This is a genomic window from Variovorax sp. 10N420, from assembly GCF_056394705.1.
The window spans coordinates 336,101-449,509 of the sequence record NZ_JBFTIJ010000002.1; the positions used below are offsets into that span (position 1 = coordinate 336,101).

Here is a 113,409-nt window from a genome sequence, read left to right on the forward strand (position 1 = left end):
GCGGCAGGTGGTTGGAAAGAAAAGTGGAAGGAAAAGCCGGAAAGATCGGCCGCCGGGCGCACCCGGCGGCCGACCGATCATTGCGGCAGGCTTGGCGTCAGCTGGCCCGTGATGTCGAACAGGAGATTCACCGTCGAGGGCCCGAACGACAGCCACGTACCGGCTAGCGGCTGCTGGCCAACGCCCGGCTTCGTCCAGTCGCACACGCCTTCGGGGAATGCGGCGTTCAGCCGCGCCCATTGCGGGCCGCTGAAGATCACGCCGTAGTCCGACGGGTTGAGCGGCTTGAGCTGGCACTTGGCAATGTCGTCAACCAGCGGCCCCCCGGCTGCCATGCGCGGTGTGGTGCCTGCCGGGTAGAAGGTGTTGCAGGCGCCCGGGCCGAATGCGGTCTGCTCTTCCTCGTACTTCAGGCCATTGGCCCAGCAGGCATCCTTCAGGTCGGCCGGGCGATCTGCGCGAACCTTCTGCGCCAACGTGCGATCCGAAGCGTCGGCCTTCACGGCGCGCAGCCAGCGGTCCATGGCATCGAACGCCTCGGCGCTGCTTGCGCCCTTGGTCCACATCACGTGGTTGCCGATATCGCCATTGGCTCGGCGCAGGCGCTCGCGCATGGAAAACGAGTGGATCTTGGTGTGAATGTCGCCGCCGACCGTCTGATCGTTGTAGTCGCGCAGGTCGATCACGGCGGTAGAGGCGAGCCCCCCGGCGCCGTTGACGATGCGACCCGACTGGTAGGCCCGGCGCAGCGCTTCGATGTCTCCGACCGTGCGCGTTGCGGTACGTTTCATGTCGCGGTCCACACCGCCGACCCGCTCGTTGAGGTCCAGAAACTTCTCGAGGCTCAGCTTGCCCTCGTTGAGCGCGTTCAGGCCGTACTGAATGCCCACGTTGTCGATGGGTCGCAGCGCAAAGCCTTCCTGCGCCGTCTTGCCATAGACGTTGATCGTGTGGTCCCACACGGTGGCGCGCGCTCCGGTCGGGTTGTTGATCGGGTGGTAGCGCTGCGCCGCCGGCACGCCCGCGGGGAAGGACACCACCGGGTCCAGCCGGCCGGCGCTGTTGCTCATGTTTGAGATGTTGCCGATCTGCAGGTAGCCCGAGATAGCCTGCTTTTCCGCGACCGTGTAGCTCAACGCGCTCGTGGCCGGATCGTTGAAGTAGTTGTTCAACACCCGGGAGTCGTGCAGCTTGAAGATGGTCGACGAGGTCACGTCGGCAAACACCTGGCTCACCACCACACCGTCGAAAAGGCCCGGATAGTTGTCGCTGGTCTGGTGGCTCTGGTACGAACCCCCAGAGCCGCCGGTGCCGATTGTGTAGTCGGGTACGCCGAAGTTCTCGATAAAGCGTTCCTTCACCATCGCAATCGTCTCGGACGAAAGTTGGTCGTTGCAGTTGGTGCCGAACACGTTGAGTGTGGACGTGGTCACCGCCAGCCCGCGGCTCTGGTAGGTGGGATTGATCAGCGTGCCGAAGTCATTGCCCTGCTGGAACCACCCGCCCTGGCAGCCGCCCCCTAGCGGATAGATCACGCCGCCGGTCCAGCCGGCCGGTCGCGACGTGGGCGACGGCGCAGGCTCGTTGAGCACGTCATGCAAGATGGCCGACTGGTACAGCGCGCGATTGATGGTGCCGCTTTCCAACCGCACCACATAGGGCACCGACTTGCCGTTCACGGTCAGATAGCTCATGTTGGCCGGGTACGAGGTGATTTCTTCCGGCACGAACCGCGTGTTGCCGCCGGCGGTGTTGCGGTAGTAGTAGTCGACTCGGGTCACGACAGAGCACTTGTCGTCGCCCGTGGGCGTGAGCTTCTGGCCGCCCATGCGGGTGAAGGTTTCGTAGCCACACACGAAGGGCTGTTCGTGCGGGCCAGAGATCATCGGCCCGGTCACCGGGTACGCGGTGAGCACCTGGTGCGCGCGGTAGCCGCGGAACTTGGCCACCAGGTCGTTGTTCCCCAGCTTCAGACCCGTGAGCTTGCCGATCAGCCGGCCGGTCACGGGATGCGTCTGAAACACATCGGTCACGTCAGTGCCATTGAGCGTGACGGAGAAATCCTGACTCGGTTGCGGCGCCAGCTTTTCCAGTTCGACCAGCGCGTCGTCGCCCGACACCAGGTGGGGCTTGGACGACAGCACGTTGATGCGGATGGTGGGCGCGCTATTGCGCGGCTCGCCGGGAACATCGTTGCCAGGCTTGGCCGCCGAAAATGCGCTAGCGGTTCTCGTGCCGATAGCGCCGCCGCCACCGCCAGCGCCATCGCTCCCTCCCCCGCAGGCTGCCACGATGAGTGCGGCGCCAAGCGCAGTGATTGCGCTCGGGTGCCCAGGCACGCGAGCGCGCGCCAGGACTTTGTCGGTTCTGTTCATTGATCTGTCTCCTTCTTGGACTTGCAAAAAGCACGGACCCGGCGCCGAATGCAATTGCCACTTCTCTTCGCGGCGCGTGGCGGCCAGGGCAAATCGTGAATAGCAACGCACATGCCAATCGGCACATGGCTTGCAAGTCGTTGAATTCAAAGGAGCGCGCCCGTGATGCTCAGGGTTTTCCCCGGCGCTTGCGGATGGAGATCCGCACAGCTGGAATCGGCTTTGTCTGGAAAATGGCACGCGAGCATCGTCGGGACCTTCCCCGCGCTGAATGCGCGACCAGCAAACGAACTGGAACGCTGGATCGATGAAATCGAGCGGCACCTCGCCGAACACGGGACCAGGTGCCATGCCCAAGACGGCAGCGCTACCGAATCGCGCGAATCGACCCAGCCCCCTTGCGCCCCGCCATCGCACTCGAGATTTCAGCCCCGCGCTCGCGCAGATCCTCGCCAAGCGCCTTGATGTCGGTCTTCGTCATCTGCGCGCCGATGCCCACGGCACTGATGGCCATCAACGGCTTCTTGAGTTCGTCCAGCACGGCCGTCGAGACTGTGGTGACACCTTTCGCGTAGTGCCCGTGGTCAACGGCGTAGCCGCGCTTGCGTGCCTCTTCAACTTCCGTTGTGACGCAGAGCGACCTCCCGCAGATGCGGCTTGACCATTGCGATATAGCTGGCTTGCTCGAGAGTCCCCTTGGCAAGGGCAAGCAAGCCCAGGCCCACCGAATAGGTCTTGGTGGTTTCATCGAAGACGGCAAGCCCCTCGTGCACCAGTGTCTTGAGCAGATTGAAGCACGTGCTCGGATTGAGCTCGAGGTCGCGCGCAATGCGACTGACGCCGACCGGTGTCTGTGCCGCCGCAAGGTAGCGCTGCCACGCGTGCGCGCGCCGCGTCGGCGAAGCCGTCGACCGAAAGCACCTCCGTGGCAAGACCAAAACCCAGTGCCTGCCTTGCAGCGAGTTCCCGGACTGCCTGGTTGTCGCAGAGTGTGCGCACCAGTACGCGACAAGCGATTTCCGAACGAGCAAAGGCCATGAAGAATCGGTCGCGGAAAGCCGGCGGCGAGCGCTACAGGGGGATCGACGTGCAGTCGGAGGCCTGACAACAAGCGTCGACCTCAGGGTCGCCAGGAGCTCTCCGGTGGAGGCGTCCTTTAAGAGCCTTCGAGTGAAACTTTTTGGCGCCGTAGTTCGGGCGTTTGTCGACGACATCCTCGACGCAAGTCTCCCCGACGACGACTCCGTCGGGCGTCAATCGACCATGCATCTGCAATGACTGCTCACCATGCAACACCCTTCGGGCGTCCACACTGGTACCTTCTTCGCCCAGCCAGAAGCCAGGGCTCCCAAGGACGGTCGCCATGCTGGGCAAGGTCTGGAGGTCCTTCTCGTAGAGGAAAGAAAGATCAAGCGGGTCGGGTGGTTCCTGCGGGCAGCAAACGCTAAGCCCGTAGAGGAGCGTATCGCGCAAACCATACGCTTGCTCGATCGGCTAAAACTTCCAGTTCTTCAGGTGCTCAAGATCCACGCGCGACCTTTTGTCTAATGGCCGACCTTGATTGCGATCTTTCCTACAGCCTTGCGATTTTCCACCGCCGCGATCGCCGCAGGCGCATCCTCAAATGAAAAAGCGGTTGCACTTCCGGCTGTATCAACTGCTCGTACCAAAGCGCGACAAGCGACGCAATGTTGCGATCATTGCCGACAGGGTTCTCCAATAAAAAGCCGCGCCAGTGCACACCGAGAACCTTGCAACGCTTCAAGAGGACCAGGTTCAGGGGCAAACGTGGAATTCCAGCGGCAAAGCCGACCACCAGATGCCGGCCACCGGCGCGCAGCGAGCGCAGCGCTGCCTCACTGTAGTTGCCACCAACGTCCGCTTCAAAGCAGATTGTCCGCAATTCGGCGGCGTCAGAAATCACTAGAGCGGCGCCCTCGGGCTTCATCCCGCGCCGCCCGCTTCGCCTTGAACAGATCCCGAAGTACCCGGCTGTATGCATTGGCGGCGCCGTCTCCTGTCGTCTCGATGGCGCAAAAGATCGCCTGCGGATACTTCTCGGTCACCAGCGACTGAACGCCGTCCGACACCCCCGAGGACGGCATGCAGCCGAAGGGCTTGACGCTGACCACCATGTGCGCCTTGCGGTGCCGAACGCTCTGGATGAGCTTGCCGACTTCCATGTGGCCTTCGCCGCCGCGCAGATGGTTGTCGTAGTAGGGGTGCGAAAGCGTCGCGATCTCGTCGAAGTCCGACAAATGGGCTTTCTTCAGCCCCAGCAGCGCCGCACAGACACCGAATGCGGCTCGCAATGCAGACTCCGCCGCCATCATCGAGAGCAGCCTGCGCACCGGGCGCTTTCCGGCCAACCCGTGCCGCGCATCGTCATCCGAGGGCAAGGCCATGCGCCGCCGCGTGTCCCACTTCACCTGCCAAAGGTTGTAGAGCAACCAGGCCGTGACCGGCTGCACGTCGACCTCCGCACCCTCGGCTTCGAGAAATCGCTGCAGTCGATAGTTGCCGTCGCCCTCCGTGGTCATGGCCCAGAACTCGCCGATGACCGAGACCTTGGGCTTGACTTGCGAGCGGTCGAGCGCAACCGCGGCAAGCAGGCGGCGGCATTTCCACAGCGCGGCAAGCATGCTGCTTCGATCCCCGAGCGCGTCGTGCAACAAGGCCTTGCAGCGATCCAGCGCGGCATCTGTTGCGCCGGGCACCTGTTCGTAGGGTCGCATGCGGTAGCCCATCGCATTCAGGACGTCGCCGGCAACGACTGCTTGCAGCACCGCCAGGAAGAACCTGCGGTCGAGTTCCAGCCCGTCGCCCTCGCCGCAAGCCTGCTTGAGGCCGCCCTGCTGCTGGAACAGCAGCACGCGAAAGCCCTCGAAACCCGCATCGCGCAAAGCCTTGCGGTATTCGGTGGCGTAAGTGCCAAAGCGGCACGGGCCACATGCACCCGCGGTGAGAAAAACATGGTGCTCGACGATCTCGCGCGTGCTCAAGCCCTGCACATCGCGCAACGCAACCAGGTGCTTGACCAGATTGCCCACGGTGAAATACGTCGGATTGCACTGCCCCCGGTTGCCGAACTCGCGACCGAAGCGCAGTGCTTCGTTGTCTGGCACATCGAGCACTCGAACCCGATAGCCGATGCCTGCGAGCGCGCCCTGAATGAGCAGGTCCTGCGCCTGTGTCAAGCCGCCACACAGCAGCGTGGTGTGCTCGCGTTGGGCGCGCGTGAAGCGTGTCGGTGCGGCATCGCGCCAATGAACCGGCGGCTTTCCGTCCAGCCCGAGCCGGGCGCGCTCTTCGCGTTCGAAGCGGCGCAGTTCTTCCTCGATGTCGGCGGCGCGTGCCGCTTCGTCGCGCAGCCAGACGACGGTGCGGGGCGCCGCGTTTGAAACATTGTTCATGCCAGCCTCCGTGGGTGTTCGGAGTCGGTCGCGGATTGAGGCCGCGACCGGTGGATGGTGATCGGATGCACGTTCGAAGGCGGCGGCGCGCCGCAGGCGCGGTCATGCACCGGCTCGGGCCGTGCGAACACCATCGGCTTTTCTTCGGCCAGGTACGACGCGTAAGCCATGTCGAGGGCGTCGGGCACTTCCGAAACTCCGCCGCCCTGGCGCGCCCTCAGTTCCCGCCGTTTTTCGCCGATTCGCCGCTCGAGTTCGGTGCGCGCCTGGCGCAAGTCCTGCAGCTTCTCCGCATGCCGCTGAAGCGCATGCGCATAGGTCCGCACCCTGATCTTGATCGAGCCGGACGGCTTGTTGGCGTCGATGTCGTGCAGCGCCGCGTAAGGCGTGGCGCTCGCACCGATGATGTTGTCGATCATCCCGTAGGTCGGCGCATCATGGCCGCACTTGAAGCTGGAGAAATCGAGCACGACCAGGTTGGGATGGCGCGCTGCGAACTTTGCGGCCCAGACCTTTTCCGCGCTGTTGGTCGAGTAGGCCTCGGGCCACACGTCGGCGATGCGAAGCGCATCGCCCTCTTCCGCTTCCTCGTCGGCAAAGAAGCGCGCCAGCCATCGTGGATCCTTCGGGATGGAGCGAATCGAAAGCACCGGATAACCAAGCGCCTGGAACTCGTCCAGCACGCCATGGTTCAGGCCCGGATCGTTGTGATAGGGCCGCCCCAGCATCAGGATGCCGACCTTGTTCTCCTCCTCGAGCCGCTCCAGCAGCAGCAAACCGCGCCGTTGCATCTCGCTCTCGAAGGCCTGCATCGCAGCAAGTCCCTGCTCCACCGCGAAGTCGCTCTCGTCGCGCGTGATGCGCAGGCGCGTGCCCCAGGCCTCGAACATCTGCATCTTCATGTAGTGCTGCTCGTTCAAGGTGATCGCCGGATCGACATACGCCACGCCGGCTTGCCCGAAGTAGTCCACCTCTTTCGTGAAGGCGGCGCGCACGACCTTCGGAACCCCCGCCACGATCGGGCACGCGGTCGTGTCGGGCATGCCCCGCACGAAGCTCGGCAGATGGGTGAGGCAGGGGAAGAAGATGAAGTCCAGCGGCCGGGACTTGTGCTTGACCATCAACAGGTCGTGGACGTGTGCCTGCGCCACCTTGGACGGAAAGCACGGGTCGATGGAGCCGTATCGACTGCCCGCTTCCCACAGAGCCTCGCTCGTGAAGTCGGAGAACACGATCTGACGACTGTCGACGCCAAGCGCTTCGAAATACGCGCGAAACAGCGGCGCGGTCGAATACATGTTGAGCACGCGCGGCATGCCAATGCGCAGACGTGCGCGGTGCGCCGCGCTGTCGTCGCACGAGCGCTCGAAGCCTCGCTCGAATGGCCGGCGCGTCATGCCCAGGTAGAAGGACTTCCATGACCTGCGTACGCGCACGTCCTCGACCGGTGTGCCTGCATCAGGCAACGGCTCCGCCTGATGGAATGACTTGAAAGCAAGCTCCGCCTCGTAGTCGACCAGATTGGGAAACTGCGACTTGAGCGACTTGCGCTGCGTGACCAGCGCCTTGAGCGCCTCCTTCGACTCCACCGTGCCGTTCTCGCAAGAGAAGCCGGCGATGTAGCGGCTCTTACTGCCGCTCTGCGTTGCGGCATCGATGAAGGTGCGCTTGCAGGCGTTGGCGCAGAAGTGGCAGACGGTGCTCTCGTCGTTGCGCGTGGTGTACCCGAGCCCGATCGCCGCTTCGAGCCCGACGAACCGACTGGCGCCACGCCGCATGACGACACGCCTCGCCTCCAGGGCCGCGCCGATCGCGCCCGCTTCTCCGCAGTGCGGGTGCACGCGCACCACGGCGCCCGGCACGCGGTCCACGATGTAGTCATGTTGCGCCTTGACAGCCGCGAGGTTGTGTTGCGTGCCGCCCTGGAGCACGAAGACGCGGCCGAGTTGCGCCAGCCTCGGCATCTGCACCACGTACTGCCAGATGTTCTTCGGCAGCACGAGCGCCAGGCCGGCCATGAGTTCTTCCTTGGCGTAGCCCTCTTTCTGGAAGGTCACGCGGTCGGTGTCGAGAAACACCGCGCAGCCGTAGTTGAACTGCGGGCTGAGCCTCGCCTTGAATGCCGTCGCGGCATAGTCTTCCATCGCGACGCCGAACTGGCTCGCCATGGCCTGCAGCAGCATGCCGTTGCCGGCGGAGCATTGGTTGGAAAGCCGGAAGTTGCGGATTTCCCCCTGCGCCATGAAAAGCACCTTGATGTCCTGCCCGCCGACATCGCACACCACGTCCACATCGCCGAAGCTGCGCGTGGCCGACATCATGTGCGCGACTGTCTCGACGATGTTCGCGTCCGCGCCGATGGTTTCTTCCAGGATGTCGGCCGCATAGCCGGTCGCGCCGAGGCCGAGCACTTGCAAGGTGGCGCCCTGCGCCGTGACGAAATCGCGCAGTCGCGCCAGGATCTGCTTCGCATCCGCGATCGGGTTGCCTTGCGAGAGCTGGTAGTGCTTGAACAGAAGCTCGCCGGCCGGATCGAGCAGCACGGCCTTCGACGACGTCGAGCCGCCGTCGATGCCGACATAGGCCTCCACCAGCCGGCCCGGAGAGAACGCCGCTGGCACGAAGGCAGGCACACGAAAGCGGTCGATGAATGCGTCGCGCTCTTCATCGCTCGCCACCAGCGCCGGGCCTTGCGCAAGCATTGCGCGAGCGCCTTTGTCTACCGCAAGGGAGGCACGCAGCGCAGCGCTGCCCAGGTAGCGTCCCGTCTCGGCCGGTTCCTCCAGTCCGTAGACCGCCGCGCCATAGGCGGCGTACAGCGCAGCGTTGTCCGGAACGAAGACGAGTTCCTCGGGACGCGCGTCGCGCACGCATGAATGGTCGCGCGCCCGCCATAGCTCGACGATGCGCTGCCGCCAGCAGGCCTGCAGAAACGGCAGGTAGGTATTCGGCCCGCCGAGCAGGAGCACGCGCGGCTGCAAGGTGTGGCCGCGCGTGAGCACGGACAGGTTCTGCGCCACGATCGCATCCGCGAGCGAGCACATGACCTCTTGCGCCGGAATGCCCGACTTCACGAGGCCCACGATGTCGGTCTCGGCGAACACGCCGCACTTGGCGGCCACGGGATGCAGCTTGTCGGCATTCCACGCGAGCGTCGCGAGCGCCTCGGCTGGCAGGCCCACCTTCATCACGCACTTGTCGATGGTCGCGCCGGTGCCCGAGGCGCACTTGTCGTTCATCGAGGCGATCACGCGCCGGTCGGAAGCCGCCGCACCGGGCGGCGCGGGCTTGTAGATGATGATCTTCGCGTCCTGCCCGCCGAGCTCGATCACGCTGCCGACATCCGGATGCAGCGCATCGACGGCGATGGTCACCGCATTCACCTCCTGCACGAACTTCGCGCCGATGAGCGGGGCCAACGGCGGCGCACCGGAGCCGGTGACGAAGGCGCGCATCGATGAAGGCGGTATGTCGCCGAAGTGCGATTCGATCGCCGACAACTGCACGTCGAGTGCCGCAGCCTGGCGCGTCTCGTGGCGGCGATAGTCGGACCAGAGGACGGCGCGCGTCGCTGCATCGACGACCACGGTCTTGACGGTGGTCGAGCCGATGTCGATGCCCAGGACGCGTTCCGACGCCGCAGATCGTCTTTCCACGTCAGTCCTTCTCGGCTTTGTCGCCTGTCATCCGTCCCCAGGCGATCGCGAGGCGGGCTCTCAGCGGCACCCGGGGCACCACTGCCGGCGCGCACAGCGCCTGTTGTGTCGCGCTCGCGCATGTCGTCGAGGACGGAGAAACCGCCAGCAGGCGCGCGACCTCGCGATTGCCCAGCGTTTGCTGAAGACGCAGGACCGTGCGGGGTGGCAAGGGCCGGCCCCCACTCCCGGCTCTCAACGGGTCATCCATCCAAGCCTCCGTTCAGCGCGACTCGCCGCGCAGGATCAAATGGAACACGCCGCGTCGGCTGTCCAGCAGTTCTCGACGGCGGCTGGTGCCGGCAAAGGCCAGGCGCGCAATCAGCCGCGCGAGCGTACGTGCTTCATCCGCCGTGAGCCGCCTGTCGGCCCGGGACAAGGAAACCAGGAGGGCTTGAGAGTCTTCCAGCGTTTGCGTGGAGAGGCAGATCGCCAACGAGGTGCGCCTGACATCGATGCACCGCGCCGAAGATGGCGCCGCCTGCACGATGTCGGCGATCTCGCCCGCGTGGCCGGCCAGCCCAAGCATGCGGAGAGGAGACCGTCCGATAGCGAGCCAGGCCATCGACAACACAGCAAACACGAGCATGGCGAGATGCCATGGCGACATCGGCAGGCGCCCCTGCCACTCGCCGATCACGACGCCGGAGAGAATGAGCATCGAGGTCCATTGCGCTTCGGAGAGCCTGTGCCAGTAAGGCCGCAGCGCGTCGCCGCGCAGTTCCTCCAGCCAGATGCGCAGGGTCGAGTACGTGGCGACATACCACGACAGTGCCGTCCCGGGCGCCCAGCCTTGCAGCACGAGCAGCGTGCCGCCGCAGACGATGGCCAGCACCAGCAGCGATTCGAGGGCCTGCACCGGAAACAGACGGACACCGACATAACGATGCGGAAAGCCTTCGTCGGCATGGGCCTCGCTGTAGGCGACGCCGAACGCATGCGGCTTGCCGTGGCAGCATCCCACCATCAGGCAGCCCTGGCGCCCGCACGCCAGGAACACGCCCAGGCCGAGTGCCGTGAGGTCAAGGTACGGCAACACCGGCAGCCCACGGGTACGGAGGACCAAGGCGCAGCACGCGAGGATCGCTATCTCGTGGTGGTAGTAGACGAGCGACTCCCTCCCGGTGAGCACCTTGGTCGCCATCGCCAGCGTGAGGAACACGATCGCCGCCACGCCAAGCAGGCCGCACAGCACGGTACGCGACAGACCCGTCTGCCCCGCCAGCCACATCGCCAGCGAGGCGCCGAGCACGAGACCCGTCATCCCGCACACCTGAAAGCTGCTCCAGTCGCGGCCCAGCAGCCGCATGCGCGGTCGCGGCCAGCCGGACGGTGGACGGCGGTTCACCGGGCCCCCTTCAGCAATTCAAGCACCTGGGGATCGGGCTCGGTCGCGCGGTGTCGTCGCAGTGCGTCGATCGCGAGCGGCGTGCCGGCACGAAGCAGGCCGCGCACCGCGCTTGCGCGTGACGCCGCCACAGGACTTGCAAGCAGGCCCATGATCGCCGACTGCGCGGTCGCTGCGCCACTGCCCTGCCCGGCCACCCGATCGCCCAGCAGCACGGCGGCGTGATTCACGAAATCCGCGTTGCCGCAATCCAGCACCTCGACCAGCGCGGAGATCGCCTCCTCCGTGTCGATGGCGGCCACGGCTTCCATCGCGCCCGGGAGCACGACCGGATCGCGTTGGGCCAATGCCTCGCGAAAGGCGCCCAGCACTCCCGACAGCGTCGAAGGCAAGGCAAGCTCCCGCAACAACAGCAGAATGCGCCAGCGGCCGGTCGGCCCCAGGGTGCGATCGCCCAGCCCCCGCAGCAGCAACGGTGCAGCCGCAGGCCCCTGCGCCCGGAACCACCGGAACGCATCCTCGTAGATCGACGCGGCATCGCTCGCAAGACGATCGAGTTGCGCGTCACCCTGTTCGGCGGTCATAGGCTGATCCCCATGATTTCCTTGACCTTCAGCACGAAGAAGTCCTTGTCGCGCTGGAGGATCTCGTCGTTGGCATCGACGCGTCGCTTCAGCTCCTTGAGCACGGCCCTCGCGACATCGGGGTGCAGTACGTCCTTCATGACTTTCAGCCTCTTCACGATGTTGTCATCCGGATGGATCCCGCCGGACGGAAGCTCCTTGCCGCCGCCTGGCGGTACACGGTATCGGCGCTGCCAGAGCGACGCGTAAATTTCGGTTTCGGGGTATTTGTAGGCTTCGAAGAACTTCTGCGGGTCGCCGATCACTCGCTTGCGCTCGTCGGCGGACAGCGGCGAAAGTGCAGCGTCCATGATTTCGCTCGAATAGGTCGTGCCGTATTGCAGGTGCCCCGCCATCTCATGGGCCAGGTTTTCCCATACGTTCTTCGGGTCCTGCTCGGCGATCTGAACCCACGACATGCCCACCGTCAACGTGTTGCCGTTCTGCGAGGCATAGAAGCCGCCCTTGAGCGCCGCCGCCGGATCGAAGTTGAACGTGACGCCCTTTGCAACTTTTTCAAGCTCGGTGCCCTTCACGCTCGCCACCACGCTGGCCCATGCGGCAGCGGCACGCTTCTTCCATGCCGGCTGGTCGGCGGTGTCCCAGGACGTGGTCGGACTCGCCTTGAGGCTGTGTTCATCCACGTCCTTCTTGACGACGTCCTCGAGTTCCACCTTCGGCGCCTTGGCCGGCGGTGGCAAGCCATTCTTCTTCGCTTCGTCCTCCGCTTCCTTCTTGAGGCGAGCCTCCTCGGCCTTGCGCTTGTCCTCCATGTAGCCGCCCTGGAGCTTGCCCAGGCGCTCGATCTCCTTTTGTCGTTCGCTCTTGCCGCACCGACTCAGGCGCAGTCCGGTCCGGATGCGCGGCACGGCGTTCCTGCGCACATCGCCCGTGGACGTGCGCGTCCGGTCCCAGAGCGACTCGACCGCTGCGGCGGCCGAGCGATCGGCGTCCGCTTCAAGCCTGCCCGCGCCGTCGTTCGATTTCGTCATCGGGCTCGATGCCGTGCTGCTTCCTTGCTGGACCACATGGGCCAGTTCGTGCGCGATCAGGGCGTCCCCCGCGACCGTGCCGGGCCGAAATTCCCCGGCACCGAAGGCGACATGGCGGCCGACCGTGAACGCGTGCGCATTCAGTTGGTCCGACAACCGCGCGCCCTTTTCGTCCGCATGCAGCCGCACATCCGCGAAGCTCGTGCCGAACACCGGCTCCATGCGGCCGCGCACGTCTGCCGGCAACTGCCGTCCTTCGCCCAGTTCCTCGTGGATCGAGCCGGGCGGCTTCGCCGCACGCGGCCCGCCAGGACGTGCCTTGAAGAACATGCCGCCGAAGGCATCGAGCATCTCGCCGCCGGGCATGACGCCCGCGGGCAGGTCCTGCGGAATGCCGACGACCTGCCCGGTGCGGGCAAAGGTCACCGCGCTTCGATGCACTCTTGCGGCAACGATACCGATGTAAGCGTCGGCGCTTGCCGCGTTGCGTGCCTCGGGGGCATAGCGGCGAAGCGAGACCTCGATTTGCGACGCGTTGCGCTCCGCGTAGTAGTCGAGCCAGTGGTCGATCCACGGACAGCCCTGCGAATCCCGGCCAGTGCCGCTCAGACCCTCGTCGACGGCGCTGCAAACGGACTCGCGCAGGCGGGCCAGGAATTCGCTCTTTCGCATCTGTCCGCGCGCGACGGTCGCATCGTCCTCTGCCAGCAGGTGCGAAGCCTGGTCGGCGGCCGGCTGCTGCCCCTTTTCCTGCCCTTTTTCTTGCGACAGGTCCTGCACAGCGGCAGGGGGTGGCGCGGGTGCCTTTGCGGGCGGTGGCTCGTCCTTGGGCGCGCGCCTGATCGTCGGCACACCGGCCCCGGAAGCTGCCGACCATCCCGTCTCGGGCAAGCCGTGGAAGTCACTGCGCCCCACCGCATCGGCGATACGGTGTGCTTGCACTTCGGCCGCATCGTCGAAGCGTCCCACGGGCTCGACGAAGCTGCGCTGTGGCAGGCCGCGCGCCGCCGTCGAACGGTTCGCGGCCTTCGAATCGGCGGGTGCTCTCTTCGTGGCCATTGCCTACCTCCTTCGCCCGCCCGGCTGGGCAGGTCGTCGCCCGCCGCCGGCCAGCGCATCCGCCAGGGCCTGGTTCGCGGCCTTCAGCGTCGGGCCGCTGTGCTTGTGCAGCGGCGCATCCTTCTTTTCCCAGGCCACGGCATTCGGTCCGATACCGTCGTTCTCGGTCATCACGATCAGGTGGTTCGATACCCAGAAGTGCTTTCCCTGCCGCGTCAGGTGGGCCAGGGCGTGGCCTTCATCGATCTTGTTCGCGGCAATGTCCGTGTCGGTCGCGCGCACGGCCACCACGAACTCCCTGAGCGAAGCGCCAGCTTCCACCATCAGGTGTGCGCCGAGCAGCGCGTAGCCCGTACAGACCAGTCTTCGCACACCAAACACCGAGAGCTGGGTCTTGTAGAGCTCCGACACATCGACCACGTCCATGTCGGCGAGCGTTGCCACCTGTCCATGGAAGAAGAAGGCACTTGCATAGTCCGTGTAGGCCGCGAACACTTCGTCATTCTTCTTGCCTTTGAGTGACTTGAAATAGTCCTCTGCGTTGCCTTGTGTCGGTATGGGCTTGGCAGCGACCTTGGCCTGCGCCATCTTTGCGCGCACCGCGAGTTGCTTCTCGAGCAGGTCCGCGTAGAGCAGGAACGCATCGAAGCCCTGCACCACCTTGCCTTCGCCGAAGACGACGCCGAAGTCGTGCTGCAGGTTGTGCGCTTCGCTCGTGAAGGTCTTGATCTCTTCCTCGCTCGGCGCCTTTCCGCGCGCGGGCGCATTGAGCGCGAGAAAGCTGCGCAGCACGAAGATCACGTGCTCCATGGCCTTGGGCGTCTCGGTGTCGCGCGACTGGATTTCCGTGATCTGCTTGCCGATCGACTTGACGCGCTTCTCGACCTCGTCCTTCGCGTCCGCAATGGTGCCGGGATTGGACTGGGCCCCTGCGAGCGCCGTGGCGATGGCGTCGGAGTCCTTCTTGATGTCCTTCACGTCCACGAAGGCGCTGGCCTTCACGACCAGCTCGTCGAGTTCATTCGATGCGGTGATCGCCAGGTTCAGTGCGTGCTTGCTCGCCAATGCGTCGTCCTGCGGTCCGTACCCGGTCTTCGGGTTGTTGGCGACCTTAGTCTGGTCGAGCACGTCCTTGAGCTTGGGCCGCAACGGGTCCAGGGCCTTTGCCCCGGAGAGCGCACTGGCCTTCGTCAACAGCTGGATGGCCGTCGCGACGTTGGTGGCTTGTTCGTTGTCGAGCTTGCTCACTCCCTTGATGTCAGGGACCTTCTGCACCTTTTGCTGCAACGAGACCCACTTGTCGACGTCGCGCAGCCGCTCGCTGGCACCGGCAATCGAATCCTGGCGCTCTTGCGCCGGTGACAGCTTGACCTTCACTTGCGGACCTGCCGCGGCCTTTTGGCCGCCGCCACAGCGCTGCAGGCTGAGCCCCGAGCGCATGCGCGGCCTGGCCTGGCTGCGCAACTCGGAGAACGATCCCGCGCCCCAAAGCGCCGCCGCCGCACCAGCCGCCGAGCGGTCCGCGTCCTGCTCCAGCGCTTCGGTCGAGGCAGCCGCTCCACGCGCATCGGCGCGCCCATCGAGCGCCGTCGCCGCATGCCCCTGCTGCACCACATGCGCCAGCTCATGCGCAATGAGTGCATCGCCTGCCAGCGTGCCCGGCTGGAACTCGCCGGCCCCAAAGGCCACGTGCGGGCCCACCGCGAAGGCACGCGCATTGAGCCGGTTCGACATTCGCGCGGCCGCGCCATCCGTATGCATCCGCACGGCGGCGAAGCTGGTGCCGAACGCGCCTTCCATGCGCGAGCGCAAGCCGCTGCCAAGCGACTCTCCGCGCCCGAGTTCCTCGCGCACGGAGACCGGGTCGGCGGCCTGTGCGCCACCCGAGCGCGCCTTGAAGAACATCGCGCCGACACCCGCGAGCAGGCCGCCAGCAGCGCCTCCGGCCGGCGCTTCCTCGGGCAGCCCGGTGACTTCTCCCGTATTCGCCCATCGCCGTGCGCTGACGCTGACGCGGGCGGAGACGACCCGGATGTATTGCGAGGCGCTCGATGCGCCGGCTGCCTCGGGTGCATAGCGCAGCAGCGCGCGCTCGATGTCAGCGGCGCCGCGTGCTTCGTAGTAGCCGAGCCAGTGGTCGATCCACGGACAACCCTGCGAGTCGCGTCCGGTGCCGGCCAGCGCCGCGTCGACGGAGGCGCAGATGCCGGCGCGCAAGGCCTTCATGAATTCGCTCTTGCGCATTTGTCCCCGCGTGACCTCGGCATCGTCCGCCACCAGCAGCACAGGTGCCGCATCGGTCACGGCGGCTGCGGGCTGGGGTGCACGCGCAGGCGCGGCCGGTTCCGGCGCGGCAATCGGCGCTTGTTCCGCGACCGCCTTCGGTGCGCGACGGATCGGCGCGCCCTGGCCGTCGGGCCCACTGGCCGCGGACCATCCTCCCTGCCTCGGCGGATGCCAGCGCCCGCCGTGCAGAACTGCGTCCGCGATTCGATCGGCCTCCTGCTCGAATGCATCGTTGGCAGGACCGACGGCCTCGCTGAATTGCGACACGCGAGCGCCCGGCACGCCGCCCAACGCACCGCGCTGCGGGCTTGCTGCCTGGACTGCGGTTCTATGGGACTGGCTCATCGTGGCGCATTTCTCTCCGCCGTATCGCCTGGGCTTCAGCCGGGAGGACGACCGGGCGTGTTGTTCGTTCCCGGCACCGGCGCGGGTGCCGGTGCCGGCACTGGCGCAGGCGTTGGCGCAGGCGCCTGCACCACCGGATCCGAGCACTGCCACCAGTATGGTGCGAGCGTGCGCACCATGCGGCGGCACCCGCAGTTGTCGATCGAGACTACTCTGCCCTGGCCGTCGACCGTCGCGATCGCGAGCACCACCCACGGCTCGGTCGGACACGGCGGACATTCCGGGATGGTCGTCGGCTTCGCGAATTGGTCGAGGCTCGGCGGCTGGGCGTGCGAGTCGGGGCAGGCATCGAGCACGCATATTTCATAGCCGTCCTGCCAGCGCGAAAACTCGCAGCTCGTGTCGTCGCAGCCGCAACCCACTGGCGCCACGCGAACCGGCCGTGCAGGCACTTCCTTGTAGCGAAGCGCAATGTAGAGCGGCGCGTTCCCGGTGCGACCCGTGTCGACGATGCGATCGGGGCACAGGGGATCGATCACGACGTCGTCGCAGGCGTCTGCGCCACCGGACGTGCAGCGCGTGCGAAGGTCGAAGCAGACGTCCTGCTCGATCACGATCTCGTCGCCATGCGGACCCAGGATGTAGCCGGGATGCACGATCACCATCCACGGCTTGCTGCTTATCTCGACCTTCGCGCCGCACACCACGCCCCAGCCGTGCAGATAGCGATTCATGCGGCGCAGCTTGTTGCGGAAGTATTCCTGGCCGAGCGTGAGGTCGTCGGGCGTGACCAGTTGGCGTGGAAAGAAACGCGGCCGCTCGATGCTTCCACGGCCGGTGATGCCGCCCGCCGATGAGGTGGACGTGCATCCGCACCCGCCTCCGCACCCTCCGCCGCATCCGCAGCCGCCGATCGACTTGGTTGCCGTCATGGTGGACATGTTGCTTCCTTTCAGTTCTTGCCGGAGCGGCGGTTGGGAGCGTCGTGGCTGAGCGCCAGCACCAGTTCCCAGAGCAGATCGAGGCTGTAGACGATCGGCCGCACCGAGATGTCGATGTCCGAGGGCTCCAGCGTCTTGTCCGTCGCGGGAAGATGAATGTTGGCGAGCGTGATGCAGCCCGGCCCGCTGTCGCAATCGCAGGGCGCGCTGACCCATTCGACCAGCGCGCGGTAGTTGATGTTGTTGCCCTTGACGAGCCCCTGGATGACGGAATCGAGCGGGATGTCGGGCGCCTTGCCCGGTTGCAGCGACAACGAGTAGCCCTCGCGGATCGCGCCCGGTGAACAGCGCGAGGTGGTGTCGCAGCCGCCTGACATCACGGGTTCGGGGTCGGCCTTGCATTCCTCGTAGCAGATGACGAGGTGCACCCAGTCATCGTCGCAATGGTCCTCGTTGCCGTAGTTGCTGCCACCGTTGTTGCCGGATGGCGCGCCTTCGGGTGCTGCGCGCGCAGGAATCGCGAGCGGCTTGCTGCGCGCCGGCATGACGATCTCGCGCCCTTGCCTGTCGAGCGCGAGCCCGGGCAGCACGACCACGCTGTGCTCGTCGTCGCCCACCTGCACGTCGAGCCCGCACACGACGCCGAAGCCGTCGACCAGCCGGTTGCGCATCCATTGCTTGCGCTTGAAGTAGGCCTGCTCGGATTCGAAATGACGAACGTCGAGCAGTTGACCGTAGAAGTAGCGCGGGCGAGAAAAGCTTCTCAGCGCATCGCATTCGACCGAATCGTCTTGCATGTCGTTTCTCCTGGTGTCCATCAAAGTTGTGCGCCTTCGCCCACGCGGCTGTCCATGCCGAGCCGCGCGCGCGGCTGCCCGCCCAGTACCAGGGCGCCATCGCCCAGCAGGCCCGGCTCGGCCGGACCGCCACCGAGCAGGGTGTCGATGCCCAGGCAGGCCTGGTAGCCCACGCGCAGGCCCGACTCGATCACGCACAGGTCGTAGAGCGTGTGCGCCGGCTTCTCGCGTTCGACGATGGCGCGCACCTCTTCGAGCTTGCCGGCGCAATGCAGGTCGCCCGGATAGAGCCGCACAAGGAAGCGGTAGGCGGCCGCCTCGAAGAGCGGCGTTCCGAAGTCGTCCTGCGTGATGAGTTGCGAGCGGTCGAACGTGGCCGTGGTGCCGACCACCGCGCCCTGCGGCTCGGCGTCTGCGAGCACGGTGTTGAAGCCGAGGATGGAGTCGCCTCCGTCCGTCCAGGTGCCGGCCTCGCCGGGTTTGCACGACGTGGACGGCGCGGGCAATCCCCACCAGGCCATGGCCTGTAGCGGCTCGTCGATCAGCGCGCGCACGCCCGCCTCTTCGCGCAGGGTCTCGCGCAGCCCCGCGACCGTGCCGCGCCTGGCGTAGCGTGCAAAGGCACTTGCGATGGATTCGCGCTGTGTCTTTTCCGCCTGCACTTCGGGCAGCGGCAGCGCGAGGAAGCCGGCCAGCCAGGGCAGCGCATCGGGCGGTGCCGCGGCCGGGTCGAGTAGCGCCGGCAGCCCGTCGACCTTTGCTTCGAGCTCGTCAAAGAAGCTCTCGAAGAGGCTCAGATAGCGCTGCAGGAAATTCCCGCATTCGCGGGACTCGCGGTAGATCGCAGGCAGCGCCAGAAGGTAGCTCGTCTGGTCGAAGTCGACCCTCGCCTGCGACAGCACCGGCGTCGAATGCAGTTCGTTGGCGAAGCGCGCGCCCAGCCAGAGCGCCTCCTGCTTCGAATTGCCGATGAGATCGATGAAGAAGTCGGTCACATCGCTGCCGACTGCGCGCCACGGTGCGCCGAAGATGCCTTCCGGCGATGGCGGCGGAGGTGGCGTTCCGCGAGCGCCGGTGAAGGCGAAGAACTGCACATGGCTGCCGTCAGGGAGGTCGATGTCGGCATGCAGACGGTTCCAGTCATGCGTGAGCGTGTCGAAGTAGATGGCATCGCTCCAGAGCCAGCCTTCGGTCGCATGGCTGGCGTCGAGTCGCAACCGGAAGTGCGCGACGCAGCCGCCGGGCGACACCAGCAGTCCGCCCGCGCCGTCAGACGCAAGGGCTGCCACCGGCCCGTCGTAGTCGGCCGCGTCGCCCACGTACCGGTACTTGCCGGCCTGGTCGCGTTGCCACACGGCAATGCGCCGACGGTTCGGGTCGCCCAGGTAGATCGCGCCGTCGATCACGGTGAAGACGCTCGCCGCCGCGATGCCGGTGACCACGACCTCCACCAGGGCGTCCTGCGAGAAGACGCACAGCTCGTGCGTGGACCCGTCGAGCACGTACACCCACTTCCTTTCGCAGGCGACCGCGCAAGGGTCGCCCGCATGGCCGCTCGCTGCGACCATGTCGCCGAAGGCAGGCTGCTTGTCGGCCGAAGTGCTGAACAGGTCGACGCGTTTCGCTCCGGTATCGACCACGTACAGGCGGCCTTCCTCGTCCAGCGCCAACGAAAGAGGCGTCACGAATCCATCCAGCACTTCCGACAGTGCCATCGAGTCCAGGTCGAATATCTGCACGCGGCCATTGCCGGCGTCCGCCACATACAGCGCATGCCGCTTCGGCGCGATCGCCAGGCCCGAGGGACGGTCGAACTGCGCGTCGCCAGATCCGTGGCCGCCGATGCAGGGCGCGGGGTCGACTTCTCCGAAGCAGCCATCGAGACGGCAGATGTCGTCGTTCGCCGGATCGCTGATGTAGACCGAGCCGTCCGCGTCGACCGCGAGGCCTGCGGCCGGTGGCTGCGTGTTCGATGCTTGCGGCATCGCCGGTGGTACGCCGTCGAAGGCGGGCAGTCCCGGGAGGCGCAACGCACCGTCCTCGCCGAGCGTGAGTCCTTGCCAGTGAAAGCGCGGCCAGAGGCCGTCGTCGTTCAGGTGGCGGAAAGGGTGGGTGTCCTGGTCCATGGCATTCATCCCTCGACGCCGATCCAGTCGATGGTCCACAAGTCACTGGCCTGCTTGGCCAACTGCGCTTCGAAATCGGAGGCATTCGTCGGGTCCGGGTCGTCCGCGGATGGCGGCAAGGTCGAAAGCAGCGCATCCGGGACCAGCAGCGAAAAGCGGAAGCCCGACTTGTCCGCAGCCAGCAGCATCACGAAGCCATCGACCAGCCGCATCACCTTCTTGCCCTTCACATCGAACGTGAACTCGCGGCTGCCCATCACTTGCGCCGAATAGCAGGGTGCGGTGCGGAAGGCGGCCTCCGTGGTGTCGACGGCAGCGACGAGCTGCACCCCGAAGCCCGAGGCGCCGCCGCCCGACACCGTCCAGTCGAGCTTGTCGGTGGCCCCGCTGGCGACATAGGGCTGGGCCGCAGGCCGCGCGTTGCGGCGCTGGGCCAGCGAAAGCGGCTGCTCCAGCTTGCAGTTGAGCACCTGGGCGCGGGCGAGCCGCAGTTGCGTGCCGTCTTGCACCGCGTCGCGCAGTATCGGGTCCTTGGGCAATCGATCCGGCGCCGGCCCCAGGCGAACCCAGCAGAACACCGGTGTCTCGCGCAGGCGAATCGCCCCGGTCGGCGCGCCGCAGACGCCTTCGCGCGTCTCCGCCACGTTGAGCGCGCGTTCGTCCGGGTACGACACGGTCAGGTCGAAGAACACCGGCGCGCCGAATTCGTCGCCCGCAACCGGCGGCACGGCCAGCTCGATGGCATCGGTCAGCACGATCTCCCGCCCGGCCGAATCGATCGCATAGCCGGGTTGGATCGACACCTCTCGATCCCCCTTGGCGCCGCTGACCGCGTAGCCGGCGCCGATGCCCGGCTGGTGCAGGCTCTGGTTGTGCAGCCAGCGCATCTGGCGATTGAATTCCTCCACGCCCTGCAGATCCGAGGCGAACAGGCGCTGGCCGTTGAAGAAGGTGCTGCGCTCGACGAAGCGGGTGTCACCGATGATGGATAGGGTCATGAGTCCTCCGGGGAAGTCGCCGGCGCAGCGGACGCGCAAACGTCGTAGGGCGCCTGCGCCGGACAGCCGCGAGCGGGGGAAAACTCCTCCTGGCAGCCGATCCAGCGCACCACGAGTTGCTGCTTCTGCGCGAAGGTGGCAAACGCGCGCGGAAAGTCGGTGTTGAAGCGTGTGATCAGGGAGAGCGTCTCGGGACGGAAGCGGTAGGGTTCCGTGCCCTGGATGAAGAAGATCAAGTGGGCGCCCGCAGGGTCCAGGATGAGCGGCAACACGCTGCGCGACTGGAACTGGCCGGTGAGCAGGTCGAGGCCATAGGCGGTCGCGGGCGAGCGACCATCGAGCCCCTCGAGCGTCTCCATGCGCACCAGCGGCTGCCAGAGTGACGGGAAAGACAACTGCACGGGCGAGGGCAGGCTCACCGCGGCGGGGCCGACGATGCCGCCGTCGATCCAGCCCTGGTCCACGATGCCGTCGCCGTGCTCCAGTCCCGGCAGCAACGTCAACAGGTTGCCTTCGATCTTCTCGACATAGCCCGGGTTGGAAGCGTCGGCATGGTGCGTGAACACCCCGACCACGTCGCCTTCCCGGAAGGCCACGGTGCCGTCGACCTCGACGTGCGTCGCGTCGGCCGGGTCCACGGTCTTGACGCCCGCGAGATCGCGCCAGTGCACCGTCGCCAGCCTGTCGCCGGGCGCGAGCGCTCCAGGCGATTCGGACAGCACGACCTGCGTGCCACTGATGCTCACGACCTGCACGACCGCACCCTCGTCGACCGACGCATCGCCGGAGGGCACGCGCATCACGCAATCGCCGGCGTTCAAGGCACCGGCCTCGGCAATGGCGACATTGGCCGGGTCCGTGTCCTGCGAAACGACGGTCGCGATGCGCGGAAAGCGGCCGACCGCAAGGGTGTCGAGCCGTGCCGCGCCGACGAGCGACCCGTCCAGCGTGAGGACCTTGTCGGCGACGCTCGCAACCGGCACTGCCGTTGCGAACTCGTCCGCTGCACGCAGCGCCACGAAGTCGCCTGGCAGCGCCGCCTTTGCGCGACCCACGGTCACCTTGTTCGGAATCTTCGAATCGAAGACATCGACCGTGGTTGCTGTCTGCCAGTTCACGCCGACGATCACGGAGCCCGCCTTGACCGCGAGCGCCGTGCTCAGCTCCAGTTGCTTCTTGCCCTTGTTCACCTGCTCCACGACCGCGACGTGCGCCGGATCGTCCGACGCGGCCACGAAATCGCCGACATCGAAAGGTCCGACGCTGTCGACCCCGACAGTGCTGCGGTTCTTGGGCTGCAGACTCTGGATCGTGATGCCGGCGGCCAGCGGCGCGACGCGCGCGAGGCCCGCGATCTCGGCGGCGCTCGGCACCGGCTGCACTTCGATGATGGCCCCGCCATGGCTGGTGACCTTCGGCGTGCTCGCGAGCGGAAGCGGGAGCTTGTCGCCATCCAGCAGCACGAGGGACATGCCGAGTTCGACACCGTGCGTCGCGGGCTTGAGCTCCAGCACGAGACTGGCGCCGTCGGCCGATGTCGAGACGGTCTTCACATCGGCGGCACCGGTCATGCGGGCGACCATCAGTGGGTCTGTGGCCTTCCAGCCGGCGAAGGGCTTGCCGATGGTGAGCTTGCCTTGCGACACGCGATCCACGACGGCCAGCGCACTGTCGGCGGTGCGTTGCAGCACGTCGCCCTTCTTCACCGGCAGCGTGGCCGTGAAGGCCGCCAGCACGGCGGGGTCCTCGGGCAGCACTTCGAGCACGGAGGCCATGCGCGGCAGATTGGCCACTGCGAGCATCGTGACGCCCGCTTCCACCGGCAGCGTCGCGGCGAGCGTGAGCTTGTTGCCGGCGAAAGTGTCGATGCGAACGACGGAGCCTGCCCGCGGCCGCAACTGCGCGACCACGTCACCGACCTTGAACGTGGCCTGCGGGTCCACTTCCACCAGCAGTCGATCTCCGACGCCGCGGGCGATAGAAGCGACCCTTCCCGTACCGAACCATGCGCTGTTGCGACGCCGCGCGATTTCGGTCATCAGCAGCCGGAAGGTGAAGCCGTCCGCCGCCGGATCGGCCAGGCTCGGAAAGAAGGCCGGCGCGAATTCGGCAGTGGCCAGATCCCAGTCCTGCGCCTGCAGGTTGGCAACGTAGCGCGGCGTCTGCGTGAAGCCGCTCGCCGAGGTGTCGATGTGCGTCTGCACCCCGACCACCTGGCTCAGGATGCCGCCCTTGCCGTCCGGCCGCTCGACCACCCAGGGTTCCCAGGGCGTGTCGCCTTTGACAGTCTCGCCGCGCGCAAGTCGTGGGCGGGCGATCGGCCTGGCCTGCGTCGGCACGAATTTGTCGTCGAGCACGCCGTCGCCGAAGATCGCCAGCATCACACCGTTGGCGGGGGCGAAGGATGAACGCGGAGCCCAGGCCAGTTCGACATCCTGCTCCAGCAGATGCGTGTCGGCGGGTGGAAATCCAGCGTCGAAGGGCACGCAGCATGTGGACGCGCGCGACGGGGCGGCGTTCTTCATGCGAAGTACCAGCCAACTCGGCCCCGTGGGCACGGCGATGCGGCGCGCACGCTGCAGGATCAGCTCGCGTCCGCGCGCGTCGTAGGCCAAGCCGCAAGCGACCTCGACCGTCTGGCGGTCGCTGTCGAAGAACTTGACGGCGAGACCGAAGGCCACCCCGCCGGTGGAATGCAGCGCGCGGTTGTGCAACTGGCGGCGCAGCGCATCGAAGCGCTCCTGGTCGCGTGCGTCGACGCTGCGCAAGGTCTGGCCCTGCCAATAGCGCAGCCTTTCCAGATCGCGGCGGTAGGGAGTCGACATGGTCAGGCCACCTCGATGTTGTGCGGCCCCGCATCGACCAGCCAGGTCGGGCGCAGGCAGACGTTGCCGCAGGTGGGCGCGCAGCCCTCGGCGATGAGTTCGAGCGACAGGACGTGATCGACACCGGGCGTCTGGTCGATGACCTGCATCACCTCGGCGCGGTAGACGTCTCGGCCCAGCGGCCAGCCGGTGCCATCGGGTCCGCCGCCCAGGGGGTCGAAGAAGGCATCGAGCGCCTGCGCCACTTGCGCGGCAAGCCGCTTTGAGTCGGTGCCCTCGAAGGCCTTGAGCGTGGCGTGCACCGCCACTTCCAGATAGCGAGGGCCGGCGACCACCACCCGCGTTCCGATGGTGCGCCGCGCCTCGATGCGCGCTGCGATGCGCTCGATGAAGCCCATGCCCGGAACCGGGCGGGACAGCGGCAGCGTCGGCATCACGATCACCGTGACCATGCCCGGCGCGTTCACGCATTGCAGCGCCGGGTAGAGGTTGGGCCGGGCGATGGCACGCGCCACGCGCAAGCCGGGGGTCTCCGTGGCGATGGCCTCGAAGTCTTCGACCGTCACGGCACGCAGCCGGGCTTCACGAGATGCGATCGCGCGTCCGATGGCATGCGTCAGCGTCTCGGCATCGGCAGCGGCTTCGACTGCAATCGGCGCGTCGGCGGCGACGCGCCCCATGGCGCTCGCATCGGTGATGAAGGCACGGTTGTGCGGCGTATCGGCCAGCCCGGTGAGTTGCGACAGCGCGGGAGCCGGCTGCGTCGCTTCGTAGCTAGCGAACACCTGGCAGCCTTTCGGAAACACCCTGCCCTTCTCGCCATCGCCGGACACCACCTCACCGCGGGTCGGATCGAGATGGAAATGCGCGTCGGCGCGGGTGGACGCCGCGAAGTCATCCACCTGATTCCATTCGCGGTATTGGTCGTTCTCGACACTGAAAAGACGCAAACTCGATTCGACCAATGGTCGTTGCCTCAAGGTGATGCGCTGGCCGGGCTCGCCGGTGCCGGTGCCCGCGAGCGAGCCTTCGATGACGAGCAGGCCCGGCAGCGCCGCGGTCGCGGCCTGGTAGCCCAGCAGGACGAAGGCAGGAGCGTCGGGCGCAGTGTCCACGGACAGCGCGACGATCTGTCCCTTCTGCACGGTCAGTCGCAGGCCGGTGGACTGGCCGGGCGTCAGGCTGCCCGTGACCACGGTGCCCATCGCGATGGGCCACGAAGTCGTCACTGGCACCGACTGCACGAGTTCCACGCCGTTGGACATCAGCCGGGTGGCGCGCGGCGCGTCGTCGAATGCGCCTTGATCGAAACGACAGCGCACCCAGCAAAGCGCCTCGGCGATGCGCCCGAGCGCCGCGGATTTCATGCCCTGCGTCGGGCGCAGTCGCACCGAACCGGTGAGGCTGAAGCTGCGCGTGTCGTCGACGGCCTCCAGCGCAAGCCAGGTGCCTGAAGCGCCGACGTCCGCAAGGTATTCCCACGCCACGCGCGCGCCGTGATGCACGAGCGGTCCCGTGGCGTTCTCATCGGCCGCGATGCGCGCCCGCTCGGCGAGGCTCGCTTGCGCACCATCGATACAGAAGTAAAGCTGCGCCCAGGTGCCGACGGGCAGGGCCTGGTCGAAGCCCAGATAGAGCTCGGCGCCAGGCACCGCGTCGTCGCCGAACAGCGCGATGCTCTCCTGGCGCGTCCATGCCGCGGTGAGATTCTGGAAGCCTCCGGCGTCCTTGCGTTGAACGGCGCGCAGGCCGGCGGCGACCACGTCGATCGCGGCTTTCGAGCGCAGCAGCACGGGCGTTCCGTCAAGCCGCGTGCCCGCGAATTCACTCCCTGCAGGCAGCGACACCGGACTCGCGCCCGCGGTGATGCGCAGCGCACTCGCCACGGTGGCAGGACGCGGTGGTTCAGGGCGCACACCCATCAGCGCGAGCAGCCGCAGCTTCTGGGCGTCGGTCAAGCGGTTCAGCCGGTAGATGTCCATCTCCGCCACCCAGGCGAAGAGTTCCATCAACGTGATGCCAGGGTCGGATGCGTTGTGGTCCGTCCATTCCGGCGCATAGAGCGGCACGAGCGCGCGGCCCTGCTCCACGAGGTCGGACCAGCGGCGATCGTCGAGGTTGGGCAATGCGATCGACATGATGCTCAGGCTCCCGATTCGTCGATGCGCAGCACGATGGGCCCGGCCGCGACCACTTCGTCGTCCGCCACCCGCACCGACTCGCCCTGCGGCACGCCGCCGATCACGAGGTCGAGCGATTCGATGTAGTCGACGCCCGGCACGCGTTCGAGTTCGGCTGCGACATCGGACATGTAGACATCGCGCCCCAGGTCCCACCCCGTTCCGCTCGGGCCGCCGAAGACCGGATGCAGGAAGCGTCCGAGCGCATTGCGCACGCTCTGCTCCACCGCGCCGGCCTGGCTCGGGTCGACCGGCGTGATGCTCGCCGTGACGCCCACCGGCAGGTAGGTCGGGCCGGTGACGTGAATGCGACGCAGCGCCGCCAGATCGGCCGGCGCGCGCGCCTCGATGTACTTGCGCACCTGCTCGCGCAGACCGAAAGAGGGATAGGGCTGCGCATCGAGACTGCCGGGCACGATGAGCACGGTGACCCATCCCGCGAGCGTCTGCCCGGAGGGGCTTCGGCCGGGGATGGCGTGCACCATCTTCACCGCCGGCGAAGCCTGCACGGCGAGCGTCTCGTAGTCGGCCGGCGCCACCGCGCGGCCGCGATGCCGCACCGTGCGCGGACCGCGATCGAGCACCGCCGACGCGGGCTCGCCATCGGCGCCACCTTCGGCTGCGCGCGGATTGAAGACATCCTGGATGCCGGGCACCACGCCCAGCAACTGCTTGATCGCGCCGGCCGCCACGTTGCCCTTGGAGCCGCCGCCCACGCTCACCTCGCGCACGAGGATGGCCGCGCTCGCCGGCGGCACGCGGCCGTTCTCGCCGTCGCCGAAATCCACACGCCCGCTGCTCGCATCCAGCGCGTAGTGCCGGTCGGTCGGCGCGGAAAAGAAGAGCTGTTCGCGCCGAACCCACTGGACCCAGGCTTCGGTCACTTGCTTCTGCCGGTTTCGCACGAGCCGCAGCGGCCCGATCGCAACCTGCGTGTCGGTGGACTCGCGCGCCAGCAACTGCTCGAACTGCGCCAGCACGCTGCCGTCGCCGTTCCACAGCTCCATGGCGAGGATGCGCCATTCGACATTCGCGCGGGGCCCGCCGAGCTCGCGCACCTCGATGCGCTCGCCGTCGAGTACCGGCGTCTGGGTGAGCGCAAAGCGCTGGTTGGGCGTGCCGTTGCTGGTGCCGAGCGGCAGGTCGTGCAATGTGTGCCGCTCCGAAGCCCACACCGCGTTCGGAAAGAGCGAGGTGAACGCCGGCTCGCCGGGCGGCCCGTCTTCCTTCAGCCGCGCACGCAGCCAATGGTGGGGCGCGTCGAAGCGTGCAAGTTCGCTGTCGTCCGATTGCGCGAGCACGTTCACGATGCCGGGGCGACGCAGGTAGCCGGTCTCGTCGTCGGCTGGCGTGCGCGTCCATTCCAGTCCGTCCCAGTATTCCCACACCAGCGCAGGACCCAGCGGTGCATCTGGCGCTTCCACCACGTCGAAGAAGAGACCGAGCTGGTCGACGGGCGGCTGCTTGTCGAACCCAAGATAGAGCGCCGGCGTGAGATCGCGCACGCGTTCGAAGGGCGCGAAGGTGCTCCCCGGCCACATCGCCTCGGCGGTGCGCTCGACGTAGGCAAAGTCGTTGTACGCCAGCACGCCCTCGGCATGGAAAGGCCCGTACTGCCACGTGTAGCCGATGGCGAAGGACGCGAGCACCGGCGGCTGCGCAGCGACGTAGGTGAAGGTGTTGCTGGTACCGACACCCGCCGCGTCGGTCTTGAAGCTGATGGTCTGCTTGAAGCCATAGGAGCCGCTCTGCAGGCGCACACGCACCCAGCGCGCCTCCTGTTCGTTGACCTTGACCGGCGTCATGTCGATCGGCACGGTGAAGTCGATCACCTCGGTGCGATCGAGGTCGAGCTTCGAGTCCGCGAAGTTCGACGTCACCGCGAGTGGCGCCCACATGCGGCTGTTCCAGTATTCCCAATCCACTTGGTGCGCGAGCGCGGTCGAGCCCGACACTGCCCCTTCGTCCTGGGGCGACAGCGTGCGCGCGATGTAGATGCGAACCTTGGCCAGCGGCTTGCCGAAGGCTTCCTCGTTGGCGAAATAGAAGGCGGAGCCAGGTTGCGGTTGTTGGCCGAGCGGATAGAAAGGCTTGCTGAGGTCGAGCGCCGTCGCATCGGCGAAGGCCTTGTCCGCCGCGAGCCCTTCGACGGAAAGCGTCAGGTCGACCTTGGGCCGCACCGTCGATGCGGCCTGCGCGGGACTCCGAAGCTCGTCGGGCGCCGAGAAGGTGATGCCGGCGAAGGTCGCATCGAACAGATACGTGCGGCTGAAATTGACATTGGGGATCTGATAGATGCCGTCCGCCCCGGTCGGTGAGGAGGTGTACGCCGCGCGCGTCGGGTCGGCGGGGTCGGTCAGTCGCACGATGGCGCCCTCGACGGGCCGACCCGCTGCGTTGCTCACCACTCCGCCAAGGCTGCTCGGTGGGTTCGGCGTCGGCGCTGCCTTGCTGTAGGCGAGCAGGAGCGACGCCTCACTTGCCACGGCGGGCGCAGCGACCGCCTTGCCCACGGCGATGCGTCCGCGCAGCGCGCCGTTGACCGTGCTCGACAGGCGGATGGTGTCGACCTCGGGCAGCGACTGCCCCGGGTCGGGCGGCAGCGGTTCAGTCAGCCGCGCGCGCAGCCAATAGCCGTCGCTGCCGTTCACCTTCGTCTTTGCGGCCGATGCGCAATCGGTCTCGAGAACGAAGCTGCCGCTTTGCGTGAGTCCGTCCGTGCTGTCGAAATCCGCGGCGGCCGCCCCACCGCACTCGGTGCTGGTCGCAATGAAGCCGCGCCAAGTGGCGCCGTCCCAGTACTCCCAGACGATGTCGAGCCCCGAAGTGGCACCGTGCTGCAGTTCGAATTCGACTGAAAGCCGTACCTTGCCCGACAGCGCAAGCAACACCGGATGCGACAGATACAGCTGATGCGGCGTCGGCCCGCGCAGGCGCGCAGCGAAAGGCTCGACCGGATCGCCGCGCAGGAAGGCCGCGGTGTGGTCGATGTATTCGTCGCGGCCCGGCCAGAGGCTCACGATCTGCACGATCTTTCCGGCTGTGACGCCGACCGCGCGTTCGGTCTCGTAGAGGATCTGCTCGCTGCTGCCGGGCGGAGGTGCGGCACCGACGGGTGTTCGGGCCGGGGCCGAGCCGCCGGTCGCCTGGTCGTTCAGCTTGAACACGACGGGCGCGCGCGCCGCCTGCGCAGGCACCAGGCTCAGGCCGGCGATGTCGAGGAAGCCGAGCTTGAGCTTGGGCGGCACCTGTTCGAGCCGCTGGGCCACCGCTTCGAGGTAGCGCGCAACGATGGCGGCCAGGCCGACACCGGCGCTCTTGTCGGCCGCGAGCCACTCGGGCGTATAGCCGACGCGGCGGGCGAGGAGGGCCGCGAGCAGCGCCTGCGCGTCGCGGCGGTCCAGGTCGACGGAAGGCTTCGTGTTCACTGCGCGGACCCTTCCTCGAGGTAGAAGGGATAGACCAGGTTGGCATGCGAGTTGGTCGCACGAACCCGGTAGCTCATTTCGATCAGCACCTTGCCCACGCTCGCGACATCGGCCGTGGCAACGACGCTGTCGACATCGATGCGCGGCTCCCAGTCGATGAGCGCTTCCATCACACGCTGGCGCAGCGCCTCCAGCGTGGAAGGATTGAGCGGCTCGAAGACGAACGCGCGCAGCCCCGCGCCGAAGTCCGGCCGCATCACGCGCTCGCCGGGGTCGGTGCCGAGGATGATGAGAATGGCCTGGCGCACGTCTTCGTCATAGGCGGCCGTGGCCGTCTGGCCGGCATCGACGCACACCGGAAAGCTCCAGCCCTTGCCAAGGAACGACGACGTGAGATCGATCCGGGCCATCGCGTCAGCCTCCGATTTCCACGAGCGGGCAGCCCATGACGATCGGCGCGCCACAGCCGCTCATGTCGCCCATGCGTGCGGCCGGCCGGCCGCCGATCAGCACCGTCAGGCTGCCCTTCACGATGGGCGTCGGCGGATGCGGGCCGGCGAGCGGCGGCATGGAACACGCATGCATGTCGCCCATCACGGCGGCCGGCATGCCGCCGATGAGCACCATCGGTACGCCCGGGCCGGTGATGACGCCGGGATGAGCGGTGGGGTCGCCGACGCGGGCTGCGAAAGGCATGGCGTTTCCTTCCTCAGTTGAGCTTGATCGGCAGGCCCTGAACGGTGCAGGGGCCGGAGGACTGGATGTTCACCATCGCGCCCTTGATGTCTACCTGCGTGCCTTCGAGCGAGATCTGCAGGGCCTTGAGTTCGATCTTCACGGCCGCCTGCACCGTGACGGTCTGCGTCGTGTTGTCGAGCGTGATCGAAAGCGTGCCGGCGGTGTTCTCCAGCTTGATCTGCAAGGGGTCGATGGTCACCTTCTGCATCGTGCTGGTCGTGATGGTGATCGACTGCTCCAGATCGTCGAACTCGATCTCGTGGCCGAGACCGCCGGCCATGCCGGTCTTGATGACGCGCTTGGTGAGGAAGTCGGTGGGCAAGGTGAGCGGCGGCCGGTCGGCCGTGCTCCACAGGCCGCCCAGCACATAGGCCGCACTCGCGTCGTTCTGCGCGAAGGCGACCAGCACCTCGTCGTCGATCTGCGGCACCCACACGAAGCCGCGACCCGAGCCGCCACCAACGGACGGCAGGCGGCACCACGGCTCTATCGCCGGAATCGACGGAATTCGCACCTGCACCCGTCCCTCGGCGACCGCGTCAAGGTTGTTGGTCACCACGCCAGGTGCAATCGCGAAGCCGTCGGGCTGCGATTCGACGCCGAGCTGGTCGAGCCGTTCGAAGAGTTGGTCATCCATGGTGGCCGCCTTTGCTCATACGGTGAACTGGCCCTGCAGCCGCACCAGCCCGCCGCGGCCCTTGGGCAAGGGAATGGACCCGAACCAGACTTCCTTGCGCGCCTGAAAGCTCGTGCGGTAGCCGCCGCCGTCGATGGTGTGCGTGGCCGAGGTGATGCGGTAGAGCCCCCCGAACTGGTCCCCAAGCCCTTCCAGATTGACCACGCGGCTGGCCTTGATGCGCGGATCGCCGACCGTGCTGCCGGAACCCGTCAGCCGGTTGTTGAGCTTGGGCAGCAGCTCGGTGAGGATCTTGCGCGGCGCGGTCGCATAGCTGGTCGGCTTCAGCGTCGTGACCTTGCCCGGCGCGAGCAGCTCGCCGATCTCGCCACCGGGCGTGATCGAGAGCTTGAACATCGCGCGGTCGTAGTCCCAGTTCAGGGCGATGACGAAATCCATCTTGATGCTGTCGACCCACACGCGCGCGGCCACGCCTTCGATGTCGCCCACTGTCGTGAGGCGCGGCGTGAACTCCATCAGCGAGGCACCCCATTTCAGCGTGAGGCTCGGCGCGTAGTCCTGGATCAGGAATTGGAACTTGAGCACCCGCCCGTGCGGCTCGGCCGTGTGGTCGATGTACATCTGCCAGCCGTTGTCCTTGGCGACTTCGGTGAGGAACTGGAAGTCGTCCACGCCGCTCTGTTTGCGCACTGCCATTTGCGCAAACTGCGGAAAGGCCAGGAAGGTGGCCAGTCCGATCAGCGTCGACAGCGTGCCGCCGACCGGGTCGAGTTCAGGGATCAGGGCATTGGTGCCGGCCACGAGCGCGGCCACCGCGGAATCCGGCAGCGGGAAATTGCCGACCGATGGAATCTTGATGCGGAAGGCGCGGTCCTTGGTGCCGATCTGCAGGCGCTGCAGGTAGTCCTGCGCGGTGAGCCGGATCATCGGAATGCCGCTCGACGGGAAAGAGGGCTCGATGCCGGTGATCTCGCCCACGAACACTTCTTCGAGCGGGCCGGGCGCATAGCCCATCGAAAGGCGGAACTCGTTGTTGACCTGCAGTAGCGGATGGTCGAGCCATTGCAGCGATGTGTTGGCGACGCTCACTTCGACACGGTCCGCACCCTCCATGCCGTCGGTGTGGGTGACCGAGACGATCGACGCGCGCAAGGCCGCCGGAATGGCGTTGCCGTCGATGCTGATCGCGAATTCAGGAGCGAGGCGCATCAGGATGTCACCTCCCCGGTGGCCGGATCGGTAAAGGGCAGGGCCGGCACCTTGAGCGCCTGTCCCGGTTCGATGGCACGCGGATCATCGATGTCGTTGGCCGCGGCGATGGGCCGCCACAGCGCCGGGTCTTCGTAGAAGCGGAAGGCAATGGCCGAGAGCGTGTCGCCGCGCTGCACTGTGTAGCCCTTGCTGAAGTCCGCGGTCTGTCGATTGACCTCCTTGGCCTCGCGCTCCGGGTCGATGAACTCGCTGAAGCTCACCGTGACGCGCGCCCGCGTGGGCCGCCCGTCTTCGAGGAACTTGATGAACTTCTGGTTGGCACGCGCGAGCACGCAGCGCAGTTGCAGCGACCCCCAGGCCACGCGCAGCACCGGCGGCGCATGCAGTTCGGAATCGATCTTGAGCAGGTCCACCACCTTCTGCGTCTCGGCACGCACATCCGTGCGGGTGTCGGTGGTGTCGAAGAAAAGCTCCATCTCCAACGTGCGCAGGTTGCCATGCACGAACTGCAGGATCGGCGAGCCCAGGCCCGGTATGGCCTGCGACGCGTAGTTGTTGTCCTTGTTGAGGCCGTACTCCTCGGGGTTGAACATCACGTCGAAACGCGCGCCCGTGTGTTCGACCGTGATGCTTGCCTTGGCGAGTGCCATGGTTCAGGCCCTCCCCATGCGTTCGCGGTAGGCCAGGAGGCGGCGATCGATCTGCTGGATCACCAGGCCGGTGAGCGCCTCGACGTTGAAGGCTGGCGCGGCGTGCGGCGCCCTCGCCTCTTCCAACCGCGTGCGCGACAGCGCAGACCCTTCGATGCCGTCGACCGCGCTTCCGGCCGGCTGCGCTGCTGCGCGTCGCGGCACAGCCAGCACTGCGGGCTGCATTGCGGGCCTGACCTCGTCGCGATGGGCGTTGAGCCGGAGGCGCACTGCCATGTCGCCGGCATGCGTCGCGATGGTCGAGACTTCTTCGCCGCGCCGCATCGACAGGCGAATGGGTTGGTGCCCAGCCGGCGCCGCGTGTGCGGGTCTGACCTTTCGGAACGCGGGAACAAAGGCCGGCGACGCCACGTGCGCGACAGGCTCACGGTGCTCATCCGATTGCGCGACATGCCGTGGCGCGTGCGCGACGAACATCCCCGGCTCGCGCCAAGCGCTGCCTGTGGGTAGCGCACTGCGCAGGATCAAGGGCCGCGCCATCGCCGGCCGCATGCTCACGGTGACCAATGGCGAGACAGCGAAGTGCGTGTGGAGATGGAGGCTCGGCCGCAGGTGAACGTGCCGAGTCTGCGCGGCGGCGCCGAGCCCTCGCTGCTGCAGCACCATCGCGCCCGGCGCGCGCCACGCTTCGATGCGGCCGTGCCGCGCGCGCAGGCGCTGAGCCCATGCTTGCCATCTGTTCACGTCGTCCACTCCTCTTACTGAAGGGCTTCGCTGTTGGCTCTTTCGTTGATCGCGGAGATCTCTTCCATCCAACGCTGCCGCTCCTTGTGTTCGAGCGACATCACGACTTCCTGCGACCAGTGAAAGTGATAGGCGATGAAGGCTACTTCCCTGTACAGCGCGGGCAGGGGGTAGCCTACGATCCCCCCGGGCTGTTCATCTCCAGCGCGAACTCGTGCGCGCACTTCGGGCAGGCCGCCTCGATCACGGCCTTGCCGCTGCGGTTGATGCGGTTGTAGAACTCCTGCAGATAGGCCAGGTCGGCGGCGTAGACGCCCTCGACCACCTTGGGCGTGACCTGCGCCACCGAGCCCAGGCGCACGATCACGCGCGACAGCAGGATCACGGTGAGGTAGGCCTCGTTGCTCTGCACACGCGGGTCCTTCAGCGGCAGGATCTCGTCGGCCGCGGTGGCGAGCCGCATCACGCCTTCGCGGTGCAGGTCGCCTTCGGCGTCGACGAAGCCCAGCGGCAACGTGAACTCGTATTCGGTCTGGAACGACGTCATGAGAGGCTCCGTCTCACGCACGCTCGACGCGCTCGCAGCTCACCGTCATGCTGTCGAGCGAGACGTCGTTGCCCTTGGCGTTGAAGTCCGGCCCGTCATATTTGCTGGGCCACGCGCTGAAGAAATTCCATCGCACCTTCTCCTGGCCCGAATCGTCCTGAAGAATGATCGAGCCATTGCGCCGGTCGATGGTGCCGTTGACCGCTGCGAGATGCCAGTCGTAGAGCTCGCGCGAATCGGTGACGCCCCACTTGAGCGTGATGTCGGGGTAGGAGATCTTTCCGGGCAGCTTGCGCACTGTCGCGGCTTCACCGCCTTCGCGGTACTCCACCACCTCGATGTTGGAGCCGAAGCCGCTGCACTCCGAGAAGCCGGCCTGCACGATGCCGTCGATCTCGACCAGAAAGCGGAAATTCCTGTAGGGGTCTTTTCTTGCCATGACTGCTCCTCAAGCGCCGGTGTTTTGCTGAATACGGAAGATGACGAACTCGGCCGGCTTGGTAACGGCCACGCCGATCTCGGTGATCACCTGCCCCGCCTCGCGCGTGCTCGCCGGGTTGGTCTCCGCGTCGCACTTGACGAAGAACGCGTCCTTGGGCGTCGCACCGAAGAGCGCGCCGTCGCGCCACTGGTTGTAGAGAAAGTCGCTGACCGAACGGATGATCCGTTGCCACAAGGCGGGCGTGTTCGGTTCGAACACGACGAACTGCGTGCCCTGGTCGATCGACTCCTTCAGGAAGTTCATGAAGCGGCGCACGTTGAGGTAGCGGTATTCGCCGTTGCGGTCCCCGCCCAGCGTGCGTGCGCCGTAGACCATCGGCGAGCCGCCGAAGGGCCGGATCACGTTGATGCCCGGCGGGTTGAGGCTGATCTGTTTGTTCTTGTCCATCGGCCTCTCAAGGTCGACGATGCCCACCACGCCTTCGTTGGCAGGCGCCTTGAACACGCCGCGCGTCGCATCCACCCGGGCCCAGATGCCGGCGACATGGCCGCTCGGCGGCACATCGAGCAATTCGGGTTCCGCGCCGCCATCGGTGAACAGCGGATTGAAGACCTTGAGCCACGGGAAGTAGATGGCCCCGTAGCTGAACTTGTCCGGCGTGGTGGGCCCGCCGCCGGGCATCGGTCCGCCGTAGATGTCGTCGGGCGTACTGTCCGACGCAGGCGCCTTCTCGCCGTCGAGCACCGCGACGCGGTCCTGCATCTCGAAGCAGTGATCCATGATCTGCACCTTCGGCGCGGTGCCCTGTGCGCCCGGTGCAGCGACGATGGCGATCTCGTCGATGGGCTTGAGCGTGTCCAGCGGTGCCTGCAGGTTGCCCATGCCGCCCGCCGCGATGGGTACGACGTAGCAAGTGGTCCCGCCGTTGGCGAAGAAGCCGAACACTGCCAGCGCCAGTGTGCGATTGACCGTGGTGTAGATCGGCGTGTCCGGCGTCGCGCCCGCGCCCTTGATGAAGGCCGAGAATTCGCTCCAGTTGGTGAACTTCTTCGGCTTTCCGACATCCGCGCCGGCGAGCCGGTCGGCCTCACCGATGAAGGCGGCGGTGCTGGTGCCCACGCCCGCGATCGGCCTGGCGAGCGGAGGAATCTCTTCGACGTAGACGCCGGGTGCGAAATAGTTTGCCATCCTTGCCCTCTCCTTCTTGCGGTGTAGGGATGAAACCGTTCAGGTCAACTGCACGTCGTAGCCCGCGAGCGCAGGTGCCGGGACGACGACGGCCCGGTCTTGCGTCACGGCGCCCGCCGTCACGCGCAAGGTGAAATTGCCGGCCGGAATGGCCGACAGCGAAAACTTTCCTTCGGCATCGGTGAGCGTGCTGCGCCCGCGCTCGACGATGCGCACGCCCGCATTCGCGACCGGCGCGGAGGCCGCGTCCACCACGACCCCACCGATCTGGAAGAACGGCGCATCCAGCGCCGCGCCACCGGGCTGTGTCTTCAGGCGGATTTCGCTGGTGATCACGGTCGGATAGGTCGCGGTATCAAAGGCCTTCAGCGACACAGTCACCGACAGCAGCACCGAGGCCTTGATGCGATTGCCGATCGCCGCCCAGAACTCCGCCGGGTTGCGCACGCCGTCCGGCTGCAGCATCAACATTGGCAGCGGCGGTTCCTGCAATTGCAGGTTCGGCGTCAGGAAGGCGTGCGGCAGCAGCGGCGATCCGGCGATCAACTGGAGCACCTGGCCCAGCAACTGATGCTCCTGCTTGGGCAGGTCGGTGCCGCCCACGGGCCACGCGGTGACGAGGTACAGGCAGGTCGCGCGAAAGGCAGGCGGCTCGACGAGCGACTGGCCACCCACGCGACGAGTGACGCTCTCGTTGTTTCGTAGCTCCAGGTTCTCGTGCACCTCGAAGAGGAACAGGTTGACCGTGGTCTGGTCGAGCGCGTAGGGGTCGGTCGGCCGATCGAACCGGATCGCCGCATCGCGCAGCGGCGGCGCGAGACCGGGCTGCTTGAAGAAGGCCTCCAGGCTTTCGGTCACTTCATTGAGCATGAAGGCCTCCGTTGCCCATGGCCTCGACGCGCGGCGCGTAGGCGCCGAATTCCGAGCCTGCGACACGACGCCCGGATTTCTCGATCTCACGCCGCGCCGCCCACAGCAAGTGCTCTGTCTTAACGTCGCCGCCTTGCTCGGCCGCGAGGAAGGCCGCGGCGACGGCGATGTTCTTGACCGCGCCGCCGGGCAGCTTGAATTGCGTCGCCATGAATTCGAGATCCAGGTCCTTGCTGCGCGGCAGCTTCGCCGGCCAGATCGACTGCCACAGCCGCCGCCGGCTCTCTTCGTCGGGAAAGGGGAAGTCCACGATGAATCCCAGGCGGCGCGTGAAGGCCACATCGAGGTTCTGTCGCAGATTGGTCGCGAGGATGCACACGCCGTCGTGCTCGTCGAGCTTTTGCAGCAGGTAGGCCACTTCGATGTTGGCGTAGCGGTCGTGCGCGTCCTGCACGGTGGTCCGCTTGCCGAAGAGCGCATCGCATTCGTCGAAGAACAGGATCGCGTTGCCGGCGCGGGCTTCCGCGAACAGGCGATCGATGCTCTTCTCGGTTTCGCCGATGTACTTGCTGACCACTTGCGAGAGGTCGATCTTGTAGAGCTCCAGCCCGAGATCGTTGGCGATGACTTCGACCGCCATCGTCTTGCCGGTGCCGGGCGGTCCGCTGAAGAGTGCGCTCAGTCCCTTGCCGAGCGAGAGCTTCCGGCCGAAGCCCCAGTCGTCGTAGACCACATGCTGATGGCGGGCCTGACGGCAGATTTCCTTCAGTTGAGAAATCGAGTCCGCCGGCAGCACGAGATCGCTCCACACGTACAAGGGCGAGAGCTTGCGCGCAAGCGCGCCAGGATCGCGCGCGACTTGCAGGCGAGCGGCGCTGGCCAATTCGGCACCGTCGGGCTTGCCCTGCTCGAGCGCGGCCTGCCGCTCGGCATGCACGACCGCGCCGGCGATCTGGGTGTCATTGAGCCGATAGCGCGCCGCGAGTTCGTCGATGCTGCGTGCGTCGATGTCGAGCCGGCGATCGCGGAGCTCGGATGCCCAGAGCGCGCGGCGTTCGACAAAGCTTGGCGGCGCGACCTCGAGCGTCGCCATGCCGCAAAGGGCGGGGCCGCAAGGCCGCGTTCCGGAGAGCACCACGACATTGCCGAAGGCTTGCGTCGATTGACGCGGCTGCAGCGCATCCGCGAGCGCTGCGCGGTCCTGCGGCGACAGCGCATCGAAGCCCTTCAGGTGCAGAACTGCGGACAGCAACTGGGCCTCGCGCAACAACAGGGCGACGGTATCCCCGAAATCGCCGACAGGCTCGGCCGCCTTTCCGAGATCCGCGGTGATGAGGGGTTGACGCAGCTTCGCAGCCAGGCTTGCCACGGCGGCTTCTTTCTCGCCACCGTCCGCGCCTTGCAGATACACGTGCGATCCTTCGCCGGCGGCCAACGCCTTGGCGATGGTCTTGCCCAGCGCCTCGGCGCGCGTACCCACGCCTGCCTCGGGTTGCATGTCGAATCGGGCGGCTGCAAGCAGGCGAGCATCGAGCGACGTCTGTCCGAGCAGGAAGCGCACGACCGGCTCCTCCAGCTGGAGCGTTTGCGCCAGCAGCGGCGGGGGAAGTCCGACGTTGTCCGCCGCAAGGTGCAGCAGGCGATGCCGCAACAGAGGCGCATCGGGCGCGAAACGGGCTCGCGCAGCGATCTTCGCGTCACGCGACGCGCACAGCAGGTTGAGCACCAGATCCACCGTGGGCCGCCGGCGCGTCACGTCGTCCTGCAGATAGGCAAAGAGCCTCTCGTAGCGCAGGTCGACCTCGGGCGCCAGCGCGATCAGCACGATGTCGAGATCGATCGTGTCAAGGCCGAAAGCCTGCTGGAGCCATGGAAAGCGCGATCCGTCAGGCATCTGCGTGCCGCCTGCGGCATCCACGCCTGCGAGGAAGGGCTCGCCCGCGCCGCGCCGCACGAGCCGCTGCACGTCCTGCGATGTCACATAGAGCCCCCTATAGGGCTCGGTCTGAACGCTCGCGCCGGTTCCGCTGGCCGCGGCATCGGCGGCCGTCGTGGCGCGCTCCAGCATCCGATCAAGGCGGCCAAGGGCGTTCCACAAACCCTCCATCTGGAAGGCGGGAGCCTGGGACTGCGAAGCAATGGCGTTGATCATCGTTGCACTGATCGATAGACAGTGAGGCCGTCGGCACCGGTCGACGCTTCCATCCGGCCTGCGGCCACGAGGCCCTGCAGCGCTGCAGCAACCGCCTTGCGCGTGTCATCGCGTCGCTGGCGCACGAGCCACCAGTCGCAAATGCCCTCGATGGAATCGCAGGCATCCGGATGCGCAGTGACGTAGCGCAGGATCGTTTCCGCGACGTCGTGGGTCAGGAGCGAATCGGTTGTCACACTTCACTCATCGCTTGAATCGTGCCAACGCGGCGGCGCGTCTAAGTCGTTGATTCCATTGACCTTGTCCGCAAGCGCTTCGCGGGGGCCGAGTCGATGCCGACACGGGCGCCCCGGGCAAGCCGCACTGCCGCGTCCTCTTGATCACGCTCGATTTGCGCTGGTGTGTCGCCACCGACACGGCCCGTGCGCAAACAACACAGCCGCGAACCACGAGAGAGGCTTGCTTAGTCGGTACGTCGTTTGGTGGATGTGCGCACGCGCTTCGCTTCCTAGAATGCGCCCCGAGACGAACGATCCCTGGACGGGAAGGAGGTCCTTGATGCACGGAATCACGGAAAGCCGTGACGCACCGCTCGATTCGAGAATCGTCGGCACGTCCCCGATATTCATCGCCGCCATCGAGCTGATGGCCCGCTATGCCGAGTGCACTGCGCCGGTCCTGATCGTCGGAGAGAGCGGGACTGGAAAGGAACTGGTGGCGCGCGCCACGCACTACATCGGGCCTCGACGAGACGGCGCCTTCATTCCGGTGAACTGCGGCGCCCTGCCCGAGTCGCTCGTAGAAAGCGAATTGTTCGGCCACGCCCGCGGTGCATTCACGGACGCAGGCCGCGCTCGGCTCGGTCTTGTGCGCAAGGCCGAGGGTGGCACCTTGTTCCTTGACGAGATCGAAGCGCTGTCCCCGCGCGGACAGGTCGCGCTGCTTCGTTTCCTGCAGGATGCGTCGTTCCGCTCGGTGGGCGATGACCACGTGCAGCATGCCGACGTGCGCATCGTCGCTGCATGCAACGTCGACCTGCGAGAGTTGTCACACCGCGGCGAGTTCAGGGCCGACCTCTTCTTCCGACTGGACGTGCTCCGCGTTCGGCTACCGCCCCTTCGCGATCGTCCGGAAGACCTGGACCTGCTGGTGCCGCACCTGCTGCGCAGTGCCGCACGCGCCACGACCGGAGAGCCCAAGGAGATCAGCGATGACGCGCTCGCACTGCTGCGATCCTTCGACTGGCCGGGCAATGTGCGCGAGCTCGAACACACGCTGCTGCGCGCCCATCTCATCTCGACCGACAACTGCATCAATGTTGATGCGCTGCTCGCGAGTGCCCCTGCCCTCGCGAAATCGTCCGCGCAAGTGCACCCCGCGCGAGACCTTGCCTCGCTGCGCGAAGCCAAGCGCTCGGCTGTCTGCAACGTCGAGCGCCAGTTCGTCGAAGACGCTCTGGCCATGACCAACGGCAACATCAGCGAAGCCGCACGCTTGTGCGACATGCAGCGCGCGTCGCTGAGCAAGCTGGCAAAGAAGCACGCGATCCTCGCCGAGAGCGTTCGATTCGGAGGGGTGAGCGGCCGCTGATATTGCGGCACATCGTGTCGCCCCCTGCTGCGGCAGAGAATGTTGCCTTCCCTGTTCGCTCGGAGTGAGCCATGCAGAGTGGCACATACGGCCGCGTCTGGACGTGGCCATCAGGCCTCCGCCAATGCCGCCTCCCTTGCCAGCCAGTCCTCGAAGTCCCGCACCCTCTGTGGCACAGCCCGGTCGGTGCGCCAAGCCATGAAGTACCCGCCATCGGTTGGCACCCGCAGATCGAAGGGCGCAACCAACCGCCCCGCCGCAAGGTCATCGCGCACGAAGGCGAGCAATCCAACCATGACTCCGAGCCCTTCGGCCGCCGCTTGATAGGCCATGGCAGCGTTCTCGAACTTGAGCCCGCGCCGCGTGTCGGTGTCCGGTACGCCTGCGGCGGTGAGCCATGCACGCCAGTCGTGTGGCCGGTTCAGTGAACTCAGCAAAGCTTGTTGAGCCAGGTCGGCGGGCTCTTTGAGCGGCGGGCCGGCGCCCAGCAGCGAAGGCGCGCAGACAGGGAGCAGCGTTTCGCGAAACAGGAGGCGGTAGCCAGGACCTTCAGGCGGGCTCGGCTGTGAATGAATGCTCACGTCGATCTCGTCGCGCTCGAAATCCGCCGGCCTGTGAGACGTGGTGATTTGCACATCGATGCGTGGATGCAGCGCATGAAAGCGAGCCAGCCGCGGAATAAGCCAGCGAATGGCGAAGGTCGGTGGCAGCTTGACGCGCAGCAGCCATTCGTCGGGGCTTTGATGCTGCAACTGCCGCGTGCCAAGCTCGATCTGGTCGAACGCCACGCTCATGCTGGCGAAGTAGCGCTGTCCCGCCGGTGTGAGACTGATACCGTGCCGTCCGCGCTCGAACAGTTGAACGCCAAGCCAGCCCTCGAGCGTCGCGATGTGCCGGCTGACGGCCCCCTGCGTGACGAAGAGTTCCTGCGCCGCTCGCGTGAAGTTGCCGCAGCGCGCGGCGGCGTCGAAGGCCCGCAGGGCGTTGAGGGGGGGAAGGCGGCGTGTCATAGGCATGAAGTTTACTCATGCATGCATGTTTTTATTGTGATTGCGATACGCCATTCCTCCGGCATAGCATGGCCCCACTAGAAGATCAGGAGACAAGCTATGACGATGAAGAAATTGCATGCCCGAGTGAGTGCGGCACTGATGGCCCTCATGGCCGCGGCGATCTTGGGCTCGCCCCTTGCCGCGCGCGCCGAAGACGCGGCCAAGAACTACCCCTCCCAGCCGATCAAGCTCATGGTCCCGTGGCCTCCGGGGGGCGGCGTAGACACCACTGCGCGCATCCTTGCCGAGCTGCTGGGCCAGCGCATGGGTCAGCCCATCGTCGTCGACAACCGCTCGGGCGCGGGCGGCAACATCGGCACCGAGTTGCTCGCTCGCCAGCGGCCCGATGGCTACAACCTCCTGATGTCTTCGATCAGCCCGAACGCGGTGAACATCAGCCTCTACAACAAGCTGGGCTTTGATCCGGTGAAGGATTTCGAGCCGATCATCTACGTCTCGGCCGTGCCCAACATCCTCGTAGTGCCGGCCGACTCGCCCTTCAAGACGGTGAAGGACGTGATCGAGGCGGCGCGTGCCAAGCCCGGTTCGCTGAACTACGGCTCCGCCGGGATTGGCTCGTCGCAGCACTTGGCGGCGATCCAGTTTGCGACCGCGGCCAAGATCGACATCGTGCACGTGCCGTACAAGGGCACGGCCCCGGCCGAGGCCGACCTGGCCGCCGGCCATGTGTCGCTGATGCTCGATACGACCACGTGCCTTCCCTTCATCTCAGGCGGCCGCATGCGCGCATTGGCGGTGGCCTCCAAGCAACGCAATCCTGCCTTGCCCGACGTGCCCACCTTCGACGAAGCGGGCCTGAAGGGCATCTATGCCTCCTCGTGGTACGGGCTCTCGGCGCCGGCGGGCACGCCGCGCGCCATCATCGCCAAGCTCAATGTCGAGGCCAACGCGGTGCTCAAGTCGCCCGAGTTCCACAAGCGCATGGCTGCGTTCGGCGCCGAGATCGGCGGCGGTTCGCCCGAAGACTTCGGCCGCTTCATGGCCAGCGAGACCCAGCGCTACGCCGAGATCGTGCGCATCTCGGGCGTCAAGCTCGACTGAGCCTTTCCTCTTTTTCTTCGTTCTCCACAGCGGTTCCTCAATGCCCCCCCAAACGCCCCACACGCTGTTCGACAAGATCTGGCAGTCCCACGTCGTCACGCAGCGCGAAGACGGTCAGAGCCTGCTGTACGTCGATCGCCACCTGGTGCAGGACGGCTCGGCGCCGGCCTTCGAGATGCTGCGCCAGCGGGGCCTCCCCGTGCGTCGGCCCGAACGCGCCTTCGCCACGCCCGACCACTACGTGCCGACCAGTTCGCGCTCTTTTGCCGATATCGCCGACCCCGAGAAGCGCGCGATGGCGCAGGCGCTGAAGGACGACAGCGCCTCCGCGGGCATCCGCTTCTTCGGACTGGACGACCTGCGCCAGGGCATCGTGCATGTGGTCGGCCCCGAGCAGGGTCTGAGCCTGCCGGGCCAGGTGATCGTTTGCGGCGACAGCCACACGGCCACGCACGGGGCGCTCGGCGCACTGGCCTTCGGCATCGGCGCGTCCGAAGTGGCGCACGTGCTGGCCACGCAGACGCTTTGGCAGCGCAAGCCGCGCACTCTGCGCGTGAACATCGACGGACGGCTGGGCGAAGGGGTGTCGGCCAAAGACATCATCCTGGCCGTGATTGCGCGCATCGGCGCGGGCGGCGGCACCGGGCACGTCATCGAATACGCGGGCGAGGCGATCCGCGCGCTGTCGATGGCGGGGCGCATGACCGTGTGCAACATGTCGATCGAGGCCGGCGCACGCGCAGGCATGGTCGCGCCCGACGACACCACTTTCGAATGGCTGGCCGGCCGGCCCGAGGCGCCCAGCGGCGCCGCATGGGATGAGGCGCTGGCGCTATGGCGCACGCTGCCCGGCGACGAAGGGGCGGTGTTCGATCGCGAAGTGCAACTGCACGCCGGCGACATCGCACCCATGGTGACCTGGGGCAACAGCCCCGAAGACGCGCTGCCCATCACTGGCCGCGTGCCAGACCCCGCACAGGCCGCGAGTGCCGAGCGCCGCGAAACCCTGCAGCGCACGCTGGCCTACATGGGCCTGCAGCCGGGCCAGGCGCTGACCGACGTGAGCGTCGACCGCGTCTTCATCGGCTCTTGCACCAACGGCCGCATCGAGGACATGCGCAGCGCCGCCGACGTGGTACGCGGGCGCCGCGTGGCGGCGGGTGTCGAGGCCTGGGTCGTGCCCGGCTCCGGGCTGGTGAAACAGCAAGCTGAAGCCGAAGGGCTCGACGCCGTCTTCCTGGCGGCGGGCCTGCAATGGCGCCATGCGGGCTGCTCGATGTGCCTGGGCACCAACGGCGACCAGGTGGCCGCCGGACAGCGCTGCGCCTCCACGTCGAATCGCAATTTCGTCGGCCGTCAGGGACCCGGATCACGCACTCATCTCATGAGCCCGGCCATGGCCGCCGCCGCGGCCATCACCGGCCGCCTGACCGATGTGCGCCGCTTGCTGGCCGCGCACTGAAAAAGAGGAAAAGCCAACACCATGGAAGCCTTCGCGCAACTCGACGCCGTGGCCGTGCCGCTGGACCGCGCCAACGTCGACACCGATCAGATCGTGCCGGCGCTATACCTGCAGAAGCCGCGCTCCGACAATTTCGGTGACTATCTTTTTCGCGACGTGCGCCACGATGCGAACGGCGTGCGGCGGCCCGGCTTCGTTCTCAACGACCCGGCCTATGTGCGTGCGCGCATCCTCGTCGCGGGTGCCAACTTCGGCTGCGGCTCGTCGCGCGAACACGCGGTGTGGGCGTTGCATGACGGCGGCTTTCGCGCGGTGATCGCGCCGAGCTTCGGTGACATCTTCCATAGCAATGCGCTGAAGAACGGCCTGCTGCCCGTGCGCCTGCCCGCGCCCGTCGTGCAGCGCCTGCTGGGCGAACTGCAGGCCGCCCCCGGGGCGCACATGCAGGTCGACCTGCTGGCGCAGACCGTCACCGGCCCTTCGGGCGATGCAGAGCCTTTCGCCATCGACCCGTTCCCGCGTCGCTGCCTGCTCGAAGGGCTCGACGAAATCGACTACACGCTGACCCAGCGCGGCGCCATAGACGCCTTCGAGCAAGCCCGCGCACGCGAAGCTGCTCATGCCTGATTGAACTCAACACCAGAGGTTTGTGAATATGAAAATTGCAGTGATGCCCGGAGACGGCATTGGCCATGAAGTGACGGCGCAGGCCGTGAAAGTGCTGAAGGCCGTCGTGGGCCCGACCCAATCGCTGGAACTGGTCGAGGCCGCCATCGGCCAAGCCGGCATCGAAGCCGCGGGCGACCCCTTGCCGGCAGCCACCAGCGAGATCGCGCGCAAGGCCGACGCCATCCTGTTCGGTTCGGCCGGCATGCCGGGCGACGAAGCCATCCCCTTCATGATGCGTCCGGGCGCCAGCCTGCTGCGCCTGCGCAAGGAACTGGGCCTGTTTGCGAACTTCCGCCCCGCCTTCCTGTTCCCCGAACTCATCGGCGCATCGACGCTGCGCCCCGAAGTCGTCGAAGGCCTGGACATCCTCATCCTGCGAGAACTCACGGGTGATGTGTATTTCGGCGAGCCACGGGGCACGGGGATCAATGCGGCCGGCGAACGCGAGGCCTTCAACACGATGCGTTACTCGGAGCCTGAAATCGAGCGCATCGCGCACGTCGCTTTTCGCACCGCGCGTGCGCGTGGCCACCGGCTGTGCTCCGTGGACAAGGCCAACGTGCTGGAGGTGATGCAGCTGTGGCGCGAAGTGGTCACGCGTGTGGGCAAGGAGTATCCCGACGTCGAACTCACGCACCTGTTCGTCGACGCGGCCGCCATGCAGCTGATGCGCGCGCCCAAGCAGTTCGACGTGATCGTCACCGGCAACATCTTCGGCGACATCCTGTCCGACGCCGCGGCCATGCTCACGGGCTCGATCGGCATGCTGCCCTCGGCCTCGATGGCCGCGGGCACCTTCGGCCTTTACGAGCCGGTGCACGGCACCGCGCCCGACATCGCGGGCAGGAACCTCGCCAATCCGCTGGCGTCCATCCTGTCGATGGCGATGATGCTGCGCTTCTCCTTCAAACAGGCCGCCAACGCCGAGCGCGTGGAGCGCGCCGTGCGCCGCGTGCTGGCTGAAGGCTTGCGCACTGGAGACATCTTTCAGGAAGGCTGCACACGCGTCGGCACTGAAGAAATGGGCGCAGCGGTCGCGGCATCCCTTTGAGGCATCCCTTTGAATTTTTGCTAACACGACCTAGCGATATGAAGATCCTGGCTGAAGGTTTGCAATTTCCTGAAGGTCCGGTCGCCTTGAGCGACGGCTCAGTGGTGCTGGTGGAAATGCGGGCGGGCAGGATTGTGCGCGTGACGTCGGACGGCAAGGTGCACGTCATTTCGGACTGCGGCGGCGGACCCAACGGCGCGGCTATGGGTCCTGACGGCGCGCTCTACATCTGCGACAACGGCGGCAGCGCCTATGTGCCCGGCCAATTCACCTCGACCGGCCCGGCGCCCGACTATGCGGGCGGCAGCATCCGCCGCGTGACGCTCGAAGGGGGCGCATGCACCACGCTGTACACCCACTGCGATGGCCAGCGGCTCTCGTCGCCCAACGACATCGTGTTCGATGCGCAAGGCGGCTTCTATTTCACCGACTTCGGCAAGAAGCATCCCCGCTCGCGGGACATGGGCGGCATCTACTACGCGCTGCCCGATGGCTCCAGCATCAGGGAGGTCGCCTACGGTCTGCTGTCGCCCAATGGCATTGGCCTGTCCCCCGATGACAGCGTGCTCTACATCGCAGAGACCGAAACCGCGCGGCTGTGGGCCTTCGACATTGTCGAGCCCGGCATCGTGACGAAGCTGCCCTTTCCGTCGCCGCATGGCGGCCGGCTGGTGTGTGGGCTGCCGGGCTTTCAGCGCTTCGACAGTCTGGCCGTGCAGGCGCAAGGCGACATCTGCGTTGCCACGCTCGTCACCGGCGCCGTATCGGTCATCACGCCGCTGGGCGAACTGCGGCGCCAGTTGGTCTTGCCCGACATCTACGTCACCAACCTCTGCTTCGGCGGACCGGACCTCAAGACGGCCTGGCTCACGTTGTCGGCCACCGGACAGCTCGTGTCCATGCCGTGGCCCGAAGCGGGGCTGCGCCTTCATTTCAACGCCTGAGTGGCACCCGGAGACACTATGAATCGTCGAGAACTGATGAGCGCCCTGGCCGGAGGCTGCCTCTATGGCGCCCTGCCCGCACATGCCGCAAGCCCCTACCCGCAACACCAGGTGCGCGTGGTCGTGCCGTTCACGGCAGGTGGCGGCACCGATGTGGTGGCGCGCGCCATCACCACCAGCATGTCCGGCTCGATGGGCCAGACCTTCTATGTCGAGAACAAGCCGGGCGCCAGCACACTGATCGGCTCGGAGTACGTAGCCAAGTCGGCGCCCGATGGCTACACGCTGCTGGTGGCCAGCGTCCCGCACGCCACCAATCCGTCGATGATGAAAAGCCTGCCTTTCGACACGGTCAAGGCGTTCGCGCCCGTCAGCCTTGCCACGCAGTCACCCTTCATCATGGTGGCCGCGGCAAGTTCGTCGGTGCAATCGATGAGCGACGCGCTCGCCCTGGCCAAGGCGCAGCCGCTGTCGTTCGCGTCCACGGGCAGTGGAACGGCCGACCATCTCTCGATGGAACTGCTGGCGCTGCAGTCGGGCGTCAAGATGACTCACGTGCCCTATAAGGGCACCGGGCCAGCCCTCGCCGATGTGATGGGCGGCCACGTCGACCTGATGTTCGCCAACGTCGTGGCGGCGGCGCCGCTGGTGAAATCAGGCAAGCTGCGCGCGCTGGCCGTGTCAACGGCGCGCCGCTCGACCTCGCTGCCAGACGTGCGTACTGTGGCCGAACTCAGCGGAAAGCCCTTCGACGTGAGCGCATGGACTGGCGTGCTTGCGCCCGGCGGCACTGACCCGGCCCTGGTCGAGCGGCTGAGTGCCGAGGTGCGCAAGGCACTTCAGACGCCGCTCACGCGCGAGGCGCTGGTGACCAATGGCGCGGAACCCGTGGGCAGCACACCTGCCGAGTTCCAGGCCTTCATCTCGCGTGAGATGCAGACCTGGAGCGGCATCATCGCCAAGGCGGGCATCACGCCGAGCTGAGCGGGGACGCGGCCAAGCCATGCCCTACGCAATCGTCTCGCACGACAAGCCCGGTGCGCATGCGCTGCGCGCGTCGCTCAAGCCGGCGCACCTCGACTACCTCGTCGCGCGGCAGCATCTGCTGCTGGCCGGCGGCGCCATCCTTGACGACCAGGGCCGGGCTATCGGCGCGCTGGTGGTGGTCGACACGGATGACGCACGCGAAGCGAAGGCCTTCATCGCGGAAGACCCGTTCACCACGGGCGGGCTGTTCGAGTCGTCGCAGGTAATGCCTTGGCGACAGGCATTTTTTGATCGCCGGCGCACCCGTTGAAGGGGTTCGCGCGCGAACGCGGGCAAGCAGGGCGCCCTGCGATACGTTGCCATCCACCGGATTCGAGCACGGTCCTGCAATTCCAAGGAGTGGAATTGGAGGGCTGCGCCGCGGGAGTATGGGGGCTAAGCTTTGAACGCAGCTCCAACCCAAGTCAAGAGAAAGAGACATCCATGCGTGCATCCACTCGCCTTTCCATCGACCGACGCGGCTTCCATCAGCTCGCCGCGTCGGCCACCCTCATGGCGTTGGGCTTGGCAAGCCCCCTCGCACACGCAGCCTTCCCTGACAAGCCGCTGCGCATCGTCGTGCCCTTCGCCCCCGGCGGACCCACCGACCTGATGGCGCGCGCGATCGGCAAGAGCATGACGGCGAGCCTTGGCCAGCCGGTCATCGTGGACAACAAGCCCGGCGGTGGTGGCGTGATCGGCATGAGCGAGGTGGCGCGCGGTCCGGCCGACGGCTACACGATGGTGTTCCCCTCGATCCTTGCGGTTACCAATCCCGCGCTGATGGCCAACTACCCTTTCGACACGCTGCGCGATTTCGCGCCGCTCACCGTGGTGGGCTTTATCCCGCATGCAGTGGTGGTGCGGCCGGACTTTCCTGCGAAGACGCTGCAGGAGTTGGTGGCGATGGGCAAGGCCAAGCCCGAAAGCCTGTCCTATGGCTCCTCGGGCAACGGCACCTCGGCGCACCTGGGCGCCATGATGTTCGTGCAGCGCGCCGGCATTCAAGCCGTCCACGTCCCCTACCGCGGCGCCGGTCCGGCGGTGCAGGACCTGCTGGGCGGCCAGATCCAGTTCATGTTCCTCGACATGAGCTCGGCGCTGGGGCAGATCAAGGCCGGCAAGCTGCGCGCACTCGCCGTGGCACCGAAGACGCGCTTCGCGGGCCTTCCAGAGGTGCCGACCGTGGCCGAGCAGGGCTACCCGGGCTTCGATGTGCATGGCTGGTATGGCCTGCTGCTGCGCGCGGGCACGCCAGCGCCCGCGATGCAGCGGCTGTACGCGGAGGTGAAGCGCGCGCTCGAGACGCAGGAGGTGCGCGAGGTCTTCAGGGCGCAGGGCATCGAACCGGGCGGCATGCCGCCGGCCGAGTTCACGGCACTGGTGCGCGACGACCTGGCGCTCTGGAAGCGCACCGTCGAGCAATTGCACATCCCCATGCAGTGAGAAACCAGCCGATGCGCATCGCCATCCCCGACGACTACCAGGACTGCGTGCGAACGCTGGACTGCTTCGCCCGGCTCGCAGGTCACGAAGTCCGCATCTTCAACGACACGGTGAAAGGCACCGACGCGCTCGCCGCGCGCTTCGCCAATGCCGAGGCGATCGTGCTGACGCGCGAGCGCACGCGCATCGATGCGGCACTGCTCGATCGCCTGCCGAAGCTGCGCCTCATTAGCCAGACCGGCAGGCTCGCGGGGCACGTGGACCTGGAGGCCTGCACCGTGCGCGGCGTGGTGGTGGCCGAGGGCCGCGGCGCAGGCTCGTCGACCGCGGAACTCACCTGGGCACTGACGCTGGCAAGCCGCCGTCATCTTGTGCAGGAAGCCAACCGTCTGCAGCAAGGCAAGTGGCAAGGCCACCTGGGCCAACAGCTCGGCGGGCAGCGCTTGGGCGTGTGGAGCTACGGCCGCATCGGTCGCCAAGTGGCCGCCTACGGGCGCGTGTTCGGCATGCAAGTCTGGGTCTGGGGTCGAGAGGCCTCGACGCAGGCTGCGCGCGCCGATGGCTTCGAGGTCGCTCCCACGCGCGAAGCCTTCTTCGCCGATAGTGACGTGATCAGCCTGCACGTGCGGCTCAGCGAACACACCACCGGCATCGTGCGCGGAACGGATCTCGATCGCATGAAGCCCACCGCCCTGCTGGTGAACACCAGCCGCGCCGAGCTGGTCGAGGCCGGTGCGCTCGAACGTGCGCTGCGACACGGCCGGCCGGGCTTCGCGGCCGTGGACGTGTTCGAGGAAGAGCCGCCGCAGGGCGCCGCGCATCCCCTGCTGGCCTTGCCCAATGCGCTGTGCACGCCCCATATCGGCTATGTCGAGCGCGACAACTACGAGCGCTACTTCGGCATTGCGTTCGACAACATCAACCGCTTTGCCGAAGGCACGCTGACCGACGCCGTCAACCCGCAGGCCCTGGCAACCATCACCCGCTGAAATTGCTCCAGTTCTGCGGGCGCCGCGCAATCCGCGATCTGGCTGTTGGAACTTCCGAACAGCAAGTCACCTTCCCAATGGCCAGGCACTGCTCGATCTTCTGCCGTGGCCGGGCGCTCGCTGATCGAGACCGCGTCAACGATTCTTCCGTGGGTGTCGGTCTTCTGCGTGTGGTGGCGCGAGCGACGCATGCCTCGCGTGCGCCTGAGATGCTGCAGCAGTTCCTTCTTCAAGGCCCCGCGGGCTTGAGTGAACAGACTGCGGTAGATGGTCTCGTGTGACACGTGGCAGTTCTCGTCGCAAGGGTAAGTGCGTTTGAGCCACCCCGCAATCTGCTCCGGAGACCATTGCAGGCGAAGTTTGTCCGTGACGATGCCCGCCAAGCCGGGTTCGACCACATCTGGGACTACTTGGCCATTCAGTGCCAGAGTGATCTGGTCAATAGGGCAAGGTCAATGATGCCAGCGAAGCCATGAACACCTTTTCTCGCCCGCGGACACTGGGCCTCTCAGCCGCGAGTCACTACAGCGGCAGCACCGATGCGAATGACCAATCCGGCACACGGATGCGCGCGAGGCGGTCACGCTGGACGGTGCGTGTGCGTGCCGTCTCTCGCGCTCATTCCGGTTTGACATGACCTCGTTCGGGAATGTCGCTGGTCTTCGTCGGTCGACCGCCTTGTCGGCGGCATCGGACCACACTGAAAACAACGGCGGCACGGCGGTGATCGGGAAGAAGCCGACGAAACTGCCGATGATGCCGCCACCGACCTGCGTCACCTCGGTGCGCGTCGGCGACGACGTCCAAACCGCCGCCGACTAAGCCCTCTGACCTAGCGTGAAGCGAATCCTCCGCGCCAGATCCTCGCGGGAGTACGGCTTGCTCAACAACTCCACCCCGGCATCGAGGCGGCCACCATGGACGATCGCATTTTGTGTGTAGCCCGACGTGAATAGCACCGCGATGTTCGGCAGGTAGCCGCGAGCCATTCGGGCCAAGTCCAGGCTGCGCAAGGGGCCGGGCATGACGACATCAGTAAACAGCAGGTCGATCTTGATGCCGCTCCTGATGATGGCCAGCGCGCTCTCGGCATCACTCGCTGCAAGCACCTGGTAGCCAAGCTCTTGGAGCGTGTCCATAACCGTTCCACGCACTTGATCATCGTCCTCCGCAACGAGGATGGTCTCGGTCCCACCTACGGCTGGGGTTGATCCTGTCGGCGTGATCGACTGTTCCAAGTCCTTGGATCGTGGCAGGTACAGCTTGACCGTGGTTCCATGACCGAGCTCGCTGTAGATTTTGACGTGCCCCCCGGACTGCTTGACGAATCCATAGACCATGGACAAGCCCAACCCCGTGCCTTTTCCCTCGGGTTTGGTCGTATAGAACGGCTCGAAAGCTTGTGCGATTACCTCTGGGGACATTCCGCTGCCGGTGTCAGAAACTGCGAGCATGACGTATTCGCCCGGATTCACCTCCGCATGGACGAGTGCGTAGGCCTCGTCCAGCAGAGCATTCCCAATTTCAATCGTCAGCTTGCCGACTCCCTCCATGGCATCGCGTGCGTTGATGGCCAGATTGAGCACGGCGTTCTCGACCTGGGCGAGATCAGCGCACGTGTTCCAGAGACCCTCGGCTACAAGCGTCTGCACCTCGACAGTTTCGCCCAAGGCCCGCTGGAGCATGTCGTCCAAAGTGAATAGGAATCTCCCAAGATTCACCACCTTAGGCTCAAGGGCCTGGCGCCTGCCATACGCGAGGAGGTGCCCGGCAAGTCGCGCTCCCCCACGAACAGCCTCGAGCGCGTTCTGGACCCGCCGCTCCGCGCGCTCGTTACCGACCACCTCTCGGGCAAGCAACTGCAAGTTGCCAGCGATGACCTGTAGCAGATTGTTGAAGTCATGCGCCACGCCGCCCGTGAGCTTGCCGATGGTCTCCATCTTTTGTGCTTGTAGCAGGGCTCGCTCCGTCCGTTTCAGCGTTTCCGCAGCAGCCTGACGCTCAGTGACGTCCCGCGTGATCTTGGCGTACCCGACGAAGTTGCCATGGGAGTCGTGGATCGGGTCGATGACCACATGCGCAAGGAAGCGGGACCCATCCTTTCGTACGCGCCATCCTCCTTCCTGTTCAAAACGGCCCTCAACCAGAGCCGTCGCAAGAGCTCGCTTGGGCAACTCAGACTCTTGATCTTCAGGCGTATAGAACTTGGAAAAATGAGTCCCGATGACTTCAGCTCGGGTGTACCCTTTGATTCTTTCCGCGCCTGCGTTCCAAGTGGTGATCAGCCCCGAGGGATCGAGCATGTAGATCGCATAGTCGGTGACGCCCTCGACCAATAGGCGGAACTCCTGCTCTCGCTTGCGAAGTGCCTCTTCGGCGGCCTTTCGCTCGCCGACGTCGCGGGTTATCTTGGCGAAACCGAGCAAGCGCCGGTCGGGCGTATAGATCGGATCGATGACCACGTTTGCCCAGAATCGGGAGCCATCCTTTCGAACCCTCCAACCCTCGGCCTGGAACGTACCTTCAGCTTCTGCGGTTTTCAGCGCGCGGTCTGGAACTCCGGCCTCTCGGTCCTCAGGCAAATAAAAGCGCGAAAAATGCTGACCTATGATTTCTTCAGCGGCGTATCCCTTGAATCGAGCCGCACCTGTATTCCAGCTGACGACATTTCCGTTCGCATCCAGCATGTAGATGGCGTAATCATGGATCGCAGAGACGAGCAGTTCGAACCTCTGTAGTTCCATCATCCTGCGATCATCTGGAAGCTGGTTGTTCATGTCGTTGCACTGATGTGAAAACCCCGCATTTTGCTGGTTCGTGACGCTCAGGGTGTCCAACCCAAACGGCCCAACAAACGAAAACGATTTTGGCCCAAGCAGCGCTCGAATTCGACACCTCTCTAGCGTCGCTGGAGCGGCGTCTGCCTTTCGACATCGTCGACGCATGGTGCACTGCACAAAGGACAATATCCAGAACTCCTGGTCGGGACTAGGTTCGAGCCTTTGGGACGCCAGAGCAAGTGCGCGCAACACGCTCGCCTACTTTGCTGGGATCAGGCTGGACCTTGAGCGAACCCACTGTATTCATCGTCGACGACGCTTGTCGCGATTTGGTTTGCGAGTTGGTCGCGTCCGTTGGACTCGCGGCAGGGGTCTTCAGCTCTGCGGCTGCATTTCTGGTCGTCTTTGAACATGGGTGCTTGCTTGGTGCTCGACCTATTCATGCCGCGCTAAAGGGCTCGCACTCCAGGAGCGCCTTCGATAGCTGCGCGTCAACCTGCCCATAGTTTTTATCAAGGTCATTGCTTTCAGTGTGGAGGCCGTCGGACCGGGATGTCGAAGTGCAGCACCTCTTCTCGCACACCAAGCTTTTCGTAGAGGCGTATGGCCGGAGTGTCGGGCGGATCGGCCTGCACAAAGACCACCCAAGCACCGCGCTCAGCGCCGATCTCCTGGAGGCGGCGGATGAGCCCGGTTGCAACCCCCTGGCGACGATGCGCTGCCATGACGGCAAGGTCGTAGATGTAGATCTCCGCACGCTCCTGCTCGAACTTCTGCAGGACATAAGCGGCAAGTCCCCCGATGACCTGTTCGCCCGCGCGGGCGACAAGCCCAATAAAGCTATCGCCGCCTAGAAGTCGCTGAAGATAGGCGGCACTGGGACGACGAGCGGCGTAGATTTCAGGATCTTCAAAGGCCTCCGCGAATACGTCGAGCATGCCCGACATCCAGGCACCGTCGGCCGCGGTCAGTTGATGGAACGTGTGCATCGTTCTTTCTTGCATCTGCGTCACAGAACGAAAGTGGATCTTGCCAATGACTACAGCGAGCCACGGAGGGCCTAGGCCCGCTTCTGGCCGAATTTTGCCCGGGATGCCGAGCATCGAAGGCGCGCGACTCAGCGGGCCGTGGGCTTCCACTGACGCGCCCAATCGCTCAGAGGCGTCAGCGCTGCACTCAACTTTCGCCCCTCTTCGGTGAGTCCGTAGCCGCCTTCGTCGTGCTCAACCAAACCAAGCGCTCGTAGCTCTGCGAGCCTCGTGTTCAACAGACTGGAGTTTGTGTCGCAGGCCTCCTGAAGCGCGCGAAACGTCAGCTGCTCCTTGCGGAGCTCCCAAAAAATCCGAAGCGTGGACCTTCGACCCAGTAGGTCCAGAGCCACCATGATGGGGCGGCCGGTCCGTGAACCGCGCACGGGGACGCCAACCTTTAGAACAGCCATGCTTTACTTTTCAAAGCAACGTGGATAGAGTTCAATGCTTTAGAAAATGTAGCAGATGCTTGAGAGCAAGCCATGACTGTTCGTATCGCTCCCGCGGAGCCACCTTTCCCCGCCGGTATCCAATCTTCGCTTGACGGCCTCATGCGTGGAAAGTCGCCCCTGGTGCTCTTTACCACGCTCGCGAGGGACCCTCGCCTTTTCCAGAAGTTCTTCGCGGGCGGGCTGCTTGACCGTGGAAACCTAACGTTGCGACAGCGCGAACTCGTCATCGCGCGCACCACGGCGCTGTGTGGGTCGGAATACGAATGGGGCGTCCACATCGCACTGTTCGCATCGCACGCCCGATTCGATGAAGCGCAGATCCTTTCGCTCGCCTCCGGACAACCGCGAGATACCTGCTGGCAGGATGAGGACAGGCTGCTGTTAGAGCTTTGCGACATGCTTCACGCCAACTGCACTGTCGACGACGCTCTATGGCAGTCGCTGAAGACAGCGTTCAGCGACGAGGGCATTCTCGAGTTGCTCATGCTGGCAGGCTTCTATCGCACCGTCAGCTATCTGACAAACGCTCTGCGCTTGCCGGCCGAGCCAGGCTCGGCAACCTTTCCCTCGACTTACGGCAGCTAAGCCCCCTTCGTGCCCTGTCGCTTGAAACAAGTGGGAGGTCGCCAGCCAAGCCTTCGAAGTTCGTCGCGAGTGGCGGACGACGGCAATGATGACAAGGAGAACCGAATGATCAAAGTCACCGTGATGTACCCGTACGCCGAAGGCGCGCGCTTCGACCACGCCTACTACCGCGACCGGCACATGCCGATGGTGAAGGCCAGGCTGGGCAGTGCCTGCGCCTACTACACCGTCGAAAAAGGCCTGGCCGGCCGAGCACCAGGTTCACCGCCCGCCTTCGTGGCGACGTGCGCGTTCATCTGTAATTCGGCCGAAGGCTACCTTGCCGCAAGCCAGGAGAACGGCGCCGAGATCAGGGGCGATATCGCCAACTACACCGACATCGTGCCGGTGATCCAGATAAGCGAGGTCGTCGTCGAGCGGTCGGATCGTTGAACGGACCAGGTCGATCAAGGCCAGCTGGACTGATTTTCAATCTGGCTCCGAGGCTTGTCGCAATATGGGCGCCTAGCTTGAGTTAGACCTGCCGCTTGAAGCAGTAGTGTCGCGCGCGTTCATTGCCGACCTCGTCGTCGTCAATTCGAAGAGGTTGGGCCGTGTCGGGTGCGCGCGGTTCCTTGTCGATGAACGGAAGCAGTAACTGTCATTGATTCCTCGATCGAATCCAAGGCAACCCAGCCTTCGCAACCAGCGTTCGTGATCTCGGCTGCGTAACATGGGCGCAACGTGCCAACGCTTGGCGCCGGGTTTTGCTCGGTCGCTTTGAACTCGGCCAAGCGAATCACGTCGTGGCCACCATCGGCATCATGTGAGCAAGAACATGCGAGCCTCAATCGCCGGGCTGAGGCGCTGGGGCTCGCCCTCCCCGCCCCCGCAAGCTACGCGGCCCTATCGCTTCTCTGCTTCGCTTCGGAACGCCTTCAGCGCGTCGTTGGACACTGCCAGGCAGCGCCTGCGGCGGCGAAAGACACCCACTTCGGATCGGCCGTGCGCTCTTCTTGCTTGAAGAATCCGCCCTCCTTGGCAGCTCACAAGAACTTTCACGACGGTTTAACGGGCGCAATCGTTGCAGCGGTTCTAGCTGCTGCAACTCGCTCTCTCGCTAGGCGCCTTCGGCGTTCGACTTCGAAACACGCGCACTGCTCAACGGGTTTTTGTCGCCCCGCAGCGCCTGCGCGCGCCAAGCGGCGGCGAGTTGTTTCCGGCGCTCCCCGTCGAGACTGGCGATCTCGCGCGACGTGGGCAGACTGGCCATTCGGAAAATGATACCGATTAAAACCTGGACAGTTGAGCTGCCGCTTGTCAGTACGCTGTCTGGGCAGAGACTTCGGCATCCGCGCTAGGAAAGTCTTTCGTTTGGCGCCAGGTTAAAAGTGCCACGCCTGTTCTATTCGCCCGGTTCGAGCCCCTGAGTTCACCATCTAGTCAGATTTGCGGCATTGGGACCTGATGCCCCTTGGGCCGTCTGTACGAGGCACCGGACTCGTCAGTCCAAAGGATTCAAGTCGCCGAATCGGGGATTCTTTGATGTTCGTGGTTGCTTTAGTGTTTGGGGATCGCCATTCAGCGCGATCGAGCCCTGTGGGGAACGCCACTCTGCGGCGATTTCGCTTCGTGAAAAAATGAGGTGAAATGTTGGCCGACTCGCACGGGAATGATGTCGCACGACACGATTAGAAGCTGGACATTTCCAAACCAACGCCGTGAAACAATTTCCGTGCCCCGGTAGGCAAGTTAATGAGGCTGTTTTCTGAACAAAAACAACGAGTTAGCACTCAATTTTGATTTTCCGCTGGCGATGTTTCACGCAAATACCTTATTTGCCGGGACATGGGTCCAAGTTCAGTCCATAATTTGGTTACTGAATAACCTATTGCTCCTATGCCATCTCCAAACGGACCGAATCCTGGGGTTGAGAATCCCTCCTGGGCGCCGGTGATCAGCATCGTCGACCTCGGCCGAATTCTCATGCTCCTGCATGGGGCCAATGCCCCATCGATGGCCACGCTCAAGAAATGGAGCGCCAGCGGCGAATTTCGAAATTGCTTGCTAACTGCAGATGATGCATTCGGAGGACGTACAGACCCCGCGCGTACGGAGAGGGAAGGAACATCTCCGCGCGCACGTCCCGGGCGCCCGGGTCTGCGGCTAAGCACCGATAGAGCGATCGCGCGTGTCTATGAACTATGGCCACAATTGGTGGAGAGTTCTTCCCCTGCTGCTGTCTTCGAGCAAGCAGTCGCTCGAACGGCGGACCAACTCGTCGCCGCCATTCGGCCGTTGATTCACGATGCATCTTCAACGTCGCAAACACCACGAGTTGAACACCCGAGACTCGGTGCGCCGCACCAAAGTGCCAGCCAAGAATGGCAGCAGCGCATCGAAGAGGCGGTTTCGTTGCTGGGTCGGGACATGCGTGAACTGCGCCGCGAGATGGCGCAGTTCACGGCCTTGCGCAACAACCTGATCACACGGCTGGATGAAGTGGTCGCACGTTCTCGGGAGTCCTTGCTTGCGGGGCCGCGAGCAGAAGCGGGCACTGACCCGATCGTCGAAGCTCGGCGCGACAGAGACATGGGTGTCCTCAAGTCGACCATCGATCAAATTCGATCGACGCTCGAACGGATCGAGACATCAAACCGTGGATCTCGTTGAGGGGTGTAGTACGGTACTACGCGCTGCAGGCGCCGGTCGATCGGAAGCGCCGTAGTACGGTACTACACCTGACCAACCCAAAAGAAAAGGCGCCAAGCGGCGCCTTTTCCTTTGGGTTTCATCGCTCAACCGGCAGCCGCGAAGTCTTCTAAAAGCCGTGCAAGTTCCACTTGGCGCGCGGCACTCAGCGCCACATGAATGCGAACCGAGGCTCGTCCATCCTCGTCGATCTTCATGGTCGCCACGGTCTCGCCGTCCTTGGCGAAGGACTGAATCGATGGGTGTGAAGGAGCACGCATGACCGATTCGCTGGTGGAGGTGAGCCTTGCGAAAATGTCCTTCGCACTCATTGAGCCACGGTTCATGGCAATCTCCGCGGCTCGCGACTCCACCACCGCCGGGTCGCGCTCAAGCGCAGCCTTGAAGGCGGTCGACCACCGAAACTGCAAATCAAGGGGTGACGCAAAGGCGCGCAACACGGAGTCCGGCAAGCGCGCCAGCACCAATGCCTTGGACAAGTTGGTTGCATCGACGCCGATCGCAGCAGCCATCTGGCGCAACGATGGATAGAGCCCTCGGTCCAGCGCCCGCGCATACATCACGCCTTGCTCCCAGGCCGACAGGTCTGCCCGCTCCCGGTTTTCGCGCTCCATTTCCTCGAACAGCGCCCGATCGTCGAGGTTGTCGACGAAAACCAGAACCTGAAATCCCAACTGCAAGCACGCCTCGTGGCGACGGTGACCAAACACGATCTCGTACCTGGGCCCCTCACCCGAGTTCGCGATCGCCCTCACCTTGATCGGTTGGATATTGCCGCCCGCCTCCTTGATCTCTCGTTTCAGATCTTCGAACGACCTGCTCTGAAAGCTCGACTCGTGGCGATTGGCAAAATCACTGCGGCGAATCAGATGAGGATCGAGAAGCCGGGTGGCCTTGGCGCCGTCCCAAGCGCTGAGCTCGGTCACCGCCTCGCTGAGGCGTCCTTCCAGTTCGACGGCTTTTGCGGCTTGCTGGCGCAACTCGTCGTTTTCGCGCAGAAGTTCGGACCGCTGGTCGTTTGCAAGGGCCATCATGGCGCCGGGGGCCGTCTTCGGCTTCGCAGCCTCCGGATTCGGCGCCGACGCCGGCATCAGCGAGGCGAAATCGATCTTCGATGCTTTGTCCTTGAGTCCCATGTCAAACCGCCGTTTCCAGAACTTGCCGTTCGGCCACCTGTCGCGCCCAGACGGCTTCGATTTGCTGCTCGATCAATTCGCACATACGGTCGTAGGCGACTCGCGCTCGCGAAAAGGTCTTCGAATTGACCGAGCCGCGAGGCAAGTCATAGACGGTTCCGAATTCGGCGCTCGCCGTTGCGGCCACGGCCGTCTTGGGAATTTCGATCGGCAGCACCTTGTCGCCGTAACCCTCGAGCACCCATTGCCGGACCACCGAGCTCGCGGTGTCTGATGCTTCAACCCTGGACAACAGCACGTCGATGAACTCAAAGCTCTTGTCTTTGCCTCGGCTGCGAACCAGCTGATTGCAGAGATCCGAGAACAGATCCCAGAACTGGGCGGAACTGGCGAAGTCCAGGGCCGAGGGCGGCAGCGGCATGATGACTCCATCCGCGGCCATGAGCGCATTGATGGTGACGTAGCTCAGCGAGGGCGGCGTGTCGATCACGATCACGTCGTACTCCTCCCGCGGCAAATCCAGACCCCGATCCAGCACGCGCCAGAATTCAAAGCCCGGGTCCCTGGCCTGCCGGGCCGGCAAATGGAATTCCGCGCCATAAAGCAGGGGCGCCGCGCAAACCAGGTCGATGTTGGGCCAGTAAGTCGAACGAACCGCATATTTGAGGTTTTCCTGTTCGCCGGTGAACAGCGACATGGCAGTGTGCTCGGTCTCGACCTCCGCGTCAGGGAGCACGCCGAACAACGTCGTTGCAGAACCCTGGGGATCGAGGTCGACGAGCAGCACCCTGTGCCCGCGCATGGAAAGCCCTTGCGCCAGCGTGACAGCCGACGTCGTCTTGGCCACGCCCCCCTTGAAATTGGCCACAGTGATGGTGATGCCGGCGGCGCCGTTCGGCCGAAGGTGCTCGGACCGCAATTCACGCGCCCAACGCTGCGCATCGCCCATGGACCATTCGCGGCTGTTTCCGTGGATTTCCCCGGCGGGCAGGTCGCCCCGGGTCAATCGGTAAGAGATCTTGGATTTGTCGACCCCACACAACTCAGCCAATTGCACCGCCTTGAGCGTCGGTGCAGACTTCACCGCGGTCGGCGCCAGCATGGCAGCGCGGATCCGGTCCATCATGCCGGCGATCTTCTGCGCTTGCTGTTCGATGTCTTCGAGATTCTGTCGCCGGATTGTTTGTTTGATGTCCACTCGTTTGTGCCTTGAAAGTTTTGCAGTCGTGCGATTATGCCCATCACACCTCAAAAAACGAAGAATCGCGTAGACACTGCAAGAACAAGCGTGCAATCGGCGGGTTTTCATGCCTTTTTTGACAGAAAACCTCCGAGATTAAGAAAGCATCTTGAATACCTTAAGAGATTAAGGACTCCCGTCGAAGTGAAATTCATCAATGAAATCAATGACTTACGAGATTTTTTCGATCCTTTACGTCCGACTTCTCATCGCATGTGTCCGGGTTTTCATCGGATGTGTCCGACTTTCCATCGCCCGCTGTCCGGAATCTGATCGCCTCCGCCGAAGGTTATCCACAAAGCATGCCGCCGCCCCAGCGGCGTGCAAAACAGCAACTGTCCAGGTATTTATCGGCTGCTTTTTGGCCGCTGGAGGGTACGAGCCGCACCCGGCACGTCAAATGTCCGGGTTTTGATCGCGGTCTGGAGCCATGGACGGGCGCCAGCAAACAGAGAATGTCCAGCCTTTAATCGGGTCGCGCGCCAGCTTTGCGTGCGAACTGTCCAGGTTTCCATCGCCTTAGCGCTGAACTTCTGCGGATCTTGTGTCCAACAGCTCTTGGACATAAGATCTCGCCTTCATGAGCACACCCTCCGCCACACCTGTCGACAAACCGGCCATCGGACCGGGCGTCGATGAGATCCTGGAGTTGCGCAAGCCGCACGAGATGATCGTGATGATGCCTCGCTCCGCGCGCGTGACGCTCACGGGCCGGCGCATCTACAGCGCGTTGCTGCAGGTGGCTCAGACCCGACTGGTCGCGCTGCCGGCGATGCCCGCGGCGGACTTCATGTTCGAGGCGCCCTTGGCGGCCATCCTGAGGACGACCGGTTCCAGTGGCAGCGAGCGCACCGCAGCGAAGAAGTATTTGATCGAGATGCGCAGCCTGGAGGTGGACTGGGAGTCGACCGCGCCCGGCGACGGCGTCAAGTGGCGCGGCTTCTCGATGCTGTCGGAAGTGGCACTGGAACAGCGCCGCGGCGAAAACTGGGTGAGCTGGTCCTACCCCCCCACGATCATGGCCGCGCTGAGAGAGCCGCAGCGCTGGGCGAGGATCGACCTCGATGTCCTCGCCAAGCTGGGCTCCTACACCGCCGTCGCGCTCTACGAGATTTGCGCGCGCTACCGCGAGAATCCAAGCGGGGTGACCAGCCGCAAGCCCGTGAACTGGTGGGTGGACGCCTTGAGCAACGGGCCCGGGCCTGATCGTCGTGAATGGCGCAAGTTCAAGAACGAACGCGTCAAGGACGCCATTGCCGAAATCAACGCCGAGACGGATCTCGACATCGACCTGGTCGAGCACAAGCAGGGCAGGGTGATCACCGAAGTGCAATTTGCGGTGCGCAAGAAGCGCCAGGCGATCGCGCCGCGGCAGCTTGCGGGCGAACCCGTCGATGCCACGCTCGTGCTGCGGGCCGAGACGCTCGGCATCCGCGAAATCAAGCTTGAAGGGCTCATCAAGGAGTTCGGCGACGAGCGTGTGCGTATGCAGATCGAGGTGCTGGAACGACGCGCTGCCAACAAGTCGTTGCGGAGCATCGACAACGCCTTTTCGTACCTCCGTTCCCTCTTGCGCAACGAGCCCGTGCACGACGGCGCGGGGGAGGGCGCACGGCCGGCGAGCGCACCGGTCATTCAGGCGCCGCCTCCGGATGATCCCCCCGCCGCGCCGGCTGTCGCGAGCGTGGACAGCGGCACTTGGCTTCGAGAGCAGATCCAGGCGATGAAGAAGGAAGTCGCCGCCCTCGAACCGGCACAACTGAAGCGCTGGGTCGACCTGGCGTTGCAGGACCTGGCGCGCAAGGGCGCGCTGACCGCAGTCATCAGCCGACGCGCGGCGCAGGGCGATGTACTCCATGGAATGCTGGGTTCCGCCGTTGTGTATGCATATGCGGATGCGACCTACGGTCCGGAATGGAAGGTCGACCGCCAATTGTTCGACGCGTTGCCATAAGTTGCACTGTATGGGTGTCGGCGGCTGCCTTCTCTGGCGAAGCTTGAACGACAATCCAGACCCGGTCGCCGGCAGACGCATTGCCGCGCTGCCAAGCCCGCACGCCCGATGTTCCGCCCGAATTCCGACCCCAGTCCCCACGCCGCTTCCGCAGATTCTCCCGACATCATTCATGGCCCTGACCGGCCTGAGTTGCTCCGATCCGAGACCCTTGCCGACCTGTTCGAGGCCACTGCCGAGAGGGCTCCCGCACGTACTGCGCTGATCTTCGGCGAGCGGGAGATCAGCTACGGAGAACTCGATGCCCAGGCGAGTCGGGCCGCTTCCAGGCTGATCGATGCCGGCGTTCGGCCGGGGCACATCGTCGGCCTGTGGCTCCCACGCGGCGTCGAGCTGCTGGTCATGCAGCTCGCCATCGCCAAGAGCGGCGCTGCCTGGCTGCCCTTCGATGCCGACACGCCGCCCGAGCGCATCGCTGCTTGCCTGGATGACGCCGATGCTGTCGGCGTCGTGGGTTGCGCAGCCCTGGGGCCCGAGCGGCTGGCGACCGAGCGGACCCTCTGGACGGACGAGATGCTCCTGGGCGGCGTTCAACGAGAGACGCTGCGTCGCCGCGAAGGCACAGCGCCGGATCACCCGGCGTACGTGATCTACACCTCCGGCTCCACCGGCAAGCCCAAGGGAATCGGGATCAGCCAGCAAAGCATCTGCCACTTCCTTCGCAGCGAGAACGCCGTGTTGGGCGTGCGGGAGGACGACCGCGTCTACCAGGGCTTCTCGGTTGCGTTCGACATGTCCTTCGAGGAGATCTGGCTGAGCTACCTCGTCGGGGCGACGCTCTGGATTGCGCCGAAAGCCATTGCGTCCGATCCGGAAGCATTGCCGAAGGCGCTGATCGAACAGCGCATCAGCGTGCTGCATGCCGTACCGACGCTGCTTGCGTTGTTCGATCGCGATGTCCCCGGATTGCGCCTGATCAACCTGGGCGGCGAAATGTGCCCCGCATCGCTGGTCGAACGCTGGGCGCGGGCCGACCGGCAGATCTTCAACAGCTACGGCCCGACCGAGGCAACCGTCTCGGCGAGCATGGCTGAGTTGCGTGCTGGCGATCGCGTGACCATCGGCCTGCCGTTGCCGAATTACGCGTTGCTGGTCATTGCGCCTGACGTGGAGCAGGGGCTCAAATTGCTGCCGCGTGGCGAGGTTGGCGAACTGTGCATTGCCGGTCCCGGCGTCGCTGCGGGCTATCTCGCGCGCCCCGAGCTGACGGCCGAGAAGTTTCTCCCCAACCCTTGGTCAAGCGGTGCGCACGACGATCGGCTCTATCGCACGGGTGATCTGGCGCGCATCGACGAAGACGGGCGCGTGCAGTGCCTGGGCCGCACGGACGACCAGATCAAGATCCGCGGCTTTCGGGTGGAGCTCGGCGAGATCGAAGCTGTGCTGGCGCAGCAGCCGGGTGTCGGCACAGCCGCTGTGGTGCTGCGTCAGGTGGAGGGCGTCGACCAGTTGATCGCCTTTCTCGTGGCGGACAGTGGCACGGCGCTTTCAGCGTCATCGTTGCGCTCCGCGCTGGGCGCGCGGCTGCCACCCTACATGGTGCCCAGCCGCTACGAGGTGTTGGCGCAAATGCCGCGCCTGAGTTCCGGCAAGATCGACCGAAAGACGCTCAAGTCGCAGCCTCTGCCCGAAGCGAAAGGGCCATCCGAAGGCTCGGATGCACCGGAGACTCCGGTCGAAGTGGCGCTCTTCGCCGCTTTGGCAGGGCTCTTTCCCGGCCTGGCGATCCGACGTACGTCGGATTTTTTCGACGAACTCGGCGGCCACTCGCTGCTGGCGGCACGCCTCGCGTCCCTGCTGCGCGCCGATCGGCGCTTTGCCCAGATCACGGTGCGCGATATCTACCAGCGCCGCACAGTGGACGGCATTGCCGCAGCGCTCGAATCATGCGGTGCGCGGCAAGCGCAGCCCGTGCCGGACTGGACGCCGCCTTCGGCATGGCGCCGCTGGCGTTGCGGAGTCGCACAGGCCGCGGCAATCCCCGTATTGGTCGCGATCCGCATGATGCAGTGGCTCGCCCCGTTTTTCACGTATCACTTCTATACAGGCGGGGCAGGGGATTCCATCCCCTTTGCGGTGGTGATGTCGGTCGTGGTGTTCCTGGGCGCGACGCTGCTTGAATTCGCACTGGCCGTCGCCGGCAAATGGCTCATCGCAGGCCGGCTCAAGCCGGGTCGTTACCCGCTCTGGGGCCTGACCTATTTCCGCTGGTGGCTGGCCGACCGGCTGGTCGATGCCGCGCCGACGTACTTCATCAGCGGTTCATCGCTGCATGCCTGGTGGCTGCGCGCATTGGGCGCGCGCATCGGCAAGGACGCGAGCATCGGCTCGATCAAGCTGCGCGCACCCGACCTGTTCACGCTCGGCGACCGCGCGAGCATCGGCAATGCCGTGAACTTCGAGAACGCGCGCGTGCAGCGCGGCGAACTGATCATTGGTCCCGTCGACATCGGCGCAGAGGCGCACATTGGCTCCTACGCCGTGCTGGAAGGCAACACGCGCGTCGGGAGCTGGGGCCATCTGGACGGGCAGTCGGCGCTCGCCGATGGGCAGACAGTGCCTGCAGGGCGCATCTGGAGCGGTTCACCCGCGCGCGACGTCGGCCCTTTCGACGCTGCCGGGTTGCGTCCCCGCCCACCGGTCAGCAATCGGCGGCTCGCGGGCGAAGGCGTGTTCTTCCTGGGCGGTGCGATGCTGGTGGCGGCCCTGTTCTTCCTGCCGGTGTTTCCGACCTTCATGCTGATCGACGTGCTGGACGACACCGAACGGTTTCCGTGGCTCGAAACGAGTTCGACGGTGTTGCGCCTGTTCAAGTACTTCGTGCTCGCGCTGCCGGCAGGGGCCGTGATGATCGTGCTCACGGCCTTGATTTCCGCGGCCATCCGCTGGAGCGTCTTGCCGCGCCTGAAGAGCGGGAGCTGGCCCGTGCACAGCAATGTCTACTGCGGCAAATGGCTGGTCAACCAGATCCAGGAATCCAGCCTGCAGGTGCTGCATGGTGTGTACGCCACGCTTTTCGCGCCGATGTGGTACCGGTTGCTCGGCGCCAAGGTGGGGCGCAACGCGGAGATCTCGACCGCGCTTGGCGTCGTGCCTGACATGCTGACGCTTGGCGACGACACCTTCATCGCCGACGCGGTGCTTCTGGGCGACGAGGAGATCGACGGCGGCTGGATGACGATGCGGCCGACCGTCATTTCCCGCCGCAGCTTCGTCGGCAACGGCGCCTATCTGCCCGATGGCACCACCTTGCCCGAGAACGTGCTGATCGGGGTGCTGGGCCGCGCGCCGGAAGCATCGGCGCTTCGCAGTGGCGACACCTGGGTGGGCTCGCCCGCGCTGCGGTTGCCGGCGCGCGAGATCGTCAGCGGCCATCCTGAATCGCTGACTTTCAAGCCCTCGCCACTGCGCCGCCTGGGCCGGGGCATGGTCGAAGCCTTCCGCATCGTCGCGCCGCACGCGATGGTGATCGCCGCCGGCTACAGCATCGTGCTGGCCGTGATGCCGTCCGCGGCTGCCGAGCACTGGGGCGCCGTCGCGTGGTATCTCACCGTCGACGGGCTGATCTTCGGGCTCTCCACCTTCGTCTTCGTGGCGATGTTCAAGTGGCTCTTCTTGCGCCGCTACCGGCCGTTGGCGGTGCCGATGTGGACGCCTTTCGTCTGGCTCTCCGAAGCGGCGACGAACTTGTACGAAGGGCTCGCGGTGCCGAACTTCATGCACTATCTGCGCGGCACGCCCTGGCTGCCCATCGCCTTCAATCTGATGGGCGCGCGCATCGGCCGCGGCGTCTATCTGGACACTACCGACTTCACCGAATTCGATTGCGTCCACATCGGCGACTACAGCGAACTCAACGCGATGACGTGTCCGCAAACCCACCTGTTCGAAGACCGGGTGATGAAGATCCATCACGTGAACATCGGTTCGAAAGTGAGCATCGGGCCGCGCAGCACGGTGCTGTATGGGGCGACCGTGAACGATGGCGCGCAACTGGGGCCGATGACGTTGGTCATGAAGGGCGAAAGCATTCCGCCAGCGACACGCTGGAGCGGGAACCCCGCCGCACCCGGCTGAGCCTCTTTCGCCTTTCCAGCAGGCTCAGGCCCGGGGCGGGCCAATTCCCGAAAGTTGCAGGGATATTCGCCGTTCCCGCCGTGCCCAACCTACCGGCCGGTAGGAGTGACTGTCTCCTGGGTGTCTCTCAAGTGACGCGCTCTCCGGACAAACCTTGAGCCCGCGCGGCAGCCCGCGCTTCCACAATGACCGCTGTCTCAACCCGGAGCCATCCCGGGCCATCCCGAGGAAGCATGTGGAACTCTTCTTTCAACAATTCCTGAACGGTCTCACCATCGGCGGTGTCTACAGCCTCGTCGCGCTGGGGCTGACGCTGGTGTACGGCATCCTGCACGTGCCGAACTTCGCGCACGGCGCGTTCTACATGAGCGGCGCATTCGCTGGCTACTACCTGATGGCCAAGCTGGGCGTCAACTACTGGCTCGCGATGGCCGGAGCGGCGGCCATCGTCGCGGTGATTGCGATGCTCGCGCAAAGGCTGGTGTTTCATCCGCTGCGCAATGCCCCCGAACTGCACGACATGATCGCCGCCATCGGCATCCTGCTTTTCCTCGAAGCCGGCGCGCAGGCGTTGTTCGGTGCGGACTTTCATCGCATGCCGACGCCTTACGGGCAGGTGGTGGAGATCTTCGGACTCACCGCGCCCCTGCAGCGACTGCTGATCATCGCCGGCGCGTTCGGGCTGATGGTGTTGCTGCACTTGTTCCTGAACCACACGGTGCTCGGCTCGACCATCATCGCCATGGCGCAGAACCGCGACGGCGCCGCGCTTGTGGGCATCGACGCCACGCGCGTGACGCTGCTGGTGTTTGCCATCTCTGGCGCGCTCGCGGCCATCGCCGCGGTGCTGTATGCGCCGATCAACCTCGTTTATCCCGCGATGGGAAATCTGGTCATCACCAAGGCCTTCGTCATCATCATCCTGGGTGGCATGGGGAGCTTTCCGGGCGCAATCGTGGGCGGGCTGATCATCGGCATGGCGGAGAGCTTTGGCGGCTTCTACTTCTCGACGGACTACAAGGACATCATCGCCTTCGTGCTGTTGGTGGTGATCCTTTCGTTCCGGCCGCAGGGCCTCTTCACGGCGAAGGGGGCGCGCTGATGAAGTGGCTTCAAGGCAAGACCGGCTGGGCGCTTCTCGCCGCCGTGGCGCTCGTGTTTCCGCTCTTCGCGCAGAACAACTACCTGATCTCGGTCGCGACGCAGGCTTTCATCATGGCCATCGCCGCGCTCGGGCTCAACCTCATCACCGGCTACACCGGCCAGTTCAACCTGGCGCACGGCGCGTTCATGGCGGTCGGTGCGTACACGGTCGGCATCCTGACGGTCGATCATCACGTGCCCTTCTGGATTGCGTTCGCTCTGGCGGGCGTGGTGACCGGCATCCTCGGCTACTTCATCGGGCTGCTTTCGTTGCGCCTGAGGGGCCATTACTTCTCGATCTTCACGCTGTGCGTGAGCTACATCATGTTCCTGCTCATCGAGAAGTGGGAAAGCCTGACCCACGGACCGGTCGGGATCATGGGGATCCCCGCGCCCACCGGCATCGGCCCGGTGCAGTTCGGAACGCCGCTGTCGCAGTACTACCTGGTGCTGGCCTTTCTCGCGCTGGGCATCTGGATCATGTCGCGCATCGTCGGTTCGCTGCTCGGCCGAAGCTTCATGGCGGTGCGCAACAGCGACGATCTGGCCGAAGCGCTCGGCGTGGACCTGATGCGCACCAAGACGCTTTCCTTCGTGCTGTCGGTCGTGTATGCGGGATTCGCGGGCGCGCTGTACGCAGGGCAGGTCCGCTTCCTGGGGCCGGATCTCGCAAGCGAAACAGTGACCTTCGACCTGATCATGTTCGTGCTGGTCGGCGGCATCGGGACGCTGCTCGGGCCGCTCGTGGGCACCTTCCTCGTCACGTGGCTCACGCAGAGCCTGCAGTTCCTGCAGGACTACCGCATGGTGGTGTTCGGCCCCGTGCTGATCGCGCTGATCATCTTCCTGCCCGATGGCATCGTCGGCACGTGGCTCAAGCGGCGTGCGCAGCGTGCCGATGCGGCGAGGGCAGGGCGGCAGCCGGGCGAGACGACGGCTGACGATGCAAGCGCAAGGGAGGCGCAGGGCAATGCTTGAAATCGATGCACTGACGAAGCAGTTCTTTGGCCTTACCGCCGTCGACCAGGTGTCGACACGCTTCGAGCGCGGACAGGTCAGCGCCATCATCGGCCCGAACGGCGCCGGCAAGACCACTTTCTTCAACCTCGTCGCAGGCACGCACAAGCCGACCTCCGGCCGCATCACTTTCAACGGCAGGGACGTCACCGGCATGCGGCCCGATCACGTCGCCAAGCTAGGCATCGCGCGCACCTTCCAGGCCACGCACCTGTTCGACAACGCGACGGTGCTGGACAACCTGATCGTGGGCCATCGCCTGCGCACGAAGTCCGGCCTGTGGGACGTGCTCGCGAATACACAGCGCCTCAAGGAAGAAGAGCGCCTGTGCCGCGAGAAGGCGCGCGAGGCGCTCGAGTTCGTCGGGCTCTCTCACGTCGCGAATCGCATTGCGGCCGACATCACACAGGAAGAGCGCAAGCGCGTGGCCTTTGCGCTGGCGCTCGCCACCGACCCCGAACTGTTGCTGCTCGACGAGCCGGCCGGCGGCGTCAATCCCGAAGAGACAGTGGGTCTCGCGGCCCTGATCCGAAAGCTGGTGGACCACGGCAAGACCGTGTGCCTGATCGAGCACAAGATGGACATGATCATGCGACTGGCCGACAAGATCGTCGTGCTCAACAACGGCGCCAAGATCGCCGAGGGTACGCCCGCCGAGATCCGGCGCGATCCGCATGTGATCGAAGCCTACCTGGGAGCGGACCATGCTGCGGTTTGAAGGCGTCGACCTGCACTACGGCAGTTTTCGTGCGCTGAGCGGCGTCACGCTGCACGCAAGCCCCGGCGAACTGGTCGTGCTGCTGGGGGCCAATGGCGCTGGCAAGACCTCGATCTTCATGGCGGCCAGCGGCATCCAGAAGCCCAGCGCCGGCAGCATCCGCTTCGGCGATCGCGAACTGGTCGGCCAGCGGCCCGCGCAGATCGTCGGCGCCGGCCTCGTGCACTGTCCAGAGGGTCGCAAGCTGTTCCCGATGATGTCCGTCCGAAAGAACCTCGCGCTCGGCGCCTATGTGCATCGGCGCGACAAGGCGGGCATCCAGCGTTCGATCGATGAAGTCTTCGAGCTCTTTCCGATCCTCGAGAAGAAGCAGAACGATCCCGCGGGTTCGCTCTCGGGCGGCCAGCAGCAGATGGTGGCCATCGGGCGCGCCATGCTGGGCCGACCCAAGGTGCTGCTGCTGGACGAGCCTTCGCTCGGGCTGGCGCCGCTCATCGTCAAGCAGGTGTTCGAAGTCATCCAGCGCATCAACCAGGCAGGCACGACCGTGCTGCTGGCGGAGCAGAACGCGTACTCGGCACTGGCGATTGCGGATCGGGCTTACGTGATCGAGCGCGGCCACATCACGCTCGAAGGCGATCGCGAATCGCTGCTGCACAACGAAGCGGTGCGGGCTGCCTACATCGGCGCGTGAGCCGCTTCCATCTTTCCTTTCCATCAACCGGAGACATTCCCTCATGAACGCAATTGCATTTCCCCGTCGTCGCCTGGCCCTGCTGCCGATAGCCGCCGCACTCGCCGGTGCCTTCGGAGCCGGCAGCGCGTTGGCGCAAGACACCGTCAAGATCGGCTTCACCGGACCGCTGAGCGGCGGTGCGGCGCTGTACGGCAAGAACGTGGTCAACGGCATGGAAATGGCGATCAAGGAGATCAACGCCTCCGGCCTCGAAGTCGCCGGCAAGAAGGTCAAGCTGGAACTCGTGGCGCTCGACGACAAATACTCGCCAGCCGATGCCGCGATCAATGCCCGCCGCCTCGTGCAGCAATACCAGACCCCGGCCGTGTTCGTGCCGCACTCCGGCGGCATCTACGCCATGCAGGCCTTCAACGAGCAGGAGAAGTTCATCGTGATGGCGTACTCCAGCACGCCCAAGATCACAGAGACGGGCAATAAGCTCACGGTGCGCATTCCGCCGACCTTCAATTCCTACATCGAGCCCTTCACGCGCTACGAGATGACCAAGTTTGGCAAGAAGGTCGGCATGCTGCCGGGCGACCACGAGTACGCGAAGAACTGGACGCAGCTCTTCGGCCCCGCATGGGAGAAGGCCGGCGGCACCATCGTGTCGAACAACCCCATGTCCTATAACCGCTCGGCCGACTTCTACAGCGGCGTGAGCCGTGTGCTGGCCGAGAAGCCCGACGTGCTGTTCATCGGCGGTCCGTCGGAGCCGACGGCGCTGGTCGCCAAGCAGGCGCGCGAGCTCGGCTTCAAGGGCGGCTTCCTGATCATGGACCAGGCAAAGCTCGACGAGATGGCCAAGGTCACGGGTGGCCTCGCGCCTCTGGAAGGCTCGATCGGCGTGCTGCCGGTGTCCTACGACGAACGCGTGGGCCCCAAGACCTTCGCCGCGGCCTACCGCAAGGCTTACGGCGCCGACAAGGATCCGACCACCGAATCCTCCTACAACTACGCGTTGACGCATGCCCTGGCCAACGCCATGAAGCTGGCGGGCACGACTACCGATGCCGCCGCCATTCGCGCCAAGATGGGCGAAGCGCTCGCCAAGCTGCCGAAGGAAACCAACGCCGGGGATTTCAAGGGTGTGGATGACGTGGGCGGAACCATCGTCGATCCGGTGGTTGCCACCGTTGAAGGCGGCAAGATCAAGCCGGTGAACCTGAGCGACCTGATGAAGTAAGTGCCGTCAGGCCGCCGGGTACTTGCCGTATTCCATCCGGGCAATCGCCCGGTTGTGGACTTCGTCGGGCCCGTCGGCCAGGCGCATCGTGCGCATGCTCGCGTACTGCTTGGCGAGGCCGAAATCGGTGGTCACGCCGCCGGCGCCGTGCGCCTGGATCGCGTCGTCGATGATCCTCAGCGCCATGCGCGGCGCCGCGACCTTGATCATCGCGATCTCGAGCCGCGCCACCTTGTTGCCGACGCGGTCCATCATGTCCGCCGCCTTCAGGCACAGCAGACGCGTCATCTCGATGTCGATGCGCGCTTCGGCCACGCGCTGTTCCCACACCGACTGCTCGGAGATGCGCTTGCCGAAAGCCACACGCGACTGCAGCCGCTTGACCATCTTCTCCAGCGCGACTTCGGCGCTGCCGATGGTTCGCATGCAGTGGTGAATGCGACCGGGGCCGAGCCGACCTTGTGCAATCTCGAAGCCGCGGCCTTCGCCCAGAAGCAGGTTCGACGCCGGGACCCGCACATTGCGGAACACCACTTCGGCATGCCCGTGCGGAGCGTCGTCGAAGCCGAACACCGGCAGCATGCGCACGATCTCGATGCCGGGCGTGTCCAGCGGCACGAGGATCTGCGACTGTTGCGAATGGCGCGGCGCGTCGGGGTCCGTCTTGCCCATGACGATCGCGATCCGGCAGCGCGGATCGCCCACGCCTGAAGACCACCACTTGCGGCCGTTGATGACGTAGTGATCGCCGTCGCGGCGAATCTCGGTCTGGATGTTGGTTGCGTCCGAAGAGGCTACGTCCGGCTCGGTCATCAGGAAGGCGGAGCGAATCTCGCCCGCCAGCAGCGGCTGCAACCAGCGCGCCTTGTGCTCATCGGTTCCGTAGCGGATGAGCACTTCCATGTTGCCGGTGTCCGGCGCCGAGCAGTTGAAGACTTCGGACGCGAAGTTGACCTTGCCCATTTCTTCGGCACAGACCGCGTACTCGAGATTGGTCAGGCCCGCGCCGCGGTAGGGGCTGCCTTCGGGCACCGAATCGAGCGGCAGGAAGAGGTTCCACAGACCTTCGGACTTTGCCTTGGCCTTGAGGTCCTCGACGATGGGAACCACTTGCCAGCGGTTCTCGCCGAAGTCCTTCATCTGCTGCATGTAAAGCGGCACCGCCGGGTAGACGTGGCGATTCATGAAGGCGACGACGCGATCGCGCCAATGCACCTGCTTTCCTGAAAGTGTGAAGTCCATGTGTTCCTCTGCCTGATGGCGTTAACAGGTCACGCCGCCGTCGATGACGAGGCTTTGCCCCGTCATGAAAGCGCCCGCTTGCGATGCGAGGAAAACCGCGGCGCCCGCGATCTCGTCGGGTTCGCCGATGCGCCGCAGCGGCGTGCTGGCCGTGCGGTGCCGAAGGTTCTCCGGGTCCTCCCAGAGCGCGCGCGCGAAGTCGGTCTTGATGAGGCCGGGCGCGATGCAATTCACGCGCACGTTGTGCGGCCCATACTCCACGGCCAGGTTGCGGGCCAACTGGAAGTCGGCAGCCTTCGAGACGTTGTAGGCACCAATCACCGGCGATCCACGCAGCCCGCCAATGGAAGAGACGATGATGATCGACCCTTCCTTGCGCTCGATCATCTGGGGCACCGCGAAATTGATCAGCCAATGGTTGGCGATTACGTTGTTCTCGAGGATCTTGCGGAACTGGTCGTCTTCGATGCCTGCCAGCGGCCCGTAGTAGGGGTTGGACGCCGCATTGCAGACCAGCACGTCGACCTTGCCGAGCTGCCGGGTCGTCTCTTCCACCAGGTGCTTGAGCTCCTGCTTGGAGGAAATGTTCGCGGGGATCGAGATCGCGCTGCCGTCACCGTGCTTGCGGTTGATCGCATCACGCACTTCGGCGCAAGGCTCCGGCTTGCGTGAAGAGATGACGACCCTGGCGCCTTGTTCAGCCATGCGTTCGGCGATGGCGCGCCCGATGCCACGCGACGAGCCCGTGATGATGGCCACCTTGCCGGCCAACGAAAACAAGGACATGGATTTCTCCTGGAAAGCTTGCGGATCTGCGATTTTGAAGATAGCAGGACCGCCGGGAGAGATCTGTCGCTTTAGTTCCTCGAATCGGCCTGGGCGCCGCGTACCTTGCCGCGGAACACCCAGTAAACGCCGAAGGTATAGAGCGCGATCACGGGCAGCACGACGACACCGCCATAGAAGAGAAAGCGCAGCGATTCGTCCGGCGCTGCCGCGCTGCCGACCGTCACTGCATACGGGACCATGTAAGGCCAGAACATCACTCCCAGCGTCAGGTAGGCTGCGGCGATGAACAGCACGGTCATCGCATAGGCGGCGCCATCCCTGCGCGAGCGGGCGCCGGTGAGGACGCCGATCAGCGCGGCAATTGCCACCACCGGAAAGACCCAACCCCAGGGCCGATCGGCGAGGTGCCCCTGCGCGACCGCTCCCGCGTCGACCGTGAGCGAAACGGCGAAAGCGAGCCCGATGATCGCGAAGACTGACGCTGCCAGCCAGGGAATGCGGCGATAGGCCCAGGCGCGCAGCTCGCCTTCGCTCTTGAGCACGATCCAGCCTGCGCCGAGCAGCGCATAGCCGAGGACGAGGCCGACGCCGGTGAGCACCGAAAAGGGATGCAGCCACTCCAGGGAAGTGCCTGCGAACTGCTCGTTTGCCACCGGAAGCCCGCGCATCAAGGCCCCCACCGCCGCTCCCTGGACGAACGCGACCATCGTCGAGCCGAGGAAGAAGCCGGTGTCCCAGACCCAGCGCATCCTGCGGCTGTGAAAGCGGAACTCGAAGGCGATGCCTCGAAAGATCAGGCCCACGAGCAACAGGAGGATGGGCAGGTAGAAAGCGCCGAGAAACACGGCATAGACCACGGGAAAGGTCGCGAACAAGCCTGCGCCGACCACCACCAGCCATGTTTCGTTGCCGTCCCAGAAGGGCGCGATCGTTTCCATCATGGACAACCGATGGCTCTCTTCGGACGTGGTGCCGAAGAGGATTCCGACGCCGAGATCGAAGCCGTCGAGGATCACGTAGACCAGGATCGACCCGGCGATCACAGCCGCCCAGAAGAGCGCCAGATCGCTGGGTTGGGCCTGGCTCATGCGATGCCTCCGGCCCTGGCCCTGGCCCTGGCGTCGGCGGGCGTTTCAGTGTGCGCCGCAATGGCGAGCGGCCGGCTGCCCGTGACGGTGGCCGTCACCTTCGTCCTGGCACGCGGTCCGTCCCGAAGCAGCTTGTAGATGTAGTAGATGCCGAAGGTAACGAAAAGGCAGTAGACCGCCACGTAGACGATCAGCGATGTCATCACGTCGCTGGCGGTGAGCGAAGGGGTGACGGCATCCGCGGTTCGCAGCAGGCCATAGACCACCCAGGGCTGGCGCCCGATCTCGGCGGTGTACCAGCCCGTGAGGATGGCGACAAAGCCCGTCGGAAAGGCCGCGAAGGTGCACCAGAGAAACCAACGCGAGGACTCCAGCTTGCCGCGCCAGCGCAACAGATTGCCAACCCACGAGACAGCCAGCATGACAAGTCCCATGCCGACCATCAACCGGAACGCGAAGAACGGAATCAGCACCGGCGGCCGGTCCTCCGGCGGAAACGATTCGAGGCCCCGCTCTGCCGAGGTGAAGTTGCCGGACGCAATGAAACTGCCCAGCCTTGGCACCGAGATGGCATAGAGGTTGCGTTCATTCTTCTCGTCGGGAATGGCAATCAGCACTTCGCTCGCGGGTTGCTCGTTCTTCCAGCGTGCCTCGATGGCGGCAAACTTGGCCGGCTGGTGCTTCAGCACGTACTCGCCCGTCAGATGCCCGAAGAAGAGTTGAACCGGGATCAGTACCGCGGCCAGCCCGAGTCCCCAGTGCAGCATCATCCGGCCTTCGTCGACATGCACGCGCCGCAGCAGATACCAGGCGCCAGTTGCGGACACGCACATCGACGTCGTCAGCATGGCCGCGAGCAGCATGTGCGGCCATCGAACCAGTTGGACAGGACCGAGCACGATCTGCATCCAGTCACTCGGGATGATCTTGCCGTCGACGATGGTGTGACCCAGCGGAACTTGCATCCAGCTGTTGTTGGCCAGGATCCAGAAGGACGAGAACATCGTGCCCAGCGACACCATGCAGCAAGCCACGAAGTAGAAGCGCGGCGACACGCGGTCGCGCCCGAGCAGCATCACGCCGAAGAAGGTCGCTTCGAGCATGAAGGCCGTGAACCCCTCGTAGCCCAGCAGCGGCCCCTGGATGGCGCCTGTCTTCACCGACAGCACGCCCCAGTTGGTTCCGAACTGGAATGCCATCACGATGCCGGTGACCACCCCCATTCCGAAAGACACCGCGAAGATCGGCAGCCAGAAATCGAAGACTCTCCGATAGAGGTTGTTGCCAGTCGCCAGCCTCGCGCCTTCGATGGTGGCCAGCCACGCCGCCAGCCCGATCGTGAATGCCGGGAAGATGATGTGGAAGCTGATCAGGAACCCGAACTGGATTCGCGACAGCAGGACCGCATCGAACACCATGATGCCGCCGCGGTTAGGGCATCAGCTTGTTGACAACGACGCGCTCGAGCCCGTGGCTGGCGTAGGGCGGATAGCGCACGCCAGGGTCCACGGCGCTGCTGTGGTGAAGCACCCCGCGTGCGTTGGTGAAGGCCTCGAATCCCCATCGCCCGTGGTACTTGCCCATGCCGGAATTGCCGACGCCGCCGAATGGAAGCTCCGGAAAAAGCGGATGGATGGCGCAGTCGTTGACTTCGGCATCACCGGAGCGCGTGGCCGAAAGAATCCTGTCGACCACCTGCTTGTCCTCCGCGAAGATGTAGAGCCCCAGTGGGCTCGGGCGGCTGTTGGTCCACTGGATGACCGCATCGACCGAATCGATCTCCAGCACAGGCAGGATCGGTCCGAAGATCTCTTCCTTCATGATCGGCGAATCGACTGCAACATCCACCAGCACTGTGGGCGCGATGTACAGCTCATCGGCATCGGTCTGGCCGCCAGCCACGGCCCTGCCGCTGTCGAGCAGTGCCGCGAGGCGGTCGAAGTTGCGACGATTGATGATGCGTCCATAGTCCGGGCTCTGCTTCGGATCGTCGCCGTAGAACTCGCGGATCATGTCCTTCATGTGCTGCACGAATTCGTCCTTGACCTCGGGCCATGCCAGCACGTGGTCAGGCGCGGTGCAGATGTGCCCTGAATTCAGGAAACGCCCATAGGTGATGCGCCGGGCGGCCGACTTCAGGTTCGCCGACGAGTGGACGATGGTCGGATTCTTGCCGCCGAGTTCGAGCACGCACGGCGTCAGGTTCTTTGCGGCGGCCTGGTGCACGATCTTGCCGACGGGCGGACTGCCGGTGAAGAAGATCATGTCCCATTGCTGCGAGAGGAGGGCCGTCGTCTCGGGAACCGCGCCTTCGACCACCGCGACCGCGCGTGGGTCGAAGTACTTCGGCACCAGACGGGCGGCAGCGGCGGCGCAGTGGGTGGCGATCTCGGAGGGCTTGAGCACGGCGGTGTTTCCGCCGGCCAGTGCAGCCACCAGGGGCCCGAAGACCAGCATGAAAGGTTCGTTCCACGCGCCGATGATGAGCGCCACACCCAAAGGGTCGCGGTTCACACGGATGTACCCCGGCTCGAACACCAGCGGCATCGGTTCGTGGATCGGCTCCATCCACGCGTCGATGTGCTTGAGCGCGTAGGCAGCCTCCTTGGCGCAGTAGTCGACGTCCATCAGATCGGCGTCGTTCACGTTGCGCCGCAGATCTTTCCATAGCGCTTCGCACAGTTCGTCGTGGTGCTCGGTGAAGAGTGCCTTGACCGCTTCGAGTTGGGCCTTGCGCCAGGCCACGGGCCGAGTGTGGCCTTCGAGAAAGAAGGCTCGCTGGCTGGCGACCAGCGAGCTGAAGTCTGGAGATGCCATGTTGCTGGGTTCCTGCTGTAGATGGACGTATGCCCTTGGAGGCAGTGATCGTCGAACCGCCTGTGCGATGGGTCAATCCCGGCGACCACGGGTGAGTGCATCAAATCCGGAGGCATCACGTACGTGGCCGTAGGTGGCCCCCGGGATTGCCATTGGCGCGTTCGAATCGAGAATCCCAGGCTAGCCAGCCCCTGGGCCCATCATGTCAATACCGATCCCTCCCCAAGCGGCGGTGCCGCCCAAATCGGCGACCGCACCGCTGGATTCCGCAACAGTGGTTGCGACACGTGCCGCCAAGGCGCAGACCAGGGACATGACACGCCTCGTGCTGGGCCTGATGAAGCCCTATCGCACATGGCTGGTGATCGTGCTGATCGCCATGCTGGTCGAAGTGCTGATGAGCCTGGCGGCTCCCTGGCCGCTCAAGCTGATCCTCGACGACGCGCTGGGCAAGCACCACTTGCCGTCATGGCTGGAATGGGCGCACCAGATGGGCATCGGCCGGCACACGCTCGGCGTCGCGCTGTTTGCCGGCATCGCGACCCTGTTGATCGCCGTCATCAGCGGCGTTGCGGCCTACATCGACAACTACTACTCGGCCAGCATCGGCCAGTGGGTCGCGAACGATCTTCGCCTGCGAATCTACGAGCACCTTCATCGGCTGTCCCTCGCGTTCTACGACAGCGCCAAGACCGGGACCTTGATGTCGACCATCACGAGCGATGTCGCGACGGTGCAGAACTTTGCTTCTTCGTCGACGCTCGGCATCGCCATCGACATGCTGACCATCATCTTCATGCTCGGACTGATGGTGTGGCTGGATTGGGACTTCACGCTGATTGCGGTGGCGGTGATGCCCTTCCTTCTGCTGTTCGTGTTCCGGTTCAAGAAGGCGGTGAAGGAAGTCACGCGCAATGTTCGCGCGCGCCAGAGCGAGGTGGTCGCCGTGGTCCAGGAAGGCCTCGGCTCCGTGCGCGCGATCAAGGCCTTTGGCCGCCAAGACCTCGAGTTTGCGCACATGGAGACCGCCAGCCACGCCACCGCGGAAGCGGCCCTGCAGGCGAGAAAGATCAAGTCGCTGTTGTCGCCGGTGGTCGCCATCGTCGTTGCTTTCTGCACCAGCATCGTGCTGTGGAAGGGGACGGCGCTCATCGTCGCCGGGACCATGACCGCGGGGGCGTTGACGGTCTATCTGGCCTACCTGGGCAAGTTCTTCAAACCTGTGAAGGACCTTGCGAGCATGGCGAGCACGATCGCCCAGACGACAGTCGCGCTCGAGCGAATCCAGAAGATCCTGGGTGCCGACGACATCATCCATGAGCACCCCGATGCCGTCGATCCAGGCCGGGCGAAGGGCGAGATCACCTTCGAGCACGTGGCCTTCGGCTATGGCGCGGACGACCCTCCGGTGCTCCGCGATGTCAGCTTCAAGATCGAGCCCGGTCAGGTCGTGGGCATCGTCGGCCCGACCGGCAGCGGCAAATCGACGGTGGTGAGCCTGATGCCGCGCTTCTACGATCCGACCGGCGGGCGCGTGCTCATCGACGGCCACGACATCAGCAAGTACAAGCTCGCGGCGCTGCGTTCGCAGATCGGCTTCGTCCTGCAGGAAACCGTGCTCTTCAGGGGCACCATCGGCGAGAACATCGCCTACGGAAAGCCCGATGCCACCAAGGAAGAAATCGTTGCGGCGGCCAAGCTCGCCAATGCCGACGAATTCATCAGCCGCATGCCGCACGGCTATGACTCGCTGGTGGGCGAACGCGGCGACACGCTTTCCGGCGGCCAGCGCCAGCGCATCGGCATCGCGCGCGCCGTGATCCGCAACAGCCCCGTCATGATCCTGGACGAGCCGACCGCCGCGCTCGACACCGAATCGGAGCGCCTGGTGATCGAAGGATTGACGCGCCTCATGAAGGGGCGCACGGTGATCATGATTGCGCACCGGCTCAGCACGATTCGCGACGCCGACAAGATCATCGTCCTGAAAGACGGCGTCGTGGTCGAGGAAGGACCGAACGACGAACTGATCGCACTCGGGGGCGTGTACGCCGAACTGCATCGCATCCAATACGAAACGCAGCCGTCGGCCGCTGCCGCTGCTGCATCCGCGTGAGGTTCACACCATGTCCCACAAGCTCATTGTTCTGCCCGACGACACATCCAAGCCCATCCTGGACGCCATCCAGGGGGCGAAGACGGCACTCAACATCCGGATGTTCCTGTTCACCGACGAGACGCTCCTCGATGCCGTCATCGCGGCCCGGCAACGCGGCGTCAAGGTTCGCGTGATGCTGAATCCCGCACGCCGGAGCGGAGAAAGCGAGAACGAGCAGGCGCGCGCCAAGCTGGTGGCCGCCGGCATCGAAGTGCGCGACAGCAACCCGAAATTCGACCTGACCCACCAGAAGTCGATGGTGGTCGACCACCAGACCGGCTTCGTCGAGTCATTGAACTGGGAGCCGAGGGACCTGACCGAGACGCGCGACTACGCGGTCATCACCACGCACGACCTGGAGACGCGCGAGATGGTCTCCTGCTTCGACGCCGACTGGGCCCACGAGGACTTCGCGCCGCACCCGGAGTCTCGCTTGATCTGGTGTCCGGACAACGGGCGCCAGCGCGTCGCCGCTTTCATCGACTCGGCCGAGAGCACCCTGTGGGTGCAGAACGAACGCTATCAGGACATGGTGATCATCGAGCGACTCGTGCGCGCGGCAGTGCGCGGGGTCAAGGTCCACATCCTGACAAAGCCGCCACACTCGCTGAAAGCCGAAAAGCTGATCGAGGGCGTGGGTGGACTTCGAATCCTCCAGGATGTTGGCGCCAAGGTGCACACGATGCGGCACTTGAAGCTGCACGCGAAGATGATGCTGGCCGACGGCAAGCGAGCCATCGTCGGGTCGATCAATCTGGCGCCTGGCAGCTTCGACGGACGGCGCGAACTCGCGATCGAGACAGATGATCCCGGCACGGTGCACCGCCTGCAGGAGACGGCGCTGCGCGACTGGGAGTCGTCGCACAAGATCGATCTCAGCGACGCGGGTCTGCTGCAGGACCTCAAGAAGCGCGAACTCGATCCGAGCCACCTGGTGCTCGACGGCGACGCCGCACCGGCGAAGAAGCACAAGGGCAAAGACAAGGACAAAGCTTGAAGAGCCGCGCAGTCATCGCGGCCGCAGTCTTGCTGTGGCTCGCCAACATGGCGCACGCCGGGAGCCCTGCGGAATTCGCCATTCGCTGGGACACCGCGGCAGGCGGACCCCGATCGATCGAAGAGGCTGCTGCCTTGCTTGGGCTGGGGGTCGGCAAGCGCAAGTCCTTCGAGGTGCGGTATTTTTCAGTCGAGCAGCCGGCCGACGCAAAGGATCGCTCGGCCCTCATCGTCCGGCAGCGCTCCTCCGGGCGTTCCGTCGAATCCATGGTCAAGCAGCGAAGCGCCGATGCATTTTCGGCCGGCGATCCGCTGGCGCGCTGGCAGTGCCCGTTTCCGGCAAGGGCGAAGGCAAAGTCCAAGAGTGAAGTCGACGTGGGCTGGACTGCCGAGGGGCTGACGAAGAAGAGCTATTCGCTCAGTTGCCAGGCCGCCGGCGAGGTCGAGACTCTGCTGCCGGCCCGTTTCATGGCAAAGCCGTTCGGATGCGTCAGCCATGTGGAGCGAGCGCAGGCGCAAGGCATCAAGATCGAGCATTGGCGCCTGCCGCGGGGAGCGGATTCGATCGAGGTGTCCTGGAACGGCGAAGACACAGCCGCTGACCTGGAAAAATTCGCCAGCCGGGTCGTTCGTCCACTCATGGCGCACGGTGTCAAGCCGATGGGGGAGAGCAAGACTGCGCTGGGCAGTGGGTGCTAGCGTTTTCATCTGTCATCAACACTTTTGAGGATGTCCTTCCGCCGACTCCGGCAAGAAACTCCGGGTCAACAAAAACAAGCGGAATGATGGATGGAATCGATGCACTGGCTGTTGGTGTCTGGCTTCTTTGCGGTTGCCGCTGCCTTGGCATGGTTGCTCGTGATCCGCCCTGCGTATCGCGTCTGGGCCTCGTTGAACGACCGGATGGCCGACCAGGTCACCCAGTCCGCTGAATTGCTGAGGGATTGCGGTGCGGGTGGATCCGTACCCGCGCGGCTCTCGACGATTCGCTGACACATTGCAGACCGGTCAGCGCAGGCCAGTCAGGTTGCCTTTCCCCGCGCGGGCGCACGGCGCGCCAGCCCGATGAAAGCCTTCAGGTAGTCCACGTCCATATCCGACTCGCGGGCCCCGAGGAAGATTTGCTTGGCGAGCCCATGGCGGCCGAGCCGCACAGGGACGATCTCCAGTTTTCCCGCGTACTCCTGCACCAACCAACGGGGAAGGGCTGCCACGCCTCGGCCGCTGGCGACCATCTGCAGCATGATGTCCGTCGTCTCGATGGTCTTGTGGCGCTTGGGGGTGATGCCGGCGGGCATCAGAAACTGGTTGTAGACGTCGAGCCGTTCGGCGGCCACGGGATAGGTGATCAGAACCTCGGATGTCAGTTGCTGCGGCTTGACATAGGGGGCTGAAGCCAGCGGATGCCTGGCACCGACCACCAGCACCTGTTCATAGTTGAACACCGGCTCAAAGCGCAGCCCGGGTTTGAACAGGGGGTCCGGGGTCACCAGCAGGTCGATCTCGAAGCCGAACAGCGCGCCGATGCCACCGAACTGGAATTTCTGCTTGACGTCCACGTCCACGTCGGGCCATTCAGCGAGATACGGTGCCACCACCTTGAGCAGCCACTGGTAGCAGGGGTGGCATTCCATGCCGATGCGCAGCGTGCCGCGCTCGCCCTGCGCGTACTGCCGGAGGCGTTCCTCCGCGACGTCGAGTTGAGGCAGCACCCGGTTGGCCAAGGCGAGCAGGTAAACGCCTGCCTGCGTGGGTCGCAGGCTGCGTCCCTCACGCAGCCAGATCGCGGTGCCCAGTTGTTGCTCGAGCTTCTTCATCGCATGGCTCAGCGCTGACTGCGTGAGGCAAAGCGTGCCTGCAGCGGCGGTCAGGGAGCCCTGTTTGGCGACTTCCTGCACGATGGCCAAGTGAATCCGCTCGAGCATTTTGTATGAGCGAAATTAATCGATCGTTGAAATAAGACCATTTTACTTCATGGACACGCCTGTCTACGATCGCGCCATCCGAAATCTGAATCGTCCAAGGCAGTCACTCTCATGGTCCTTACCCACAACCTTGGTTTTCCCCGCATCGGCGCGAAGCGCGAACTCAAGTTCGCGCTCGAGTCGTATTGGAAGGGCGCATCCTCACGCGACGAGCTGAAAGCTTTAGGCGCGCAGCTGCGCCAACGTCACTGGCAGCATCAGGCCGGCCTCGATCTCGCCCCGGTCGGTGATTTCGCTTTCTATGACCAGGTGCTGGACATGAGCTTCACGCTGGGCAATCTGCCCGAACGCGTGTGCGATTTCCATGGCGATGCACTGGACAACTATTTCCGGGTCGCGCGCGGTCGCTCGGCTCAAGGCGCCGAAGACCACGGTGCATGCTGCGGCGGTGTCGCTGCCGGCGAGATGACCAAGTGGTTCGACACCAACTACCACTACATCGTGCCGGAGTTCAGCGCGCAGACCCAGTTCCAGCTCGATGCCTCTCGCTTGCTGGAACAACTGGCCGAAGCGAAGGCCCAAGGCGTCAACGCGAAGCCCGTGATCGTCGGGCCGGTCACCTACCTGGCCATCGGCAAGGCCAAGGATGGCTCGGACAAGCTGGCGTTGCTGCCACGTCTTCTGACGGTCTACGCCGACTTGCTCGCCACCCTCGCCGCGCAGGGAATCGAATGGGTGCAGGTCGACGAACCGTTGCTGGTCACCGAGCTTGATGCCGAATGGCAGCACGCCTTCAACATCGCCTATCACCAACTCAAGGGCGCCCGCGTCAAGCTGCTGCTGGCCACCTACTTCGGACAGCTGCTGGACAACCGCTATCTCGCGGTCAACCTGCCGGTTGCGGGCCTGCACATCGACGCGATCAAAGGGCGCGACGACGTGAAGCCGTTGCTGAACCTGTTGCCATCCCACAAGGTGCTGTCGCTGGGCGTGATCGACGGCCGCAATATCTGGAAGACCGATCTGGCCGCGGCGCTCGACTGGGTCGAGCCGATCGCGCAGCAACTTGGCGACCGATTGTGGATTGCGCCGTCCTGCTCGCTGTTGCACGTGCCGGTCGATTTGGCGAGCGAGCAAAAGCTCGACCCCGAAGTCAAGTCATGGCTTGCCTATGCACTGCAGAAGCTGGACGAGCTGAAGGTGCTGGCGACAGGTCTCAACCAGGGCCGCGATGCAGTCAACGACGCGCTGGACGCCAACCACGCTGCCATCGCGACGCGTCGGTCGTCGCCGCGCGTCAACAAGCCGGCAGTCAAGGCGGCGATGGCCCGACTCGATGCCAAGCTCGGTGAGCGCAAAAGCGGTTACGCACAACGTGCCCCTCTGCAGGCGGCCAGGCTGAAGCTTCCCGCGTTCCCGACCACCACCATCGGCTCGTTTCCGCAGACCGCCGAGATCCGTCACGCGCGAAGCCAGTTCAAGGCCGGCGAACTCGATGAAGTTGGCTACAAGGCCGCAATGCAGGCGGAAATAGCCCGCTGCGTGCGTGAGCAGGAGGCATTGGGCCTGGATGTGCTGGTTCACGGCGAGGCCGAGCGCAATGACATGGTCGAGTACTTCGGCGAGCAACTCGATGGCTACGCCTTCAGCCAGCTCGGCTGGGTGCAATCCTATGGCTCACGTTGCGTGAAGCCGCCGATCCTCTTCGGCGACATCACCCGCCCCAAGGCGATGACGGTCGAATGGATCCGGTACGCGCAGTCGCTGACCGACAAACCGATGAAAGGCATGCTGACCGGCCCGGTCACGATCCTGAACTGGTCATTCGTGCGCGATGACCAGCCGCGCTCAGTGTCCTGCAAGCAGTTGGCGCTTGCGATCCGCGAGGAAGTGCTCGACCTGGAGAAGGCCGGCGTGCGCGTGATCCAGATCGACGAAGCGGCTTTGCGCGAAGGGCTGCCGCTGCGCAAATCGCAGTGGAAATCCTACCTCGACTGGGCCGTCGAGTCCTTCCGCATCACCGCCAACGGCGTGCACGACGAGACCCAGATCCACACGCACATGTGCTATTCGGAGTTCAACGACATCATCGGGTCGATCGCCGACATGGATGCGGATGTGATCACGATCGAGACCTCGCGCTCGAACATGGAACTGCTCGACGCGTTCGACAATTTCAACTATCCGAACGAGATCGGTCCCGGTGTCTATGACATCCACTCGCCCAACATCCCGACGCAGGCGCACATCGTGCAACTGATGGAGAAGGCGGCCGAGCGTATTCCGGCCGGGCGACTGTGGGTGAATCCGGACTGCGGCCTCAAAACGCGCCAGTGGGCAGAAGTGATTTCCGCGCTGACCCACATGGTGGAAGCCGCCAAGACCCTGCGCACGACAGCCCGGGCGGGCGCCACCACCTCGGATTCGCCGATCCGGCCGGGTAGGGAGTGAAGTCGTAGCGCAAGCTCTCCGCCGCCGTGAGGAACGGCGCATAGGGGAGCAGCAAGGCGCCCGCAAAGTAATTCGTCAGGCGAGCGATACGGCCGAGGAGGTCTCGATCTACGATGGTGGCGCCGACGGCATGGCCGCGGCGAAACGTCCAGCACCAGCAAGACGGTGATCCTGTCCATATGGAAGGCCAGGTTCGCGTGCCTGGCGACAGCTTTTGAATCTCACAGGAGTTCCTGAATGTCTACCCGCAAACAACTCAGGGCTTTGGTCGAAGCCCGCCGCGGCGTGATCGTGCCCGGCGCGTTCAACGCGCTCTCGGCCAAGGTCGTCGAAGACCTCGGCTTCGAGGCCATCTACATCACCGGTGCCGGCGTGACCAACATGTGGTTCGGCATGCCCGACCAGGGCTTCATGGGCCTGCATGAGATCGCCGAGCACACGGCGCGCATTCGCGATGCGGTGAGCGTCCCGCTCATCGTCGACGCCGACACCGGCTTCGGCAACGCACTCAATGTGCGGCACACGGTTCGCGTGCTGGAGCGGGCGGGCGCCGACTGCATCCAGCTCGAAGACCAGGTGGCACCCAAGCGATGCGGCCACTTCTCGGGCAAGGAGGTCATCTCGACCGAGGAGGCGGTGAGCAAGATCAAGTCGGCCGTCGATGCGCGGCATGACCCGGACTTTCTCGTCCTCGCGCGCACTGACGCGTGTGCCACGCAAGGCTTCGAGGCTGCCATCGAACGGGCGCAGAAGTTCGCCGAGGCCGGCGCTGACATCCTCTTCGTCGAAGCGGTCACCACAGCGGAAGAGATCCGTGCATTGCCGCAGCGCCTGCACAAGCCGCAACTGATGAACATGGTGATCGGCGGCAAGACGCCAATCTTTGGCGCTGAGGAGCTGGGACAGCTGGGATACGGCGTGGTGCTCTACGCGAACGCGGCACTCCAGGGCGCCGTCGCGGGAATGCAGAAAGCACTCACCACGTTGCGCGACTCCCGCCGTCTGACGGAAGACCCGGCACTCGTCGCGCCATTCGCGGAGCGACAGCGCCTGGTCGGAAAGCCCGAGTGGGATGCGTTGGAGAAGCGCTATTCCTGACTTGCTCTGACGGGTGCTCCGCACTCTGCATTAACCACTGTCTCCGATGCGACTAAGGCCGAGTTGCAATGAGGCCCGATTAGGGAAAACCTCGTGAATGTGACACTCGGTCACCCATAGCATGACTCGGCTTTCTAACGCCTGAGAAAAACGGAGACAAACATATGAGGCTTTATAAAAGGCTGGCGGCGTGTGCCGCGGGCTCGACCTTGTGCGTCTTATTGGCTGCCTGTGGCGGCGGTGGTGGAGGCGGGTGGCTCCCCACGTCGACACAGGGAGGACAGGTGAAGGTGCAGCCGCTGTCGACGCGCGCCGACATGGTGTCCGGCGGCTCTGCATTGGTCGAGATCAAGATGCCGGTCGGCGCCTCGACTTCAATGCTGAAAGTCACGCTCGGCTCTACCGACGTGACGAGTGCTTTCAAGGAAAAGCGCAGTGACGGGCGAACCGTGGGACTCGTGACCGGACTGGCCAAGGGTGACAACTCACTCAAGGTGACGTCCACCGACAACTCCTTCCGCGGCGCGTCGCTCACACTGACCAATCATCCGATCGGCGGTCCTGTGCTGTTGAGCTCGCAGGTCATGCCCTGGGTTTGCGCGACGCCGACACCGACGGCCGCAACGGCATCGGCCGCCGGAACGAATGCGAGTGGCCTGCCGACCACCGCGACCGACGCGCAATGCAATATCGCGACGCAGGCCAAGCTGTACTATCGGACGCTCACGCCGTTGACCGCGACCGCCGGCGATGGCGGCTGTTCGTTCGTGCTGCCGGACCCCTCGCCGACCATTGCGAATCCGAACCCGCCGACACCGGCGAACTCGTGCCTGCAGCCTTATGTGCACGGCACGACGCCAATGTCGTCGGTCGCGACCACCACCCCGCTCGGCGCGACGACGCCGGTGCCGTACATCGTCAGGGTCGAGCGCGGGACCGTGAACCGCGGCATCTTCGACATCGCCGTGCTGTTCGATCCGACCAAGCCCTGGACTGCCAATGCACCGCAGGCGCAATGGACCGGCAAGGTGGTCTATTCGTTCGGGGCGAGCACCGGCCAGCCGCGCCAGCAGTTCCGCTCGGAACAGAACTGGGCGGACGACAGCGCGCTCTCCCGCGGCGTCATGGTCGTCGACAACAGCATGACCGATTCGCTCTACAACTCGAATCGCATCCTGGCCGGCGAAACCGTGATGATGATGAAGGAATACATCACCAAGTCGTACGGCGAGATCAAGTACACGATGGGCAATGGCTGCTCCGGCGGATCGATCGGACAAAACACCGTGGCGTCGACGTTCCCGGGCCTGCTCGACGGTATTCAGGTTCAGTGCGACTACCCCGACTCGATCACCACCGGTATCGAAGTGGCCGACTGCGTGCAGCTCGTGAACTTCTACGCCAGCCCAGCCTGGAAGAATCTCCAGACTGGCCTCGACGCACCGACCGTTGCCGCCAAGAAGACCGCCATCAATGGCCACCTCGATCAAACGGGCTGCCATTCGTGGGTTAACGCCTTCGGCTACAACAACAAGCCCGGCAACTACGCGCCGATGTTTGTTGCCAATCCGGCCGGGGATCTCGTGCCGGGTGCCACCACCAACAATTGCAAGCTGCCGGCCAGCCAGGTCTATGACCCGGTCTCCAACCCGACCGGCCCGCGCTGCGGTGACCCCGATCTCGCAGTCGCTGTCTGGGGAGTTGCACCGGGCACGACGCGAGCCAACCAGACGAACGACAACGTCGGCGTCCAGTACGGCCTGAAGGCGCTGCTTTCCGGAGCGATCAACGCCGAGGAATTCGTGACGCTGAACGAAGGCGTCGGCGGCAGCGACGCTGATTCCAACCTGACGACGTCGCGCTCGGTGGCCGATCCGGCCGGATTGCAGATCGCCTATCAGAGTGGAATCGTCGCCAGCGGCGTGCAGCTCGCAAAGCTCCCGATCATCGATCTTCGCGGCTATGACGAATCCGGCATCCACTACATCTGGCGCAGCTTCGCGGAACGCGATCGCCTCGACCAGGACGGTGGTGGCCACGGCAACCAGGTGATGTGGCGCTTCGGTACCGGCCTGGTTGCGCCGGCACCGCTCACGCTCCAGTCTTTCCTGATGATGGACACCTGGCTCTCGAGCCTGGTCACTTCCGCGCCGAAGGCGACGCTGAACAGCGAGCGCACGCCGGCTCAGGTGCTCGCCTCCAAGCCATCGGCGGCATTCGACTATTGCTACCTGAGCACCGACACTTCGTTCTCGACCAAGGTGACCGATCAGGCGACATGCAATGCGGACCCCAAGCTCGCCATCCATGCGTCGCCGCGGCAAGTCGCTGGTGGCCCACGCGCGGAGAACATCCTGAAGTGCACGCTCAAGCCGCTGAATTTCAGCGATTACACCGGCATCACCTTCACGGGCATTCAGCAAACCCGCCTGCAAGCAGTGTTCAGCACGGGCGTCTGCGACTACTCGAAGCCGGGCGTGGGGCAGCAAGCGCCCGTCTCGCCCCGCACCTATGCGAACGGCCCAGGCGGGACGCCGCTTCCGCCGGCACCGCAGGCGACGCCGATCTGATCAGCTGATCTGATCCGCGCTTCATCCAGGCCGGTTCGCCGGCCTGGATGATTTTGTTTGTTCGTCGCTCAGCGTCGATCAGCGTCGCTCAGCGTCGATCAGCGTCCCTGTGGCCCGACCGAATGATCGACCCGATAGCGGCGCGGAGCCTTGCCGCGAGCGGCGGCGAATGCGCGACTCAGGGTGCTGGCGCTTGCATAGCCGCACTCGCGCGCCACGTGCGCCAATGGCAGGCGCGTCGTCGCAAGCAGATGGTCGGCATGTTCGAGCCGCAGGTTCGCGACGTACTGGCGCATGTTGAGGCCCACGGCCTCGGCAAAGCGGCGTGACAGGCTGCGCTCGCTCAATCCAACCTGCCGTGCAAGCGCAGCCAGGGTGGGCGGCGGGTCCATTTCCCGTTCGAGTGTTTCCTGTACGGCAATGACTTGCGCATCGCCGTGTCTCTTGTAGGGCGCACTCCACAGCGCGAGTTTGTTGTCCGCAGGGAGCGCCTCGGTGCTTGTGTGGCGCAGAAAGCGGCGTGCGCGCTGCATTCCGAAGAATCGCTCGATCAGGTGTGCACAAGCGTCCACCGTGGGGCCAATGCCGCATACCGTCACGATGTCGGCGGCGGCGACGATCCGGCGAGACGACTGGTAGCGCACCTCCGGAAAGCGCCGCTGGATGATCGAGCGCTCGCTCAGCAGCCCCGTGGCCTCGCGGCCATCGAGCAGCCCCGACTTCGCCAGCAGAAGCGCTCCGCCGAAGCTCATCAGCAATGCACCGCGCGCGTGCTGGCGCCGCAGCCATAGGCCGTACTGCGCGTCGTCTTCGGTGGTCTCGGCCGCCGGTGCGAACTGCGCAGGCACGACCACCACGCTGAAGTCTCCCGATCGCCTCAGCGTCAGGTCAGGTGCCAGAGGCAGGCCGCCAAAGCTTGTGACCGGCGCTCTGCTGCGCGCCACGAGCCGCACATCGAACAGCGCACTGGCCGCGATGTCGTCGTTGCGCATCGCCAGCGTGCCAGCGGCCTGGAGCAGGTCGCGCACCAACAATACCGATCCTGCCCACGGCCTGTCAGGAAGAACGATCGCCACGCGCACTGGCTTCGCGGCGCCCGACGCTTTCATGTCATTGATCTGGCGCTTCATGTCAACAAATTGTGCCGGTGCTTTGCTTCAATCGAGGCTTCCGGATTGGAAATGGAGTGTGATCGATGAATGACGTACGCAAACTGCTGGACCGCCAGGAGCTGCGCGACTTGCAGCGCAAGTCCAACGGGCACGCCGCCTGGATGCTGCTGGTCAACTGGAGCCTGATCGCCGCCAGCTTTGCCCTCGTCATCGCACGGCCGGGCGTTGCCGCGGTGGGCGTGGCCATGCTGGTGTTGGCCGGCCGCCAATTGGGACTGGGCATCCTGATGCACGAGTGCGCACACCGCTCGTTCACGCCTTCGCGCGCCTTGAACGACTGGATTGGACAGTGGCTGTGCGCCGCGCCCGTGTTCGCGGATCTTTCGATCTATCGCAGCTATCACATGACCCACCATGTGAAGACCGGTACGCCGGACGATCCCGACCTGCCCAACTACCGCGGCTATCCGGTGACCAAGGCTTCCCTCGCACGCAAGGTCTTGCGCGACCTCGTCGGCATCACCGGGCTCAAGGCCGCGGCGACGCTGGCGATGTTGTATGCGCATGCGGAACCCCAGAAACTGCGATTCGGCTATGCCTACAAGAAGGAGAGTGCCGACGCCGGGGCAGCGCTTGCCGACGGGCCGGGAAAGCGCACCGTGGGCCATCTGCTGTGGAATGCTCGCCGCATCCTGCTGGTCCACGCAGCCGCACTGGCACTGCTGTGGGCTTGCGGCCACCCGATGGCGTATGTGCTCTGGCCGGCGTCATGGCTCACCACTTACATGCTGGTCAGCCGCATCCGCAATGCCGCAGAGCACGGCGCGCTGCCGGGCACCATGAGCCAGGACGTATGGTGCAACACCCGGACTGTCCTCGCGTCGTGGTGGGAGCGTCTTCTCTTCGCGCCCAACTTCGTCAACTATCACGTCGAGCACCATCTGGCACCCACCGTGCCGTCATACAACTTGCGCCGCATGCATGCGATCCTCGAGCGAAAGGGCGCCTTGAAAGAGGCGCGGGTCGCGCACGGCTATGTGCAAGTCGTGCGCGACCTCGTCAAAGCGAAGTGACCTCCGGCCGGCGCCTTGCGGGCGTCAATGCGCGGCGCTGTTCGCTTCCTGCAGCTTGCGCAAGACTTCATCCAGGTTGAAGGACGCTGGCTTCTGCCTTGGCGGGAACTTGACGAATGCCTCGATCTGCTTGGACACCACCGACTGCATGGCGTAGACGATGTAGGCGTGCGAGATCACCCAGTCCCAATAGGTATTGGAGTTCTCGTCCGCTCGCTCGAAGGGGTCTCGACGCAGGTTGAAGATCTTCGGTGCCCGGTATTTGACGAAGGGCTCGAACCAGCATTGCAGCGTCTTGGCACGTTGCTCCATCAGCACCACCTTCCAGTCGTGCATGCGGATCGCCATGATCTCGCCGTCGTCGCTGATGTAGAAGAAGGTGTCCCGCGGCGAAGCCTTGGCCTCGCCGCTCAGGTAGGGCAGCATGTTGAAGCCGTCGATGTGAACCTTGAAGTTCTTGTCGCCGACCTTGCAGCCTGCCACGAGCTTCTCCTTGACGTCGGCCTCGCCCACTGCCGCGAGCAGCGTCGGAAGCCAGTCCTGGTGCGAGACCATGCCGTTGATCACCGTGCCGGCCTTGAACTTCTCGGGCCACCGCACGAAGCACGGCACGCGCCAGCCGCCTTCCCAATTGGTGTTCTTCTCGGCCCTGAAGGGGGTGATGCCCGCGTCGGGCCAGCTGTTGTAGTGCGGGCCGTTGTCGGTCGAATACATGACGATGGTGTTGTCGGCGATGCCGAGCTCGTCCAGCTTGTCGAGCATCTGTCCGATGTGTTCGTCGTGCGCGACCATCACGTCGTTGTAGTCGCCCTGGCCGCTCTTGCCCTTGTGCTTTTCCGCGCAGTGGGTGCGGAAATGCATGGCCGTGGTGTTGTACCAAAGGAAGAATGGCTTGTCGTCCGCGTGGCACTTGTCGATGAACTTCAGCGCCGCCTCGGTCGTCTCGTCGTCGATGGTTTCCATCCGCTTCTTGGTCAGCGGGCCGGTGTTCTCGATGGTCTGCCCACCCTTGCCGTCCGCCAGGCAGTGCAGCACGCCGCGCGGGCCGAAGGCCTTCTTGAAATTCGGGTCCTTGGGGTAGTCCGGGTCCTCAGGTTCCTCTTCCGCGTTCAGGTGGTAGAGGTTGCCGAAGAATTCGTCGAACCCGTGCACCGTGGGCAGGTATTCGTCCTTGTCGCCCAGGTGGTTCTTGCCGAACTGTCCCGTCGCATAGCCATGCGGCTTCAGGAGCTCGGCGATGGTCGGGTCTTCCTCGTGCAGGCCGACGGATGCGCCCGGCATTCCGACCTTGGTCAATCCGGTCCGGATGGGGTTCTGGCCGGTGATGAAGGCGGCCCGGCCGGCGGTGCAGCTCTGCTGGGCGTAGTAGTCGGTGAATGCGATGCCTTCGTTGGCCACGCGATCGATGTTCGGCGTCCTGTAGCCCATCTGGCCGCGGCTGTTGTAGCTGATGTTCCACCAGCCCACGTCGTCGCCCCATAGGATCAGGATGTTCGGCTTCTTGCTCGTCATGTTTGTTCCTCTGTGATTGAACTGATGGAGAGGTGCCAGGTGGCCCTGGATCCGGACTTGTGGGCATTCTCAAGACTCGGGGCGTCGAAAGCCATCCGAGTGCGCACGCAGCACCACGTACGTGCGATTTCGCTCGCGCTCATAGCGTCCTGGAGATGATCCCGACAAAGATCAATATCCCGACCGCGCACATGATCAGCCCCATGATGAACGAGGGCTGCATGAGCCGCAAGTACTTGGTCCGCCGAAGCTCCTTGATGCGCGTCCAGTATTCGATCGAGCCCATCACCATGGCCAATGTGCCCAGGGCCGTCAGGAAAAGACCGGCATCGCGCGGCAATCCTTGCCTGATCGGCGTGGTGGCCTGGCTCGCGAGCGCCTCCAGGACCTTGTAGATCGTGAATCCGAAACTGATCATCGACAGCGAAGTCCGCGTCCAGGCCATCAAGGTCCGGTCTGCCGCCATGACGGTGCGGTCGATGGCCAGGTCGGTGTTGATCTGCGCCGATGTGGGCGCAGCGCCGGGAGCGGCAACTGGCAGTGCGGACGGCGGTGCAGACGGACGCTTCGCGCCGGTTGGACGTCGGGGTGTGGAGTTCATGTGAAACCGTCGGGCCTTGTCATTCCCTGAAGGCTAGGCCCAGTCCGGCAGCTGGAGAATCGTGGCGGCCACGGCTTCGACCACGTACGTAGCGGTCAGTACGCGCAGTCATAGGCAACGCCTGCACCGGCGTTCAAAATCCCCGGCAGAGATCGGCGCTGGCACGTCGCCAGCCAATCACCGGGGATCGACATGCTGTTCCTTGAAGTCGTACATCGGGCCATAGAGTTGCTTCCGACGCTGGCGAGATTCGCGATCTTCATGGCCTTGATCCTCGTCATGCCGCACATTGCCCGCATCCTTCGTGTGCCGGTGGTCGTCGGCCTGTTGCTCAGTGGCGTCCTGCTCGGGCCGCACATGCTGGACGTCTTCCCGAAGGATCACCCGACCGCACAGTTCTTCTCGGACCTGGGCATGTTGCTGCTGATGTTCTTCGCCGGGCTGGAAATCGACTTGACGCTCTTTCGCGAAAAGCTCGCGCGATCCATCATCTTCGGGGTGGTCACGACCTCGGTTCCGCTGGTGCTGGGTGCGCTGGTGGCCAGTTGGCTGGGCTACACGCTCCTGCCCGCGATCGTCGTCGGCTCGCTGCTCGCCTCGCACACCTTGCTCGCGCTGCCCATCGTCACCGCTCGCGGCCTGACGAAGTCGGAGCCGGTGGTCGTCACGATCGGCGCCACGATGGTGTCCGACACACTCTCGCTGCTCGTCTTTGCTGCCTGCGTTCCGATGTTCGTCAGTGGGTTTTCCGCGAGCGGCCTGGCGGTGCAGGTGATCGAGATCGTCGCATTCGTCGTCTTCGTGCTGGCGGGGCTGAGTCGTGCGGCGGCCTACATCCTCAAGAGGGTGGAGCACGATGAAGAAACCTACTTCATCATCATGCTGGCGATATTGGCGATCACCGCGCTGCTCGCGCAGGCCATCAATCTGCCGGGCATCGTGGGCACTTTCATGGCGGGATTGGCGGTCAACGCCGCCGTGAAGGACAAGCCGGCCAAGAACAAGCTCGAATTCATGGGGACGACCTTGTTCATCCCCGTCTTCTTCGTCGTCACGGGCTTCCTCATCGACCCGTTGGCGCTGCTGCGAAGCCTGTCTGTCGACGGCCTCCTGGCGGGCGGCATCATCGGCGCGCTCTTCATCGGCAAGCTGGTGGCGACCGAGAGCTGTGGCCGTGCCTTCGGCTACCTTCCGGAGGAACGGATGACGATGTGGTCCCTGACCCTTCCGCAGGTCGCTGCAACGCTCGCGGCCGCGCTGGTGGCCAAGCAGACGTTCAATGCAGCCGGGCAACCCCTGCTTGACGGCCGCATGTTCGACGGCGTGCTGATCATGGTGCTGGTCACATCCATCGCCGGGCCGCTGTTCACAGAGCGCTTTGCACGGCGGGCTCCGGGCGTCGCGCCGGGCCCCCGTCTTAAAACTTGAAACCCGCGCCGACGTAAAAGCCGCCCAGGGCGACCTTGTTGAGAACGGCGTTGTCTCGATCGAAGCTCAGGTAGCGATAGCCGAACTTCAGCGAAACCGTGGGCGAGTACTGGTAGCTGGTGCCGAGGATGCCCTGCCAGCTCGAAGTCGAATTGCCTTCGCCGGCATCCAGGTAGCCCATGGCCGACCATTTGTCGCCGAGCGGCACGATGGCGCGAACGCCGACGATGCCATTCCACCAGCTGGCCGATGCATCCGTCTGACGGCCCAGCCCGCGCAGGCTGGGCGAGATGTCGAGGGTGCTGCGCGCGTCGACGTAGCGAGCACCGCCCAGCACGTCGACCGCAACCCTGGGGTCATCGAGGACGCGGTAGTAGCCCGCCAGCGTCACGAGCGTTTGCTCGTACTTCAAGTTGTAGCCGCCCGCGAGACCGCCCAGGAACTGGTTCGACACGCCGAGCTTCACGTACTGCACGTCGAGCAGCCCGCCCCAGGGTCCCTTGCGTGCTTCCAGGGTTCCCATCGCGCCGAAGTCGAGCGCCTCGAGCACGCCGCTCGACTTGATACGTGCGGTGTTCTCGGGCAAGGGGCCGAGCTTGATGTCCGAGCGGATGCCGGCGGCCCATAGATATGGGATGAACTCGAACTGCCACGCGTTGGCTGCCTGCAAGTCCTGCGCAGCGGCGGGAAGCGCTGCGAACAGCGGAAGCAGGCAGGCGGTCGGGAGAGATAGTTTGTTCAGGCGATTCATGCGATTCATGGGCTTACCAGAAGATCAGGCTCCAGCGCGCAACTCCGAAAACCTGCGCGCAAAGGCCGCCGACCACTTGTTGAAGGCGTCCTGAGCATACGTCCAACTCTGGAACGAGCTGGCGTAGCCATCAAGCCATGCTTTGGCAGCGGTCGTTGCGCCGCTGTTCAGGTCGGCCGCGTACTTCAGGCCGATCTCCGTGTCGGCGCATTCACCCAGCACCGCGCCCGTGGCGCCGTCGCGGAACTGCGCCTCGAGACCGGTCTGGCCCATGTAGGGCGTCGACCCGACGGGGCGGCCAGTGGTCGAGCCCGATCCGATTTCCGCCACGAAGCCGTAGGGCACCGCAGTGCCTGCGAGGCTCTTGGCGGTGTTGGTGGGCACCAACGCCGTCAATGCCAGCCGGACACGAATGACGCCTGGCCCCGCCGTGTCCACGATCTTCACGTCACGTCCCAGATCGCGCACGAGCGCGCCATGGAAGTAGTCCAGCAGCGTCTTGAGATCGCTCGGGTCGATGGGGCGCTGGTCGGGCGTGGGCTGGATGTAGACCTGGATGCGCTCGATCATGGCCTTGTCGTAGCGCTTCCAGTCCACGCCGGGCTGGCGCCAGCAGAGCAAACCGCCGGTCGCGGCCACTGCCTTGAGCCGGCCCGGCTCGCTCAGGAAGCCGACATCCCGGACCTTGTCCTTCGAATTCTCGGAGGCCACGACGTCGGCGCCTGTGCTGGGCGAGGCGCAGCCGGCAAGCTGGCCGGCACAGATCACGATACACGCCAGCGAAGCGGCGGAGAAGAGAGACACTTTCATGGGAGTTCCTGTTGACTGTCGAGGGAAGATCAGGCCGGCTACGGCCCAGGTACCAGAATGGCCGCCCGAAGCTCGTTGTAGCGGGCGACGAAATTGACCAGCACGCTCGCGGTCCATGCAAACGCGAAGATGCCGGACATCGCAATGATCGGCGCCACGATGCGCCAGGTGCGCGGCAGCGAGAAGGGCTCGCCGAGTGCCGTATAGCAGTTGGCTGCGAAGTAGGTCGCGCTCGCCCAGTTGCCGACGATGTTGCCGAAGAAGAGCGCCGCCGCCCAGACCACCACCTCCGCCAGATGCAGCACCAGCATCATCATCACCATGGCGGCGAACAGCAGGTCCGCGCGCCATAGCGACACATGCATGCGGATGACTTGCGAGCGCTTGAGAAACGAGTTGGTGATGACGCGTATCCAGAACGCGTGGAACATGATCACCACGACCAGCACGCAACCTCCGAACATGATGTCCGGCAGCGGCAGGGCCTGCGTCAGCGCGTTCGACAGGTCCGACGTGGCTGTCGTCAGCGCACCGGGCAGCAAGTCCGGATCGATCTTGGTGTCGCTCATGGTCGACTCGGCGGTCGCTGTCAAATCGTCTCCGCGCAGGCGCGCCGCACTGCCGCGCACAGTTGTCTCGCGCTCGCCGGCCTTTCGAGGAAATCGGTCGCCTCCAGCCTCGCGATGTCCACCGCCGTGCGAAACGCGGTGTGCGGCCCCAGCACGATGACCGGCAAGGTAGCGCCCGAACTCCTGAGCTCGCGCACCAGCCGCAGCGTCGCCGCTTCGTCTTCGTCGGCCGAGGCGATCAGGCAATGTCCCGGGCCGCGCGGCACCTTGGCGAGCTGACCGCGCACATCGTGGAGGAAGACCAGCGAGTCCACCCAGCGCACGAGCGCAGACTCGATCCATGCGCGATCGTGCGGATCGAGGACGAGGACATACACGTGTGCAGGCATCAATTCCGACAAGCCGGCACTCATCACGATGGGAATCACCACGCCAGCGTATGGCGGCGGCATGCCCGTCGGTGCCCACTGGATCGGCCCTTTCCTGTGCCCATGGTGACCGCCCGCACCCGGGCAGTCCATCCCGGTGAGCACGCAGAGCCACGTACGTAGCGAGCGGCCGCAGCCGCCTGCGCTATTCCAGCGAGCCTTGGAGATTCAGGCGCAGCAGCTCGGTGATCGAGCCGACGCCGAGCTTTTCGAGCAGGCGGCTGCGGTGCTGTTCGACCGTGCGATGGCTGATCGCGAGTTCCTTCGCGATCACCTTGCTGGGCAGCCCCTGGAGCGCCAGCGTCATGACTTCCCGCTCGCGCGGGCTCAGTGCCGCGACGCGGCTCGCCAACGCCTGCTGCGTGTCGCCGCTGTAGGTGCGCGGGGCCGCGTTGCGGCGCAGCGCTTCGTCGATGGCGTCGAGCAACTGTTGTTCGCGGTAGGGCTTCTGCACGAAGTCCACCGCACCTTCCTTGACGGCCTTGACGGCCATCGCGATGTCGCCGTGGCCGCTGATGAAGACGATCGGGATGGTGGCGCCCATCGTGCGGAGCCGCTCCTGAAGTGCCAGGCCGCTCATGCGCGCCATGCGCACGTCCAGCACCAGGCAGCCAGGCCGCGCGCAATCGAAGCTCTCCAGGAAATCGAGCGCCGAGGCGAAGGTCTCGGTGGGCAGGCCGACCGAACTCACGAGCTCCTGCACGGAGTCCCGGTAGCCTTCGTCGTCGTCGATGATGAATACGGTCGGCTCGGCCATGTCGTCGATCTTGTCAATCAGCATGAGAAGCGGTGGGAATGGTGAATCGGAAAAGAGCGCCGCCGCGCGGATTGTGCGCGGCCCAGAGCATGCCGCCGTGCGCTTCCATCAGCTTGCGGCAGATCGCGAGGCCGACGCCCAGGCCACTGGCCTTGGTCGAATAGAAGGACTCGAAGATCCGCTCCAGATCGCCTTCGGCGATGCCGCTGCCGGTATCGGCGACCTCGACCTGGACCTCGTCCCGATGGTTGAGCGCAATCGAAATATTGATCACGCGCTCGCCACCGCCCTGTTCGATGGCCTCCATCGCATTGCGAAGCAGGTTCAGCACGACTTGCTGCAGATGGATCTCGTCCACCGTGATGCGGGGAAGTCCGCTGTCGGCCGACAAGCGGACCTCGATTTCGCGCAGATCGCAGTCCATCTTCACCATGCCGATGCATTCGGAGACAGCGCGTTCGATCTCGATCAGCTTCAGGTCGAGCTCGTGCCGCTGCACCATGCCCCGCATGCGCGTGACCACGTCGCCGGCGCGGGTGGCCTGTCCAACCACCTTGTCGAGCAGTTCGGTCACCCGCGCCAAATCAGGTGTGGGTTCACCGGCACGCCGGCGCGCCGCCAGCGCATAGTTCTCGATCGCGCCGAGCGGTTGGGTGATCTCGTGCGCGAGCGCTACCGACATCTCGCCCGCCGTATGCACCCGGACCAGATGGGCCAGCCGCTCGCGCCAGTGCGCTGCCTCGATCTCGGCGGCGAGCTTGCGGCGTTCGGCGGTATCGCGGGCATGAAGGCTGCCGAACACTTCGGCGAGCAGGCTGACGCCGGGCATCAGCGCGTCCGGCCATTCGTGTTCGAGCCGTGTGCTCGCGATGGACAAGGCGCCCGCGATGCGGCCCGATACCGAGATGGGCACCACGAGCAACGAACGGACTCTGGAGGCCTGCAACGCAATGCGATCGCCCTCGGCGTCCCCCGGAAGGTCGCTGACCCGGGCCAGCCGCACGATGTTCCCCATGGCCAGTCGCTGCATGATCCAGGGGAGATCCGGTGTGTCGCCCAGCGCCAGTGGTGGCGCGAATTCATCCTCTTCCCAGCGCTGGACCGAACGGAAGGTCGCCTCGCCCGCCATGCGGTCCCAAAGTGAAACCCGCTCGGCGCCCATGAACTGTCCGATCTGCCGCAGGCCGATTCCGATGGCGACGTCCGTCTGGCCTGGATCGGCCAGCACCAGGGATGCCAGGATGCAGCTTGCCAGCCTTTCGAAGCCGATGGCGTTGTCGAGCTGGTCCTGGGTGCGTTTGCGTGCAATGGCACTGCCGAAGATATTCGCCAGCAGTCGCATGCGGCCGAGAAGGTCGGCCGACCACCTGCGCTCGTTGCGCACGCAGCCAAAACTCAGGCCGCCATGCAGTTCGCCCGCCACGATGATGGGCATCGTCACGTGCGACTTGAGGCGAATGCTGCGGTAGTTCTCCTTGTCCACGCTGGCCTCGGGCGGGAGATCGTCCAGTCGCTCGAAAACGACGGGCTTGTTGGCCATCGCCATCTTCAACGCCCAGGGACTGACCTCGCGCGCCGCGAGGCTCATGGGCACCGGCTCGATACCCTCCACGGCGTACGAGTGGGTGACCTCGATGCGGCCGGTCAAGGGAAAGACCCGCGCGAGCGTGGAACGATCGATGCCGAGCGTCGAGACGATGAGCGCCAGGCTGTCCTGGATGGCCCCATCGATCTCCTGCGGAGGCAGCGCGATGAATGTCGCCGACAAGTCGGAGAGCAGCCGCTCGAAGCGCAGCGGATCGTGTACTGAAGGCGGAAGCGGCTCTTGCACCTTGCCCGCCAGCGAATCGGAAACGAGCCGGATGGCTGCCGGTGGGGGACAGGCATCGGAGGGGCGCACGGCCATTAACGACGTCCAGTTGTGTCGGGCCGCCCATGCTAGCGAGCGTCTTGTCCTACGGCAATAGACCTTTCGGGCAATGGTGCGGCTGCGCCGGATTCAGTCGGCGTGAAAGCCCGCTGCCTTGATGACTGGCTGCCAGCGGGCAATATCGCTCGCCAAGGCGGCCGCGAGTTCGCCGGGGCCCGTTCCGGTCGGTTCGAGACCCAACTCGGCCAGCCTGGCGCTTGCCTGCGGCGAATGCACGATGTTCGCGAACATCGATGACCATTGATCGACGAGTTTCCTGGGGGTCCCGGCAGGGGCGAAGACGCCGACCCAGCCGGTGGCCTGCACGGTCGGAAAGCCCTGTTCGGCAAAGGTCGGTACTTCGGGCAATTGCGCCAGGCGCTTCGGGCCGGACACCGCAATGATGCGGAACCTGTGCGCACGATGCATCTCGATCAGGTCGGAAATCGTCGAGATGCCGGCGGGGATGCGGCCCGCGATGAGGTCGACCGTCATGGGCCCCGCGCCCTTGTAGGCCACGTGCATCATCTCGATGCCCGCCGCTTGCGCCATCATCATCCCGAGGAAATGCGGCAGGCTTCCCGCCGCGCCGGTGCCGAAGAACGCTTGCGAGGGATGTTCCCTGGCCCACGCCACGAACCCGGCAACCGACGTGGCGGGGTGGTCGTTGGGCACCGCGAGCGCCAGGCTGTAGGTGGCGATTTGCGATACGGGCGCGAAGTCGCGCACCGGGTCGTAACGGACGTCCTTGAAGATCAGCGGCGCCAGCACCGGCACCACGAAGGGAAACAAGGCGATCGTTCTGCCGTCGGGCGCGGCGTTCTTGACCATCATCGCGCCGATGCGGCCGCTCGCACCGGGCTTTTCCTCGACATAGACGTGGGCGCCGTATTCGGCGTTGGCTCGTTCGGCCAGATACAGCGCGACCGCGGTGCCGGAGCCGCCTTCGAAAGGCATGACCAACCGGGTCGGCACGCCGTCGTCCGCACGCGCAGGCCCTGCGAGCCAGATGCCCAGCGACAAACAAAAGACCTTGAGGACCCTGGCCAGGCGCATGGCCGCTCCTTCAGCAACGCGCCCGTCCGGCGGACGGCCTCGCGCGAAGCTGCGATGCTAGCGCGCAAATCCGATAAAGCCCGGCCCGCCCCATCCGCCCCAGCCACCCCAGTCCATGTCCATCTGGTTGATCTGGGCCGCCTCGAGGTTGTTGTTGCTGAGCTGTTTGGCCACGCGCAGCTTCTGGTACTGCTGGTATTCGGCGGGGCCGCCCACATAGACCAGGTTGTTCATCGAATCGGGGATCACGTAGTACATCTTGCCCTGGTAGTTGACCGGCGAGACCTGGTCCTTGGGCAGTTTGGCGAGCATGGCGCGCTGGTCCGGCTTCACGGGCGTCACGACCTTGAAACCCGACGCAATGGCCAGGTTGTCGTTGTTGAGTGCGTTCGTGCTGCAGCCAGCGGCCAGCGCGATCAGGGCAGCGGCCGCAAAGCGCTTGAGCGATGTCACGGAGAGAAGGGTCATGATGGTCACCGGGTTGTCGGCTCGTTATTGGCCCTGCAGATCATGGAATGCCACGGGCCGCTGCGTAATCCGGGCGCCCACGTAGCAAACACGTACGGGGCGGCGGGAAGAGGGGGATGGGATCGGCCCTAAGGCATTGGGCCGGCCTGGCGCGGCGCGGCCGAGTATTCCTGCATGCCGTCGGCCAGCGCGTCGAAAGTGGCGCGGCACCGGGGGCTGCCGCGTAAATCCTCGTGCATCGTCACCCAGGTTTCGAGATGAAGCGAGTACGCTTTCGCCAGCACACGCCGCAGCGAAGCGTCGCGCCTGGCCAGCGGGACCTGACAAAAGCCGATTCCCGCGCCGCAGCGAATGAGCGCCAGCTGGGCGAGATCGCTGTCCGTGCGCAACGAGAAGCCGTCGCGACGCAAGCCCGGCAGGGTCTTGCCGACGCGCCGGATGAAATCGGTCGGTTGGTCATATCCGATGAGCGAATGGTTCTCCAGGTCGCGCGCATTGCGCGGCGTGCCCTGGCGGCTCAGGTACTCCTTGGTCGCATGCAGGCCAAGTTCGATTCGTGCAACGCGACGTGCCACGAGCTGCTCCTGCCTCGGGGGCGTCATGCGAACGGCAATGTCCGCCTCTCGCCGCAGCAGATCCTGCACCCGATTGGTCAGCACCAGTTCGACCTTCAGGTCGGGGTGGCGCTCACGCAGCCGGGCAACGATGGGCGGCAACACCTCCACGCCGACCACGTCGCTGGCTGACACGCGCACCACCCCGCGCACCCCTTCGCCTTGGCTGGAGGCTGCGCGCGCCAGCGAGGCGGCCGTGCTTTCCATCGCTTCGGCGTAGGAGCGAAGCGCCAGTGCCAGTTCGGTCGGCATCAGCCCGAGCTGGGAGCGCGTGAACAACACGACGCCCAGCGCCTTCTCGAGCGCCGCAACATGTCGGCCGACAGTGGGCTGCGTGATGCCGAGTGCGCGCGCCGCTCCGGACAACGAGCCTTCCTTCAGCACGCCAAGGAACGACCGATAGAGCTCCCATCCGATTTCCTGAGTCTTCAGAGTCATACATAAATGTATAGCGGCACATCCGTTCTCGGCAATTTCAATTGAGCGGATCGAAGCCAAGAATCCATGCATCGGCAACAAACGGAGTGAATCCCATGAGCGGCAGCAGCAAGACGGTTCTGGTTCTCGGCGCCACCGGCGGCATTGGCGGTGAGCTTGCCCGCCAACTGAAGGAAGAGGGCTGGCACGTCCGCGCACTCACGCGCCGCGCCGAACAAGCCTTGGAGCACAAGGATGGCTTCACATGGTTGCGGGGCGATGCGCTGAATCCGCAGGACGTCGCCCGGGCCGCGAAGGGCTGTGCGGTCATCGTGCATGCGGTCAATCCGCCGGGCTACCGCCGGTGGTCGGAATGGGTCTTGCCGATGCTGGACAGCACCATCGCGGCGGCCATCGCGGAAGGCGCGACGATCGTGCTGCCGGGTACGGTCTACAACTTCGGGCCCGATGCGTTCCCGGTGCTGCATGAAGACTCGCCGCAGCGCCCGTCGACCCGCAAGGGCGCGATCCGCGTCGAAATGGAACAGCGCCTGCGCAAGGCGAGCCAGGAGGGCGCGCGCGTGCTGATCGTTCGCGCCGGTGATTTCTTCGGGCCGAAGGCGGCCAACAACTGGTTTTCGCAGGGCCTCGTCAAGCCGGGACAGCCGGTCAAGTCCGTGAGCGACCCCGGCCGGCGCGGCGTCGGCCATCAATGGTCATACCTGCCCGATGTGGCACGAGCCATGGTCGAACTGTTGGCACGCCGCCGTACGCTCGATGCCTTCGCCAGCTTTCACATGGCTGGTCACTGGGATGCGGACGGCACGCAGATGAGCGGCGCCATCCAGCGCGTCGTCATGCGGCGCACCGGCAGGGCGCCGGGCGTCTCCGCGTTTCCCTGGTGGCTGCTGGCCTTGGCGTCGCCATTCGTGACCACCTTCCGGGAAATGCGCGAGATGCGCTACCTGTGGCGAACGCCCGTGCGAATGGACAACGCGCGACTGGTCGCGGCGCTCGGCCGCGAGCCGCACACACCGCTCGACCAGGCGGTCGAAGCCACGCTGGTCGGCATCGGCAGCCTGCCCGCCAGCAGCCCGGCGAGTTATTCGAGCAGGGGCTCGAGCCCGGGCGCGCTGTCGATCTCGGAAGGCTTGTAGAGCTTGTGCTGCGCTGCGGGACTCGTGGCGTCCGTGACCACCACCAGGCGCCACGGGTCGCCCCGCTTCGCGCCCGCGCGCTCTTCGCTCGTCAGCTGGAAGCTGGTCATGCCTGGCACGGTGCCCTTGACGGCCAGCTTGAGCAGGGTGTTGCCCTTCTTGTCGGACACCTCGATGTCGTAGCCGAGCTTCTGGCTCGTGACGTTCTCGGCCTTGTAGCCGTAGCCTCCGAAATGGCGCGTCAGATAGTCCAACGCCGCTGCCTGGACTTCTTCCCGCGATGCCTGGCCCGAGGAACCCTCCGGCTCCGGGGCCACTGCGGGAAGGCTGCCGCGCGCTCGCGCCGCCTGGATCTCTTCGTCCGTCGGTTGCCATCCCCGCTCGCCGCGAACGAGGACCGCGAACTTCTGATCGGCATTCCACGAGGCGATATGCCACTCTTCATCGTCCGGCACCCGGGTGGAGACCCTGGCGGCCCTGTCAGTCTCGATGTCGAGAATGGCGACGCGGTTCGTCTGGAGAACGGCCCTCAACCCTTGTCCTGCGTCGAGCGTGCGCTTGAGCAGGGTGAGCCGGTCTTTGGCGCGCTGCATTTGCAATGCGCTGCGTTCGCCGCCGCCGATCCGGTGATGGGTGTCGAGCGATTCGAGATAGAACCACCGCCCGCCCGCGCCGACGCTGACGAATTCAGCCCAGATCGTGGCGATGACGTTGTCGCCCGTGGCCAGCCAGGCGTGGTCCGATGCCTTGTCACGTGCCTCGAAGACGCCCATTTTGGCGATGATCTCGACGGGCGTCCGCTTTTCGCCTCGCAGGCGCTTTTCATTGATGACCGCAAGTACTGCGGGGTCGACTTCTTTGTCCATACGGAAGGGTTTTCAACACAGTTGTGATCGCTTCGAGTATGCCGTGGAGCCATCGCCCACACGGCGGGCGTGCCGCTTCGCTGATTTGCTCGGCCGCGCAAGCTACTTGTGCGCCGGAAGCGTTTGCGTCGCGTCCTCAAGTAGCCCGCCGAAGCCCTGAGCAACTGTCATTGGGATGGTGCCGTTGCATTCTGAACACGGAGTAGGCTGCTTCCTGGGGGCCTATTTACCCATTGCGTTTTATCCAGAAGCAGCAAAAACATCCCCATTGGTTCTAATTAGTTAATACCAAACACCAACAAGCGAATGCTTGAATAGAACTAAATAGCCGGGCATTGGGTAATCACCTATTTACTTGAACATTGCCGGCCATTGGTTGCGTGCCATCTCTGACTGGAAATACCATTTATTCATGGGAAATTCCTTTCTAAGAACTGACAGAACATTCAGAGTAATCTGCGGCGTGGTAGCTTTAGCGTTCCCTACAATCAACTACGCCCAGATCTCGAACCAACTGTCGCTTGGCAAAGCCGCGGTGAATGTCAATGTTCTTGTTCCCGGGCTTTTTCAGCTTGATGAGGTAGCTGCAATCGTCACCGCAACGCGCTGCAGCCTGCCAGCTTCCTCCGAATTGATTGACTGGGCGAAAAACAAGGCGGAGCAAAAGTCGAAGGTTTGGGGCTTCTACTGGATGGCGCCAAACTCGAGCGAGTTCGGCTTCGCCAGCTATATGCATCTTCCGTCGACGAAAATCGTTGACTTTGGCAACAATTTCTTCCAAGGATATTTGCTATTGACTTGCGATAAGGACTTCAACGCTCCGGCGCTGTCTTGATCTTGGATAAAGAAGGGAGAAGTGATAGGAGAAAAGAGGAGAGGATCTCAAATTCCTTTCTGAAGAGCCGAATAAGGAAACGAGCAAGCAACCATGCTTGCAAGGGACGACTATGCACATAGAACTAGAACGAATTGGACAGGTATTTCCTCAATCCATAACAATATTGCCAACGTACCGTTGCAATGCAGAATGCACAGAATGTTGCTTTGAATCAAATCCGAGGATAAAGCAGCGCCTAAGCTTGACGGATGTCATCATCGCAATCAACCGTGCACGCGACGCTTTCCCCGCACTCCAGCTCGTGGTGTTTAGCGGAGGTGAAGTCTTTCTTTTAAAGGACGATCTCTATACGGCGATTGCGCATGCTCGTTCGTTGGGCCTGCGTGTACGCTGTGTCACCAATGCGTTCTGGGGAAAGACGTTGCGAACTGCCGCCCGCACTGTCGCCAAGCTTCTCGAGGCAGGTGTTTCAGAGGTAAACATCAGCACGGGAGCGGATCATCAGGAGCATGTTCCCTTCGAAAGCATCGAGAACGCTTGCGAGGCGCTAGTCACGGCGGGCGTAGTGACGCTCGTGACTGTGGAGAAAGATTCGCCGGAGACCGCTTGCTTGGAGCGAGTAAGGCTCAGCACGCGGCTCAGGCCGTTGCTGGAGAAGCAACCACGGCTGTTTTCTATCCAGTGCAACAGTTGGATGCCCTTCCACGCAGACTACGTCGAGCGGGGCGCTCCGGCCGGGCTCGAGTCACTTACCGACGGCTGCAGCCAGATTTTCAGCAACCTCGTCGTGACTCCATATGGGAGGCTCGCCGCTTGCTGCGGGCTAACTTTCGAGCACATTCCCGAACTGACTCTCGGCGATCTCCACACCGATGAGATGCGGGGCCTCTTCTACGCCGCATTGAACGATTTCTTGAAGGTTTGGATTCACCTTGATGGACCCGCTACCATCTTGCGCAAGCTCTTTGGAAGCGAAATCAATGAAGAGTTGAAGGAGGTTCGCCACATCTGCCAAGCATGCGCAGTCTTGCACCTCCATCCAAAGGTTCGATCCGAGCTCTCCTCCCGATATCAGGAATTTGTGCCAGATGTCTTGGCGAGGTTCGCGCTGAAGACCGAAATCCGACGGCGTGAGTTCGCGGACGCGGCGCAAATCACCGCACTCGCGTACACGCAAGAGCAGGAACCCGCATGAGACGGAGAAAGATTCTCGGCGGCATTGGTGTCATGGGCATTCCCGGGATCGGAAAAGCCTCGAGTCTCTATGGGACTCCGGTGAGCGTCTCAGGCCCGCTAGCCAGATCGTCCGAACCGCTGCGCTTGCTGCTTGATTCGATCAACATCCCGGCGCAAACCATGCCGCTCATGACAAGATTCGGCGCAATCTGGGAGGGAGTGTTAGGAAACGAGTCCGACAGGCGACGGTTCCAACGCGACCCGTCAAGCTTCCTTGAAGAGAACGGAATTCCGAAAACAGTGCTGGAGGCGCGAGACCAAGAAGTTGTGCTCTTGAAAGCCATGACGGACGACGACATCATGCGGTCGGCGCTGTCCGGTGACTACCTGGATTTTCTCAAGCGCCTCAAAGCTCTGGGCATCACAAGCCAGACCGGGAAATCAGCCCTGAGAAAGCAGGTACTTGCAGTACTTCGCGCCAATCTGGATGAAATCAAAGGGAGAGTTGCACGCATCGGAGGCGACGAATCCCGATTGTCAGCTCCCTATGCTGAGTCGAGAGAGCTTGCTTATCTTTATGGGCACCTTGCGCCAAGCATTGAGCAGATCGCGGTGGCGGCAGTGCCAGTCGCCATTGCGGCGATTGCCGTCGTGTATGTTTCAGTGGCCGCCGCTGTCACGGTCGGCATCATGGCGGGCATCTACATTTCGCTGGCAGTTTCGACCGGTGTGACCGTTGGTAGCAATGACTGCTCAGACTCAGCGCGCGACACACTCTTCGCAGGCCCTGCCAGCATGCCGCAGGCCGGGCGTTCAGTGCGTCAGCGTCGCATTCAGCACGCGATAGCGCAGCGCGAGCTGCTCGGCAAGCGAATGCTTGTGCTCAGTCCCGAGAGACTTCAGGAGGCTCAGCAGGCCGCCCGCCTCGCCCGGTTGCTGAATCAGGGGCAATTCGTACTTGAAGCGAACCGCCAACTCATAAAGGATGAGGTGAGCGTCTTCCTGGAGGCGGCGGTAGAAGTCGGATTGCTACAGATTCCGGTAACGTCGCGGCCCGAGGTCGTCGCCACCATTCAAAACATTGCGCTGCGTGCAGCAGCACTCGACTGAGCGAAGGTCTACATGCAATTGCAAGACGTGGGTGCGAAGCCCTTTGGAATCTTGTTTGCGATTCTTGCCATTGGGCCGATCGTTGCGGGCGTGGTTCTCCAGCGCCAGGCGGGTACCGCCAACCATTTCGCGTTCTGGGGCATTCTTGCCATCGGAATCCTGGCGTTCGGCGCAATCGGATGTGCGATGTTGAATCGGAGTGTGACGATTCAGGACGCCGACCTGACTGTGAAGTCGACCTTCTATGCGACCAGCGTACCGTTGGCGAGGATCACGAATGTCCAGACGATAGTTGCGGGTTCGAAAGATGACTTGGTCGGCTTACGCGTCAACGGAGTCGGACTTCCGGGCTTTCGCTCCGGATGGTTCAAGTCCCGAAGTGATGGCCGCTTGTTCGTCGACCGTGTAGCTGGCGACTACCTGCTGATATCCGTCGATGGCAAGCCGAGGCTCGCGCTTGAGTTTTCCAACAATCAAGCAGCCGCTAAAACACTTGCGGTCGCTATAAACAAATAGGAGCCTGGATGAATAGGCGTGAGTTGGGTGGCTTGGCCACGCGGGCAATTTCCCTGGTTGCGGTTGCCTCTCTGGCAGGCGTCGCATCTGCGCAGCAATCTTCCGCTGGAAGTTCAGCCAGTCAGTCGGACTACCTGTTCTGGTTGTCCGAGCATGACCGCACGATGGTGCACGACTTGGCTACTCAGCTTGTTGCTGAACTGGATGCAACACCGTTGGATTCGCGGCGCTTTTCGGGCATCTATCACCGAGGTGCTCCGGCGCTAAAGGCGCGAAGTACTGAAGCAACATTTGTCAAACGGTTGATGAAAGCGCGCGAAGGTTTAGGGCCGCTCCGTGATCGCGTTCTTCAAGGAGTCGAAGGCGGATTCAAGTTCTTGCCGAACTATCCGGATGGGCAATACAGCATCGTTACGTTTGATGCGAAGTTCACCGACGCACCCATCATTTACACGGAGCAACTTACGTTGTGCCGCGACCCTGCGCAAGGTGGACAGTGGCAGTTCGTCGACTACTACCTCGCGACGAAGCCGTTTTATACCTATTGAGCCTCATCCGGCTTTGTTCTGGCGAACCTAGGCATTGGGGGTAGGCGGCCCGCTGCGCGGAGCAAGTCATGTCGCGTACAGTCTTGATCACAGAGCGGGAACCCTACGCCCGAAATGAAGACCCGAGGCCGCTCGCATCGGTCAGCGCGGGGACAATCGCCGAGGACCCGATCACGAGCTGAAAGGAGCGCCCATGGCAGTCTTGCTGAGCGAAATCCAGTGGAGCGAACCGCTGCTGCCGACGGCGCACGACGCCGAGTGGGAAGCCGAGCTCAAGCGCCGCGGCGCGCAGGTGCTCGAAGTCGACCGACGGGTTGCGCCCAGCCGCTGGCTGCGCGAGGCGGCCTACCAGGCGACGAGCTATGTGCCGGCGGTGTTGCCCGAACGGCTGTACCGCATGGGCAGCATGGTGACGGCGCAGGAAAACGCGTGCCGCTACTGTTATGGCGCGAACCGCGCCTACATGAAGGTGCTGGGGTATTCGGAGTCTTTCATCCAGAAGGTCGAACGCGACGTGCAGACGGCCGAGCTGGACGAAAAGGAGCGCGCCTACATCGCCTTCTGCCGCAGCCTGGCTCGATCCAGGCCCCGGCCTGCCGCGGCCGAGCGGGCGAAGCTGCTGGCGCTTGGCTATACGCCGGTGCAGGTCGGCGAGATCGCCTTCTCGATCTCGTTCGGCTGCTTCTTCAACCGGGTCAGCACCTTGCTGGCGTGCCCGCCGGAGCAAAAATTCGAACGCATGGCGGCCGGGCCTTTCCGTTGGATGCTGCCGCTCATGATGGCGGCGATGAAGAAGTTCGGACCCGCCAAGCCTGCCGATGCCGTGCCGGGCCCATCCGAGTTGGCCAAGGGCCCCTTCGGCGCGGTGGTGGCGCCGCTTGCCGGTCTGCCCGCGGGCGGCGTCATGAAGGCGGCGCTCGACGGCTCCTTCGACTCCGGCGTGCTCAGTCGCGATGCCAAGGCGCTGATGTTCGCGGTGATCGCGCGCACGCTCGGGTGCCCGCATTGCGAGGCGGCGGGTACACGGTTGCTGCGCGACCAGGGCCTGAGCCAGACGGAAATCGAAACCGCCATGGCAACGCTGCGTTGCCCCCGGCTGGCGCCGCGCGAAGCCAGTCTGCTGGCCTGGGCGCGAGACACGGTGTATTACGAGCCTTCGTCCATTCAGAAAAAGACGCGCGCCCTCGGCGCCCAGCTGGGCACGGACGCGCTGCTGGACGCCATCGGAGTGGCATCCCTGGCCAACGGAACCGTTCGCCTGGCGATGTTGCTCGAGTGATGGCGCTGACCTGGGTCCTTGGGGCTGGCGTCGTCATCGCACTTTCGGCCTTTGCGGTGCTCGTGCTGCGGGCCAGGCGGCAGAACGAGCAGCTCGAAAAGCTGCTGCTGGCGGCCGACGACAAGCTGGAGCAGCTGCAGCGCCAGTTCGAGCGCTTCGTGCCGGCTGACGTGGTCGAGCGGCTCACCCGCGCCGGCGACGCTTTCGCGCCCGAACGGCGTCAGGTCACGATGTTGTTTGCCGATCTGCGCGGCTTCACGGCGCTTTGCGATCGGCTCGATCCCGCCGTGACGGTGAAGATCCTGAACGACTATTTCCGGCACATGACGGCAGCGATCACCCATCATCACGGCCACGTCACTGAATTCGTGGGCGATGGCTTGCTGGCCCTGTTCGGCGCCATGGAGTCCAACCCGTGGCAGGCACGGGACGCCGTGCTCGCTGCCCTGGAAATGCGTGCGGAATTGGCGCGCTACAACGCCATCCTGCGTGAGCAGGGGCTGCCTGAATTGCGCTTCGGCATCGGCATCCACGGCGGCGAGGTGGTCGCCGGTGTGATCGGCACTGCGGGGCTTTCGAAGTTCAGCGTCACGGGCGACCCGATCAATGTCGCGTCGCGGGTGGAGGGGCTGACCAGCAAGTTCGAAGTCGATCTGCTGGTCACCGAGGACATCCGCCGCGTCGTCGACGACCAGGTGCGCCTGCGGGCCATGCCGCCGGCGATGGTCAAGGGCAAGGCGGAGCCGATCCAGACTTATTTCGTGGAGGGTGAAGCGTGAAGCTTTCTGGCGCTCCGGGCTATTCGCCAGCGAGCTGCGTCTTCAGGAAAGCGACCGTGCGCGACCAGGCGAGCTTGGCTGCGGCCTCGTCGTATCGCGGCGTGGTGTCGTTGTTGAAGCCGTGCTGCGTGCCGGGATACTGATAGGCTGTGAACTGCACGCCGGCGGCACGCAAGGCGGCTTCATAGGCTGGCCATGCGGCGTTGATCCGCTCGTCGACTTCGGCGCGCTGGATGAGCAGCGGCGCCTTGACTTTCGCGGCCTCCGACGGCGCGGGCGTATTGCCGTAGAACGGAACGGCGGCATTGAGATCGGGCAGCCTGACCGCGAGCTGGTGGACGATGCCGCCGCCGTAGCAAAAGCCGACCGCGCCGAGCTTGCCGCTGGCATCGGGACGCGTTCGAAGCCACGCCGCAGCAGCAAGGAAATCATTCAGCGCATGCGTCTGGTCCAGCTTGGCGAATGCTTCGCGCGCCTTGTCTTCATCGCCGGGATAGCCGCCGAGCGGCGTCAGTGCGTCCGGCGCAAAGGCCATGAAACCGTCGAGCGCCAGCCGCCTAGCAATGTCCTCGATGTGCGGATTGAGTCCGCGGTTTTCATGAATGACGAGCACTGCCGGCAGGCGCTTGTCACCAGCCGCCGCCGGGCGCGCCAGATAGCCCTTGACCGTGCCACTGCCCGAGGGCGAGGGATAGCTCGCCCGTTCGATCTTGAGGCGCGGATCGCCGGGGCTGACTTGCTGTCCGGCCGCAAAGTCAGGGCTCAGCGCGGCCAGCAGGGTCGTCGCCGCAATTCCCGCCTTGGCAAATTTCTGCGCTTGGCTCAGGAAAGAGCGCCGGTCGAGATCGCCATGCACATAGGCATCGAAGAGGATGAGCAATTCCTGGTCGAAATCACGAGCTGTAAGACGAGAGGGCATGGCGCAGTGCATTGGAGAAACGAGTCTTGCAGCATAGCGCCGAACGCCGTGCCGGCCTTCGGCCCTTCGTTGCTGTTCGGGCTCGGCGAAGGCACCATCCTCCCCATCGTTCCCAGTGCGCGCACGAACGGCACCATGTCCTGTGGTCCGCGGCTGGTGAGCCAGTTGCCGTCCTGCACAACCGTCTCGTCCACCCAGGTCGCGCCCGCGTTGACCATGTCATCGCGCACGCCCGGCCAGGACGTCATGCGCCGGCCCGAGTGAGTCCGGCAGAGGCCAGCAGCCAGGGCCCGTGGCACCGGGTCGCGATGGGCTTGCCGGTGGCGTCGAACTTGCGCACGAACTCGCGCGCCTCCGCCGATTGGCGCAGGAGGTCGGGGTTGATGAAGCCGCCGTCCGCGGCGAGCACCGCGATACGTCTTCCTTCCAACTGATGCTCGACTGTCATGGCGACCTCCATTCAGGTGTGTCGCGCGCGCTGAAGTCGCGCGTCCGATTGCAATTGCATCCGCCGCTCGCCGGCAGGGTGTCGATGCTCATGGTCACCCGCACGGGGTCCGCATCGAACAGGTCGACCGCATCCTCATAGGAGCCCGTTGCGCTCATTTGCACTTCTTTGGAACGGAAAAGAAAATCTGAGCGCGCCGCGCGCATCCGGTGTGGGACGAGGACGCTGACTGGGTAGGAAGTTTCAAGGGCCCCTGCGTTCGCGCAGACGCGGCGTATGCTGGATCTCGTACGGGAGACAAGGAGACGCACCATCTTCTTTATCCCGACCGGGGCATGCAGCGTCTAGACGGCGTACGACACGGATGATCAGCGGAGCGCGAGGCGGCCGAGAGCGTCCGCGGCATCTGGCGGCATGTCTTTGCTGCGTCACGCGAGTGCCACTTCCTGGTCACTCGCGGGTGCGAAGCTGTGTGTCCATGCAACGCGACGACGCTTTTTTGCGTGCATGGCACGCCAATGCTCCTCCACTGATTGATCCGGACGAGGGGGATGCGACGCGGCCTCTCCAGCGTTTTCGCACGCTGTGGATCTCGGACCTGCACCTCGGAACCCCGGGCTGCCAGGCGACTGCACTGCTCGACTTTCTCAAGCACACTGATTTCGAGACCCTCTTCCTGGTCGGCGACATCATCGACGGCTGGCAACTGCGCCGTCACTGGTACTGGCCGCAGACGCACAACGACGTTGTCCAGAAGTTGCTGCGCAAGGCGCGCAAGGGCACACGCGTGATCTTCATTCCGGGAAACCACGACGAGTTCGCGCGCAAGTATCTCCACCACAATTTCGGCGGCATCGACGTGGCGGACGAATGGATCCACGAGACAGCGGACGGCCGCAAGCTCTGGGTCATGCATGGCGACCTTTTCGATGGTGTCATCCAGTGCGCCAAGTGGCTGGCGCATGTGGGGGATTCACTGTACGAGTTCACGCTGCGGCTCAATCGTCATCTGAATTCGTTGCGCGCACGAATGGGCCTGCCGTACTGGTCGCTTTCCAAGTACCTGAAGCAGAAAGTGAAGCGTGCGGTCAGCTATGTCGGTGATTTTGAGACCGCGGTCGCGCGCGAAGCGCGACGCCTTGGTGTGCAGGGCGTCGTCTGCGGCCATATCCATCACGCTGAACTGCGGGACATCGACGGCATTCTGTACGCCAACGACGGCGACTGGGTCGAGAGCCTCACCGCCCTCGCCGAGCACACTGACGGGACGCTTGAAATCCTCTATTGGGCCGGCCAATTGCCCGTGGCCACCCAAGCCGGACGGCCAGCTTTCCGGTCCGAGCCGGCAAGCGTATGACCGGCGTCAAGCTTCCACGATCGGGAACGCGTAGGACGGTCGACCTCGTTTACTTCAATGCGGGCGGGGGCCATCGGGCTTCGGCGCTGGCGCTCTCGGCGGCCATTCAGCGCGCGGGTCTGCCATGGACGGTGCGCCTGGTCAACCTGCGCGAGATGCTCGATCCCGGCGACAGCTTCCGCAAGCTCACCGGCATGGACCCGGAGGACATCTACAACAAGCGGCTCGCGCGCGGATGGACGCTGGGGCTCTCGCACGAACTCAAGCTGCTGCAAGGTCTGATTCGACTTGCGCATGCAGGCCTCGTCCGCATCCTGCAACGGCATTGGCTCGTCATGGAGCCGGACATGGTGGTATCGCTCATCCCGAACTTCAACCGTTCGCTGTGCGAGTCGCTGAGGTCCACGCTCCCGGGCGTACCGTATGTGACGGTCCTCACCGACCTTGCCGACCATCCGCCTGCTTTCTGGATCGAGAAGGATCTGCCGCAGCATCTCGTGTGCGGTAGCCCCAAAGCCGTTCAGCAAGCCCGCGCCGCTGGCTGCGCCGAGGCGCGCATTCACGCGACCTCCGGCATGCTGTTGCGAGCGGCCTTTCATGACGCACCGCGGATCGATCGCAACGCCGAGCGAGCCGCTTGCGGGCTCGATCCCGATCGCCTGACGGGGATCGTGCTCTTCGGCGGTCAAGGCTCGAAGGCCATGCTGACGATCGCACGGCGGTTGCCGGACATGCAGCTCATCTTTGCGTGCGGGCACAACGCGAAGCTGGCGCAGGCCCTGCGTGCGCTGCCGTCACGCGCGCCGCGATTGGTGCTGGGATTCACGCCGGACGTGGCACGCTACATGCAGCTTGCGGACTTCTTCATCGGCAAGCCAGGACCTGGAAGCCTCAGCGAGGCGGTGCAGATGCACTTGCCAGTGATCGTCGCGCGAAACCGAGCAACGCTTCCGCAGGAGCGCTACAACGTCCAATGGCTGAGGGAGCAGGGCCTGGGAGTGGTGTGCAGCAGCTTTACGCAGATCGACAAGGCGGTCGAATGCCTGATGGCCGGGCTGGATGGCTATCG

Annotated in this window: 98 protein-coding genes and 5 pseudogenes (1 of these 103 running past the window's edge); 41 read left to right on the forward strand and 62 right to left on the reverse strand. The window is 64.7% G+C overall.

Features of this window, described 5'->3' with window-relative positions:
- Window positions 1–77 precede the first annotated feature (77 nt).
- Entirely contained in the window at window positions 78–2,375 is a 2,298-nt protein-coding gene (locus AC1DEK_RS06030) for a DUF6351 family protein (RefSeq protein ID WP_478124306.1), read from the reverse strand.
- Between the two features lie 240 nt (window positions 2,376–2,615).
- On the opposite strand from AC1DEK_RS06030, the pseudogene AC1DEK_RS06035 reads away from it, so the two are divergent.
- A pseudogene (locus AC1DEK_RS06035) lies at window positions 2,616–2,711 on the forward strand (nitronate monooxygenase); the annotation flags it as partial.
- Between the two features lie 31 nt (window positions 2,712–2,742).
- Here AC1DEK_RS06035 and AC1DEK_RS06040 read toward each other — a convergent pair.
- The 30 genes and pseudogenes from AC1DEK_RS06040 to AC1DEK_RS06185 all read right to left on the reverse strand — a co-directional run bounded on the left by AC1DEK_RS06040 (window position 2,743) and on the right by AC1DEK_RS06185 (window position 38,847).
- A pseudogene (locus AC1DEK_RS06040) lies at window positions 2,743–3,307 on the reverse strand (IclR family transcriptional regulator domain-containing protein).
- A 139-nt stretch (window positions 3,308–3,446) separates the two neighbouring features.
- Window positions 3,447–3,848: a hypothetical protein gene (locus tag AC1DEK_RS06045; protein WP_478124307.1), complete on the reverse strand. Its 402-nt coding sequence runs from the start codon at window positions 3,846–3,848 to the stop codon at window positions 3,447–3,449.
- A 100-nt stretch (window positions 3,849–3,948) separates the two neighbouring features.
- Window positions 3,949–4,299, reverse strand: a complete 351-nt coding sequence (locus AC1DEK_RS06050) for a hypothetical protein (protein ID WP_478124308.1) — start codon at window positions 4,297–4,299, stop codon at window positions 3,949–3,951.
- Window positions 4,289–5,788 (reverse strand): hypothetical protein, encoded by a 1,500-nt coding sequence (locus tag AC1DEK_RS06055; protein WP_478124309.1) that lies wholly within the window; start codon window positions 5,786–5,788, stop codon window positions 4,289–4,291. The genes AC1DEK_RS06050 and AC1DEK_RS06055 overlap by 11 nt, the downstream gene beginning before the upstream one ends.
- Window positions 5,785–9,444, reverse strand: a complete 3,660-nt coding sequence (locus AC1DEK_RS06060; protein ID WP_478124310.1) for a BadF/BadG/BcrA/BcrD ATPase family protein — start codon at window positions 9,442–9,444, stop codon at window positions 5,785–5,787. Before AC1DEK_RS06060 ends, AC1DEK_RS06055 begins: the two co-directional genes overlap by 4 nt.
- Window position 9,445: 1 nt before the next feature.
- Complete coding sequence (locus AC1DEK_RS06065) at window positions 9,446–9,694, reverse strand: hypothetical protein (protein WP_478124311.1); 249 nt, start codon at window positions 9,692–9,694, stop codon at window positions 9,446–9,448.
- A 12-nt stretch (window positions 9,695–9,706) separates the two neighbouring features.
- Window positions 9,707–10,831, reverse strand: coding sequence for a prolipoprotein diacylglyceryl transferase family protein (locus AC1DEK_RS06070; RefSeq protein WP_478124312.1), 1,125 nt, complete (start codon window positions 10,829–10,831; stop codon window positions 9,707–9,709).
- Window positions 10,828–11,415 carry a HEAT repeat domain-containing protein gene (locus tag AC1DEK_RS06075; protein WP_478124313.1) on the reverse strand — a complete coding sequence of 196 codons (588 nt, stop codon included), beginning with the start codon at window positions 11,413–11,415 and terminating at the stop codon, window positions 10,828–10,830. Before AC1DEK_RS06075 ends, AC1DEK_RS06070 begins: the two co-directional genes overlap by 4 nt.
- Window positions 11,412–13,505, reverse strand: coding sequence for an eCIS core domain-containing protein (locus AC1DEK_RS06080; protein WP_478124314.1), 2,094 nt, complete (start codon window positions 13,503–13,505; stop codon window positions 11,412–11,414). The genes AC1DEK_RS06075 and AC1DEK_RS06080 overlap by 4 nt, the downstream gene beginning before the upstream one ends.
- 3 nt (window positions 13,506–13,508) lie before the next feature.
- Window positions 13,509–16,136 carry an eCIS core domain-containing protein gene (locus tag AC1DEK_RS06085; protein ID WP_478124315.1) on the reverse strand — a complete coding sequence of 876 codons (2,628 nt, stop codon included), beginning with the start codon at window positions 16,134–16,136 and terminating at the stop codon, window positions 13,509–13,511.
- A 35-nt stretch (window positions 16,137–16,171) separates the two neighbouring features.
- Window positions 16,172–17,077: a hypothetical protein gene (locus AC1DEK_RS06090; protein ID WP_478124316.1), complete on the reverse strand. Its 906-nt coding sequence runs from the start codon at window positions 17,075–17,077 to the stop codon at window positions 16,172–16,174.
- Between the two features lie 11 nt (window positions 17,078–17,088).
- The gene (locus AC1DEK_RS06095) at window positions 17,089–17,874 is read right to left on the reverse strand and encodes a hypothetical protein (RefSeq protein WP_478124317.1); all 786 of its coding nucleotides are present in this window, start codon (window positions 17,872–17,874) and stop codon (window positions 17,089–17,091) included.
- Between the two features lie 20 nt (window positions 17,875–17,894).
- Complete coding sequence (locus AC1DEK_RS06100; protein ID WP_478124318.1) at window positions 17,895–20,000, reverse strand: phage tail protein; 2,106 nt, start codon at window positions 19,998–20,000, stop codon at window positions 17,895–17,897.
- 5 nt (window positions 20,001–20,005) lie between these two features.
- The gene (locus AC1DEK_RS06105; protein WP_478124319.1) at window positions 20,006–20,998 is read right to left on the reverse strand and encodes a hypothetical protein; all 993 of its coding nucleotides are present in this window, start codon (window positions 20,996–20,998) and stop codon (window positions 20,006–20,008) included.
- Window positions 20,995–23,823, reverse strand: coding sequence for a hypothetical protein (locus AC1DEK_RS06110; RefSeq protein WP_478124320.1), 2,829 nt, complete (start codon window positions 23,821–23,823; stop codon window positions 20,995–20,997). The genes AC1DEK_RS06105 and AC1DEK_RS06110 overlap by 4 nt, the downstream gene beginning before the upstream one ends.
- Before the next feature lie 2 nt (window positions 23,824–23,825).
- Entirely contained in the window at window positions 23,826–25,961 is a 2,136-nt protein-coding gene (locus AC1DEK_RS06115) for a putative baseplate assembly protein (protein ID WP_478124321.1), read from the reverse strand.
- Window positions 25,962–25,966: 5 nt separating this feature from the next.
- A complete protein-coding gene (locus AC1DEK_RS06120) occupies window positions 25,967–29,431 on the reverse strand; it encodes a putative baseplate assembly protein (RefSeq protein WP_478124322.1) in 3,465 nt (1,154 codons plus the stop codon).
- Entirely contained in the window at window positions 29,428–29,841 is a 414-nt protein-coding gene (locus tag AC1DEK_RS06125; RefSeq protein WP_478124323.1) for a GPW/gp25 family protein, read from the reverse strand. The genes AC1DEK_RS06120 and AC1DEK_RS06125 overlap by 4 nt, the downstream gene beginning before the upstream one ends.
- A gap of 4 nt (window positions 29,842–29,845) precedes the next feature.
- Complete coding sequence (locus AC1DEK_RS06130) at window positions 29,846–30,127, reverse strand: PAAR domain-containing protein (protein ID WP_478124324.1); 282 nt, start codon at window positions 30,125–30,127, stop codon at window positions 29,846–29,848.
- Between the two features lie 13 nt (window positions 30,128–30,140).
- Window positions 30,141–30,806, reverse strand: coding sequence for a phage baseplate assembly protein V (locus AC1DEK_RS06135; RefSeq protein WP_478124325.1), 666 nt, complete (start codon window positions 30,804–30,806; stop codon window positions 30,141–30,143).
- A gap of 15 nt (window positions 30,807–30,821) precedes the next feature.
- Window positions 30,822–32,015 carry a phage late control D family protein gene (locus AC1DEK_RS06140; protein WP_478124326.1) on the reverse strand — a complete coding sequence of 398 codons (1,194 nt, stop codon included), beginning with the start codon at window positions 32,013–32,015 and terminating at the stop codon, window positions 30,822–30,824.
- Window positions 32,015–32,668 (reverse strand): CIS tube protein, encoded by a 654-nt coding sequence (locus AC1DEK_RS06145; protein ID WP_478124327.1) that lies wholly within the window; start codon window positions 32,666–32,668, stop codon window positions 32,015–32,017. Before AC1DEK_RS06145 ends, AC1DEK_RS06140 begins: the two co-directional genes overlap by 1 nt.
- A 3-nt stretch (window positions 32,669–32,671) precedes the next feature.
- Window positions 32,672–33,412, reverse strand: a complete 741-nt coding sequence (locus AC1DEK_RS06150) for a hypothetical protein (protein ID WP_478124328.1) — start codon at window positions 33,410–33,412, stop codon at window positions 32,672–32,674.
- Between the two features lie 14 nt (window positions 33,413–33,426).
- On the reverse strand, window positions 33,427–33,636 hold the full coding sequence (locus tag AC1DEK_RS06155) for a DUF6760 family protein (RefSeq protein ID WP_478124329.1): 210 nt from the start codon (window positions 33,634–33,636) through the stop codon (window positions 33,427–33,429).
- On the reverse strand, window positions 33,588–33,959 hold the full coding sequence (locus AC1DEK_RS06160) for a phage tail assembly protein (RefSeq protein WP_478124330.1): 372 nt from the start codon (window positions 33,957–33,959) through the stop codon (window positions 33,588–33,590). Before AC1DEK_RS06160 ends, AC1DEK_RS06155 begins: the two co-directional genes overlap by 49 nt.
- Window positions 33,960–33,972: 13 nt before the next feature.
- Entirely contained in the window at window positions 33,973–34,398 is a 426-nt protein-coding gene (locus tag AC1DEK_RS06165) for a phage tail protein (RefSeq protein ID WP_431273008.1), read from the reverse strand.
- Between the two features lie 9 nt (window positions 34,399–34,407).
- Entirely contained in the window at window positions 34,408–35,589 is a 1,182-nt protein-coding gene (locus AC1DEK_RS06170; RefSeq protein WP_478124331.1) for a phage tail sheath family protein, read from the reverse strand.
- 39 nt (window positions 35,590–35,628) lie between these two features.
- Window positions 35,629–36,459 carry a Pvc16 family protein gene (locus AC1DEK_RS06175; RefSeq protein ID WP_478124332.1) on the reverse strand — a complete coding sequence of 277 codons (831 nt, stop codon included), beginning with the start codon at window positions 36,457–36,459 and terminating at the stop codon, window positions 35,629–35,631.
- A complete protein-coding gene (locus AC1DEK_RS06180; protein WP_478124333.1) occupies window positions 36,449–38,611 on the reverse strand; it encodes an ATP-binding protein in 2,163 nt (720 codons plus the stop codon). Before AC1DEK_RS06180 ends, AC1DEK_RS06175 begins: the two co-directional genes overlap by 11 nt.
- On the reverse strand, window positions 38,608–38,847 hold the full coding sequence (locus AC1DEK_RS06185; protein ID WP_478124334.1) for a hypothetical protein: 240 nt from the start codon (window positions 38,845–38,847) through the stop codon (window positions 38,608–38,610). Before AC1DEK_RS06185 ends, AC1DEK_RS06180 begins: the two co-directional genes overlap by 4 nt.
- Window positions 38,848–39,169: 322 nt before the next feature.
- Here AC1DEK_RS06185 and AC1DEK_RS06190 point away from each other — a divergent pair, with 322 nt between their 5' ends.
- Window positions 39,170–40,201 (forward strand): sigma 54-interacting transcriptional regulator, encoded by a 1,032-nt coding sequence (locus tag AC1DEK_RS06190; protein WP_478124335.1) that lies wholly within the window; start codon window positions 39,170–39,172, stop codon window positions 40,199–40,201.
- Window positions 40,202–40,311: 110 nt separating this feature from the next.
- Here AC1DEK_RS06190 and gcvA read toward each other — a convergent pair whose 3' ends face one another.
- Window positions 40,312–41,217 carry a transcriptional regulator GcvA gene (gene gcvA / locus AC1DEK_RS06195; RefSeq protein WP_478124336.1) on the reverse strand — a complete coding sequence of 302 codons (906 nt, stop codon included), beginning with the start codon at window positions 41,215–41,217 and terminating at the stop codon, window positions 40,312–40,314.
- A 93-nt stretch (window positions 41,218–41,310) separates the two neighbouring features.
- Between gcvA and AC1DEK_RS06200 the strand changes: the two genes are divergently transcribed.
- The 9 genes from AC1DEK_RS06200 (at window position 41,311) to AC1DEK_RS06240 (ending at window position 49,902) form a co-directional block, all read left to right on the forward strand.
- Complete coding sequence (locus AC1DEK_RS06200) at window positions 41,311–42,315, forward strand: Bug family tripartite tricarboxylate transporter substrate binding protein (RefSeq protein ID WP_478124337.1); 1,005 nt, start codon at window positions 41,311–41,313, stop codon at window positions 42,313–42,315.
- A 40-nt stretch (window positions 42,316–42,355) separates the two neighbouring features.
- Window positions 42,356–43,777: a 3-isopropylmalate dehydratase large subunit gene (gene leuC / locus AC1DEK_RS06205; protein WP_478124338.1), complete on the forward strand. Its 1,422-nt coding sequence runs from the start codon at window positions 42,356–42,358 to the stop codon at window positions 43,775–43,777.
- A gap of 21 nt (window positions 43,778–43,798) precedes the next feature.
- Window positions 43,799–44,404, forward strand: coding sequence for a 3-isopropylmalate dehydratase small subunit (leuD, locus tag AC1DEK_RS06210; RefSeq protein WP_478124339.1), 606 nt, complete (start codon window positions 43,799–43,801; stop codon window positions 44,402–44,404).
- Window positions 44,405–44,432: 28 nt separating this feature from the next.
- A complete protein-coding gene (gene leuB / locus AC1DEK_RS06215) occupies window positions 44,433–45,497 on the forward strand; it encodes a 3-isopropylmalate dehydrogenase (protein ID WP_478124340.1) in 1,065 nt (354 codons plus the stop codon).
- A gap of 38 nt (window positions 45,498–45,535) precedes the next feature.
- Window positions 45,536–46,441: an SMP-30/gluconolactonase/LRE family protein gene (locus tag AC1DEK_RS06220; protein WP_478124341.1), complete on the forward strand. Its 906-nt coding sequence runs from the start codon at window positions 45,536–45,538 to the stop codon at window positions 46,439–46,441.
- 18 nt (window positions 46,442–46,459) lie between these two features.
- The gene (locus AC1DEK_RS06225; RefSeq protein WP_478124342.1) at window positions 46,460–47,425 is read left to right on the forward strand and encodes a Bug family tripartite tricarboxylate transporter substrate binding protein; all 966 of its coding nucleotides are present in this window, start codon (window positions 46,460–46,462) and stop codon (window positions 47,423–47,425) included.
- Window positions 47,426–47,444: 19 nt separating this feature from the next.
- Entirely contained in the window at window positions 47,445–47,738 is a 294-nt protein-coding gene (locus AC1DEK_RS06230; RefSeq protein WP_478124343.1) for a YciI family protein, read from the forward strand.
- Between the two features lie 173 nt (window positions 47,739–47,911).
- Window positions 47,912–48,913: a Bug family tripartite tricarboxylate transporter substrate binding protein gene (locus AC1DEK_RS06235; RefSeq protein WP_478124344.1), complete on the forward strand. Its 1,002-nt coding sequence runs from the start codon at window positions 47,912–47,914 to the stop codon at window positions 48,911–48,913.
- A gap of 11 nt (window positions 48,914–48,924) precedes the next feature.
- Entirely contained in the window at window positions 48,925–49,902 is a 978-nt protein-coding gene (locus AC1DEK_RS06240; RefSeq protein WP_478124345.1) for a D-2-hydroxyacid dehydrogenase family protein, read from the forward strand.
- A 32-nt stretch (window positions 49,903–49,934) separates the two neighbouring features.
- Here AC1DEK_RS06240 and AC1DEK_RS06245 read toward each other — a convergent pair.
- A pseudogene (locus AC1DEK_RS06245) lies at window positions 49,935–50,285 on the reverse strand (IS30 family transposase); the annotation flags it as partial.
- Window positions 50,286–50,535: 250 nt separating this feature from the next.
- On the opposite strand from AC1DEK_RS06245, the gene AC1DEK_RS06250 reads away from it, so the two are divergent.
- On the forward strand, window positions 50,536–50,724 hold the full coding sequence (locus tag AC1DEK_RS06250; RefSeq protein WP_478124346.1) for a hypothetical protein: 189 nt from the start codon (window positions 50,536–50,538) through the stop codon (window positions 50,722–50,724).
- On the opposite strand, the gene AC1DEK_RS06255 is transcribed toward AC1DEK_RS06250, so the two are convergent.
- The 3 genes from AC1DEK_RS06255 to AC1DEK_RS06265 form a co-directional block, all read right to left on the reverse strand.
- Entirely contained in the window at window positions 50,721–52,679 is a 1,959-nt protein-coding gene (locus tag AC1DEK_RS06255; protein WP_478124347.1) for a hybrid sensor histidine kinase/response regulator, read from the reverse strand. The two genes, AC1DEK_RS06250 and AC1DEK_RS06255, sit on opposite strands and share 4 nt — an antisense overlap.
- A gap of 530 nt (window positions 52,680–53,209) precedes the next feature.
- Window positions 53,210–53,671 (reverse strand): AAC(3)-I family aminoglycoside N-acetyltransferase, encoded by a 462-nt coding sequence (locus AC1DEK_RS06260; protein ID WP_478124348.1) that lies wholly within the window; start codon window positions 53,669–53,671, stop codon window positions 53,210–53,212.
- Window positions 53,672–53,799: 128 nt separating this feature from the next.
- Window positions 53,800–54,123 carry a winged helix-turn-helix transcriptional regulator gene (locus AC1DEK_RS06265; protein ID WP_478124349.1) on the reverse strand — a complete coding sequence of 108 codons (324 nt, stop codon included), beginning with the start codon at window positions 54,121–54,123 and terminating at the stop codon, window positions 53,800–53,802.
- Window positions 54,124–54,195: 72 nt separating this feature from the next.
- Here AC1DEK_RS06265 and AC1DEK_RS06270 point away from each other — a divergent pair, with 72 nt between their 5' ends.
- Window positions 54,196–54,750: a carboxymuconolactone decarboxylase family protein gene (locus AC1DEK_RS06270; RefSeq protein WP_478124350.1), complete on the forward strand. Its 555-nt coding sequence runs from the start codon at window positions 54,196–54,198 to the stop codon at window positions 54,748–54,750.
- 105 nt (window positions 54,751–54,855) lie between these two features.
- On the forward strand, window positions 54,856–55,182 hold the full coding sequence (locus AC1DEK_RS06275) for an EthD family reductase (RefSeq protein WP_478124351.1): 327 nt from the start codon (window positions 54,856–54,858) through the stop codon (window positions 55,180–55,182).
- Window positions 55,183–55,849: 667 nt separating this feature from the next.
- Here AC1DEK_RS06275 and AC1DEK_RS06280 read toward each other — a convergent pair.
- Window positions 55,850–56,002, reverse strand: a complete 153-nt coding sequence (locus tag AC1DEK_RS06280) for a hypothetical protein (RefSeq protein ID WP_478124352.1) — start codon at window positions 56,000–56,002, stop codon at window positions 55,850–55,852.
- 680 nt (window positions 56,003–56,682) lie between these two features.
- Here AC1DEK_RS06280 and AC1DEK_RS06285 point away from each other — a divergent pair.
- Entirely contained in the window at window positions 56,683–57,402 is a 720-nt protein-coding gene (locus AC1DEK_RS06285) for a hypothetical protein (RefSeq protein ID WP_478124353.1), read from the forward strand.
- A gap of 125 nt (window positions 57,403–57,527) precedes the next feature.
- Here AC1DEK_RS06285 and AC1DEK_RS06290 read toward each other — a convergent pair whose 3' ends face one another.
- Together AC1DEK_RS06290 and AC1DEK_RS06295 are read right to left on the reverse strand one after the other, a co-directional pair.
- The gene (locus tag AC1DEK_RS06290) at window positions 57,528–58,421 is read right to left on the reverse strand and encodes a ParB/RepB/Spo0J family partition protein (protein WP_478124354.1); all 894 of its coding nucleotides are present in this window, start codon (window positions 58,419–58,421) and stop codon (window positions 57,528–57,530) included.
- A 157-nt stretch (window positions 58,422–58,578) separates the two neighbouring features.
- Entirely contained in the window at window positions 58,579–59,886 is a 1,308-nt protein-coding gene (locus AC1DEK_RS06295; protein WP_478124355.1) for a ParA family protein, read from the reverse strand.
- 511 nt (window positions 59,887–60,397) lie between these two features.
- Here AC1DEK_RS06295 and AC1DEK_RS06300 point away from each other — a divergent pair.
- From AC1DEK_RS06300 to AC1DEK_RS06330, 7 genes are all read left to right on the forward strand, one after another.
- Window positions 60,398–61,771 carry a hypothetical protein gene (locus AC1DEK_RS06300; RefSeq protein WP_478124356.1) on the forward strand — a complete coding sequence of 458 codons (1,374 nt, stop codon included), beginning with the start codon at window positions 60,398–60,400 and terminating at the stop codon, window positions 61,769–61,771.
- Window positions 61,772–61,879: 108 nt separating this feature from the next.
- The gene (locus AC1DEK_RS06305; RefSeq protein WP_478124357.1) at window positions 61,880–65,908 is read left to right on the forward strand and encodes a Pls/PosA family non-ribosomal peptide synthetase; all 4,029 of its coding nucleotides are present in this window, start codon (window positions 61,880–61,882) and stop codon (window positions 65,906–65,908) included.
- A gap of 235 nt (window positions 65,909–66,143) precedes the next feature.
- Window positions 66,144–67,010 (forward strand): branched-chain amino acid ABC transporter permease, encoded by an 867-nt coding sequence (locus AC1DEK_RS06310; protein WP_478124358.1) that lies wholly within the window; start codon window positions 66,144–66,146, stop codon window positions 67,008–67,010.
- Window positions 67,010–68,029 carry a branched-chain amino acid ABC transporter permease gene (locus AC1DEK_RS06315; protein ID WP_478124359.1) on the forward strand — a complete coding sequence of 340 codons (1,020 nt, stop codon included), beginning with the start codon at window positions 67,010–67,012 and terminating at the stop codon, window positions 68,027–68,029. The genes AC1DEK_RS06310 and AC1DEK_RS06315 overlap by 1 nt, the downstream gene beginning before the upstream one ends.
- Complete coding sequence (locus tag AC1DEK_RS06320; RefSeq protein WP_478124360.1) at window positions 68,022–68,786, forward strand: ABC transporter ATP-binding protein; 765 nt, start codon at window positions 68,022–68,024, stop codon at window positions 68,784–68,786. The genes AC1DEK_RS06315 and AC1DEK_RS06320 overlap by 8 nt, the downstream gene beginning before the upstream one ends.
- A complete protein-coding gene (locus AC1DEK_RS06325) occupies window positions 68,773–69,480 on the forward strand; it encodes an ABC transporter ATP-binding protein (RefSeq protein WP_478124361.1) in 708 nt (235 codons plus the stop codon). The genes AC1DEK_RS06320 and AC1DEK_RS06325 overlap by 14 nt, the downstream gene beginning before the upstream one ends.
- Window positions 69,481–69,523: 43 nt before the next feature.
- Complete coding sequence (locus tag AC1DEK_RS06330) at window positions 69,524–70,708, forward strand: ABC transporter substrate-binding protein (protein ID WP_478124362.1); 1,185 nt, start codon at window positions 69,524–69,526, stop codon at window positions 70,706–70,708.
- A gap of 6 nt (window positions 70,709–70,714) precedes the next feature.
- On the opposite strand, the gene AC1DEK_RS06335 is transcribed toward AC1DEK_RS06330, so the two are convergent.
- From AC1DEK_RS06335 to AC1DEK_RS06355, 5 genes are all read right to left on the reverse strand, one after another.
- Window positions 70,715–71,950: an acyl-CoA dehydrogenase family protein gene (locus tag AC1DEK_RS06335; protein WP_478124363.1), complete on the reverse strand. Its 1,236-nt coding sequence runs from the start codon at window positions 71,948–71,950 to the stop codon at window positions 70,715–70,717.
- A gap of 21 nt (window positions 71,951–71,971) precedes the next feature.
- Window positions 71,972–72,736, reverse strand: coding sequence for an SDR family NAD(P)-dependent oxidoreductase (locus tag AC1DEK_RS06340; RefSeq protein WP_478124364.1), 765 nt, complete (start codon window positions 72,734–72,736; stop codon window positions 71,972–71,974).
- A 71-nt stretch (window positions 72,737–72,807) separates the two neighbouring features.
- Entirely contained in the window at window positions 72,808–73,827 is a 1,020-nt protein-coding gene (gene cydB / locus AC1DEK_RS06345; RefSeq protein ID WP_478124365.1) for a cytochrome d ubiquinol oxidase subunit II, read from the reverse strand.
- A complete protein-coding gene (locus AC1DEK_RS06350) occupies window positions 73,824–75,245 on the reverse strand; it encodes a cytochrome ubiquinol oxidase subunit I (RefSeq protein WP_478124366.1) in 1,422 nt (473 codons plus the stop codon). The genes cydB and AC1DEK_RS06350 overlap by 4 nt, the downstream gene beginning before the upstream one ends.
- A 13-nt stretch (window positions 75,246–75,258) precedes the next feature.
- Window positions 75,259–76,644: an aldehyde dehydrogenase family protein gene (locus tag AC1DEK_RS06355; RefSeq protein ID WP_478124367.1), complete on the reverse strand. Its 1,386-nt coding sequence runs from the start codon at window positions 76,642–76,644 to the stop codon at window positions 75,259–75,261.
- A gap of 202 nt (window positions 76,645–76,846) precedes the next feature.
- Here AC1DEK_RS06355 and AC1DEK_RS06360 point away from each other — a divergent pair, with 202 nt between their 5' ends.
- From AC1DEK_RS06360 to AC1DEK_RS06375, 4 genes are all read left to right on the forward strand, one after another.
- Window positions 76,847–78,760, forward strand: a complete 1,914-nt coding sequence (locus AC1DEK_RS06360) for an ABC transporter ATP-binding protein (RefSeq protein ID WP_478124368.1) — start codon at window positions 76,847–76,849, stop codon at window positions 78,758–78,760.
- A gap of 10 nt (window positions 78,761–78,770) precedes the next feature.
- Window positions 78,771–79,799 carry a phospholipase D-like domain-containing protein gene (locus tag AC1DEK_RS06365; protein WP_478124369.1) on the forward strand — a complete coding sequence of 343 codons (1,029 nt, stop codon included), beginning with the start codon at window positions 78,771–78,773 and terminating at the stop codon, window positions 79,797–79,799.
- Entirely contained in the window at window positions 79,796–80,497 is a 702-nt protein-coding gene (locus AC1DEK_RS06370; protein WP_478124370.1) for a hypothetical protein, read from the forward strand. The genes AC1DEK_RS06365 and AC1DEK_RS06370 overlap by 4 nt, the downstream gene beginning before the upstream one ends.
- A 90-nt stretch (window positions 80,498–80,587) precedes the next feature.
- Window positions 80,588–80,791 (forward strand): hypothetical protein, encoded by a 204-nt coding sequence (locus tag AC1DEK_RS06375; protein WP_478124371.1) that lies wholly within the window; start codon window positions 80,588–80,590, stop codon window positions 80,789–80,791.
- A 29-nt stretch (window positions 80,792–80,820) separates the two neighbouring features.
- Here the strand turns inward: AC1DEK_RS06375 and AC1DEK_RS06380 are convergent, their stop codons facing one another.
- Entirely contained in the window at window positions 80,821–81,723 is a 903-nt protein-coding gene (locus AC1DEK_RS06380) for a LysR family transcriptional regulator (protein WP_478124372.1), read from the reverse strand.
- Between the two features lie 111 nt (window positions 81,724–81,834).
- On the opposite strand from AC1DEK_RS06380, the gene metE reads away from it, so the two are divergent.
- A complete protein-coding gene (metE, locus tag AC1DEK_RS06385) occupies window positions 81,835–84,174 on the forward strand; it encodes a 5-methyltetrahydropteroyltriglutamate--homocysteine S-methyltransferase (RefSeq protein WP_478124373.1) in 2,340 nt (779 codons plus the stop codon).
- A gap of 1 nt (window position 84,175) precedes the next feature.
- Here the strand turns inward: metE and AC1DEK_RS06390 are convergent.
- A pseudogene (locus tag AC1DEK_RS06390) lies at window positions 84,176–84,259 on the reverse strand (ImmA/IrrE family metallo-endopeptidase); the annotation flags it as partial.
- Window positions 84,260–84,411: 152 nt separating this feature from the next.
- Here AC1DEK_RS06390 and AC1DEK_RS06395 point away from each other — a divergent pair.
- Together AC1DEK_RS06395 and AC1DEK_RS06400 are read left to right on the forward strand one after the other, a co-directional pair.
- Window positions 84,412–85,272 carry an isocitrate lyase/PEP mutase family protein gene (locus tag AC1DEK_RS06395; protein ID WP_478124374.1) on the forward strand — a complete coding sequence of 287 codons (861 nt, stop codon included), beginning with the start codon at window positions 84,412–84,414 and terminating at the stop codon, window positions 85,270–85,272.
- Window positions 85,273–85,436: 164 nt separating this feature from the next.
- On the forward strand, window positions 85,437–87,842 hold the full coding sequence (locus AC1DEK_RS06400) for a DUF6351 family protein (protein ID WP_478124375.1): 2,406 nt from the start codon (window positions 85,437–85,439) through the stop codon (window positions 87,840–87,842).
- 98 nt (window positions 87,843–87,940) lie between these two features.
- Here AC1DEK_RS06400 and AC1DEK_RS06405 read toward each other — a convergent pair whose 3' ends face one another.
- Entirely contained in the window at window positions 87,941–88,972 is a 1,032-nt protein-coding gene (locus AC1DEK_RS06405; RefSeq protein WP_478124376.1) for a GlxA family transcriptional regulator, read from the reverse strand.
- 65 nt (window positions 88,973–89,037) lie between these two features.
- Here AC1DEK_RS06405 and AC1DEK_RS06410 point away from each other — a divergent pair, with 65 nt between their 5' ends.
- On the forward strand, window positions 89,038–90,027 hold the full coding sequence (locus tag AC1DEK_RS06410) for a fatty acid desaturase family protein (RefSeq protein ID WP_478124377.1): 990 nt from the start codon (window positions 89,038–89,040) through the stop codon (window positions 90,025–90,027).
- 24 nt (window positions 90,028–90,051) lie between these two features.
- Here AC1DEK_RS06410 and AC1DEK_RS06415 read toward each other — a convergent pair whose 3' ends face one another.
- Together AC1DEK_RS06415 and AC1DEK_RS06420 are read right to left on the reverse strand one after the other, a co-directional pair.
- Window positions 90,052–91,539: an arylsulfatase gene (locus AC1DEK_RS06415; RefSeq protein WP_478124378.1), complete on the reverse strand. Its 1,488-nt coding sequence runs from the start codon at window positions 91,537–91,539 to the stop codon at window positions 90,052–90,054.
- Window positions 91,540–91,678: 139 nt separating this feature from the next.
- Window positions 91,679–92,140, reverse strand: coding sequence for a YidH family protein (locus AC1DEK_RS06420; RefSeq protein WP_478124379.1), 462 nt, complete (start codon window positions 92,138–92,140; stop codon window positions 91,679–91,681).
- A gap of 192 nt (window positions 92,141–92,332) precedes the next feature.
- Here AC1DEK_RS06420 and AC1DEK_RS06425 point away from each other — a divergent pair, with 192 nt between their 5' ends.
- A complete protein-coding gene (locus AC1DEK_RS06425; protein WP_478124380.1) occupies window positions 92,333–93,568 on the forward strand; it encodes a cation:proton antiporter in 1,236 nt (411 codons plus the stop codon).
- On the opposite strand, the gene AC1DEK_RS06430 is transcribed toward AC1DEK_RS06425, so the two are convergent.
- The 9 genes from AC1DEK_RS06430 to AC1DEK_RS06470 form a co-directional block, all read right to left on the reverse strand.
- A complete protein-coding gene (locus AC1DEK_RS06430; protein ID WP_478124381.1) occupies window positions 93,558–94,319 on the reverse strand; it encodes a hypothetical protein in 762 nt (253 codons plus the stop codon). The genes AC1DEK_RS06425 and AC1DEK_RS06430 overlap by 11 nt on opposite strands.
- Window positions 94,320–94,343: 24 nt before the next feature.
- The gene (locus AC1DEK_RS06435) at window positions 94,344–95,129 is read right to left on the reverse strand and encodes a DUF3313 domain-containing protein (RefSeq protein ID WP_478124382.1); all 786 of its coding nucleotides are present in this window, start codon (window positions 95,127–95,129) and stop codon (window positions 94,344–94,346) included.
- 38 nt (window positions 95,130–95,167) lie between these two features.
- On the reverse strand, window positions 95,168–95,698 hold the full coding sequence (locus AC1DEK_RS06440; protein WP_478124383.1) for a hypothetical protein: 531 nt from the start codon (window positions 95,696–95,698) through the stop codon (window positions 95,168–95,170).
- A gap of 20 nt (window positions 95,699–95,718) precedes the next feature.
- Complete coding sequence (locus AC1DEK_RS06445; protein WP_478124384.1) at window positions 95,719–96,150, reverse strand: hypothetical protein; 432 nt, start codon at window positions 96,148–96,150, stop codon at window positions 95,719–95,721.
- A gap of 121 nt (window positions 96,151–96,271) precedes the next feature.
- Entirely contained in the window at window positions 96,272–96,907 is a 636-nt protein-coding gene (locus tag AC1DEK_RS06450) for a response regulator transcription factor (RefSeq protein ID WP_478124385.1), read from the reverse strand.
- The gene (locus tag AC1DEK_RS06455; protein WP_478124386.1) at window positions 96,897–98,789 is read right to left on the reverse strand and encodes a GAF domain-containing sensor histidine kinase; all 1,893 of its coding nucleotides are present in this window, start codon (window positions 98,787–98,789) and stop codon (window positions 96,897–96,899) included. Before AC1DEK_RS06455 ends, AC1DEK_RS06450 begins: the two co-directional genes overlap by 11 nt.
- Window positions 98,790–98,882: 93 nt before the next feature.
- Window positions 98,883–99,848, reverse strand: a complete 966-nt coding sequence (locus AC1DEK_RS06460; protein ID WP_478124387.1) for a tripartite tricarboxylate transporter substrate-binding protein — start codon at window positions 99,846–99,848, stop codon at window positions 98,883–98,885.
- Between the two features lie 57 nt (window positions 99,849–99,905).
- On the reverse strand, window positions 99,906–100,316 hold the full coding sequence (locus tag AC1DEK_RS06465) for a hypothetical protein (protein WP_478124388.1): 411 nt from the start codon (window positions 100,314–100,316) through the stop codon (window positions 99,906–99,908).
- A gap of 128 nt (window positions 100,317–100,444) precedes the next feature.
- Window positions 100,445–101,368, reverse strand: a complete 924-nt coding sequence (locus AC1DEK_RS06470; RefSeq protein ID WP_478124389.1) for a LysR family transcriptional regulator — start codon at window positions 101,366–101,368, stop codon at window positions 100,445–100,447.
- A gap of 95 nt (window positions 101,369–101,463) precedes the next feature.
- On the opposite strand from AC1DEK_RS06470, the gene AC1DEK_RS06475 reads away from it, so the two are divergent.
- Window positions 101,464–102,504 (forward strand): SDR family oxidoreductase, encoded by a 1,041-nt coding sequence (locus AC1DEK_RS06475; protein WP_478124390.1) that lies wholly within the window; start codon window positions 101,464–101,466, stop codon window positions 102,502–102,504.
- Here AC1DEK_RS06475 and AC1DEK_RS06480 read toward each other — a convergent pair.
- Entirely contained in the window at window positions 102,450–103,370 is a 921-nt protein-coding gene (locus AC1DEK_RS06480; protein ID WP_478124391.1) for a protein NO VEIN domain-containing protein, read from the reverse strand. The genes AC1DEK_RS06475 and AC1DEK_RS06480 overlap by 55 nt on opposite strands.
- Window positions 103,371–103,725: 355 nt before the next feature.
- Between AC1DEK_RS06480 and AC1DEK_RS06485 the strand changes: the two genes are divergently transcribed.
- The 7 genes from AC1DEK_RS06485 (at window position 103,726) to AC1DEK_RS06515 (ending at window position 109,616) form a co-directional block, all read left to right on the forward strand.
- Window positions 103,726–104,205, forward strand: a complete 480-nt coding sequence (locus tag AC1DEK_RS06485) for a hypothetical protein (protein WP_478124392.1) — start codon at window positions 103,726–103,728, stop codon at window positions 104,203–104,205.
- Window positions 104,206–104,317: 112 nt separating this feature from the next.
- Window positions 104,318–105,403 carry a radical SAM protein gene (locus AC1DEK_RS06490; RefSeq protein ID WP_478124393.1) on the forward strand — a complete coding sequence of 362 codons (1,086 nt, stop codon included), beginning with the start codon at window positions 104,318–104,320 and terminating at the stop codon, window positions 105,401–105,403.
- Window positions 105,400–106,494, forward strand: coding sequence for a hypothetical protein (locus AC1DEK_RS06495; protein ID WP_478124394.1), 1,095 nt, complete (start codon window positions 105,400–105,402; stop codon window positions 106,492–106,494). Before AC1DEK_RS06490 ends, AC1DEK_RS06495 begins: the two co-directional genes overlap by 4 nt.
- Before the next feature lie 12 nt (window positions 106,495–106,506).
- Window positions 106,507–107,010 carry a PH domain-containing protein gene (locus AC1DEK_RS06500; RefSeq protein WP_478124395.1) on the forward strand — a complete coding sequence of 168 codons (504 nt, stop codon included), beginning with the start codon at window positions 106,507–106,509 and terminating at the stop codon, window positions 107,008–107,010.
- 8 nt (window positions 107,011–107,018) lie between these two features.
- Window positions 107,019–107,558: a DUF4019 domain-containing protein gene (locus tag AC1DEK_RS06505; protein WP_478124396.1), complete on the forward strand. Its 540-nt coding sequence runs from the start codon at window positions 107,019–107,021 to the stop codon at window positions 107,556–107,558.
- Between the two features lie 193 nt (window positions 107,559–107,751).
- Window positions 107,752–108,837: a carboxymuconolactone decarboxylase family protein gene (locus tag AC1DEK_RS06510; protein WP_478124397.1), complete on the forward strand. Its 1,086-nt coding sequence runs from the start codon at window positions 107,752–107,754 to the stop codon at window positions 108,835–108,837.
- Window positions 108,837–109,616 carry an adenylate/guanylate cyclase domain-containing protein gene (locus tag AC1DEK_RS06515; RefSeq protein WP_478124398.1) on the forward strand — a complete coding sequence of 260 codons (780 nt, stop codon included), beginning with the start codon at window positions 108,837–108,839 and terminating at the stop codon, window positions 109,614–109,616. The genes AC1DEK_RS06510 and AC1DEK_RS06515 overlap by 1 nt, the downstream gene beginning before the upstream one ends.
- A 19-nt stretch (window positions 109,617–109,635) precedes the next feature.
- Here AC1DEK_RS06515 and AC1DEK_RS06520 read toward each other — a convergent pair whose 3' ends face one another.
- From AC1DEK_RS06520 to AC1DEK_RS06530, 3 genes and pseudogenes are all read right to left on the reverse strand, one after another.
- Complete coding sequence (locus tag AC1DEK_RS06520) at window positions 109,636–110,535, reverse strand: dienelactone hydrolase family protein (RefSeq protein WP_478124399.1); 900 nt, start codon at window positions 110,533–110,535, stop codon at window positions 109,636–109,638.
- Window positions 110,439–110,995 (reverse strand): annotated as a pseudogene (locus tag AC1DEK_RS06525) (DJ-1/PfpI family protein). The gene AC1DEK_RS06520 and the pseudogene AC1DEK_RS06525 overlap by 97 nt, the downstream one beginning before the upstream one ends.
- On the reverse strand, window positions 110,980–111,141 hold the full coding sequence (locus tag AC1DEK_RS06530; RefSeq protein ID WP_478124400.1) for a hypothetical protein: 162 nt from the start codon (window positions 111,139–111,141) through the stop codon (window positions 110,980–110,982). The pseudogene AC1DEK_RS06525 and the gene AC1DEK_RS06530 overlap by 16 nt, the downstream one beginning before the upstream one ends.
- A 320-nt stretch (window positions 111,142–111,461) precedes the next feature.
- Here AC1DEK_RS06530 and AC1DEK_RS06535 point away from each other — a divergent pair, with 320 nt between their 5' ends.
- The gene (locus AC1DEK_RS06535; protein WP_478124401.1) at window positions 111,462–112,340 is read left to right on the forward strand and encodes a UDP-2,3-diacylglucosamine diphosphatase; all 879 of its coding nucleotides are present in this window, start codon (window positions 111,462–111,464) and stop codon (window positions 112,338–112,340) included.
- A protein-coding gene (locus tag AC1DEK_RS06540; protein WP_478124402.1) for a glycosyltransferase crosses the window boundary here: on the forward strand, window positions 112,337–113,409 show its 5' portion. 139 nt of this gene lie beyond the right edge of the window; only the first 1,073 of its 1,212 coding nucleotides appear in the window; the start codon lies at window positions 112,337–112,339; the stop codon falls past the right edge of the window. Before AC1DEK_RS06535 ends, AC1DEK_RS06540 begins: the two co-directional genes overlap by 4 nt.

What these genes read in the sequence shown, in the direction of transcription:
- AC1DEK_RS06030 (WP_478124306.1), bottom strand. Translation starts at nt 2,375, where the DNA reads ATGAACAGAACCGACAAAGTCCTGGCGCGCGCTCGCGTGCCTGGGCAC.
- AC1DEK_RS06055 (WP_478124309.1), bottom strand. Translation starts at nt 5,788, where the DNA reads ATGAACAATGTTTCAAACGCGGCGCCCCGCACCGTCGTCTGGCTGCGC.
- AC1DEK_RS06065 (WP_478124311.1), bottom strand. Translation starts at nt 9,694, where the DNA reads ATGGATGACCCGTTGAGAGCCGGGAGTGGGGGCCGGCCCTTGCCACCC.
- AC1DEK_RS06075 (WP_478124313.1), bottom strand. Translation starts at nt 11,415, where the DNA reads ATGACCGCCGAACAGGGTGACGCGCAACTCGATCGTCTTGCGAGCGAT.
- AC1DEK_RS06080 (WP_478124314.1), bottom strand. Translation starts at nt 13,505, where the DNA reads ATGGCCACGAAGAGAGCACCCGCCGATTCGAAGGCCGCGAACCGTTCG.
- AC1DEK_RS06085 (WP_478124315.1), bottom strand. Translation starts at nt 16,136, where the DNA reads ATGAGCCAGTCCCATAGAACCGCAGTCCAGGCAGCAAGCCCGCAGCGC.
- AC1DEK_RS06090 (WP_478124316.1), bottom strand. Translation starts at nt 17,077, where the DNA reads ATGTCCACCATGACGGCAACCAAGTCGATCGGCGGCTGCGGATGCGGC.
- AC1DEK_RS06095 (WP_478124317.1), bottom strand. Translation starts at nt 17,874, where the DNA reads ATGCAAGACGATTCGGTCGAATGCGATGCGCTGAGAAGCTTTTCTCGC.
- AC1DEK_RS06100 (WP_478124318.1), bottom strand. Translation starts at nt 20,000, where the DNA reads ATGGACCAGGACACCCACCCTTTCCGCCACCTGAACGACGACGGCCTC.
- AC1DEK_RS06105 (WP_478124319.1), bottom strand. Translation starts at nt 20,998, where the DNA reads ATGACCCTATCCATCATCGGTGACACCCGCTTCGTCGAGCGCAGCACC.
- AC1DEK_RS06110 (WP_478124320.1), bottom strand. Translation starts at nt 23,823, where the DNA reads ATGTCGACTCCCTACCGCCGCGATCTGGAAAGGCTGCGCTATTGGCAG.
- AC1DEK_RS06115 (WP_478124321.1), bottom strand. Translation starts at nt 25,961, where the DNA reads ATGTCGATCGCATTGCCCAACCTCGACGATCGCCGCTGGTCCGACCTC.
- AC1DEK_RS06125 (WP_478124323.1), bottom strand. Translation starts at nt 29,841, where the DNA reads ATGGCCCGGATCGATCTCACGTCGTCGTTCCTTGGCAAGGGCTGGAGC.
- AC1DEK_RS06130 (WP_478124324.1), bottom strand. Translation starts at nt 30,127, where the DNA reads ATGCCTTTCGCAGCCCGCGTCGGCGACCCCACCGCTCATCCCGGCGTC.
- AC1DEK_RS06135 (WP_478124325.1), bottom strand. Translation starts at nt 30,806, where the DNA reads ATGGATGACCAACTCTTCGAACGGCTCGACCAGCTCGGCGTCGAATCG.
- AC1DEK_RS06140 (WP_478124326.1), bottom strand. Translation starts at nt 32,015, where the DNA reads ATGCGCCTCGCTCCTGAATTCGCGATCAGCATCGACGGCAACGCCATT.
- AC1DEK_RS06145 (WP_478124327.1), bottom strand. Translation starts at nt 32,668, where the DNA reads ATGGCACTCGCCAAGGCAAGCATCACGGTCGAACACACGGGCGCGCGT.
- AC1DEK_RS06160 (WP_478124330.1), bottom strand. Translation starts at nt 33,959, where the DNA reads ATGACGTCGTTCCAGACCGAATACGAGTTCACGTTGCCGCTGGGCTTC.
- AC1DEK_RS06165 (WP_431273008.1), bottom strand. Translation starts at nt 34,398, where the DNA reads ATGGCAAGAAAAGACCCCTACAGGAATTTCCGCTTTCTGGTCGAGATC.
- AC1DEK_RS06170 (WP_478124331.1), bottom strand. Translation starts at nt 35,589, where the DNA reads ATGGCAAACTATTTCGCACCCGGCGTCTACGTCGAAGAGATTCCTCCG.
- AC1DEK_RS06175 (WP_478124332.1), bottom strand. Translation starts at nt 36,459, where the DNA reads ATGCTCAATGAAGTGACCGAAAGCCTGGAGGCCTTCTTCAAGCAGCCC.
- AC1DEK_RS06180 (WP_478124333.1), bottom strand. Translation starts at nt 38,611, where the DNA reads ATGATCAACGCCATTGCTTCGCAGTCCCAGGCTCCCGCCTTCCAGATG.
- AC1DEK_RS06190 (WP_478124335.1), top strand. Translation starts at nt 39,170, where the DNA reads ATGCACGGAATCACGGAAAGCCGTGACGCACCGCTCGATTCGAGAATC.
- gcvA (WP_478124336.1), bottom strand. Translation starts at nt 41,217, where the DNA reads ATGCCTATGACACGCCGCCTTCCCCCCCTCAACGCCCTGCGGGCCTTC.
- AC1DEK_RS06200 (WP_478124337.1), top strand. Translation starts at nt 41,311, where the DNA reads ATGACGATGAAGAAATTGCATGCCCGAGTGAGTGCGGCACTGATGGCC.
- leuC (WP_478124338.1), top strand. Translation starts at nt 42,356, where the DNA reads ATGCCCCCCCAAACGCCCCACACGCTGTTCGACAAGATCTGGCAGTCC.
- leuD (WP_478124339.1), top strand. Translation starts at nt 43,799, where the DNA reads ATGGAAGCCTTCGCGCAACTCGACGCCGTGGCCGTGCCGCTGGACCGC.
- leuB (WP_478124340.1), top strand. Translation starts at nt 44,433, where the DNA reads ATGAAAATTGCAGTGATGCCCGGAGACGGCATTGGCCATGAAGTGACG.
- AC1DEK_RS06220 (WP_478124341.1), top strand. Translation starts at nt 45,536, where the DNA reads ATGAAGATCCTGGCTGAAGGTTTGCAATTTCCTGAAGGTCCGGTCGCC.
- AC1DEK_RS06225 (WP_478124342.1), top strand. Translation starts at nt 46,460, where the DNA reads ATGAATCGTCGAGAACTGATGAGCGCCCTGGCCGGAGGCTGCCTCTAT.
- AC1DEK_RS06230 (WP_478124343.1), top strand. Translation starts at nt 47,445, where the DNA reads ATGCCCTACGCAATCGTCTCGCACGACAAGCCCGGTGCGCATGCGCTG.
- AC1DEK_RS06235 (WP_478124344.1), top strand. Translation starts at nt 47,912, where the DNA reads ATGCGTGCATCCACTCGCCTTTCCATCGACCGACGCGGCTTCCATCAG.
- AC1DEK_RS06240 (WP_478124345.1), top strand. Translation starts at nt 48,925, where the DNA reads ATGCGCATCGCCATCCCCGACGACTACCAGGACTGCGTGCGAACGCTG.
- AC1DEK_RS06250 (WP_478124346.1), top strand. Translation starts at nt 50,536, where the DNA reads ATGACCTCGTTCGGGAATGTCGCTGGTCTTCGTCGGTCGACCGCCTTG.
- AC1DEK_RS06255 (WP_478124347.1), bottom strand. Translation starts at nt 52,679, where the DNA reads ATGAACAACCAGCTTCCAGATGATCGCAGGATGATGGAACTACAGAGG.
- AC1DEK_RS06260 (WP_478124348.1), bottom strand. Translation starts at nt 53,671, where the DNA reads ATGCACACGTTCCATCAACTGACCGCGGCCGACGGTGCCTGGATGTCG.
- AC1DEK_RS06265 (WP_478124349.1), bottom strand. Translation starts at nt 54,123, where the DNA reads ATGGCTGTTCTAAAGGTTGGCGTCCCCGTGCGCGGTTCACGGACCGGC.
- AC1DEK_RS06270 (WP_478124350.1), top strand. Translation starts at nt 54,196, where the DNA reads ATGACTGTTCGTATCGCTCCCGCGGAGCCACCTTTCCCCGCCGGTATC.
- AC1DEK_RS06275 (WP_478124351.1), top strand. Translation starts at nt 54,856, where the DNA reads ATGATCAAAGTCACCGTGATGTACCCGTACGCCGAAGGCGCGCGCTTC.
- AC1DEK_RS06280 (WP_478124352.1), bottom strand. Translation starts at nt 56,002, where the DNA reads ATGGCCAGTCTGCCCACGTCGCGCGAGATCGCCAGTCTCGACGGGGAG.
- AC1DEK_RS06295 (WP_478124355.1), bottom strand. Translation starts at nt 59,886, where the DNA reads ATGAAAACCCGCCGATTGCACGCTTGTTCTTGCAGTGTCTACGCGATT.
- AC1DEK_RS06300 (WP_478124356.1), top strand. Translation starts at nt 60,398, where the DNA reads ATGAGCACACCCTCCGCCACACCTGTCGACAAACCGGCCATCGGACCG.
- AC1DEK_RS06305 (WP_478124357.1), top strand. Translation starts at nt 61,880, where the DNA reads ATGTTCCGCCCGAATTCCGACCCCAGTCCCCACGCCGCTTCCGCAGAT.
- AC1DEK_RS06315 (WP_478124359.1), top strand. Translation starts at nt 67,010, where the DNA reads ATGAAGTGGCTTCAAGGCAAGACCGGCTGGGCGCTTCTCGCCGCCGTG.
- AC1DEK_RS06320 (WP_478124360.1), top strand. Translation starts at nt 68,022, where the DNA reads ATGCTTGAAATCGATGCACTGACGAAGCAGTTCTTTGGCCTTACCGCC.
- AC1DEK_RS06325 (WP_478124361.1), top strand. Translation starts at nt 68,773, where the DNA reads ATGCTGCGGTTTGAAGGCGTCGACCTGCACTACGGCAGTTTTCGTGCG.
- AC1DEK_RS06330 (WP_478124362.1), top strand. Translation starts at nt 69,524, where the DNA reads ATGAACGCAATTGCATTTCCCCGTCGTCGCCTGGCCCTGCTGCCGATA.
- AC1DEK_RS06335 (WP_478124363.1), bottom strand. Translation starts at nt 71,950, where the DNA reads ATGGACTTCACACTTTCAGGAAAGCAGGTGCATTGGCGCGATCGCGTC.
- AC1DEK_RS06340 (WP_478124364.1), bottom strand. Translation starts at nt 72,736, where the DNA reads ATGTCCTTGTTTTCGTTGGCCGGCAAGGTGGCCATCATCACGGGCTCG.
- cydB (WP_478124365.1), bottom strand. Translation starts at nt 73,827, where the DNA reads ATGAGCCAGGCCCAACCCAGCGATCTGGCGCTCTTCTGGGCGGCTGTG.
- AC1DEK_RS06350 (WP_478124366.1), bottom strand. Translation starts at nt 75,245, where the DNA reads ATGGTGTTCGATGCGGTCCTGCTGTCGCGAATCCAGTTCGGGTTCCTG.
- AC1DEK_RS06355 (WP_478124367.1), bottom strand. Translation starts at nt 76,644, where the DNA reads ATGGCATCTCCAGACTTCAGCTCGCTGGTCGCCAGCCAGCGAGCCTTC.
- AC1DEK_RS06360 (WP_478124368.1), top strand. Translation starts at nt 76,847, where the DNA reads ATGTCAATACCGATCCCTCCCCAAGCGGCGGTGCCGCCCAAATCGGCG.
- AC1DEK_RS06365 (WP_478124369.1), top strand. Translation starts at nt 78,771, where the DNA reads ATGTCCCACAAGCTCATTGTTCTGCCCGACGACACATCCAAGCCCATC.
- AC1DEK_RS06375 (WP_478124371.1), top strand. Translation starts at nt 80,588, where the DNA reads ATGGAATCGATGCACTGGCTGTTGGTGTCTGGCTTCTTTGCGGTTGCC.
- AC1DEK_RS06380 (WP_478124372.1), bottom strand. Translation starts at nt 81,723, where the DNA reads ATGCTCGAGCGGATTCACTTGGCCATCGTGCAGGAAGTCGCCAAACAG.
- metE (WP_478124373.1), top strand. Translation starts at nt 81,835, where the DNA reads ATGGTCCTTACCCACAACCTTGGTTTTCCCCGCATCGGCGCGAAGCGC.
- AC1DEK_RS06395 (WP_478124374.1), top strand. Translation starts at nt 84,412, where the DNA reads ATGTCTACCCGCAAACAACTCAGGGCTTTGGTCGAAGCCCGCCGCGGC.
- AC1DEK_RS06400 (WP_478124375.1), top strand. Translation starts at nt 85,437, where the DNA reads ATGAGGCTTTATAAAAGGCTGGCGGCGTGTGCCGCGGGCTCGACCTTG.
- AC1DEK_RS06405 (WP_478124376.1), bottom strand. Translation starts at nt 88,972, where the DNA reads ATGAAGCGCCAGATCAATGACATGAAAGCGTCGGGCGCCGCGAAGCCA.
- AC1DEK_RS06410 (WP_478124377.1), top strand. Translation starts at nt 89,038, where the DNA reads ATGAATGACGTACGCAAACTGCTGGACCGCCAGGAGCTGCGCGACTTG.
- AC1DEK_RS06415 (WP_478124378.1), bottom strand. Translation starts at nt 91,539, where the DNA reads ATGACGAGCAAGAAGCCGAACATCCTGATCCTATGGGGCGACGACGTG.
- AC1DEK_RS06420 (WP_478124379.1), bottom strand. Translation starts at nt 92,140, where the DNA reads ATGAACTCCACACCCCGACGTCCAACCGGCGCGAAGCGTCCGTCTGCA.
- AC1DEK_RS06425 (WP_478124380.1), top strand. Translation starts at nt 92,333, where the DNA reads ATGCTGTTCCTTGAAGTCGTACATCGGGCCATAGAGTTGCTTCCGACG.
- AC1DEK_RS06430 (WP_478124381.1), bottom strand. Translation starts at nt 94,319, where the DNA reads ATGAATCGCCTGAACAAACTATCTCTCCCGACCGCCTGCCTGCTTCCG.
- AC1DEK_RS06435 (WP_478124382.1), bottom strand. Translation starts at nt 95,129, where the DNA reads ATGAAAGTGTCTCTCTTCTCCGCCGCTTCGCTGGCGTGTATCGTGATC.
- AC1DEK_RS06440 (WP_478124383.1), bottom strand. Translation starts at nt 95,698, where the DNA reads ATGAGCGACACCAAGATCGATCCGGACTTGCTGCCCGGTGCGCTGACG.
- AC1DEK_RS06445 (WP_478124384.1), bottom strand. Translation starts at nt 96,150, where the DNA reads ATGCCGCCGCCATACGCTGGCGTGGTGATTCCCATCGTGATGAGTGCC.
- AC1DEK_RS06450 (WP_478124385.1), bottom strand. Translation starts at nt 96,907, where the DNA reads ATGCTGATTGACAAGATCGACGACATGGCCGAGCCGACCGTATTCATC.
- AC1DEK_RS06455 (WP_478124386.1), bottom strand. Translation starts at nt 98,789, where the DNA reads ATGGCCGTGCGCCCCTCCGATGCCTGTCCCCCACCGGCAGCCATCCGG.
- AC1DEK_RS06460 (WP_478124387.1), bottom strand. Translation starts at nt 99,848, where the DNA reads ATGCGCCTGGCCAGGGTCCTCAAGGTCTTTTGTTTGTCGCTGGGCATC.
- AC1DEK_RS06465 (WP_478124388.1), bottom strand. Translation starts at nt 100,316, where the DNA reads ATGACCCTTCTCTCCGTGACATCGCTCAAGCGCTTTGCGGCCGCTGCC.
- AC1DEK_RS06470 (WP_478124389.1), bottom strand. Translation starts at nt 101,368, where the DNA reads ATGACTCTGAAGACTCAGGAAATCGGATGGGAGCTCTATCGGTCGTTC.
- AC1DEK_RS06475 (WP_478124390.1), top strand. Translation starts at nt 101,464, where the DNA reads ATGAGCGGCAGCAGCAAGACGGTTCTGGTTCTCGGCGCCACCGGCGGC.
- AC1DEK_RS06480 (WP_478124391.1), bottom strand. Translation starts at nt 103,370, where the DNA reads ATGGACAAAGAAGTCGACCCCGCAGTACTTGCGGTCATCAATGAAAAG.
- AC1DEK_RS06490 (WP_478124393.1), top strand. Translation starts at nt 104,318, where the DNA reads ATGCACATAGAACTAGAACGAATTGGACAGGTATTTCCTCAATCCATA.
- AC1DEK_RS06495 (WP_478124394.1), top strand. Translation starts at nt 105,400, where the DNA reads ATGAGACGGAGAAAGATTCTCGGCGGCATTGGTGTCATGGGCATTCCC.
- AC1DEK_RS06500 (WP_478124395.1), top strand. Translation starts at nt 106,507, where the DNA reads ATGCAATTGCAAGACGTGGGTGCGAAGCCCTTTGGAATCTTGTTTGCG.
- AC1DEK_RS06505 (WP_478124396.1), top strand. Translation starts at nt 107,019, where the DNA reads ATGAATAGGCGTGAGTTGGGTGGCTTGGCCACGCGGGCAATTTCCCTG.
- AC1DEK_RS06510 (WP_478124397.1), top strand. Translation starts at nt 107,752, where the DNA reads ATGGCAGTCTTGCTGAGCGAAATCCAGTGGAGCGAACCGCTGCTGCCG.
- AC1DEK_RS06515 (WP_478124398.1), top strand. Translation starts at nt 108,837, where the DNA reads ATGGCGCTGACCTGGGTCCTTGGGGCTGGCGTCGTCATCGCACTTTCG.
- AC1DEK_RS06520 (WP_478124399.1), bottom strand. Translation starts at nt 110,535, where the DNA reads ATGCCCTCTCGTCTTACAGCTCGTGATTTCGACCAGGAATTGCTCATC.
- AC1DEK_RS06530 (WP_478124400.1), bottom strand. Translation starts at nt 111,141, where the DNA reads ATGAGCGCAACGGGCTCCTATGAGGATGCGGTCGACCTGTTCGATGCG.
- AC1DEK_RS06535 (WP_478124401.1), top strand. Translation starts at nt 111,462, where the DNA reads ATGCAACGCGACGACGCTTTTTTGCGTGCATGGCACGCCAATGCTCCT.